General features: G+C 32.1%; 74 protein-coding genes and 1 tRNA gene. 27 read left to right on the top strand and 48 right to left on the bottom strand.

Translation table 11 applies throughout. From position 1 onward, the window contains the following. The 3 genes from Q0050_RS07640 to Q0050_RS07630 form a co-directional block, all read left to right on the top strand. Positions 1-495 (top strand): T9SS type B sorting domain-containing protein (locus tag Q0050_RS07640; protein ID WP_298393895.1); only part of this gene is annotated, 495 nt, incomplete at its 5' end. A gap of 7 nt (positions 496-502) precedes the next feature. Then, positions 503-1,504, top strand: coding sequence for a type IX secretion system membrane protein PorP/SprF (locus Q0050_RS07635; protein ID WP_298393893.1), 1,002 nt, complete (start codon positions 503-505; stop codon positions 1,502-1,504). Positions 1,505-1,557: 53 nt separating this feature from the next. Then, positions 1,558-2,076: a gamma carbonic anhydrase family protein gene (locus Q0050_RS07630; protein WP_298393891.1), complete on the top strand. Its 519-nt coding sequence runs from the start codon at positions 1,558-1,560 to the stop codon at positions 2,074-2,076. Between the two features lie 87 nt (positions 2,077-2,163). Here Q0050_RS07630 and Q0050_RS07625 read toward each other — a convergent pair whose 3' ends face one another. The 3 genes from Q0050_RS07625 to Q0050_RS07615 form a co-directional block, all read right to left on the bottom strand. Then, on the bottom strand, positions 2,164-3,081 hold the full coding sequence (locus tag Q0050_RS07625) for a geranylgeranylglycerol-phosphate geranylgeranyltransferase (RefSeq protein WP_298393889.1): 918 nt from the start codon (positions 3,079-3,081) through the stop codon (positions 2,164-2,166). 10 nt (positions 3,082-3,091) lie between these two features. Next, positions 3,092-4,030 (bottom strand): mevalonate kinase, encoded by a 939-nt coding sequence (locus Q0050_RS07620; protein WP_298393887.1) that lies wholly within the window; start codon positions 4,028-4,030, stop codon positions 3,092-3,094. Positions 4,031-4,148: 118 nt separating this feature from the next. Beyond that, on the bottom strand, positions 4,149-5,252 hold the full coding sequence (locus Q0050_RS07615; RefSeq protein ID WP_298393884.1) for a diphosphomevalonate decarboxylase: 1,104 nt from the start codon (positions 5,250-5,252) through the stop codon (positions 4,149-4,151). An 84-nt stretch (positions 5,253-5,336) separates the two neighbouring features. Here Q0050_RS07615 and Q0050_RS07610 point away from each other — a divergent pair, with 84 nt between their 5' ends. Further along, a complete protein-coding gene (locus tag Q0050_RS07610; RefSeq protein WP_298393882.1) occupies positions 5,337-5,810 on the top strand; it encodes a TspO/MBR family protein in 474 nt (157 codons plus the stop codon). A 41-nt stretch (positions 5,811-5,851) separates the two neighbouring features. Here the strand turns inward: Q0050_RS07610 and Q0050_RS07605 are convergent, their stop codons facing one another. The 16 genes from Q0050_RS07605 to Q0050_RS07530 all read right to left on the bottom strand — a co-directional run bounded on the left by Q0050_RS07605 (position 5,852) and on the right by Q0050_RS07530 (position 31,887). Continuing rightward, complete coding sequence (locus Q0050_RS07605) at positions 5,852-8,401, bottom strand: T9SS type A sorting domain-containing protein (protein ID WP_298393881.1); 2,550 nt, start codon at positions 8,399-8,401, stop codon at positions 5,852-5,854. Between the two features lie 100 nt (positions 8,402-8,501). Further along, positions 8,502-12,563, bottom strand: a complete 4,062-nt coding sequence (locus Q0050_RS07600; RefSeq protein WP_298393879.1) for a choice-of-anchor L domain-containing protein — start codon at positions 12,561-12,563, stop codon at positions 8,502-8,504. A 178-nt stretch (positions 12,564-12,741) separates the two neighbouring features. Beyond that, a complete protein-coding gene (locus Q0050_RS07595) occupies positions 12,742-13,737 on the bottom strand; it encodes a T9SS type A sorting domain-containing protein (RefSeq protein WP_298393877.1) in 996 nt (331 codons plus the stop codon). A 177-nt stretch (positions 13,738-13,914) separates the two neighbouring features. Then, complete coding sequence (locus Q0050_RS07590) at positions 13,915-15,651, bottom strand: choice-of-anchor J domain-containing protein (protein ID WP_298393875.1); 1,737 nt, start codon at positions 15,649-15,651, stop codon at positions 13,915-13,917. 65 nt (positions 15,652-15,716) lie between these two features. Next, positions 15,717-16,934 carry an NAD(P)/FAD-dependent oxidoreductase gene (locus Q0050_RS07585; protein ID WP_298393873.1) on the bottom strand — a complete coding sequence of 406 codons (1,218 nt, stop codon included), beginning with the start codon at positions 16,932-16,934 and terminating at the stop codon, positions 15,717-15,719. Beyond that, complete coding sequence (locus Q0050_RS07580) at positions 16,931-17,590, bottom strand: glycerophosphodiester phosphodiesterase family protein (protein WP_298393872.1); 660 nt, start codon at positions 17,588-17,590, stop codon at positions 16,931-16,933. The genes Q0050_RS07585 and Q0050_RS07580 overlap by 4 nt, the downstream gene beginning before the upstream one ends. A 4-nt stretch (positions 17,591-17,594) precedes the next feature. Then, positions 17,595-18,455: a cupin-like domain-containing protein gene (locus tag Q0050_RS07575; protein WP_298393870.1), complete on the bottom strand. Its 861-nt coding sequence runs from the start codon at positions 18,453-18,455 to the stop codon at positions 17,595-17,597. Positions 18,456-18,601: 146 nt separating this feature from the next. Continuing rightward, entirely contained in the window at positions 18,602-20,257 is a 1,656-nt protein-coding gene (locus Q0050_RS07570; RefSeq protein ID WP_298393868.1) for an alpha-amylase family glycosyl hydrolase, read from the bottom strand. 2 nt (positions 20,258-20,259) lie between these two features. After that, entirely contained in the window at positions 20,260-22,683 is a 2,424-nt protein-coding gene (locus Q0050_RS07565) for a TIM-barrel domain-containing protein (RefSeq protein WP_298393867.1), read from the bottom strand. Between the two features lie 9 nt (positions 22,684-22,692). Further along, the gene (locus tag Q0050_RS07560) at positions 22,693-23,631 is read right to left on the bottom strand and encodes an alpha/beta hydrolase-fold protein (protein WP_298393866.1); all 939 of its coding nucleotides are present in this window, start codon (positions 23,629-23,631) and stop codon (positions 22,693-22,695) included. An 85-nt stretch (positions 23,632-23,716) separates the two neighbouring features. After that, positions 23,717-25,552, bottom strand: coding sequence for a glycoside hydrolase family 13 protein (locus Q0050_RS07555; RefSeq protein WP_298393864.1), 1,836 nt, complete (start codon positions 25,550-25,552; stop codon positions 23,717-23,719). A gap of 43 nt (positions 25,553-25,595) precedes the next feature. Continuing rightward, complete coding sequence (locus tag Q0050_RS07550) at positions 25,596-26,003, bottom strand: GxxExxY protein (protein ID WP_298393863.1); 408 nt, start codon at positions 26,001-26,003, stop codon at positions 25,596-25,598. 103 nt (positions 26,004-26,106) lie between these two features. Next, the gene (locus Q0050_RS07545) at positions 26,107-28,410 is read right to left on the bottom strand and encodes a glycoside hydrolase family 65 protein (RefSeq protein ID WP_298393861.1); all 2,304 of its coding nucleotides are present in this window, start codon (positions 28,408-28,410) and stop codon (positions 26,107-26,109) included. A gap of 102 nt (positions 28,411-28,512) precedes the next feature. Further along, positions 28,513-29,169, bottom strand: coding sequence for a beta-phosphoglucomutase (gene pgmB, locus Q0050_RS07540; RefSeq protein ID WP_298393859.1), 657 nt, complete (start codon positions 29,167-29,169; stop codon positions 28,513-28,515). Beyond that, positions 29,162-30,691 (bottom strand): MFS transporter, encoded by a 1,530-nt coding sequence (locus Q0050_RS07535; protein WP_298393857.1) that lies wholly within the window; start codon positions 30,689-30,691, stop codon positions 29,162-29,164. Before Q0050_RS07535 ends, pgmB begins: the two co-directional genes overlap by 8 nt. A gap of 173 nt (positions 30,692-30,864) precedes the next feature. Then, the gene (locus Q0050_RS07530; protein ID WP_298393855.1) at positions 30,865-31,887 is read right to left on the bottom strand and encodes a LacI family DNA-binding transcriptional regulator; all 1,023 of its coding nucleotides are present in this window, start codon (positions 31,885-31,887) and stop codon (positions 30,865-30,867) included. A 278-nt stretch (positions 31,888-32,165) separates the two neighbouring features. Between Q0050_RS07530 and Q0050_RS07525 the strand changes: the two genes are divergently transcribed. The 5 genes from Q0050_RS07525 to Q0050_RS07505 all read left to right on the top strand — a co-directional run bounded on the left by Q0050_RS07525 (position 32,166) and on the right by Q0050_RS07505 (position 43,714). Continuing rightward, a complete protein-coding gene (locus Q0050_RS07525) occupies positions 32,166-35,114 on the top strand; it encodes a SusC/RagA family TonB-linked outer membrane protein (protein ID WP_298393852.1) in 2,949 nt (982 codons plus the stop codon). Between the two features lie 10 nt (positions 35,115-35,124). Then, positions 35,125-36,711 (top strand): RagB/SusD family nutrient uptake outer membrane protein, encoded by a 1,587-nt coding sequence (locus Q0050_RS07520; RefSeq protein ID WP_298393850.1) that lies wholly within the window; start codon positions 35,125-35,127, stop codon positions 36,709-36,711. Between the two features lie 58 nt (positions 36,712-36,769). Beyond that, positions 36,770-37,918 (top strand): SusE domain-containing protein, encoded by a 1,149-nt coding sequence (locus Q0050_RS07515; RefSeq protein WP_298393848.1) that lies wholly within the window; start codon positions 36,770-36,772, stop codon positions 37,916-37,918. Between the two features lie 72 nt (positions 37,919-37,990). Beyond that, positions 37,991-40,888 (top strand): alpha-amylase family glycosyl hydrolase, encoded by a 2,898-nt coding sequence (locus Q0050_RS07510; RefSeq protein WP_298393846.1) that lies wholly within the window; start codon positions 37,991-37,993, stop codon positions 40,886-40,888. A gap of 102 nt (positions 40,889-40,990) precedes the next feature. Beyond that, a complete protein-coding gene (locus tag Q0050_RS07505) occupies positions 40,991-43,714 on the top strand; it encodes an AsmA-like C-terminal region-containing protein (RefSeq protein ID WP_298393844.1) in 2,724 nt (907 codons plus the stop codon). A 101-nt stretch (positions 43,715-43,815) separates the two neighbouring features. Here the strand turns inward: Q0050_RS07505 and Q0050_RS07500 are convergent. Further along, positions 43,816-43,888, bottom strand: a tRNA-Phe gene (locus tag Q0050_RS07500). 122 nt (positions 43,889-44,010) lie between these two features. On the opposite strand from Q0050_RS07500, the gene Q0050_RS07495 reads away from it, so the two are divergent. The 7 genes from Q0050_RS07495 (at position 44,011) to Q0050_RS07465 (ending at position 51,526) form a co-directional block, all read left to right on the top strand. Then, positions 44,011-44,742, top strand: a complete 732-nt coding sequence (locus tag Q0050_RS07495) for a type III pantothenate kinase (RefSeq protein WP_298393842.1) — start codon at positions 44,011-44,013, stop codon at positions 44,740-44,742. After that, the gene (locus tag Q0050_RS07490; RefSeq protein WP_298393840.1) at positions 44,735-46,024 is read left to right on the top strand and encodes a hypothetical protein; all 1,290 of its coding nucleotides are present in this window, start codon (positions 44,735-44,737) and stop codon (positions 46,022-46,024) included. Before Q0050_RS07495 ends, Q0050_RS07490 begins: the two co-directional genes overlap by 8 nt. A gap of 18 nt (positions 46,025-46,042) precedes the next feature. Continuing rightward, positions 46,043-47,290, top strand: coding sequence for a hypothetical protein (locus Q0050_RS07485; protein WP_298393838.1), 1,248 nt, complete (start codon positions 46,043-46,045; stop codon positions 47,288-47,290). Next, entirely contained in the window at positions 47,290-47,844 is a 555-nt protein-coding gene (gene lptC, locus Q0050_RS07480; RefSeq protein WP_298393837.1) for an LPS export ABC transporter periplasmic protein LptC, read from the top strand. Before Q0050_RS07485 ends, lptC begins: the two co-directional genes overlap by 1 nt. Positions 47,845-47,846: 2 nt before the next feature. Further along, positions 47,847-48,053: a hypothetical protein gene (locus tag Q0050_RS07475; RefSeq protein ID WP_298393835.1), complete on the top strand. Its 207-nt coding sequence runs from the start codon at positions 47,847-47,849 to the stop codon at positions 48,051-48,053. Beyond that, positions 48,053-49,312 carry a hemolysin family protein gene (locus tag Q0050_RS07470; RefSeq protein WP_298393834.1) on the top strand — a complete coding sequence of 420 codons (1,260 nt, stop codon included), beginning with the start codon at positions 48,053-48,055 and terminating at the stop codon, positions 49,310-49,312. Before Q0050_RS07475 ends, Q0050_RS07470 begins: the two co-directional genes overlap by 1 nt. Before the next feature lie 108 nt (positions 49,313-49,420). Then, the gene (locus Q0050_RS07465) at positions 49,421-51,526 is read left to right on the top strand and encodes a peptidylprolyl isomerase (RefSeq protein ID WP_298393832.1); all 2,106 of its coding nucleotides are present in this window, start codon (positions 49,421-49,423) and stop codon (positions 51,524-51,526) included. Between the two features lie 65 nt (positions 51,527-51,591). Here the strand turns inward: Q0050_RS07465 and Q0050_RS07460 are convergent, their stop codons facing one another. Together Q0050_RS07460 and Q0050_RS07455 are read right to left on the bottom strand one after the other, a co-directional pair. Then, positions 51,592-52,506: a GYDIA family GHMP kinase gene (locus Q0050_RS07460; protein ID WP_298393830.1), complete on the bottom strand. Its 915-nt coding sequence runs from the start codon at positions 52,504-52,506 to the stop codon at positions 51,592-51,594. Between the two features lie 46 nt (positions 52,507-52,552). Further along, positions 52,553-53,869 carry a hydroxymethylglutaryl-CoA reductase, degradative gene (locus Q0050_RS07455; protein WP_298393828.1) on the bottom strand — a complete coding sequence of 439 codons (1,317 nt, stop codon included), beginning with the start codon at positions 53,867-53,869 and terminating at the stop codon, positions 52,553-52,555. A gap of 168 nt (positions 53,870-54,037) precedes the next feature. On the opposite strand from Q0050_RS07455, the gene Q0050_RS07450 reads away from it, so the two are divergent. From Q0050_RS07450 to Q0050_RS07430, 5 genes are all read left to right on the top strand, one after another. Next, positions 54,038-56,206 (top strand): S9 family peptidase, encoded by a 2,169-nt coding sequence (locus tag Q0050_RS07450; RefSeq protein WP_298393826.1) that lies wholly within the window; start codon positions 54,038-54,040, stop codon positions 56,204-56,206. A 30-nt stretch (positions 56,207-56,236) separates the two neighbouring features. Then, positions 56,237-57,910 carry a peptide MFS transporter gene (locus Q0050_RS07445; RefSeq protein WP_298393825.1) on the top strand — a complete coding sequence of 558 codons (1,674 nt, stop codon included), beginning with the start codon at positions 56,237-56,239 and terminating at the stop codon, positions 57,908-57,910. Positions 57,911-57,988: 78 nt separating this feature from the next. Beyond that, positions 57,989-59,647, top strand: a complete 1,659-nt coding sequence (locus Q0050_RS07440; protein ID WP_298393823.1) for a peptide MFS transporter — start codon at positions 57,989-57,991, stop codon at positions 59,645-59,647. Positions 59,648-59,649: 2 nt separating this feature from the next. Further along, complete coding sequence (locus Q0050_RS07435) at positions 59,650-61,161, top strand: peptide MFS transporter (protein WP_298393821.1); 1,512 nt, start codon at positions 59,650-59,652, stop codon at positions 61,159-61,161. A 54-nt stretch (positions 61,162-61,215) separates the two neighbouring features. After that, a complete protein-coding gene (locus Q0050_RS07430; protein ID WP_298393819.1) occupies positions 61,216-61,743 on the top strand; it encodes a thioredoxin family protein in 528 nt (175 codons plus the stop codon). Here the strand turns inward: Q0050_RS07430 and Q0050_RS07425 are convergent, their stop codons facing one another. The 5 genes from Q0050_RS07425 to surE are packed head-to-tail and all read right to left on the bottom strand — an operon-like array spanning position 61,744 to position 66,513. Beyond that, on the bottom strand, positions 61,744-63,777 hold the full coding sequence (locus Q0050_RS07425) for a ComEC/Rec2 family competence protein (protein ID WP_298393817.1): 2,034 nt from the start codon (positions 63,775-63,777) through the stop codon (positions 61,744-61,746). A gap of 45 nt (positions 63,778-63,822) precedes the next feature. Beyond that, the gene (locus Q0050_RS07420) at positions 63,823-64,290 is read right to left on the bottom strand and encodes a C40 family peptidase (protein ID WP_298393815.1); all 468 of its coding nucleotides are present in this window, start codon (positions 64,288-64,290) and stop codon (positions 63,823-63,825) included. Between the two features lie 42 nt (positions 64,291-64,332). Then, a complete protein-coding gene (gene lpxB / locus Q0050_RS07415) occupies positions 64,333-65,448 on the bottom strand; it encodes a lipid-A-disaccharide synthase (protein WP_298393813.1) in 1,116 nt (371 codons plus the stop codon). Between the two features lie 5 nt (positions 65,449-65,453). Then, complete coding sequence (locus tag Q0050_RS07410) at positions 65,454-65,726, bottom strand: hypothetical protein (protein ID WP_298393812.1); 273 nt, start codon at positions 65,724-65,726, stop codon at positions 65,454-65,456. A 16-nt stretch (positions 65,727-65,742) separates the two neighbouring features. Continuing rightward, positions 65,743-66,513 (bottom strand): 5'/3'-nucleotidase SurE, encoded by a 771-nt coding sequence (gene surE, locus Q0050_RS07405; protein ID WP_298393811.1) that lies wholly within the window; start codon positions 66,511-66,513, stop codon positions 65,743-65,745. Positions 66,514-66,666: 153 nt separating this feature from the next. Here surE and Q0050_RS07400 point away from each other — a divergent pair, with 153 nt between their 5' ends. Next, a complete protein-coding gene (locus Q0050_RS07400; protein ID WP_298393809.1) occupies positions 66,667-68,940 on the top strand; it encodes a carboxy terminal-processing peptidase in 2,274 nt (757 codons plus the stop codon). A 49-nt stretch (positions 68,941-68,989) separates the two neighbouring features. Here Q0050_RS07400 and Q0050_RS07395 read toward each other — a convergent pair whose 3' ends face one another. Next, positions 68,990-69,532: a hypothetical protein gene (locus Q0050_RS07395; protein ID WP_298393807.1), complete on the bottom strand. Its 543-nt coding sequence runs from the start codon at positions 69,530-69,532 to the stop codon at positions 68,990-68,992. Positions 69,533-69,617: 85 nt separating this feature from the next. Here Q0050_RS07395 and Q0050_RS07390 point away from each other — a divergent pair, with 85 nt between their 5' ends. Further along, a complete protein-coding gene (locus tag Q0050_RS07390) occupies positions 69,618-70,445 on the top strand; it encodes a DNA/RNA non-specific endonuclease (protein ID WP_298393805.1) in 828 nt (275 codons plus the stop codon). A 2-nt stretch (positions 70,446-70,447) separates the two neighbouring features. On the opposite strand, the gene rodA is transcribed toward Q0050_RS07390, so the two are convergent. The 6 genes from rodA to purH all read right to left on the bottom strand — a co-directional run bounded on the left by rodA (position 70,448) and on the right by purH (position 77,719). Beyond that, entirely contained in the window at positions 70,448-71,713 is a 1,266-nt protein-coding gene (gene rodA, locus Q0050_RS07385; RefSeq protein WP_298393803.1) for a rod shape-determining protein RodA, read from the bottom strand. 10 nt (positions 71,714-71,723) lie between these two features. Beyond that, positions 71,724-73,694 (bottom strand): penicillin-binding protein 2, encoded by a 1,971-nt coding sequence (mrdA, locus tag Q0050_RS07380; protein ID WP_298393801.1) that lies wholly within the window; start codon positions 73,692-73,694, stop codon positions 71,724-71,726. Next, positions 73,691-74,197 (bottom strand): rod shape-determining protein MreD, encoded by a 507-nt coding sequence (locus tag Q0050_RS07375; RefSeq protein ID WP_298393799.1) that lies wholly within the window; start codon positions 74,195-74,197, stop codon positions 73,691-73,693. Before Q0050_RS07375 ends, mrdA begins: the two co-directional genes overlap by 4 nt. Beyond that, positions 74,190-75,017 (bottom strand): rod shape-determining protein MreC, encoded by an 828-nt coding sequence (gene mreC / locus Q0050_RS07370; RefSeq protein WP_298393798.1) that lies wholly within the window; start codon positions 75,015-75,017, stop codon positions 74,190-74,192. The genes Q0050_RS07375 and mreC overlap by 8 nt, the downstream gene beginning before the upstream one ends. An 89-nt stretch (positions 75,018-75,106) precedes the next feature. Next, entirely contained in the window at positions 75,107-76,135 is a 1,029-nt protein-coding gene (locus tag Q0050_RS07365) for a rod shape-determining protein (protein ID WP_298302974.1), read from the bottom strand. A 57-nt stretch (positions 76,136-76,192) separates the two neighbouring features. After that, the gene (purH, locus tag Q0050_RS07360) at positions 76,193-77,719 is read right to left on the bottom strand and encodes a bifunctional phosphoribosylaminoimidazolecarboxamide formyltransferase/IMP cyclohydrolase (protein ID WP_298393796.1); all 1,527 of its coding nucleotides are present in this window, start codon (positions 77,717-77,719) and stop codon (positions 76,193-76,195) included. Between the two features lie 186 nt (positions 77,720-77,905). Here purH and Q0050_RS07355 point away from each other — a divergent pair, with 186 nt between their 5' ends. Both Q0050_RS07355 and Q0050_RS07350 read left to right on the top strand, forming a co-directional pair. Continuing rightward, positions 77,906-78,511 (top strand): hypothetical protein, encoded by a 606-nt coding sequence (locus Q0050_RS07355; RefSeq protein WP_298393795.1) that lies wholly within the window; start codon positions 77,906-77,908, stop codon positions 78,509-78,511. A gap of 150 nt (positions 78,512-78,661) precedes the next feature. Beyond that, complete coding sequence (locus Q0050_RS07350; protein WP_298393794.1) at positions 78,662-79,909, top strand: ABC transporter permease; 1,248 nt, start codon at positions 78,662-78,664, stop codon at positions 79,907-79,909. A gap of 179 nt (positions 79,910-80,088) precedes the next feature. Here the strand turns inward: Q0050_RS07350 and accD are convergent, their stop codons facing one another. The 3 genes from accD to Q0050_RS07335 form a co-directional block, all read right to left on the bottom strand. Next, positions 80,089-80,943 (bottom strand): acetyl-CoA carboxylase, carboxyltransferase subunit beta, encoded by an 855-nt coding sequence (accD, locus tag Q0050_RS07345; RefSeq protein ID WP_298393792.1) that lies wholly within the window; start codon positions 80,941-80,943, stop codon positions 80,089-80,091. A gap of 74 nt (positions 80,944-81,017) precedes the next feature. After that, a complete protein-coding gene (fbaA, locus tag Q0050_RS07340; protein WP_298393790.1) occupies positions 81,018-82,085 on the bottom strand; it encodes a class II fructose-bisphosphate aldolase in 1,068 nt (355 codons plus the stop codon). 50 nt (positions 82,086-82,135) lie between these two features. After that, a complete protein-coding gene (locus Q0050_RS07335; RefSeq protein WP_367277159.1) occupies positions 82,136-84,583 on the bottom strand; it encodes a BamA/TamA family outer membrane protein in 2,448 nt (815 codons plus the stop codon). A 138-nt stretch (positions 84,584-84,721) separates the two neighbouring features. On the opposite strand from Q0050_RS07335, the gene Q0050_RS07330 reads away from it, so the two are divergent. Beyond that, the gene (locus tag Q0050_RS07330) at positions 84,722-85,450 is read left to right on the top strand and encodes an RNA methyltransferase (protein ID WP_298393785.1); all 729 of its coding nucleotides are present in this window, start codon (positions 84,722-84,724) and stop codon (positions 85,448-85,450) included. Here the strand turns inward: Q0050_RS07330 and Q0050_RS07325 are convergent. The 4 genes from Q0050_RS07325 to Q0050_RS07310 all read right to left on the bottom strand — a co-directional run bounded on the left by Q0050_RS07325 (position 85,447) and on the right by Q0050_RS07310 (position 87,820). Then, the gene (locus Q0050_RS07325) at positions 85,447-86,151 is read right to left on the bottom strand and encodes a porin family protein (protein WP_298393784.1); all 705 of its coding nucleotides are present in this window, start codon (positions 86,149-86,151) and stop codon (positions 85,447-85,449) included. The genes Q0050_RS07330 and Q0050_RS07325 overlap by 4 nt on opposite strands. Before the next feature lie 37 nt (positions 86,152-86,188). Continuing rightward, positions 86,189-86,920, bottom strand: a complete 732-nt coding sequence (gene ubiE, locus Q0050_RS07320) for a bifunctional demethylmenaquinone methyltransferase/2-methoxy-6-polyprenyl-1,4-benzoquinol methylase UbiE (RefSeq protein ID WP_298393783.1) — start codon at positions 86,918-86,920, stop codon at positions 86,189-86,191. Between the two features lie 85 nt (positions 86,921-87,005). After that, the gene (locus Q0050_RS07315; protein WP_298393781.1) at positions 87,006-87,488 is read right to left on the bottom strand and encodes a dihydrofolate reductase; all 483 of its coding nucleotides are present in this window, start codon (positions 87,486-87,488) and stop codon (positions 87,006-87,008) included. Continuing rightward, positions 87,488-87,820 (bottom strand): 2TM domain-containing protein, encoded by a 333-nt coding sequence (locus Q0050_RS07310; protein WP_298393779.1) that lies wholly within the window; start codon positions 87,818-87,820, stop codon positions 87,488-87,490. Before Q0050_RS07310 ends, Q0050_RS07315 begins: the two co-directional genes overlap by 1 nt. Before the next feature lie 237 nt (positions 87,821-88,057). On the opposite strand from Q0050_RS07310, the gene Q0050_RS07305 reads away from it, so the two are divergent. After that, positions 88,058-88,354, top strand: a complete 297-nt coding sequence (locus tag Q0050_RS07305; RefSeq protein WP_298393777.1) for an isoamylase early set domain-containing protein — start codon at positions 88,058-88,060, stop codon at positions 88,352-88,354. 62 nt (positions 88,355-88,416) lie between these two features. Here the strand turns inward: Q0050_RS07305 and Q0050_RS07300 are convergent, their stop codons facing one another. The 7 genes from Q0050_RS07300 to Q0050_RS07270 all read right to left on the bottom strand — a co-directional run bounded on the left by Q0050_RS07300 (position 88,417) and on the right by Q0050_RS07270 (position 93,893). After that, positions 88,417-89,241, bottom strand: a complete 825-nt coding sequence (locus tag Q0050_RS07300) for a thymidylate synthase (RefSeq protein WP_298393775.1) — start codon at positions 89,239-89,241, stop codon at positions 88,417-88,419. A 97-nt stretch (positions 89,242-89,338) separates the two neighbouring features. Then, positions 89,339-89,962, bottom strand: a complete 624-nt coding sequence (locus Q0050_RS07295) for a bifunctional nuclease family protein (RefSeq protein ID WP_298393773.1) — start codon at positions 89,960-89,962, stop codon at positions 89,339-89,341. 421 nt (positions 89,963-90,383) lie between these two features. Continuing rightward, complete coding sequence (locus Q0050_RS07290) at positions 90,384-91,352, bottom strand: electron transfer flavoprotein subunit alpha/FixB family protein (RefSeq protein WP_298393772.1); 969 nt, start codon at positions 91,350-91,352, stop codon at positions 90,384-90,386. A gap of 73 nt (positions 91,353-91,425) precedes the next feature. After that, positions 91,426-92,172, bottom strand: a complete 747-nt coding sequence (locus Q0050_RS07285; protein ID WP_298393771.1) for an electron transfer flavoprotein subunit beta/FixA family protein — start codon at positions 92,170-92,172, stop codon at positions 91,426-91,428. 272 nt (positions 92,173-92,444) lie between these two features. Further along, positions 92,445-92,888, bottom strand: a complete 444-nt coding sequence (locus Q0050_RS07280; protein WP_298393769.1) for a hypothetical protein — start codon at positions 92,886-92,888, stop codon at positions 92,445-92,447. 102 nt (positions 92,889-92,990) lie between these two features. Continuing rightward, positions 92,991-93,221, bottom strand: a complete 231-nt coding sequence (locus Q0050_RS07275) for a hypothetical protein (protein ID WP_298393767.1) — start codon at positions 93,219-93,221, stop codon at positions 92,991-92,993. Positions 93,222-93,374: 153 nt separating this feature from the next. After that, a complete protein-coding gene (locus tag Q0050_RS07270) occupies positions 93,375-93,893 on the bottom strand; it encodes a hypothetical protein (RefSeq protein WP_298393765.1) in 519 nt (172 codons plus the stop codon). Between the last annotated feature and the right edge of the window lie 347 nt (positions 93,894-94,240).

The raw sequence follows: 94,240 nt of genomic DNA, 5'->3' as shown, positions 1-94,240 counted from the left end.
GCTGTAGGCACAGGTTATGTTGTAAGTAATGCTTTTTCTGATTTACAAACCATTACGGTCAATGTAACAGGATACGGAAGTTATTTATTCAGCCTTGATGGCGGACCAAGACAAACCAGCAATGTGTTTGAAAATGTACCACTGGGAGAACACACCATAACGGTTTGGGATGATAAAGGCGGAATTGCTAATAGCTGTGATCCGTTTCAATTAACAGGAGTACAAATTATTGATTATCCACATTATTTTACACCAAATGGTGACGGAATTAACGATACGTGGAATATTGTTGGTTTGGATAAAGAAGTAAACGCAAAAATTTATATATTTGACCGCCAAGGAAAATTAATGAAACAAATCAGTCCAGCAAGCAAAGGTTGGGACGGAACCTACAACGGAAACCTAATGCCTTCAACGGATTACTGGTTCACTGTTGACTATCCAGAAGCTGGTGTAATCAAACAATTTAAAGCCCATTTCTCATTAAAAAGATAAAAAAACAATGAAGATTAAACATTTTTTACTTGCTTTAGTAGTTTTAATTACTGAACAATCTTATTCACAAGAAATATTACCTGTATATTCAGATTATTTATCTGATAATTATTTCTTATTACACCCATCAATGGCAGGTGCGGCAAATTGTGCAAAAGTGCGTCTTACAGGAAGACAACAATGGTTTGGTCAAGAAGACGCTCCAGCATTGCAAACATTGAGTTTTAATGGTAGTATTTCAGAAAAAGACGGAATGGGAATTATTTTGTTAAATGATAAAAATGGGTATCATTCTCAAAAAGGATTCCGTGTTGCTTATGCACACCATATTATGTTCTCTAGAGATAATGTTGATCTAAATCAATTGTCGTTTGGTGTAAATGTTGGTTTCGCTCAAAGTTTATTAGATGAAACAGATTTTAGAGATAACAATCCAGCATTTGATCCTAATATCGATGGTACCATAGTACAAAAAGCTAATTACTTCAATGTAGATATTGGAGCTTCTTATAATTTCTTGGATTTTTATGCTCACTTTACTGTAAAAAATGCTTTGGCAAGTGAAAGAAGAATTTATTCTCAAAGAGAACCTGTAAACTTGAGAAGATTAATTTATAATATGGGATACACTTTCGGTGATTCTGAAAGAATATTGTTTGAACCATCAGTAATGTTTCAACATACTTTTTTGACTAAAGAATCGACAGTAGATTTAAACTTCAAAGCTTATAAAAATCTTGACTTCGGCAGACTTTGGGCAGGGCTATCTTATAGAAGAAGTTTAGATGGTGCCGAATATCTTGATGGTGTTGCTATTGCAAATCAAAAACTACAATATATTACCCCAATTTTAGGTGTTAATTACAAAAACTATATGTTCTCTTATACCTATTCTCAATTAATGGGTGATATTAAATTTGATACAGGCGGTTTTCATCAATTAACACTTGGTATTAATTTATTCTGTAAACCAGAGAAATACCACTGTAATTGTCCTGCAATTAACTAATACTATAACAAGCAATCCTGATGTAATTATCAGGATTCTTTTTTAATATACTTATGATAATAAAATCAGTAAATGGAAAGTCTCCAAAAATCCCTCAAGATTGTTTTGTTGCAGAAAATGCTACGATAGTAGGTGATGTGGAGTTTGGCTCACAATGTAGTGTGTGGTATAATGCGGTTATTCGTGGTGACGTGCATTATATTAAAATTGGCAATAAGGTAAATATTCAAGATGGAGCTGTTATTCACGCTACGTATCAAAAGCATCCAACAACTATTGGAAATAACGTGTCAATAGGTCATAATGCCATTGTTCACGGTTGTACGTTAAATGACAACGTTCTTATTGGAATGGGTGCCATAGTGATGGATAATTGTGTCGTTGAAAGTAATGCGATTGTTGCCGCAGGTTCTGTAGTTACCCAAAATACTATCGTAGAATCAGGAACAATTTATGCAGGTGTGCCAGCAAAAAAAGTGAAAGATATCAATACATCCGATTTTGCAGGAGAAATCGAACGAATTTCTAATAATTATGTGATGTATTCGAGTTGGTACAAGAAGGAAGAATAATTTTTGAAACCCTATTCTTATTCTGAAATTTTATAGATTTCTATAAAGTTCACATAAAATTTAGAAAGTAAGGTGAAGTATCGATTTCTATATTTTCAATAAAGCTTTTCCGTTTATTAGTACTTGCGGATTTATTAATACGATACAAAATACACCTGCAACAATTAAGAACTTCAAGATATTATGTAATTGTAGGTATTGTATTTTGCTTTCTGATTTCCATAATAGTACAATGAAAAAGATCAAAATAATTAAGCTTACGTAAAAATAAATGTCCATATAGCCAACGTCGTAGGTTTCAACTAATAGATAGACAGGAAAAACAGTAAGTATTGTTAATGCAGTAATTACTTTTTTAGTAAATTCTTCTCCAAATTTCACTGGAATGGTTCGGTAATTATTAGCAATATCTCCTTTGATATTTTCTAAATCTTTTATCATTTCGCGAATTAAAATTAAAAGACATAAAAAAGAAGCGTGTGCAAATATCTGCGGATAAAGATTTTTATAATACAAAAGAATGGCAAAGAAGGGTAAAACCGCCAAAAATGCAGCCGTTAAATTACCAATAATTGGATATTTTTTTAATTTGTGTGAATAGAACCAAATCAGAAATATGTACGCAGAAAAGAATAACACTGCTCGAAAAGAAACTAAAAGTGCAAGAAGTACTACGACAAAGTTCACTGTAAAATAAACCTGTAATTTTGTTCTCTGACTTACCAATCGATCTATTTTTGACTTGTTTGGTCTATTGATTAAATCTTTTTTACTGTCGTAAAAATTATTAATGATGTATCCAGAAGCTATCGTTAAAGTGGAGGCAAGAACGATTATGAAAAGATTGAAATCCAACAAAACCATTAAAGCTCTTTTTTCTGGAGCCATAATGAAAATTGCTGATAAATATTGTGCTAATGCTATAATAGGAATGTTGTAACCACGAACTACAGAAAACATACTTAAAACCTTTAGTATGGTCAGTTTGGTTTTTCTATTTAGCATATTTTATAAGTTAAAACTGATAAACAACTTCTAACTTATAATCTTTTAAAGATTTTTTCGCTTTTTCTAAATCTTCGGTAAAGCCTAAAATATAGCCACCACCACCAGAACCGCATAGTTTCAGGTAATAATCATTAGAATCGATTCCTTGTTGCCAAATGCCGTGAAATTGTTCAGGAATCATTGGCTTGAAATTATTTAAAACGACTGTAGATAATTTTTTAGTGTTTGAAAATAATGATTTCTTATCACCACCAAGAAAATTTTCAACACACAAATCAGTATATTTAATAAACTGGTTTTTTAACATAGTTCGAAAACCTTGATCTTTAAGATTTTCCATAAAAATGTTTACCATTGGAGCAGTTTCTCCAACAATACCAGAGTCTAACAAGAAAACAGCACCTTTGCCTTCTGAACTTTGTGAAGGAATTCCTGTAGCTTCAATATTATCTTTAGAATTAATTAAAATCGGAATGCTTAGATAACTATTTAACGGATCAAGACCTGAGCTTTTACCGTGAAAGAACGATTCCATTTGGGAGAAAATGGTTTTTAGTTGCAATAATTTTTCACGTGTTAAATTTTCTAAAACCGTGATTTTATTGGTAGCATACTTATCATAAATTGCAGCCACTAATGCACCACTACTACCAACTCCATATCCTTGTGGAATACTTGAATCAAAATACATACCACGCGCAACATCCTCTTTGATTAAATCAATATTAAATGTAACCAAGTCAGGTTGATCATTTTGCAATTGTTCTAAATAAATTACAAATCGAGCTAAACTTTGATTTGACTTGATGGCTTCTTCAGATGGATTTTCATCGACCTTCAAGGCACCATTATAAAAATTATAAGGAATAGATAAACCTTTAGAATCTTTTATAATTCCGTATTCTCCGAAGAGTAATATTTTTGAATAAAATAATGGTCCTTTCATATGTATAAAAGTTGTTTTTTAGCGGTCATATATATTATCGCCTTTTACTTATTGGTGTTTGCTTACGCAAACTTGTTTTCAATGACGATTTCATATTCTGATTTGAGGTATTGTTAAATTATAACTTTTGTGCTCCAAAACCAATTTCATCACAAATATACTGACCATTTTGACAATAGCCAACTAATTCGTCTTTAATAAATTGCAATGTTTCAACTCTAACGTTTTCGGGATACAAAACATGCACATTCGCACCTGCATCTAAAGTAAAACATACCGGAATTTTGGTTTCATTTCTAAATTTCCAAATTTTATTAATGATCTCCAACGTGTTTGGTTTCATTAAAATAAAATAAGGCATTGAGGTCATCATCATTGAATGAAGTGTTAAAGCTTCACTTTCAACAATTTTTATAAATTCCTCTAAATTTCCATTCTCTAAAACGGATTTTATTGCCGATAAATTGTAATGCGCTTGCGAAAATCGTTGTTCTGCATAAGGATGATTGTGCATTAAATCGTGTCCAACAGTACTCGAAACTTGCTTTTCACCTTTGTCAACTAGCAAAATAGTGTCTTGATAATTCTCAAAATTGGCGTGTACCTTTGACGAAAATGGTACACCATATAAATCGCTACTTTTCTCTAGTTCTTTATGGTTTCCCCATACTACAATTGTGCCTTTTATACTTCTGCAAGCGCTTCCTGAACCCAATCTTGCTAGAAACGAGGCCTTTTGATTAAAAAAATCTTCAGTCATTTTTGGGTTTAGTGCTTTTTCTAAACTCATAATATTCATAGCCAAGGCTGCCATTCCAGATGCTGAAGAAGCGATTCCTGAACTATGAGGAAAAGTATTTTGGGTATCTATCGTAAAATGATACTGTTTTAAATAAGGACAATAGACTTCAATTCGTTCGAAAAACTTCTGAATTTTGGGTTTAAAATCTTCTTTAGGTTTTCCTTCAAACAATAAATCAAATGAGAAATTATTGTCTGTCCTACTGCGCGCAGTCGACGTGTGTTTTTTCTCGAAAGCTAATTTTGTAATTGTTTTACAGTTATTTAACGTAAAACTTATAGATGGATTGGCTGGAATCTGATGTTCTTTTTTACCCCAATATTTTACTAACGCAATATTACTTGGAGCACTCCATTCAAAAAAACCATCTTCAACAATAATGTTACTTTCTACTGAGATAAAATCCTTTTCGGACAGCATATATTCTTAATTTTAGTACAAAGATACTTATTTTACAAAAACTAAATCATTTTGTTCACTATATTTGTGAAAATTTTAAACAAGATGCAAAAAATACTTAGAATTGTAGTAGTGGTAATGACTTGTCTAGTAATAGGTTATTTATCAGGAATGGTTACTAGAGAAAGTATAACTACTTGGTATCCAACATTGGTCAAGCCTATTTTCAATCCGCCTAATTGGATTTTCGCGCCTGTTTGGACTTCTCTGTACATTATGATGGGAATTGCTGGAGGTTTGGTTTGGAACAAATTAGAAGGTAACGAAGTAATTGTCAAAAAGGCTTTCTTGTTTTTTATTATTCAACTTGCGTTAAATGCACTTTGGTCGTTGATTTTTTTCAAATTACACAATTTACTTTTAGCTTCAATCGAAGTAGTTTTGTTACTGCTAATGATTTATGAAACTTATAATCAGTTTAAGAAAATTGATAAAATAGCGGGATTTCTTCTGATTCCTTATATAGCTTGGGTCAGTTTTGCAACAGTTTTGACTATTAGTATTTGGTATTTAAATTAGTATAAAAAAACCGATTCAATTACGAATCGGTTTTTTTATGATTATTGGATGATTAATTTCTTGGTGATTTTTAAATTTGATTGTGTTTTAATTTCAACAAGATAAATCCCTTTTGATAAATCGGAAACATCAATAATTATATCATTCTCTGAAGCATTGTGAATTTCTTTAATCTTTTTTCCAAGTAAATTATGAATTTCGATAGAATTAATAGTTTCCGAAGATTTTAAATTAGTAATCTTGACTAAAGAACTTGTTGGATTAGGATATAAAATAAAACTAGAACCATCAAATTCAGTAGTTTTTAAGGATTGTACAAATTCAGTTTGAAATTCGTTAGTAATAATAGGCGGGTTATAATCAAAATAAATAAATGCTTTATTTGGAATTATATCTCCAACTGCGTAACCTGTAGTGGGTTTGATTCTAAATTGAATAAACCCATGACCTCCTGTTGGATTGATAGAAGTTGGAGGTAGATTTATGTTATAAAAATTCCATATCAATTGATTTCCAATTCTTCTCATATTATAATCGTGACTTGCGCCTAACATTTCAATTGAATTTGGATTTAAAGAGGCGTTAAGAAAATCTTCAACTCTCACAAATTCGGCATTTGCAGTTCCTGTATTTTCAAATTGAATAGTATACGTTAAATAATCATTTGAAGCAAAATCGTCAATATCAATTTTTTCACCATGCGCTTCTGTTTTATCATTTGGATCATACGAACCAACAACTATTTGAGTTAAACTCATTTGATTATCATAAGGGTTAACATCGCCTGTTAATGGAATAATACCAACAGAATTTGTTATTATATCGCCCAAATTAGCAGTGGGAATTGTTGGAACCTGCAAGGTAACCACTATCGATTGTTCTTCATTTGGTAAAAGATTTGTAAAATTGTAAGTAAACCCATTTGAATTTGACAAAGTGCCTGTTTGCGAGATGGATGTTATTGTAACTAAAGCATCTTTTTCATAAGTTAATGATCCATTTATAGTCTGAGCGCCATTGTTTTTATAGCGTATTATATTAGCATAAGAAAATCCGGGTCTAGGCTGTCCGACAGGAATAATCGATACTTTAAGGTCGTTGAATGGTTGAATCTGTACGACTGGAAAATAATATGTTGTACTTCCGCTTCCGGCAGGAATTGTTATATTAGAATAAGTTGTTGATGAATTGTAATAGGTTGCAAAATTGGCATTTACTGCAAAACTTAAATTATAAGTGTTTGCCGGATTAGTATCAAATAATAAAAAACTACCATTATTTGCATTTCCATAAGAAGGAGTTCCAGAATTATTGAGGTCATAAACAAAACTACCATTGGTAAAAACGTTTTCATTTAAATCTTTAATACCATCATTGTTAGAGTCAACAAAAGCCACTAAAGTTAGATTATCAGCGCATTGGCCATTATTAGTGCAAGAAGTAGTACAAAATGATGCTGCTACAGACCAAGCACTAAATGCATTTGGACCACAAATACTTCTCACATAGTACACATAACACGTGCTTGGTGTCAATCCTGTTACAAAGTAAAGCTGACTTGCCGCAACAATTCCTGATGTAGCTGCAGTTGGAGCTGGCGTACTAGGAGGTACAATATAAACTTCCCAACTTGTTGCTGTACCTACTTCATTCCAACCTAAAACAGCACCAGTATCAAAAATATTGGTAAAAGACAAATTACTTGGTGGTAAACATGAGTTTGGCGCGCAAGAGTTTACTATTACAGTGGCAACACTTGAATCATTGATACATGGTGCAGTTCCGTTTATTACATAATTAAATGTACTTGTTGTTGTGTTTAGAGAAGGAGTAAAGGTTCCTGTTACTGAACTAAAAGTTCCACCAACTCCTGTAGTTCTTATCCAAGTTCCGCCAAGTTGCTCACCTGTGATTAAAGAATATAAATCTATTGGTGTTGTTGAAGTATTACAAACTGTTATTGCGCCATCTAATCCAGCGTTTGGTTGTGCGGATAAGTTCACTAAGGCTATACTAGTATCACCGATACAAGGTGGAATTCCCAATAAAGTGTAAGTAAAGGTACTTGTTGTTGCTCCAAATGCTGGTGCGTAAGTTCCAGATAAAGCGTCAAATGTTCCACCAGTTCCTGAAGTTCTTGTCCAAGTTCCGCCTGATTGCTCACCAGTAATTAATGCAAACAAATTAATTACTGTTGTTGATGTTTCACAAACAGTAATCGAGCCATCAATTCCTGCATTTCGAGGTAAATTAACTACGAGATTAAATTCTCCAGTCCACAACTGCGAAGTTTGAGTATTCACCACGCGTATCCAAAGGAGTTGTGAAAAAGTTTGATTATTAGTGTATGGCACAGAAGTGTTAATTGGATTAAAGCCAAATTGAGCATCTGCATTTGACGTATGGAAAGTAATATTGTGAATACTTGGATTTTCATTTCCTAAAATCTCAGGTAGTTTAGTATTTAAATCAAATTGAGCAATTCCATCAGAATTTGTATCACAAACAGTGTAATTACTCACCTGCGTGTTAATTTGTGCTTTTACCAATGAAAATGTAGTTAATAATAAAAAGAGTAGAAGTTTCTTCATAACCTGAAAATTAGAGTTAATCAAATGTAGCTTTTTTATTGCAAATAAAAAATCCCGAGAAAGTTAATTTTTCGGGATTTTTAAATTTTTGAATTTATTTTTAGTTGATTACCAATTTCTTAGTGATTTTTAAATCCGATTGAGTTGTGATTTCAACTAGATAAATACCTTTCGATAAGCTAGAAACATCAACTTTCATTTCGTTAGAATTATTTGTAGAAAGTTTGCTTACTGTTTTTCCTAAAACATCATAAATAATTATGTTTTCAAGTATTTCAGAAGTGTTTTGTAAATTCACTTGAACAAAAGAATTTGTTGGATTTGGATAAAGTACAAAGTTTTCTAGTCCAAAATTTGCATTTGCTAAAGCCGCAGTAAATTCAGTTGTAAACGTATTAGTAACAATTGCCGGATTGGTATCAAAATAAATAGAAGCCGTATTAGGCACAAGATCTCCAACTGCAAATCCTGGTTTTAATCTAATTTTGAAGGTGACATATCCTTTACTCAAATCAATATTTTCTAAATAACTTGGCAAGTGAATGAAGTCAAATTTCCAACTAATGTGATTTCCAATTCGCTCCATAATATAATTGTGACTTGCATCAACCATTCTAATACTTGATTCCTCTAATTGCGCGTCTAAGAAATCTTCAATTCTAATGTTAATTGCGTTAGCCGTTCCCTCATTTTGAAAACGAATGGTATAATACAAGTAATCATTTTGAGCAAATTGATTAAACGGAATCTCTTCACCGTGTGCCTCCATTTTATCATTCGGGTCGTAAGCACCTACAACTATTTGAGTATTAGAATAATTGTTATTACTTAAGTTTATATCATTTGCTGTAGCCAAAATACTAGTTGAATTAGTAAGCAAATCTCCAAGGTTTACTGTAGGAATTGTTGGAACGCTCATCGTTACATAAATATACCTAGTTTCATAAGGCGCTAAATTTGTAAAATTATAACTAAAGCCATTGGCATTTGCAATAGTTCCTAATTGAGAGATATTGGTTATGGAAACATTGGCATCTTTATTAAAAGTCAAAGTCCCGTCAGTTGCAACAATTCCTAAATTTTTGTACACAATTTTATTGTTATAATTGAATCCAGGAACAGGAGTTCCAAGAGGTACAATAGATACAGAAACATCATTAAATCCTTGAGTCAATGTGATTGGGAAATATAGAGTTTGAGTGCCACTATTTAATGGAATATTAATATCGTTGTAATTAATCGGTCCTAAAGTATAGTAAGGCGCATATTCTGTATCAATAGCATATCCAAAGTCATAAACGTTACTTGGGTTGGCATCATATACTGTATAAGTTCCTGCAGGAGAAGAAATATTGGTTACATTTCCTGCGTTGTTTTGCAAAGATGTAAACGAACCATAAGTAAAGTTTACTTCAGTAGTTTCTTTAATTCCATTTCCGTTTTCATCAATGAATGCTACAAGTTCTATTTTATCTGAACATTGTGGTGGACCAGAAGCAAAAGTTCCAGCTTCAATGAATACTGAAGAATCATAGGCTGTATCACTTCTATCTGCAATCACTAATTTAATATGATAATTACGGTTTGGAATAATGTTAGCCGATGCAGTCATTTTAACGGTTTGCCCATTATAATTTGTAGCAGATCCGGTTTGATTAGTGCCATAAAAAGAATCAAAAAACAAAGGATTTGCAGAAGCACAAGAGTTGTTATGTAAACTATTTCTAATAGTTACTACAGAAACTGGAGTAGTTGTTCCCGGAATTACCGCTAAATTGGTAGTGATTCCAGTATCTAAATCTGTTAGTAAGAAAGCAAAGGCGTCAGCAAAATCACATTGAAAAGTACCATATTCATCAGAGGCTAACAAGAAATTAAAACTCATAAACGAATTTAAACTTGTAAAATCAAATTCTAATTTGGTAGCATTTTTTGAAACCATCGGAACACCAATGGCACTTGAAATGATTCCTTCTAATTGCGTGTCGCCTGTCCAAGTAGAACTTCCTTGACTTAAAATAGTGGTATTTGGTCCTGGAGCACTCATTGCGCTTCCAGATGAAAGTACTATTCCAGATGATATTGGGAATAACGGATTGGTGTTTGTAAACGAACCAATTCCATTAACAGAACCAAAATTTGTTCCAGTACTCGATGTGATATTTGACACTGTTAAACAAGGATTATTAATTAAAACATTGTTTACAAGTTGATCGACAGTATATTGACTAGTGCTAACTGCTATAGCTGGTACTGTTTGTGTTGGAGTGAAAGTTAAAACAGTTGACCAATTACTATTCTCTGTAGTTGAACACACTGCTCTAACATAAAAAGTATAAGTAGTTCCAGTATTTAATCCTGTTGCTTGAAAAGAATTAGAAGCTGTTAAAACTCCAATTGAGGCTGCTGTTGGAGCAGGTGAGCCCGAAGGCAAAACAAGAACTTCCCATTGAGATACTGTACCTGATTGGTTCCAACTTAAGTTGGCAGTTGTTGCTGTTGTGCTATTAACTAAAACGCTACTTGGTGTAAAACAATTAGTTTGTAATGTTGTGAAAGTTGTTGCATAAGACCAATAACTTTTATCGTTAGCCGAACAAATGGCTCTAACATAAGCTTTATAAGAGGTTGAATAATTTAGTCCAGTTGCTTGAAATGGATTTGTTGATGTAACTACTCCTACCGAAGTTTGTGTTGGCGCAGATGCAGCGGCTGGAACGACAATTACTTCCCATTGTGTTGCGGTTCCGTTTTCTTGCCAATTAATATTTGCACTTGTACCGCTAATATTATTTACTGGCATTATTGAAGGTTGTAAACATGTTGCTTGAGGTGAACACGCTACACTGGCTACCCAACCTTCTTTATTTACCGAGCTATCGCTTCGAAATCTAAAAGTTAAGCATCCATTGGCTGCTGATGAAACGAATGGTCCTGGAATTGTTGTTCCCCAAAAAGCTCCAGCCAAACCACCAGGAACACTTCCTGCGGGATTTCCACTTGAAATTTGAGGTGATGAAATAGTATTTCCATTAAACACATAAAGTCCATCCCAGTTGGCTTCAGTATTAAATGATGAAAATGTAACTACAACTTGATCGCCAGGATTCGTCGGACATATGGTATAGGTATTGTCTGAAAGATTTGCATAGTTAGCTGTTAATCCGCCATTATCAATAAATTGTCCGCCACAAACTGGTGCAGGATTTGGATTGGCAGGTGTAGTAAATGTATAAGCTTGTGACCAAGGACTAAATGCATTGGCACAAATAGATCTAATAAAAACATTATAACAAGTACTTGCTGTTAAATTCGTTGCCAGATAAGAATTTGAAGTTACAAAAACATTTGAATTGGCAGGAGTTCCACAAGCAGACACATTGATTTCCCATTGCGTTCCACTTGGATCATTCCAGTTTAATTGTGCGCTCGTACTAGTTAGTGACGACGCCGTTAAATTCGTTGGTTCATTGCAAGGTGCATTTTGAACTGTTGAGAATGAAAAAGGAGCAGACCAATCACTGAAAACATTTCCGCAAGTTGTTCTTACTGAAGCATTATAAATTATGCCAGGCGTCAGTCCAACCAAATCAAATGGATTTGAACTCACAATAAATGTTGTTCCTGTTGAAGTGCCATTTGCAGTTAAAACAATTTCCCACGGTCCAGTTGATGGATTGATATCCGTCCAAAATAGAACTGCTGACGTTGCATTTAAAGTTACTACATTCAGTGAAATTGGAGCCAAGCATTGAGGAGTGTTATTAACACAATCGATAACTGCTTCCCAACCAGCACTATTTCCAGCACTATCAGATTCAAAAACAAAAGTCACACATGAGCCTGGAGTATTTGTACTAAAAGTAATTTGCGATGGACTGTTGCTGTTGATAGCAGCTAATAAAGTTCCGTTTTGAGCGGTACCTTCATAAACGTAAAGTGAGTCAAAGTTGTCTAAAGAAATCGAATTAAAACTAATGAGCATTGTCTCATTGGTAGTATTTGGACAAAAAGTAGTTGTCTCGTAGGCAGAATCTGTATAATTTCCGGTTTGTCCACCGTTGTCATAAAAGAATTGACTGCATCCTGAAGTTTGAGCAGTACTTAGAAAAGTACCGACAAAAAACATACAGAATAGGGTTAATAGTAATTGTTTTTTCATGTTTGATTGATTTATAGTAAATCAAATATACATTGATTTTTAACAACTTATGTGAAAATTTTAAGTTTTTTTTAGTCATAATGAGCAAACCCAATAAAACCAATATGTCAGTTACTAAAAAAAAATCCCAACTATTAATTTTATAATTGGGACTTAAAATTTCGGGAAGATTGTAAAATTACTTTATCACAAGTTTTTTATTTTGTTTTAAACCATTCTCAGTAGTTATCTCTACTAAATAAATACCTTTTGATAAACCTGATGTATCAACTTTAGCATTATTCTTAGCAACAGAATTTACTTCTTTTATAATTTTACCTAGTACATCATAAATAATCACATTTTCAATGGTTTCAGCGGTAGTGTTCAAAGCGATATTTACAAATTGACTTGTAGGATTTGGATACAATGTAAAGTTAGAGGTATCAAAACTTAGATTATTTAACGCAGCGGTAAACTCCGTTGTAAAAGTATTTGTTACAATTGCAGGATTAGAATCAAAATAAATACTTGCTGTGTTTGGTATCAAAGATCCAACTGCAAAACCAGGGTATAATTTAACTCGAAACTGCACATATCCCATACTTAATTCTTCATTCAAGGATAATGGTACAAGTTGTATGTTGGCAAAATTCCAAACGATGTTATTGTTAATTCTTGTCATAACATAATTGTGGCTTGCACTAATCATTCGTATACTTTCTGGATCAATTTGTGCATCTAAAACGTCTTCAATTCTTACATCAATTGCATTAGCTGTTCCGTAATTTTGAAATCTAATAGTGTAAATTAAATCGTCATTTGGACTAAATTGACTCAATGGTATTTCTTCACCGTGCGATTCCATTTTATCATTAGGGTCGTATGAATTCACGACAATTTGTGTAATAGAACTTGAATTGTTTAATAGATTTACATCATTTGCTGGAGCAGAAATTGTAGCTGAAGCAGTTAGTAAATCACCCAAATTTACAATTGGACTCGCAGGAACACTCATTGTAACGAATAATTCTCGAGTTTCATTTGGAAGAAGATTGGTGAAATTATAGGTAAAGCCAGCAGAATTTGCAATAGCTCCAGCTTGATAAATAGCAGTAATTGTTGTTTGCGATGGCTTTTCAAAAGTTACGGTACCGTCTGTTGCAGCGACACCTAAATTTTTAAATTTAATCATATTTGAATAAGTCATTCCCGGTCTTGGTTGACCTACAGGTACAATTGAAATGTTAACGTCATTGTATGATTGAGTTAATACAATAGGAAAATAAAGATATTGTGTTCCACTACCAGCAGTAATGTTTATATCATTGAATGAAGTTGTTCCAGAACTATAATAAGGAAAATATTCTGTTTAAATATTATAGGAAAAATCATAAGTATTTGCTGGGTTTGAATCAAAAACTGTTTGTCTTCCATTAGATGAGAAGGTATTTGTAATTGGCCCGGTATTATTTTGTTGGTAAACAAATGAACCATTAGTGAAATAATTTTCACCAGAATCTTTCACGCCATTATTATTATAATCGTTAAATGCTACAAGTATAATTTTATCTAAATTTTCACATGTTATGTCTGCAGACCAACCAGGTCTAGTTGTTGAACCACTACTTATGAATCGGAATGATAAACAACCACTTGGATCTGATGATGTAAAAGGACCAGGAATTGTTGTGCCCCAAAATCCACCAGTTAAATTAGATAATGAACCAAGTCCAACTCCATTTGTACTAGCAATTTGAGGTGAGTTAAATGAGTTTCCATCAAAAACAAACAAACCGTCCCAGTTTGCTGCAGTGTCGAAAGAGGTGAATGTTACAGTGACCATTTCTCCGGGATATGTTGGACATATCGTGTAATAATTGTTTGAATTATTTAAATAATTTGCATTTGATCCACCATTATCAACAAATAAATCTCCACATTCAAGAGGTGCAAGCATTGTAATAAAGCTTGTTGGTGCAGACCAATCACTCGAATCATTTGCCGAGCAAATTGCTTTAACGTAAACCTGATAACAGGTATTTGGATTGAGTCCGTTTATAACAAATGGATTTGTTGTTGTAATAACTCCAACTGTTATATTATTTACAGGTGCAGGTGCAGTGCAAGGAAGAGCAATTACTTCCCATAAAGTTGCAGAACTATTACTTGTCCAGGCTACAGTTGCAGATTGATGTGTTACATTAGAGTTGTTCAAATTAATTGGTTTCGGACATATTGTATTTGCCATAGTAGACCAATTACTTTTTAGTATTGGTGAACAAATGGCTCTTACATATACATTATTTGAAGAGTTTGTTAAGTTTGTAATAGTTGCTGGATTTGTATTAACAATTGTTCCAACAGAACTTGTTGTTGGATAAGTTCCAGCGGGTAAAACTATAATTTCCCATTGTGTGGCACTACCAGTTTCTGTCCAGCTTATAGTTGCATTTGGATAATTAACACCCGAAGTTGTCACATTAATTGGAGTAGTACAACTATTGGCAGAATTAACGTTTACATTATCAATTAACCATCTGTCTCCACCAAGTGCGGCTGTAGGTTGATTGTAAATCCTAACAAAAGTGATATAAATGTTTTGTCCAGCATATGCTGATAAATCAATTGTTTTTTCTTCATAACCATCATAATTATTTGAAATATCATTTTCTGTGTATATGGCAAGAATCGTTGCATTTGATAAATCTGTTTGTGAACCATTAGCCGGAGCAACTTTGACTTGATATAAAGTACCTTGATTACCTGAAATTGTAGTTCTAGATACAAAAGTTAAGTGACCATTTGCAGGCACGCTAACTGTAGGAGAAGTCAAATAATCTTCACTTGTATAACCAAAGCCAATATTTTCACGATTAATATAAGCAGAATACAAGCCCGAATGTACATTTGAAATAACATCTGTTCTTTCCCATCTTTTTACAGGTCCAATGCCATTATCGTGAATAGCCCAATTGCCTGAATTCAATGTCCATACAGTTGAAGGAAGCGGATTTGGCGCGTTAGCGCTTTCAAAATCCTCGGAAAATTGAGAAAAAGAAGAAATAGAAAACAAAAATACTAGTACTACTAAAGTAATTTTATTCATATTTGTTAATTTATAGTAAATCAAATATACATTGATTTTTAACAACTTACAATAAAACACTCTTTTTATTTTAACGAAAACGTCTCAGCTATAATAAATCCGCCTGTCCACGCATTTTGAAAATTAAATCCGCCAGTTATAGCATCAATGTTTAAAATCTCTCCAGCGAAATATAAATTAGGATGCAATTTGCTTTCCATTGTTTTGAAGTTGATTTCTTTTAAATCAATACCTCCAGCGGTTACAAATTCTTCTTTGAAAGTACTTTTGCCATTAACTTGAAATTCGCCATTCGTTAATTGATTGGCTAAATTTTGAAGTTGATTTTTTGATAAATCTGCCCATTTGGTATCTTCCAAAATTTCAGATGCTAAAACCAAACTTTCCCATAGTCTATTCGGAAAATCAAATGGAGATTTTTTTGAAACTGCTTTTTTAGAATGTTCTAATTTTAGTTCCTTAAGTTTTTCAAGCGTTTCCTCAAACGTTAAGTCGTTTAACCAATTGACTTGTAAAACAAATTGATAATTTTTATCGGCCAATATTCGTGCACCCCAAGCTGAAAGTCTTAAAATTCCTGGTCCAGACATTCCCCAATGGGTTATCAGTAATGGTCCTGAAGATTCCAACTTTGTGTTTTTAACTTTTACAGATGCAAAAGCAGACAAGCCCATCAAATCTTTAATTCGTTTGTCTTTTATATTAAAGGTGAACAATGATGGAACGGCCGAAATAGTAGAATGACCAAGTTCAGTTAACATTTCCCATATTTTTGGATTGCTTCCAGTGGTCATCACTAATTTTTGACAAGAAAATGTTTCAACATTGGTTTCTACTTTCCAATAATCTTCTCCTTTATATAAAGATTGCACACTTTGATTGGTAAGAATATCAATTTTTAATTTTTGAGTAGCAGTCAAAAAACAATCAATAATAGTTTGCGAAGAATCGGAAGTTGGAAACATTCTACCATCGTCTTCGATTTTTAATTCAACGCCGTGTTTTTCAAACCACTCAATGGTATCTCCAGTACAAAATTGATGAAAAGGTCCACGAAGTTCTTTTTCACCACGAGGATAAAATTTGACTAAATCATTTGGAACAAAACACGCGTGTGTAACATTGCAACGTCCGCCACCAGAAATTCTTACTTTAGATAAAACTTCTTTGCCACGTTCTAAAATTGCGACTTTTAACTTTGGGTTTTTCTCAACAATATTAATTGCTGTAAAAAAACCTGCAGCTCCGCCACCAACTACTATTATATCGTATTTTGAAATCATATTTTATCAGGAAAATCTGAAATTATACCATCAACTTGCAATGATTTGACAAAGGTAAGGTCTTCTTCTGAATTTACCGTCCAAGGAAAGATTTTAAATCCGTTACAATGCATTTCTTTGACATTTTCTGAATCAAGTAGCTTGAAATATGGATTTATCGAATAGGCATTTATTTTTTTTGCAAAACATATAGCATTGTCTAAATTATCTTCACACAGAACACCAAGTTGCATAGCATAATTTGATGATGAACAAAATTCTAAAACGGTCCAGTCAAAGCTCGAAATCTGAAATAAATTTGGGTTCCAATGTTTATCTACAGTATAAATTTGAAGTAATTCTAAAACATATTGTGTTGCATTTTTATCTTTAATTTCAATATTTAGAAAACATTTCTCGTTAATTAAGTCAAGAACATCGGCCAAGGTTGGAACCTCAAGTTTTTTTAAATCGAAAGAGGAATAATCTTTTATAAATCCCTTTTCTGTGGTCGTTCTATCAACCTTTTCATCGTGTATAACGACAGGAATATTATCTTTACATAAGTGAATATCGAGCTCAATTCCGTCAACACCTAGTGCAAGCGCTTTTTTGAAAGAAGTTAAAGTGTTTTCGGCAGCATATCCTTTTGCACCACGATGTCCAATTTTTAGCATATTATTATTTTAATAATGCATTTGTTCTCTTAAATGCTTCTTCATCTTTGTAATCTAACCAAGCTTGCCCTTTTCTTTTTCGCATCCAATTATCATAATTGCGAATGAAGAACATATTTTTAAATCCTTGAAAGAGATTTTTTGGGTTTCCTGCTAACGCACGAAGACTAACTGAGAATCCCGGTGTTAAATATTTCATGTAATGCCACCAACCTTCGGGCATATATAACATTTCACCATGTTGTAAATTGGTAATGTAAGGTCGTATTTGTTTTAATGCCGGAAACTTTTCAAAATCAGGATTGTCAAAATCAATATCTTCATTGCAAATCCACGAATAAGGTAGTCGATACATGTACTTTGTGTCTTTTGGATCTACTAAAACACATTGTTTTTTACCATCAAAATGGATGTGAAAAATATTTGATAAATCAATATCATAATGCATAAAAACTTTAGCATCTTCACCACCAAAAAATACTAAAGGTAAACTTTTTATTAATCGTATTCCTAATTTTGGCCATCTCATATCTGATTTTAAGGAAGGAACATCCTTCATCAAATTATATAAAAAAATGCGAAGATCTGTTGGTCCTTTTCTGAGTAAATCAATATAATCAGACATACTCATTTTAGAATCGGGTTCATTTACTTTTTTGGTGTAGTCTGTTTTCCTACTATCATAAAGTGGAACAATTTTATCACCTGCGACTTCTCTGATATATTCTAAATTCCATTTGGTAAATGCTGGCCAATCTTCAATTTGATTTGTAATTACAACAGGTTTTTGGGGTTTGTAATAATTTTTTATAAACTCCTCTTTGGTTAACTTTTCAACTCTTTCAATTTCTATATAATCAAACATACTAAATTGTCATTTAAAAAAATAATACTTGTCAATCTCAAGAATTAAAATTATAAAATTGACCTATAATTAATACTAAATTAACATTTTTTTTATAAAAAAAGCTGTCTAAATTGACAGCTTTCTGATATTGGCAATGATGCTAGCTATTTTTTTTCAAGTAGTAGTATAGATTCAGTAGTATCAATAGCAACTTTACCATCAATAACTTCTGATGTTATTCCAGAATATGCATCTTTTACTTTTGTGCCGTTTTCGAAAATAGTTCCAACAGAAATTTCTTTTTTTCCGATAGGCAAATCTAAACCAACAACAACTTTGTCAGAATAATTTCCATTAGAATAGTCACGACTAAATACATAAGGAGAACTCGTAATTTGTTTGTGAATTCCTGCACCAACCGATGGATGATTATTTCTAAATTGTCCCAATTTTTGCCAATGGTTTAATACTTTGAACGTCATTTTATTGGTTTTTAAATCGTTCCAATTCATCATTGAACGTAAAGTGGCATCGCCATTTGTTCCTTCAATATCTAAAGACCGAGCAGTTTCATCACCATAATATACTTGAGAAATTCCAGGAGTAAGCAATAATTTGGTTCCAGATTCAAATGTTTTTTCACGTTTTTTGTCAAAAGGATATCCGTCATCATGAGACGAAACGTAGTTCATAACCGTTTTTCCTTTTAAATCATTTTGAAGAATATTGGAATATTTTGAAAACAATTCTTCGTAGTTCATTTTGGCTTCATTTCTAAAATCAAAATTGATTAAACTAGTAAACCCGTTGGCATAATAGTCTACTTTTTTATCGCCATAATCGTATAATCTTTTGCTTCCAATGTTGTAACCATAAACTTCTCCAACAGTAAAAAAAGCATTATTATCCAAAACTTTTGATGGATTTTTAGCTTTAAATTCTGCAAAAGTCATTTCGCAAACTTTTCCAAAATCATACCAAACATCCTCTTTAGTATGTTTTACAGTATCAACACGATAGGCATCAATTCCGAAATCTAAAATATAATCGGCTAACCATTTCATAATGTAATATTTTGGTGCTCTTGGATAACCTGTTTTTTTGAAAAATGTATCCAATTCGGCAACTTCTTCTTCATAACGACCTTCTTTTTTCCATTTTGCAATCAAAAATGGTGGTAATTCAACATTTTCTTTGCTTTCTGTTTTAACGTCAAAAAGTCCAGTTACTAAAGTGCAATTGATATTAGTATCATACGAATTGTATTTGCAATTTGGAGTTGAACGAACCCAATCATCAGGATATTTTTCGTCTAATTCTGTGGCGTGACCAGTGTGATTTATAACTGCATCAAGCATAATTCTAATTCCTTTTGCGTGTGCTTTATCAACCAATTCTTTTAAGTCTTCGCGAGTTCCATAACTTGGATCTAATGCGGTCCAATCTTTTGTCCAATAACCGTGAAAACCATAAGTATTTCCTGTTCCTTCATCAACTGAACCGTGAATTTGTTCTACAACAGGCGTCATCCAAATGGCATTGATTCCTAAATCGGTAAAGTAACCTTCGTCTAGTTTTTGAATCACACCACGAATATCACCACCTTCAAAACCGCGCAATTTTGCAGTAGGTTTATCTCTTTTAATTAAAGCATTGTTGTTTGGATTTCCATCCAAAAATCTATCGGTTAATAAGAAATAGACATTGGCACTTTCCCAAACGAAAGGTGTTTTGGTTTTTTGAGTATAAGTTACCTCTTTGCTTGTGTTACAACTTGAAAAAGCTACTAATGCAATGAGTAAAAAAGATATTTTTTTCATAATTAAAGGGTAATTGTGATATCGGTTTTATAGTTGGTGTGGTTGTATTTTATTTCTAACGATTTTGTTTTTAGATCATATTTATAATCAACTTTGTTTCCGTTGATCAAAATATTTTTAGGTTTGTTTTCAAATTTGTAGATAAAAATTGTTCCGTCTTTTCCTTTGGAAAGTAGTTCTTGATTTTCTGTTTTACTTTCCAATCTAATAAAAAATTGATTCTTAATTAATTCGGTAGAACAATTTAAAATTTCGTGATTTTTAGCATCAATAAAGTTATCTGGTGTTTTTCCATCGTCAAAATAAAATTCTCTTTCACTTGATGATTTTCCTTCAAAATAAAAATGTAAATCCAAGTCAGAATTATCATATTGATTCGTATTTTGAACCAATTTTGTAATCGGATAAAATACGTTTCCACGGACAAATGTTGGAATGTTATTTTTATTTAATTCTACTTTTTGAGTTGTTCCAGCATCGTATTTTTTTCCAGTGTAGAAATCATACCAGTTTGAATTTTTCGGAAAATAAACTTCTTTCTGAGTTTGCCCTTTTTCTGTAATTGGATACACTAAAAAATCATTTCCCCAAAGATAACCGTCAGCTTTTGAAAGTAATTCTTTGTTGTTTGGTTCATTAAAAAATAAAGGTTGCATTAATGGTTTGCCAAATGTTGAATTTTCGTACGCCAAATTGTAATTGTAAGGCAGTAATTGATAACGTAATTCAACAGCTTTCCTCGCAATTTCTTTCGTGTCAACGTCTTTATAGGCCACTTCTGATGCTACATCTTCTTGAGCGTGCGGACGAAAAATTGGGTTGAAAACTCCATATTGCAACCAACGCAGATACAATTCGTTATCAAAATAATCTCCGGCAAAACCACCTAAATCACTGTGCATATAAGCCATTCCTTGCATTCCCATTTGAAGTGCAATTTCCATTTGGCTTTGCAAGCCGCCCCAACTTCTTGAAACATCACCACTCCAAGGAATCATTCCAAAACGTTGACTTCCAGAATATCCAGAACGCATTAAAATGAATGGACGTTGATTAGAAAAATCTTTTTTGTAACCATCAGCAATTAACTTTGCCCAATTGTGACCGTAAACGTTGTGAATTTCATCCGCTGTTCCTGAAAAGGTATTGGCATAAGAAGGAAAAACTTCAGGTTCGCCTAAATCACCCCAAAGTCCGCCAACTCCTTGATTTATTAATCGTTTGTAAACATTCCAAAACCATTCTTTTCCTTCGGGTTTGAATACGTCAACAATTCCGGTGTTTCCAAAATAGAAATCCCAAGTGGCAGGCTTTCCATCTTTTAATGTTGCTAAGACTTTTTTATCAACTGTTTCTTGCCATTTGGATGATGTTGTAAGGATAAAAGGTTCTGTTATCAAAACGGTTTTTACACCTTTTGCATTCAAATCTGAAATCATTTTATCTGGATTTGAGAAGTTATCTTTATCCCATTCTAGATTACCCATTGTGCCTTGAACTGTTTTTCCGAACCAATATAAATCCAGAATTATAGCATCGACAGGAATTTTACTTTCTTCAAATTTTCGGATGGTTTTTTCAACTTCTTCTTGTGTATGATAACCAAAACGAGAAGAGAAATTTCCTAATGCCCAGCGTGGAGGCAAAGGTTGTTTTCCGGTTAAATCGGTGTAGTTTTTTACTAAATCTTCCCAAGAATTGCCTACAATTACTTGATACGTTTTTCGTCCTGAAATTGTCTCATATTCTAAAGTATTATCTTTTTTAGAATCTAAATCCAAATATCCGATGGCTTCGTTATCAAAATGAACAGCATATAATTTGGAAGATAAAGCCAATGGAATACAGAAATTCATTAATTCGGCACGTGTTTCATAACCATATTGCGCTCTGTTGTAAAGTGCTAATTTGTTGCCACGACGATTCATTCCTAAAGCTCTTGCGCCTCCACCGTAAAGTACTTCATCTGATGAAATATTGAATTGTAAAACTTCGGTAGAATCGGCTGTAATGTTCCCTTTTACATTATCTAAAGGAATGTGTTTGCGTTTTAAATAACCTGATTTTTCAGAAATAATTTCTACGTTATTATTTAAGTAGGATATTTTAAATGGAGATTTTTGGATTACTATTTTTAAATTATTTGATTTGGAACTACATTCAATGGCGTTTTTATTTTCTTTGAAAGAAATATTTTTCAATTTATTTTTTAAAACAACTGCATCTGAAGGCTTGTTATTTTTTTCTCCATTTGATGTAAATGAAGTTTCAATAATTTTATCATTTAGAAAATTTATTAAATAATTTCCATCTGAAACTTTAATCGAAAACCCACTAGAAAGTTTTTCGATTTTAATGAATTTTCTATCTGCATTTTGAGCAAATGAAATTGTTGATATAAATAGTAGTGCAAATAGTTTTTTCATTTTCATTGTTTATTTTTCAAACATAAATTCTATAGGAATATTTATTCGTTTTTGCCAAGAAGCTTCCGAATGATTTTCTCCTTCAAATTTGAGACTTTTATAATTCTTTGTTGTGTATCCTTTAGCTTGCAAAACTTCATCCACTCGATATTCATATTTTAAATAACTTGCGTCAAGTGTTTCTGTTCCGTAATCAAAGTAAATTTTATGATTTTTTGGATCAGGTAAATTTTTCTGCATATAAGTAAAAAAACTTTCTGGAATTGGATTGTTTTCAAAATCTCTAAATCCAACCCAATGTGTTGATAAACAACTCGCTTTTCCAAATACATTTGGATATTCACAAATGGCATACATCGAAATCAATCCACCCATACTTGAACCCATAATTCCTGTGTGTTCAGCATCGGTAAAGACAGAATAATTTTGATCGATATAAGGTTTTAATTCCGAAACTATAAATTGAAGGTAATTATCAGAATTTATCTTTTTGTCATCAAATGGAAATTTTGCCTTTTTTACTTCTGTTTGAATTTGTTCTTGAATTTCTTTTGATAGTAATTGGTAAGGTTTGTTTGGATATAAATCCATATGACGCAAGTTTGGAATATTCCAAATGGCAACAATAATAATATCTTGAATTTTATTTTCAGAATTTAATTTTGAAATTACTTCATCAACCATCCATTCTTGTTTATTCCAAGTTGAAGAGGCATCAAAAAGCATTTGTCCATCGTGCATATACAAAACGCTATATTTTTTATCTTTAGAATAATTGGATGGTAACCAAACATCAACGGTTCTCGGAACAATGAATTTTGTTGGAAAACTATCAATTCGATTGATAATTCCTTCAATTTTTTCTTTGTTAATGATTTGATGACTTTCAATTTTGCTTTGAGCAAATGAAAACGTTGTGATTAATATTAGTAAAACAATTTTTTTCATTTTCATTTTCATTTTTTTAACCATTAAGAGATTAAGAAAATTAAGTCAAACCTTAATGCAACTTAATACCTTAATGGTTTATTATTTACTTTAATTCTAAAATTAAAACTGATTTTCCTTCAAGTTCAATATCATTTTTTAAATCAAATGATTTTTCAGAGATAACATCTTTTCCAGATTTAAAGTTTTTAATGTTTTCTTGAAATCTTGAAGTTTTGATGGTTTGTTTTTCATTGGTGTTATTCATCACAACCATTACAGCTTCTTTTTCATCATATCTAAAGTATACATAAACGTTGTTTTCTGGAACGTAATGCGTAGTTTTTCCGTTGTGAATTACCGATTTTGTTTTTCTCCAATTGAATATTTTAGAGGTAAAATCAAAGAATTTTTGTTGTTCTTCTGTTCTTTCTGATTTTGTGAATGCATTGTTTTTATCGCCATTCCAACCGCCAGGAAAATCTCTACGAATGTCACCATCGCCCACATTTTTGCTTCCTGCCATTCCAATTTCTGAACCATAATATACTTGAGGAATTCCGCGAACAGTTGCAATTAGGGAAACCGCCATTTGGTATTTTTTGAAATCATTTTTGTATAAATCATTCAATCGATTGGTATCGTGATTTTCAAAAAACACTAATAAATTATTGATGTTCGGATATAAGAAATCGTTGTTGAAATTCTCATACACTTTTACCAAACCGTTTCTCCATTCTTGTTTGTCTTCATTGAATGTTCCGTTTGCAATAGCATCTTGCAAAGTAAAATCCATCACGCTTGGTAAATTGGAATTGTAACTTTGAATAGCACCTATTTTACTGTCTTTTTGCCAATAAGCCATTTGCGCTTGATCGTACATCCAAACTTCACCAACCACATTAAAATTTGGATATTCATCGGTTATGGATTTCGTCCATTTGGCAATAGCAGTTTTATCGTTGTAGGAATATGTATCTACTCTAAATCCATCTAGGTCAGCGTATTCAATCCACCAAATAGCGTTTTGTGTCAAATAGTTTAAAACTAAAGGATTGGATTGATTTAAATCGGGCATTGATTTTACAAACCATCCATCCATACACAAATCGAAATCTTTTTTAGAAGCATTGGTATCAAATTGTGTACTCATTCTGTAATTAGTTTGAGCATAACCCGGAAATTGATGAATCCAATCATATGTTGGTAAATCGCTCATCATCCAGTGTTTATAACCCCAATGATTGGTTACATAATCCATAATATTTTTCATTCCACGCTTGTGCAATTCAGAACTCAAACGAAGGTAATCTTCATTGGTTCCAAAACGAGCATCGATTTTGTAAACGTCCGATTGTCCGTAAGTGTGATACGAACCTCTGTCGTCATTATCTTCACAAAGTGGAGTTGGCCAAATAGCGGTTGCTCCAAGTTCTTTGATATAATCTAAATTTTTAATCATTCCTTCAATATCGCCGCCGTGTCTGCCATTTATGTTTGTTCGGTCTGCTTTTTCAGTAAGAATTTTATCAGAATCGTTATTTGGATTACCATTTGCAAATCGGTCAGACATAATTAGATAAATCATATCTGAACTATCGAAACTTTTTCTGTTTCTAGAATTTTCTCTTCGAGATTTTAAAGAATAATTTTGTGTAAACGACTTGTTTTTGTTTTTGAAAGTAAAAACTAAATCTTGAGCAGAAATATTTTTAGTGTCGATGGTTACGAAAACGTAGTTAGGATTTTCGGTTTTTTGAATGCCTTTAATTACAATTCCATTGGAAACTGAAACTTCATTTTGAGCAATGTTTTTTCCGTAGAACATTATTTGAACATCAGAAAGATTCATATCACTCCACCAAAAAGGCGGTTCAACTCGGTCAATTTGAGCGAAAGTTGACGATGATATTAAAAGTAAAAATAGAAGGAGTTTTTTCATTGTTAAACCATTAAGATATTAAGATATTAAGATTCATTAAGATTTATTCGTCATCAAGCATTCGGTAATAATCGTTCACGAAAGGCTTTGTTGATTTTGTAATATTTGTAGTTTTAAAATTGATTAATAATCCTTGTGGGACTTTTAAAATATTCATATAGGTTAAAATTATTGCTTCGTGTATAGGTTCAAATTTTTCAACAGTTTTTAATTCAATAACAATGCAATCGTTAACTAATAAATCAAATCGATATTCTTTTTCTAATATTAATTCATCATATTCTATTTTAATCGGAACTTGTTGTTTAACATCAAATCCTTTTTTTAATAATTCATATTTTAAACATTCTTCGTATATACTTTCTAACAAACCAGGACCAAGTTTTTTATGAACTTTTATGGCACAACCCACAATTTCGTAGGATAGTTGTGTTATTTCTTTCTTAGTCATTTTGAATATTTTTTATAAATCATAAAGGTATTAAGAAAATTAAGAAAAAAACTTAATGAAACTTAATACCTTAATGGTTATATTTATAAAATAGTTTAAAAAATTATACTGTCACCAAACTATTCGGCTCCACTAAAACTTCTTTTCCATTGACGAAAACAGATATCTCCTTGCTTCCTTCTAATGAAAATTTAGTCTCATTTTGAAGCACTTCAACTTTTAAAATTTGATTTCTGAAGTTGATTTTGAACGAATAGCCTTGCCATTGTGATGGGATTTTAGGTTCAAAATGTAACGCGTCATTTTTAACACGCATTCCACCAAAACCTTCTACAATACTCATCCAAGTTCCAGCCATTGATGTGATGTGACAACCTTCTTCAACCTCTTTATTATAATCATCTAAATCTAAGCGAGATGTTCTTAAGTAAAATGTGTAAGCTTGTTCCATTCTATCAAGAGTTGCTGCTTGAATCGAGTGAACACAAGGTGAAAGCGAACTTTCGTGAACAGTAAATGGTTCGTAAAAATCGAAATGTTTTTCTAATTGCTCCTTGGTAAAATGATCTTCAAAGAAATAGAAACCTTGTAAAGTATCCGCTTGTTTTATGTATGGTGAACGCAAAATTCTGTCCCAAGACCATTTTTGGTTAATCGGACGTTGGCTTTTATCTAAATCGTGCACTTTTACTAATTCTTTGTCCAAGAAACCATCTTGTTGTAAGTAAACGCCATATTCGTCCGAATAAGGGAAATACATATTATCGGCAACTGCTTTCCAATGTGAGATTTCTGCTGCATCAAGATTCACTTTATTCATAATGCGAGCAAAATCAGAACTGTATTCTTTTTCTATTTTATTGATTTGCTCGATAGTGTAATCAATACACCATTTGGCCAAATAATTAGTATAGAAATTATTGTTTACGTTGTTTTCATATTCATTTGGACCTGTCACTCCAAGAATCACATATTGATTTCTGTAAGTAGAGTAGGTTGCTCTTTGGTGCCAAAAACGTGCAATTCCAATCAGAACTTCTAATCCTTTTTCAGGAATATAAGAGTAATCTCCAGTAAATCTAAAATAATTAAATATCGCAAAAGCAATCGCACCGTTTCTATGAATTTCTTCAAAAGTGATTTCCCATTCGTTATGACATTCTTCGCCATTCATTGTAACCATTGGATACAAAGCAGCTCCGTTTTTGAAACCTAATTTACCTGCATTTTCAATCGCTTTATCCAATTGATTGTATCGGTAAGTCAATAAATTTCTTGCAACTTGTTGGTCTTTCGTAGCCATATAGAAAGGAATGCAATACGCTTCGGTATCCCAATAAGTTGAACCGCCGTATTTTTCTCCTGTAAATCCTTTCGGACCAATATTTAAACGAGAATCTTTTCCTAAATAGGTTTGATTTAATTGGAAAATATTGAAACGAATTCCTTGTTGTGCTTTTACATCACCATCAATAGTAATGTCGCTCATTTCCCAGATTTTTGCCCAAGCTTGAATTTGATTTTCTTTTAAATTAGAATAACCTATTTTCAAACCTTCCGAAATTACATTTTGAGCAGCAACTTGTGTGTTTTCGTGATTTAATGAAACTGTATAACCACCTAATTTTTGAATAGAACCTGTTGCGTCTTTCGAAACATTGATTTCATAGGTGAATTGTACTTTTTCATTATTTTTCTCCACATTTGATGGAGTTGCGTTTGTGTTTGAACCATTTATCAAAATAGTATTTTGCATAAAAGTGGTTGCCGTGAAATGAGTTTTGAACGTTCTTGCCGTTACAAAAGCTTCATTAGCTGTATATTTTACTTCTAATGGTTCCCAAAATTTTTCTTCCCAGTTAGCATCTTCGTTTTGAACTCCGGAGTCAACATAAGGTTTGAAAACAATTTTAGCATCACCATTTAAAGGTGTGATTTCATAATTAATAACGCCTAATTCGTCATTGTCTAACGAAAGAAAACGTGTTATATTTACAGATATATTCAGTCCGTTTTGTAAAATTGCTTGAAACGAACGGTAGTAAACACCTTCTTTCATATTCAATTCACGCTTAAAATTATCAACCGATTGACATTTGGCCAAATCTAAATTTTCGCCATTGATTTCGATATCAATTCCAATCCAATTCGGAGCGTTTAATACTTTTGCAAAATATTCGGGATAGCCATTTTTCCACCAACCTACTTTGGTTTTATCAGGATAATAAATTCCTGCAATATAACTTCCTTGAAATGTTTCGCCTGAATAATGTTCTTCAAAATTGGCACGTTGTCCCATAGCACCGTTCCCGATACTGAATAAACTTTCAGACGATTTTACTCTTTCTACATCAAATCCTTCTTCAATGATGGACCAATTGTCTGCTTTGATATAATCTTGGTTCATTTTATTTTAAGTTTAAAAGTTTAGGAGTTTAGAAGTTTAAAAGTTGAATCTTAAACTTTCAAAATATCTATTCTCTTTTTTCTTTATTCTATTTTCTATTCTCTAATTTATCAACGATTCAATAAAAGAAACATCAATAAATGTAAAATCTTTAAATATATATTTTGCTTCGTGCAATGTTGTTGCTTCTCCAATCCCAATGCTAGTCATATTTGCAATATTAGCAGCTTGAACTCCTGCAACTGAATCTTCAAAAACTATTGAATTTTCGTTTGTTGCACCTAATTTTTTTGCTGCTTGAAGAAATACTTCTGGATCAGGTTTTGCATTGGAAACATCATTTCCATCAACGATTGCATCAAATAGATTTATAATTCCTGTTTTTTCTAAAATTGGTCGTGCATTTTTACTTGCAGAACCCAATGCAATTAGTTGATTTTTATCTTTTAAATAGTGCAATACAGGAAGCACACCAGGTAAAATTTCACTTTCATCAATATCTACCAAATAGGATAGATAATCTTCATTTTTTTGGATAAGCCATTTGTTTTTGTCTTCTTGAGAAGCTTGAATTCCTCCAAGTTCTAAAATAATATCAAGAGAACGAACTCGGCTAACTCCTTTTAATTCTTCGTTGTGTTCGGGTGTAAATTCGATGCCTAGTTCTTGAGCTAATTTTTGCCACGCCAAAAAATGATATTTTGCTGTGTCAACAATTACTCCGTCAAGGTCGAATATGAATGCTTTTTTGTTATTCATTTAAATTAATTTTCGATTCGTCATTAATGGTTAAAGCTATTATTCCTGCAAGAATCATAGATGCTCCACCAATTAATAAAGCGTAAATCGGTTCGCTGTTAAAAAATTTGGAAACTAAAAATCCTAAAATAGATGCTGCTACTAATTGAGGAATTACAATAAAAAAGTTAAAAACTCCCATATAATAACCCATCTTACTAGAAGGCAAAGAGCCTGAAAGCATAGCATAAGGTATTGATAAAATACTTGCCCAAGCAATACCAACGCCAATCATAGGTAGCCATTCCATTGTGAAAACTGTCGGTTCAGAAATAAAATATACAGATATTAAACCTAATCCTCCACAAACTAATGCTACGAAATGAGTAAATTTTCTGCTAGTATATTTTGCTAATAATGGTAAAAGAAATGCTGCAATAGCTGCAATTAAGTTATAATTCGCAAACATTTCTCCAACTTGATTTGCTCCAGTATTGTATGCGTCAGAAGTTGTATCTGTTGTTTTGTAAATGTGTTGTGTAACGGCAAGAGTAGTGTAAATCCACATTGAAAAAAGTGCAAACCAAGAAAAGAATTGTACCCAAGCCAATTGTTTCATTATTTTTGGCATAAACTGAAAATCGTTCATAATAGTAACAAAACCATTTTCTGTATTGTTTGTTTTTTGCAATAATCCTGAAATTAGCATTGCAATTCCGCCAAGACCAATTAGACCAATAGAAAGAACGTATAAATCTTTTTTCAAGTCATAATTATAAATTGCAAATGAGAATAATGCGCTAACTACTAAAAACAATAGTCCTTTGCTAAGATGAGAATTACCATTTGTTACAAACCATTCTTTAGAATGTGTTTCTTTTTGATAAGTTTCCTTATTATGGTTTTCAAAAGCTTCTAATTCTTCTGGTGAATATTCTTTAGAAGTTAAAACTGTCCATAAAACGGTAATTAGGAAAGCAATTCCACCAAAATAGAAGGAATATTTAACAGAATCAGGAATAATTCCTAAAGGTGCCGTGTTACTTACCCCAAAATGAGTAAAAATCAACGGAAGTTTTGAAGCAAAATAAGCACCAATTCCAATAAAGAAACTTTGCATTGCAAAACCAGTCGTTCTTTGTGAATCGGGTAAATTATCACCTACAAATGCACGAAAAGGTTCCATTGAAACGTTAATAGAGGCATCCATTATCCATAACATACCTGCAGCAAACCACAACATAGGCGAATTGGGCATTATAAATAAAGCAGCAGACGCTAAAATTGCACCAGCAAGAAAATAAGGTTTTCTTCGGCCTAGTTTTGTCCAAGTTCTATCTGAAAAATAGCCGATAATTGGTTGAATTATTAGCCCAGTCATTGGTGCAGCAACCCACAAAATAGGAATGTCGTCTATGTTAGCACCCAGTGTTTGAAATATTCTGCTAACATTAGAATTTTGAAGGGCAAAACCCATTTGTATCCCTAGAAATCCGAAACTCATGTTCCAAATTTGCCAGAAACTTAACTTACGCTTTTCCATTATCGTAATTTAGAGATTAGAAATACGATAAGCTAGATGCTTATCAAAACTTATTTTTTGTTTTCGAAGTAAAAAGTATAAGCTTTGATGTTGTAAAGATATTAAAAGTTTTCAGTTTTCAGATTTTGCTATAAAAAAAGAGTTACGAAAACGTTTTTTTGTTGATAAGTAATTTAAAGTGTAGATTCTCTTTCTACTAATTCGGTTTCTATGACTTCGGTTTTGTATTGTTCTTCGTAATCTTCCTCTTCAATTTCAAGTTTTTCGAGAAGCATTCTTGCTGCTTTTTCACCCATTTTCGCACCATTTTGGCTAACGGTAGTTATAGATGGCGATGAATATTTAGATATAATACCATCTGTAAAACCTATAATTGAGATGTCTTTTGGTACTGACTTTCCTAATCTTGCTGCAACTTTTATTGCAGTAACTGCAAAAATTTCGTTTACTGCAAAAATTGCTTCAAGGTCATTATTGTTTATTAAAGCTTCAATTTGATTTTCAAAGTTATCAGTGTCTTCAATTTTTATTATTATGTTTTCATCAATTTTAATATCGTTGGTTTTCAATGCTTTGATGTAACCTTCTGTCCTTAATTTTCCTACACTAACATAATCTACTGTTGTTAGCAAGGCAATTTTTTTAAATCCTTTATCGATAAGGAATTGAGTAGCATTAAAAGCGGCTAAATTATCGTCAATAATTACTTTATCGCATAAAATATCGTTTGTAATTCTGTCAAACATTACAACGGGCATTCCTTGATTGATAACTTCCGTAATATGATGAAAATCTCTTTTTTGTTGGGTTTCTTTTGATAAAGACATGATGAATCCGTCAATGCTTCCGTTGGCTAACATTTCCATATTAATGACTTCCTTATCAAATGATTCATCGGATAAACAAACAATTACATTATAGCCATTTTCATTAGCAACATGTTCAACACCGCTAATTACGGTAGCAAAAAAATGATGAATGACTTCCGGAATAATGATGCATATTGTCTTGGACTTTCTGTTTTTTAAACTAAGTGCAATATTATTTGGTTTATAGTTGTATAGTTTAGCAAACGCTTGTACTTTTTGACGAGTATCTTCGCTAATTTCACTGCTATCTCTCAAAGATTTAGATACTGTAGAAATAGAAACATCTAATTCTTTTGCAATTTGTTTTAAAGTGACTTTTCTTCTCATTTTTTGGTTTATAAGTTGATTGTAAAACTAATTTTTCAAAATTAAAAAATGTTTAATTCTTAACAGAAAATTAATTTCTGAATAAAGATAGGTTTTATTTTTTTAATTGTGAATTTTACCTTTATTTTTCTGAATATTTGAGAAAGTTTTCAACACGAAAACGTTTTCGGTACTATATAATAGTAGTCTCATTTTTTTATCTGAAAATTTATTATAAATTTAACATTCGAAGTTAAAGTATAAGCTAAAAAACAAATTTATTAACCTAAACAAAATGTATGAAAACAATTTATAAAAAGTTGTTATTTTTATTGCTAATGCTCCCATTTAGTGTTTTGGCTCAAACCACGGTGGACGGAGTTGTAGTTGATTCAAAATCAAATCAACCGATTCCAGGAGTTAACGTAATTATTCAAGGTACTCAAACGGGTACATCAACCGATTTTGACGGAAAATTTAAATTAACTAAAGTAAAAAATGGAGACAAATTAGTGTTCTCTTTTATTGGTTATAAGAACGCTACCGTCGCGTATCAAGGTCAAAAATCATTAGCAGTTTCTTTAGAAGAAGAAGCCAATGTTTTACAAGAAGTTGTAGTTCAAGTTGGTTATGGTTCTGTTAAGAAAAAAGATGCAACAGGTGCTGTAGATTTATTGACTACAAAAGATTTCAATAAAGGTTTTAATTCTAACACAGAGTCGTTGTTAAATGGTCGTGTTGCGGGTGTAGTTGTTACTCAAGGTGGTCGTCCTGGAGATGGTGCTGCGATTAGAATTCGTGGTGGAGCTTCATTGCAAGCTTCTAACGATCCGTTGATTGTATTAGATGGATTGCCAATCGATGGGAATTTACAAACGATTAATCCTAATGATATTGAGAATATATCTATTTTAAAAGATGCTTCTGCTACTGCCATTTATGGTAATAGAGGTTCTAACGGTGTTATTTTAGTTACTACTAAAAAAGGTGCTAAAGGTGCACTAAAAGTTTCTGTAGGAACAACATTTACAGTTAATACTTTAGCGGACAAAATAAATACTACTTCTGCTGCAGACTTTAAAAGTTTTTTAACAAATCCTGCAAATATCGCTCAGTATAATATTGCGCCTTCAAGACTTGCAAGACTAGGAAATTCTAACACTGATTGGCAAGAGGAAATTTTCTCAAATTCAGTATCAATTGATAATAATGTAGGATTAAGAGGTGCTTTATTCGGAAAATTGCCAACATCATTCACATATGGTCATACTTATATTCCAGGTATTTTAGAAACTTCTAAGTTCGATAGAACAACTGCTTCTTTAAGATTAAATCCATCTTTATTCAAAGACCATTTAAAAATTGCTATTAATGGAAACTTCTCTGTTATTAAGGAGCGTTTTGCTGACGAAGGTGCTATAAGTAGTGCTATTAATTTTGATCCAACACAACCAGTGAATATTAACAGCCAACAATTTGGAGGTTATTTTGAGTGGTTAGATGGTTCTAATAATCCAAATTTTTTAGCTGCTGACAACCCAGTTGCTGCACTTCAACAAAGAAATAATCAAACAAAAAGATATCGTTACTATGGAAATGTTCAGTTGGATTATAAATTACACTTCCTACCAGAATTAAAATTCACTGTTTTAGCAGGTCTTGATAGAGAACAATCTCAAGGTAGAAATGACTTAAGTAATCGTAGTATCAACGGCTTTTTCAACGGAACAAATAATTTAGGAAGATATAGTGAGTTTTGGGGTAATAGAACAAATACAGCTCTTGATGCTTATGTAAACTATACAAAATCTTTTGGTAAATTAAATGTAGATGTAACTGCAGGACATACTTATTATGAAAGAAATCGTGTTGATTATAATTCAGGAGAATTAAGAAATCCTGCGAACGTAATTAATTCACAAAATACTTTTACAAGTCCTGTAAGTAAATTAGAGTCTTATTTTGGTAGAGCTAATCTTGGCTTTGCTGATAAATACTTATTGACGTTAAATTTAAGAAACGATATCACTAATAATTTCTTTGAAGATGTAAGATCTGGAATTTTTCCAGGAGCTGCATTTGCTTGGAATATATCTAATGAAAGCTTTTTAAAAGAAAGTAAATCAGTTACTAACTTAAAATTAAGATTAGGTTGGGGAATCACTGGTCAACAAGAATTGTCTACTAGTTTTTCTTATATACCTCAGTATGTTACAGGAAATCAACAAGCTCAATATCAATTTGGAAATACTTTTGTAACAACTGTAAGACCTTCATTTTATTCTAATACAATTAAGTGGGAAGAAACTACAACATACAATGCCGGTTTAGATTTCGAATTGTTTAAAAAAGTTAAAGGTACATTAGATGTGTATCAAAAAGAAACTGAAGATTTATTAGCTTTTGTAGCTTACCCTGACGGTGCCAATTTAACTAACAACGGACCAAGAAATTTCGGAAACTTAGAAGTAAAAGGTGTTGAACTTGGATTAAATTTTGATGTGTTAAAATCTACAGATTTAAATTGGAATATTAATTTTAATGCAAATTATCAAGATAGAAAAATTACGGCAACTGCTATCGATGGTACGGAAGCACCTGGTTTCTTAACAGGAGGAATCAGAGGTGGTGTTGGAAATAATATTCAAATCAACTCAACAGGTTATGCGCCAAATGCGTTTTATGTATATGAGCAAGTTTATGGTACAAACGGAAAACCTTTAGAAGGTGTTTACGTTGATAGAAATGGTGATGGATTGATAACTCCAAAAGATATGTACCAGTACAAACAACCATATGCTGATTTCACATTTGGTTTAATGTCTACATTTAATTACAAGAAATGGGATATGTCAATGTCGTGGAGAGCAAGTTTAGGAAACTATATCTATGATAATAATGGTTCTTCATATGGTTATTTAGATAATTCTATAAACCAAATTACACCGTTAAATAATATAAACCCATCTTTCTTCGAATCAGGTTTTGTTAACGAAGGTAATAATAGATTTTTCTCAGATTACTATGTGAGAGATGCTTCGTTTATTAAGTTAGATAACATCAGCTTTGGATACAATTTTGCAGAACCATTTGGAAATGCTACTACTGCTAGACTAAGTTTTGGTGTACAAAATGCACTTATTATTTCAAAATATAAAGGATTAGATCCTGAAATTTTATCTGGAATTGATCAAACGATTTACCCAAGAGCAAGAATGTTTGTACTTGGCTGTAATGTAAATTTTTAAAAAAAAAGTTATGAAAAAAAGTAGAATTATTAAAATGTTAGTTCTTTCAGTAGTGACCATTTTATCAATGACGTCATGTACTAAAGAGCTAGATAAAATCGAGATTGATGAAGATATCTATTCATCAGAAGTATTTTATCAAGATGAGGCTTCTTACAAGCAGTTTCTAGCAAAACTTTATGCTGGGTTAGCTGTTTCAGGGCAACAAGGTCCAGCAGGAAATTCTGATATCGCTGGAATTGATGAAGGTTTCGGACAATATTTGAGAGCTTACTGGGTAATGAATGAAATTACTACTGACGAAGCAATTATTGCTTGGGCAGATGGAAACTTACCTTCTTTAAACAACCACACGTGGGCATCAAATAATGAGTTCATTTATGCAATGTTTTCTCGTTGTATGTATCAAGTATCATTATGTAATGAGTATTTAAGACAAACTACAAATGATAAATTAAATTCTAGAAATGTTACTGCAGCTACAAGAGCTCAGATTGTAAGCTATAGAGCTGAAGCACGTTTTTTGAGAGCTTTTTCTTATTGGCATTTGATGGATATGTTTGGAAATGTTCCATTCACAACAGAAAACGATACTGTTGGTTTTAGTTTTCCGCAACAAAGAAGTAGATCATTCATTTTTGATTTTATCATAAGTGAATTGAATGCTATTGATGCTGATTTGTTAGCTTCAGGTTCTAATGAATTTGGTAGAGTTGATAAAATTGCTGCTAAAATGTTATTATCTAAAGTTTATTTAAATGCGCAGGTGTACATCAATCAAAACAAATATGCAGAAGCTGCAGCGGCGTTAGCTCCGGTATTAAGTTCAACGTATTCAATTAATACAAGTTCAAGCTACGGAAAAGTATTTATGGCTGATAACGATAGTAATGGTTCGCAAACTGAAATGATCTTTCCAATAAGATATAACGGTTTAAATACACAAACTTATGGAGGAACAACTTTCTTAACACATGCTGCGATTGGAGGTTCAATGAATCCATCTAATTATGGTGTTAATGGTGGTTGGTTTGGTTTAAGAACTAGACAAGAGTTTGTTAATAAATTTGCTGGTGATCCAAGAGGTATGTTCTATACATCAGGACAAACATTGTCAATTGGTAATATCGGTAACTTTGGCGATGGATATGCTGTTGAAAAATATAAAAATATCAAGTCAACTGGTGGTGCTGGATCTGATGTGTCTGGTAACTTTGTAGATATCGATTTTCCAGTATTTAGATTAGCTGACGCGTATTTAATGTATGCAGAATTAGCGGCAAGAGGACAAGGTAGTACTAGTCAAGCTGCAAGTTATGTAAATACACTAAGAACTAGGGCAGGTGCTACCGCGGTTACAGCTGGTGATATTACACTTGACTTTGTTCTTGACGAAAGAGCTCGAGAATTATACTGGGAAGGTCATAGAAGACAAGATTTGATCCGTTTTGGCAAATACACAGGAAGTACTTACAACTGGCAGTGGAAAGGTGCAGTTCAATCAGGAACTACTATTGATGATAAATATAAAATTTTCCCAATACCAGCAACTGCAATTGGTTCAAACCCTACATTACAACAAAATCCTGGTTATTAATAATAAAATTATCCTCGGAATCGATTTATCTTTTCCGAGGTGTTTAATATAAAAAATTATGAAAAAAATATTTTTAAGTTTAATGTTATTAGCAGGAACACTTACCTCAATTGTATCCTGTAGTGATGAAAAATTAGACCCTACAGCTACTTCAAGCGCAATTAATTTGTCATCTCCAACTGGTGGTTCGTTTGTATTAACAGGTTCAACAGCAGGAACAAATGCTTTTACAGCTAAATGGACTCCAGCTGATTTTGGATTCTCTTCTTCTGTTACTTATTCTCTTCAAGCAGTAAAGAGTACAGAAAGTTTTTCAAATACATCTAGCTCGATAGTTTTGGGTACGATGAGTTCTAACGAAGGAATTAATGAAAAATCAGTTACTCAGAGAGTTTTGAATAACTTACTTTTAAGTGCTGGTGGTTCAATTGGAACTTCTGGGTCATTTAAGTTAAGAGTTATCGGAAAACCTTCCACGCAATTAGCATCATCTACTAATGGTGTTGCAGCTATTTCTAATGAAGTATCTATTTCAGCTACTCCTTATGACACTTTTGATGAATTTCAAAAATTATACCTTCCAGGAAGTTATGGCGGAGCAAGTACATTTGCTGATTGGTCAGGTGCTGGTAATTCAGCAACAATTTATTCATCAGGAAATGATGGTAAATATGAAGGTTTCGTATGGATGAATGTTGCTAATCCAGAGTTTAAGTTCAATTCAGACCCAACTTGGTCAGGAAATGATAAAGGTGAGAGTAGTGCAGATGGTTCTTTTACTGGTAATTTAGGTGGAAGCAATATCAAGCCAGCAGAAGGCGCAGGAACGTATTTCTTTACAGTAAATTGGCCAGCACAAACTTATACAATGGGTAAAAGGCAAGTTGCAATTATTGGTGCTGCAACGCCAAATGGTTGGGGAAATCCAACTTATATGACGTTTGATACTAACCCAGCGTCTCCTTATTTCAGAATGTATACTATTGATTTAGCGCTTACTAATGACGAATTTTTAATTCGTTTGAAAGATGATTGGTCTGTTAAAATGGGAACAACTTCTGGAAATACAGAGAACACTACAACTGGAGGTCAGTATAAAATTAAATTAAATGGTGGAAACATGAAAGTTCCAGCAGCAGGAAATTATAAAGTTGTTTTAGATATCAGAAATTCTGCAAACTACAATATAAGGTTAATGCCTAATTAATACAACCAATATGGCACATTCTCGATTTATTAAGTTAATTCGAGAATGTGCTTTTTTATTCAAATCTATGCTATGAAAAGAATTTTATTATTATGCATGCTTTTTCCTTTTGTTGTTTTTTCTCAACAACAAACAGTGACTTACACAATTTCACCTACAGTTTTTGAAGAAAATCAAGCTATAACCATTACTTTTAATGGCAATAGTATAAATGAATCAACTTGGGGTGTAACCAATAATGCTCTTTATCTTTGGGCTTGGAGTTTTGATATTAGTGATGCTAACATTCAAGATTGTCCTACAAATGGTACATGGACTAGTTCAAGTGAAACTAATAGATTGACTTACAATGCTGGTAATGATACTTATACAATTACACTAACTCCAAATACTTTTTATAACAGAACTGGTATTGGTAGAATAGGTTTTTTAATAAAAGCTAAAGATGGCAGTAGCGATAAAAAATCACAAGATATTACGTCAGAAGTTGGAGCATTCCAAATGAACTTAATTAGTCCGACCGAAAACAGTAATACCATTGTTAATTCAGGCTCCAATGTTAGTATTGTTGCTTCTAACACTGGCGGAAATGCTACTTACACTGTTACTGCTAATGGGGTTCCAATTTCATGTTCAACTGCGCCTACATCATTTTTTACTTGTGGTGACACCAATGTAACTACAAATAAAGTATATGTTATCTCAGCAACTTTAGGAACTACAACCGTAACAAAACGGTTTACAGTAATTGTTAATCCAGGAACTATTAATGCTCCGATGGATCCAAGTTTGGTAGATGGAATAAATTATGATCCTGCCGATCCAACTAAAGCAATTTTGGTGTTAAATGCGCCATTTAAGGATTTTGTTTATGTTGCTGGTAGTTTTAATAACTGGTCTCCAACTACTTCATCTGCTATGCGAAAAGACGCAACTACAGGAAAGTTTTGGTTGCAACTTAATGGTTTAACTCCTAATCAGATATATGCCTATCAATATTGGGTATGTGACAATACTAATAGACCTGCTAATTCACCTGCTATAGTAAAAACAGCCGACCCTTTTTCTAAACTTGTACTTTCTCCTTATGATGATCCAGAAATTATAGCTTTGGGCGTATATCCTGGTTTACCAGTATATGCAACTATTGCACCGGGACAAGAAAGAGAAGTTACTGTTTTGCAAACTGGCCCAAATGCATTTTATAATTATAATTGGAGTGCCGCTACAACAAACTTTGTTAAACCTAAAAAGAAAGATTTGGTTGTATATGAAGCTCTTGTAAGAGATTTTGATTCAAATAGAACTTATCAAAATTTAATTAATAAGATTGATTATTTTAAAAATCTTAAAGTTAATGCAATACAATTAATGCCAGTAATGGAATTTGAAGGTAATGAAAGTTGGGGTTATAACACGGTTTTTCATATGGCATTAGACAAGCGTTATGGTCCGCCATCTAAGTTAAAAGAATTTATAGATTTATGTCATCAAAATGGGATAGCAGTGATTTTAGATATCGCACTAAATCATGTTTTTGGTCGTTCTCCACTTGAAAGAATGTGGATGCTTGATTCAGATAATGATGGTTGGTCTAATGGAACAGGTTTTAAAGTTTCTAGTGAAAATCCTTATTGTAATCAAGACGCAATGCATTCTTATAATGTTGGTTCTGATTTAAATCATTTTAGAGAGCCAGATAACTTGACTAACACTTATTCGGTTGCAACTATAAAACATTGGATTGAAGAATACAAAATTGATGGATTCCGTTGGGATTTAACGAAAGGTTTTACACAACAATGTCCTCCTAACGTTGCAGGAGGTCAAGAAACTTGCACCAATGGATACCGTTCAGATAGAGTTGCAAAGCTTAAATGGTATGCTGATAGACAATGGGAAATTGATCCCAACTTTTTAATTATATTCGAACACCTAGGCAACGGCGGATCATATAATGAGGAAGTGGAATGGGCAAATTACCTTCGTTCAGGTGATACAAAAGGAATTATGCAATGGCGAAAAATGACTGATCCGTATGCTAATTTAGTAAAAGGGAATTTTGCAGATATTTCAGGAATAGCAGATGCCACTGATCGATTTATTGGTTATGCAGAAAGTCATGATGAAGAGCGAGTTGCCTATAAAGCCCTAAATGAAGCAGGACAAACTCAAGGTAATTTAAATAAAGTGCTTCAAAGGTTGCCAGCAATGGGAGCAGTGCACCTATTAGTTCCTGGTCCAAAAATGATTTGGCACTTTGGTGAATTAGGTTGGAATAGTTCATTATGGACATGTAATAATGGAGCAGTTTCTTTTTCGAATCCTGATTGTAAATTAGATACTAAGCCACAGCCTCAATGGACTGGAAATTGGTTAACTGATACCAACAGAAGCGCAATTTATAATAGTTGGGCTAAAATGATTGATATGAAGAAAACAGAAAATGTTTTTGAAAACGGAACATATGCATGGAATATTGGAAATACCGGTCGTCCAAGATTAGATGTTTGGACAAGTACTTCTCAAACTTCTGCTTTGAGTTATGTTTTTGTATTGACTAATTTTTCAGATGCTACCTATAATGTTGCAGGTGGTTTTCCATACACTGGAACTTGGGCTAATCTTATGGATAATACAACGTTCACCGTTTCTAATGTTAATATGAACATTAGTATCGAACCAGGAGGTTATCGAGTTTTTGGTAATAGAGCTCTTCTTAATAATGATACGTTTGATGCTTTAGATTTTGTTGCATTGTCACCTAATCCAGCTTCAACTTATTTTACTATTAATACTTTAGTAGAAAAAGTTCAAATTTATTCTATAACAGGTCAATTAGTGAAATCTTTTTCAAGTACAACAGTTAACGATACTTTTCCAATTGATGATTTGACTAAAGGTGTTTATATTGTTAAAGTTGCTGATGTCAATAATCGCGAAAAAACATTAAGATTAATTAAAGAATAATTTTGTTGAGTTAGTTTAAAATAGAATTTTCTAAAAGACCCTTCATAATTTTGAAGGGTCTTTTTTATGCTATAACTTTGCCCCAAAATCAATTCTTTTTTAATGAGGAAAATTCTAATAAAATCGCTCAAAATTTTTGCTGTTTCAATACTAGCAGTGCTATTAGCAATGTTGCTTTTTCCTATACTTTTTCCTGGTAAAATTGAAAAAGAAATAAAAAGCTTTGCAAACCAAAATTTAAATGGTGAATTGAATTTTAAAGAAGCTAATCTGTCTTTTTTTAACCATTTTCCATCGCTAACCTTATCATTAAATGAGTTTTCCCTAAAAGGATCAGAACCCTTTAAAAACGATACGCTGGTTGCCGCCAATGAAATCGCTTTTGGAATCAACCTTAAAGATTTATTGTTTGATAAAAAAGTGACTATTGATGAAATTTATCTTTCAGAAGCATTTATGAATGTAAAAGTCAATAAAAATGGTGAAGCAAACTATAATGTCTATGTTTCTGATAAGAAAAAGGTTTCTAAAGATACTTCATCAACAGCAATTCGTTTAGATAAAATTGAAATAAAAAACAGTCATTTAGTTTATGATGATAAGTCGACTAAAATTTTAATTAACGCCAAAGGATTCAATTATTTTGGGAAAGGCGATTTAGATAAAGCAATTTTTGATTTAAAAACTGAGGCAAAAATTGATGATTTCAACTTTACTTTTAATGAAGAATCTTATTTAAAGAATAAAAAAGTAAATGCTGATTTAATTACAAAAATCAATACCACATCACTTTCATTTCTTTTTCAAGAAAATAATCTTAAAGTCAATAAACTTCCCATTGAGTTTGTTGGTAAGTTAGATTTTCTCAAAAATGGCTATGCTTTAGATTTTAAAATCGAATCACAAAATAGTAAATTAAACGACTTTTTTACAGCATTACCACCAAGTTATGTTACGTGGTTAGAAAAAACAAAAGTAAAAGGAACAGCAGATTTACTGCTAACCTTAAAAGGTAAATACATAGCTTCATCCAACCAAAAACCTGATTTGGCTTTCAATATGAAAATTCGAGAAGGCGAAATTAATCACAAAGAAGCACCTATTCCAGCAACAAATATATTCTTAAATTTTGACACAAAACTACCTTCTTTAAACACTGAAAAGTTGCGTGTAAATATTGATTCAATCTATTTTAATGTAGGTAAGGATTATGTGAAAGCTATTATAAAATCAAATGGTTTGTCTAAGCCTAACATAGATGCAACGATAAAAACACAAATAAATTTAGCAGAATTAGATAAAGCTCTTGGAATACAAAATATGGATTTAAAAGGGCAATTAAATTTAGATGTTAAATCAAAAGGTGTTTTTGACACTAAAAATAAAATTGTTCCTGTAACCAAAGGAAACATTTTATTCAAAAACGGCTATATCAAAACTGATTATTATCCAAATGCAATTACCAACATTATGCTCTCTGCAAATGTTTTAGATAATACGGGTTTGTTAAAAGATTTAAAAGTTGACATAAAACCAGCTTCTTTTACTTTTGAAGGAAAACCTGTTTATGTAGCTGCGAGTCTTGAAAATTTAGAAAATGTAAAATATGATATTAAAGCAAAAGGCGAACTCGATTTAGCTAAGATCTACAAAGTATTTTCTAAAAAAGGGTTGGATTTAAAAGGATTTATAAAAGCTGATGTCGCTTTGAAAGGTACTCAAGCCGATGCTGTAGCTGGTAATTACAAAAATCTTGATAACAAAGGAACATTGCTGTTGAGAAATATTAAAACCACTTCGGAATACTTGCCTAAGCCATTTGTTATCAAAGAAGGTGTTTTTACATTCAAACAAGATAAAATGAATTTTAAAGACTTTAAGGCAGTTTATGGTCAATCCGATTTTAAAATGGACGGCTATATGCAAAACGTAATTGATTTTGTTTTATCTCCAAAAGGTGTTTTGAAAGGAAGTTTTAACGTAAACGCCAACTATATTAACGTAGATGAGTTTATGTCTAATTCAGTCAAAAATGGTACTCAAAATCAAACTTCGGTTGAAGTTCAAAAAGGAGTAGTTGTAATTCCGCCAAATTTAAATTTACAATTCAATTGTAATGCTCTTAAAGTTGATTTTGAAGAGCTAAAAATACAAAACCTAAAAGGTAACGTGACCATTAATGAAGGGAAACTGCAATTAAAGAAATCTGGATTTGATATCATTGGTTCCAATATTAATATGAATATTGTTTATGGCAACGAATCAACTAGTAAAGCATTTTTTGAGATTGAAGTAGCTGCTAAAGAATTTGATGTTAAACGTGCTTATAATGAAGTAAAAATGTTCAGAGAAATGGCCTCGGCTGCCGAAAACGCAGAGGGAATTATTTCACTCGATTATAAAGTTAAAGGCAAATTAAATGATTTAATGCAGCCAATTTATCCGTCTTTAGTTGGAGGTGGAATACTTTCGGTAAAAGATGTAAAAATGAAAGGATTCAAAATGTTCAACGCAGTGAGTAAAAGAACCGGAAAAGATCGAATAAAAAATCCGAATTTGACAAAAGTTGATATTAAAACAACTATTAAGAACAACATCATCACTTTGGAACGATTCAAATTCAAAGTAGCCGGTTTCAGACCAAGAATCGAAGGGACAACAAGTTTTGACGGAAAATTAAATTTCAAAATGCGATTAGGTTTGCCTCCGTTGGGAATTATCGGAATACCATTAACCATCACAGGAACTCAAGACAATCCTAAAGTTAAATTGGGTAGAAAAGGAGAGGATATCGAGGAAACGGAATATAAAGAAACAACTCCATAAAATTTTCAGACTAATAAGATGAACGCATTAAATTTTATTGATGCGTTTTTTTTATAAATTTTTTAAAAACAAAAAACCCGAATATTGCTATTCGGGTTTCGTGGTACCTCCAGGGATCGAACCAGGGACACATGGATTTTCAGTCCATTGCTCTACCATCTGAGCTAAGGTACCTTTACAATTTTTAGCAGAACTGCTATCTGATTGCGGGTGCAAATATAGAACGATTTTTAATTTATCCAAAACAATTTTTAAAAAAAATCTATTTGTAACTTTGCAGCTCTAAACTTAAAATTATGCATTTAGTCATTGATGTCGGTAATACACAAATCAAAGCAGCTGTATTTGAACATAATACACTTTTAAAAAAAGAAATTATAGGCTATGATAATTGGAAAGATGACTTAAAAAAAATAATAAACTTTTTTCAAAAAATCGATTTTTTAGTGGTTTCATCGGTGGGAAAACTAGAAAAAGAAGACTTTTTATCTTTTAATCCTGACTTAAAAGTATATTTTATTTCAAGAGATATAAATTTTCCGTTCAACAACCTTTATGCTTCGCCAGCAACATTAGGAATTGATAGAATGGTTTTGGCAGCTGGAGCAGTATTGCAATTTCCAAATAAAAACAGACTAATAATTGATGCTGGAACCTGCATTACGTATGATTTTGTAGATTCAAACGATAATTATCTTGGAGGAGCAATTGCACCCGGAATACGCTTGCGTTATGAATCACTTCACAACTACACTGCAAAATTGCCTTTGTTAAAAAAAGAAAGTCCTACAAATATTATCGGAAACTCAACTATTCAATCCATTCATTCAGGTGTTATTAACGGAGTTTCATTTGAAATAGATGGTTTTGTCAACTCCTTTTTGAATGAAAATGATAACTTTATCATAATTTTAACTGGTGGAGACACAGATTTTTTGGCTGAACGATTAAAAAATACCATATTTGCCAATCCAAATTTTCTTTTAGAAAGTTTGAACCAAACTTTTCAATACAATAACAATGATTAAAAAAATTATAGTAAGCCTTTGTTTACTTTTTTCGCTAGTTTCATTTGCTCAAGAAGGAACCTCTTCACCATATTCTTTTTACGGAATTGGCGATGTTAGATTTAGAGGTACAATAGAAAACCGCTCGATGGCAGGATTATCAGTTTTGCCTGATAGTATTCATATCAATCTTCAAAATCCAGCAATGTACTCTAGTTTGAAATATACTTCTTTTGCTGTTGGTGGAACTTTTTCTGCAAACCGTTTGAAAACAAATGCTAAAGAAGAAAAAGCACAACGTACAACACTTGACTATTTGGCTATTGCTATTCCATTAAAAAAAGTGGGATTTGGTTTCGGATTGATTCCGTATTCGTCAGTAGGTTATAATATCAGAAATTCTGTTTTGACGAATGGAAATCAAAATAGAACTGACAATTTTTACAACGGTTCTGGTGGTTTGAATAAGGTTTTCTTTGGTTTTGGATACCAAATTGCAAAGAATTTTAGCTTTGGTGCCGATGTACAATACAATTTTGGTAAAATTGATACCAGAAGTTTATCTACTCAATTTACATTAAATGCAGATAACGTTTTTGAACAAGTACAATACAGTACGAGAGAAACTAATTCTTCAACTGCAAGCGGCGTTAATTTTAACACTGGACTTTCTTATTCAACCAAATTATACAAAAATATATCACTTTATTCTAGTGTGACCTATACTCCAGAAGCGACTATTACGTTTAGTAATGAACGCTTTATTGCAATTGTTCAATCTGTTGATGGCATTGCTGAGGCAATTGTAGGTGATGAAGAAAAGATTAATGTTGCTGATACAAAATTAAAATTGCCTTCTAAATTTACTTTTGGCGCGGGTATTGGAGATATTAAAAAGTGGATTATTGGTTCGGAAATTACTTTTCAAGGAAGTAGTAATTTTGGTAACAGATTTAATGATATTGATAACGTTACTTTCGAAAATGCAACCAAAATTAGTGTAGGTGGATTTTATATTCCAAACTATAAATCATTTTCCAATTATTTTGAGCGAGTAGTCTATCGCGGTGGATTTAGATTTGAAAATACAGGTTTAGTTATCAACAATCAAGCTATTGAAGATGCGGCTGCAACCTTGGGTTTAGGCTTGCCTTTAAGAGGAGCATTCTCTAATATTAATGTAGGTGTAGAAGTAGGAAATAGAGGTACTCAAAAAGGTGGTTTGGTTAGAGAACACTACATGAATTTCAGTGTAGGGTTATCTCTTAACGACAGATGGTTTCAAAAAAGAAAATACAATTAATGTAAAATTTCAATTAGCATGATACGTACTTTTAATATTCTTTTATTAATTTTTGCATTGCAATGGAGTAATGCTCAAGAAACGAATTGTGCTTCAAAAGAAAATACATTAGAACAATATCTAAAAGAAAAAGAATACACTAAGGCTAACGAAATCTTTAATGATATCAAAATGAATTGCCTTGCTCAAAGTGAAAAATCATTGCAATTGGGTTTGCAGTTGCAACAATACAACATCGAGATTGCTCCGAAAGAAAATAAGGAAAAAGAAGTTCGAGAAATCTTAGGGCTTTTCAAATTATACGACAAATCATTTCCAAACAATACCAATGGAAACTTTGAAAAAAGTGCAATGGCTTTATATTTGAATAAAGTTGGTACCAATGATGAAGTATATGCATTGCTAGATAAAGCATTTGAATTTCAGAAAAAATCATTCCAAAATCCCGAAGCTATTTATGCGTACCTTTATTTGTTTATTGAAAAATACAAAGCAGATAAAAAAACAAATACGGTAGATGCAATTTTAAACAAATATGTAGAAGTTACTTCTTTGCTAGAGGTTAACAAAGAAATTGTTCCAGAAAACATAGAAATCTATGACCGAGTTCTTGTAACAATGGAGTCGTTAATGAAAGATTATTTAGTTCCTGACGCTGTAATCGCTAACGCTAAAAATAACTTTCAAAATAAAAAATCGGATGTATTGTGGTTGCAAGCTATGGCTAATATTTTGGCTGCAAAAGCTAAAAATGCTCCAATATTTGAAACCGTTGCCATTGAATTAAATACAATTAAACCTTCTTCAAAGTCGGCTTACTATTTGGCTATTTTCAATCTTAATACTGCAAAGCAAGATCAAGCAATAACTTTTTTTTCAGAATCAGTTAAACTGGAAAAAAATCCAATGGTAAAAGCACAAACGGCTTATACAATTGCGTCGATTCTTTCAATAACTGATAAAGAAAAGTCTAAAGAAATGGTGCTTACTGCGATCAATAGCAATCCAACTAACGGAAAATATTATATTTTTTTAGCTAATTTATATGCTGATGGCGTTGCCGATTGTGCTACAACAGATTTTGAAAGAAATGCAATCTACAAGTTGGCTTCAGAAACAGTTTTAAAATCATTCGTTGTTGAACCTCTTTTGAAAGGAACAGCCGAACAATTGTCAAAATCTTATTTACAAAAAGTTGTTGCTACCAAAGGCAAATCTAAGCCGGTTAAACTTGGCTGCTGGATTAATCAAACAGTTACTTTTTAATGCAATTAATTACGAAAAAATATTTAGTACTATTCTCAACAGCAATTGCGGTTGTGCTGCTTTTTGGATGCGAAAGTAATTTCAAAGAAGTACAAAAATCTAATTTTGCAGAGTTTACCCCAAGCGGAGAAGCTGATTCAATTAACATAAAATATACGGATTCGGGTAGAATAAAATCTATTCTTATTAGTGATAAAATGTTAGATTATGCAACGGTAGACTTTCCTTTTACAGAATTTCCAAAAGGTGTAAATGTAACTTTATACGACGAAAACGGAAAACGTACTTACGTTACTTCTAAATATGCTGTTACTTTTAAAAACACTGATTTAATTGACTTGCAAGGAAATGTAAAGATTACCAATGAAACTGGTCAACTCTTCGAAACGGAGCAGTTGTATTTTGACCAAAAAAACGAATGGTTTTATACCGAAAAAAGATATAAATTTACCGATCCAAAAGGTGTTTCCTTCGGAGAAGGCGTAGATTTTAGTAAAGATTTTAAAATAATTAACTCTCAAAGTATTTCTGGAGAAGTTGAAAACAATAATTAAAAATGAATTACCTTAAAATAACAAAATACATTTATTTGCTAATCGGATTTGTAATGGTTTTTGACGCTGTTTCTAACTGGAATAACAATCCAAAACCTTGGTTAAGTGTTGTTCTTGCCGGATTAGCTTTTTTTACTTTTTTCTTTAGAAGTCGTTTTGCAAAGAAATTTGAAGACCGAAGAAATCAGAATAAACCAAATAATCCTTAATGGAAATTACAGTAATCATACTGTGTTTGTTGCTGTCTGCTTTTTTCTCTGGAATGGAAATTGCTTATATTTCGTCCAATAAAATATACCTCGAGATTGAGAAAAAGCAAGATACTTTCTTGTCTAAAATATTAACTAAGATTACCGAAAAACCTTCTAAATTTATTGCCACAATGCTGGTTGGAAACAACATAGCTATTGTTGTTTATGGGTTTTTTATGGGAGATTTATTAATGAATTGGATTAATTCATTTGGATTTCAATTATCTGAATTTTCTAATGTTTTACTCCAAACGATTATTTCTACTTTAATTATCTTAATTACCTCTGAGTTCTTGCCCAAAGTTTTTTTTCAAATCTATTCTAATAGTTTGATGAAATTTTTTGCCGTTCCAACTTATGTTTTTTACATCTTTTTCAATTACATCTCAACTTTTATCATTTGGATATCCGATATTATTCTAAAAAAATTCTTCAAAACCGAAGGCGATTACGTTCCTTCATTTTTTAGTAAAGTTGAATTAGGAAATTATATTAATGAGCAAATGAGTGCTGTTGGCGATAATGAAGATGTTGATTCTGAAATTCAAATTTTCCAAAACGCATTAGAATTTTCTGGAGTAAAAGCTAGAGATATTATGACACCAAGAACCGAACTGGTTGCCATAGATATTTATGATTCCGTTTCAGAATTGAAAACCTTATTTATTGAAACAGGATATTCTAAAATTTTAGTTTATCAAAATTCTTTAGATGATATTATTGGTTATGTGCATTCGTTTGAATTGTTTAAAAAACCGAGAAGTATAAAGTCGGTTATGATTCCCGTTGAATATGTTCCTGAAACTATTTTTATCAAAGATGGTTTGAATTTATTGACTAAAAAAAGAAAAAGTGTAGCCGTAATCCTCGATGAATATGGTGGCACCGCTGGAATTATGACTGTTGAAGATATTATTGAAGAACTTTTTGGAGAAATTGAAGATGAGCACGATAGCGATGAAGAGTTAGTTGAACAACAACTTGATGAAACATCTTATCTTTTTTCTGCGCGTTTAGATGTCGAGTATCTAAACCAAGAATATAAACTTAATATTCCAGAAAATGATTCCTATGGAACACTCGGTGGATTTATTGTAAATTTTTCAAAAGAAATTCCGCAAAAAGGAAATCAAATTACAATTGATAACTTTCATTTTGTAATTGAAGAGGCAACAAATACGAAAATTGAAGTAGTAAAAATGACTATTTCCTTATAAGAATAAAAAAAATTCACATTTTAATGTAAATTATAGCATATCAACTATAATTATTTCATAGATAATTGTATTTTCGCAAACTGAATTAAAAAATTAACATAAATAAAAATGGCAGTTTTACAAAAAATTAGAAAGCGCTCAGGATTACTATTAATAGTTATTGGTCTTGCTTTGTTAGCATTTGTTATTCAAGATTTGTTTTCAAATGGAATGAAAAGTCAATCACGTGATGTAGGAAGCGTTAATGGAAAAGACATTGCTTTTGAAGACTTTAGAATTAAAGTTGCAAATACTGAAAAGAATGGTCAAAACGGACAACCTATAACTCAAACTCAAGCTGCTAATCAAGTTTGGGAACAAGAAGTTGCAATTGCGTTAATCAGCGATCAATTTGAAAAAGCGGGTATTCGTGTAGGCGATAACCATATTGTTGACTTTTTCAAAAAGGATCCAAATATTGGACAAAATCCGATGTTTTTAAATCAATTAGGAAAATTTGATTTGGCTAAATTTAAAGATTATTTTAAATCTAATCCAGAGCAAGCTGAAATGATTAAAGCAAGAGAAAAAGATGCTGATATCAATTCTAAATTTCAAATCTACAGCACAATGATCAAAGCAGGAATGTATACTACAACTGCTGATGGTAAATTTAAATATGAATTAGAAGCTAACAAAGTTAACTTTGATTATGTTTCTGTTTTATATTCTACTGTAAAAGATAGTGATGTTAAAGTTACTGATGAAGATATTTTAGATTACATGAATAAAAACAAAAAACGTTTCAAATCAGAGGAAACTCGTGAAATTGAATACGTGGTAATCGAAGACAAACCATCTGTTAAAGATGAAGAAGAAATGAAAGCTAAGATCAATGGACTTTTAACAGGAAGCGTTGTTTATAATAAAGAAACAGGTAAAAATGATACTTTGCCAAGTTTTAGAAATGCTACAAATGTTGCAGACTTTGTTGGTGCTAATTCAGACAAACCATATGATTCTACTTTTGTAACAAAACAAAACTTGCCAGCAGAGCACGCAGACAAATTATTTGCATTGCCAGCAGGTGAAATCTACGGTCCATATATCAACCAAAACTACTACTGTCTATCTAAAGTTCTAGGTAAAAAAGTAGGTGATCAAGTTAAATCTAGTCATATTCTTATTAGTTGGGTTGGAGCTGAAAGAGCAGCACCAAAAGAAAAAAGAACTAAAGAAGAAGCTAAAGTAAAAGCTGATGCATTATTAGCTCAAGTACAAGCTAATCCTTCAATGTTTCAAATGATGGCCTTAACTAATTCAGAAGATCCATCAGTTCAACAAAATGGTGGTGATATGGGATTCATTTCTAGAGAAACTGGTTTTGCTAAAGGTTATAAAGATTTTGTTTTCAACAACCCAGTTGGAAAAATTGGAATCGCTGAAACTGAATTTGGTTACCATATTATAAACGTTACTGATAAGCAAGATGCTATTCGTTTAGCAACTGTGGCTCAAAAAATCGAACCATCAGAGCAAACAACAAACGATGCTTACACAAAAGCAACGCAATTTGAAATGGATGCTAACGGAAAAGACTTTGCTGCTGCTGCAAAAGCTGCTAAACTTACCGTTAATCCAGCAATCAAAGCTAAACCAATGGATGAAGCATTTGGTGTTGCAGGAAACCAAAGACAAATTGTTAAATGGGCTTATAGCGATGATACTAATGTTGGTGATGTAAAAAGATTTGAAATTGTAAATGTTGGAAACATCATTGCAAGATTGAAGAAAGTAAACAAAGAAGGTTTAATGACGGTTGAAGATGCTAAACCAATGGTGGAAACTATCATCAAAAATAAAAAGAAAGCTGAAAAAATCATTGCTAAAATCAAAGGTACTTCTCTTGATGCAATTGCTAAAGCTAACGGAACTACGGTTCAAAATGCGCCAAGTGCATCAGTTGATAATGCAGTTTTAGCTAATGTTGGTTTAGAGCCTAAAGTTGTTGGAACAGCATTTGGTTCTCCAGCAAACAAAGTTTCTGCGCCAATTGAAGGTAATTCAGGAGTTTATGTTATTCAAACTAAATCGGTTGCTAAAGCACCTAAATTACCAAAGTATGATGACTATGTAAACCGATTAAAAGCTAATGCAGGTCAAGCAGCAGGAAGAGTTTTCCCAGCGTTGAAAAACGATGCTAAAATCGAAGATAACAGATTAGAATTCTACTAGTAGATTCAAAATTAAATCATAAAAAAATCCCGTTTAGTTTTAACTTAACGGGATTTTTTATTTTTTTATAATATCATTTCTTCATATGGTATCACTATCGGATAACCTTTTTTATTAAAATATTCAGTGGGATTTTCTTTAGAAATCGCCATAACAAAATCGCCACCCCAAGCACCAAGACTTTTTATTACACCATTGAAATCTGTAAATAGTGCTTCTTGCACTGTTTGTAATTCTAAAACACTACTCATTTCTATCTCGTGCTGCTGTAATGCTTTGGCAAATTCTTTAGGTTCGGTTGCTTTAATTACAGTTTTAGTAATAGTATCAATAACTGAAATTGTCTTTTCAATAGTAGCTTGTTTGTCTAAATAAGCTGCAATTGCCAATTTGCTACTTTGCTTTTTGTTTAGATAGATGAAATGTATTTTATCTTTAAAATCAGGATTAAAGGTGATTTGTTCAACCACAGGCTTTTCATCTACTAATTGATATAAAATAGCCGAATCATTTTGCGCACAAGCCAAATCATAACCACTTCCACCAAAACTTTGTTTTAATAATTGGTAAGCATCAATCTGTAACCATTGTGCAATGTTGTTAATTAATGTTGATGATGTACCCAAGCCCCAAAATTTTGGAAAAGTTAATGTCGTGGTGATGGTATAACCTTTAGATTGTGATAAAAATTCTGAATTCATCACATAGGCTTGATGTAAAATTTCAATCAAAGTGTTTTTGATAGCATTTGAGGCATCAAAACGTTCCTTCGTTTTAATTGATTCAAACGATAACGTGGTTTCAAACCAAATGCTTCCATCGTGATCGAAACTTTTCCAATGAATTTCATTGTTTTCTGATGGTTCAATAATTAAACTTTGACCAAATTTTGTTGGTAATGCCAATGCTTTAGCACCATCGAGAACTACGTACTCACCTGTTATTAATAATTTTCCGTTGCTGTAGAATTCTTTTTTCATTTATGCTGAACTTTTTTACACTGAATTTATTTCAGGGTTTCAGTAACTATTTTCTTAGATTTTCAATAAATTCAACCACTGCAGCGTGAGATATCGTATTGTTTTCGAAGTGCTTTTTAATTATCGTTCGTTCTTCTTCAGTGGTCTGAAATTGGTTTAAAATATTATTTATGTGCATTTTCATATGACCTTCTTGAATTCCAGTAGTAGTTAATGAACGTAGCGCAGCAAAATTTTGAGCCAAACCTGTAGCCGCTACAATTTGCATTAATTGATGAGAAGAAGGTTTGCCAAGAATTTCCAGCGCCATTTTAACCAATGGATGTAATGAAGTTAATCCGCCAACAGTTCCCAAAGCTAAAGGAACATCCATCCAAAAAGAAAAAACTCCACTTTCAATTTTGGCGTGAGATAAACTTGAATACGTTCCGTTTTTTGAGGCATAAGCGTGCACTCCAGCTTCTACTGCACGAAAATCATTTCCTGTAGCCAAAACTACAGCATCAATGCCATTCATAATTCCTTTGTTGTGAGTAACTGCGCGGTAAGGTTCTACTTCAGCAATAGTAACAGCTTGAACAAATTTTTCTGCAAATTCTTGTGGGTTAGTGATGTTTTTTTCAGCTAATTCCTCAACTTTACAAGAAACTTCAACGCGCACAATGCAATTTGGAACATAATTTGAAAGAATACTCATCACAACCTGAATGTTTTTTTCATCTTCTGAAAAATCCGAGAAATTTTTAGCTTCTTCTTTTAGTGTTTTGGCAAACTGTTCTAAACACGAATTAATAAAGTTGGCACCCATCGAATCTTTGGTTTCAAATGTTGCATGCAATTGAAAATAATTTTCCAATTCATTAGTCTTGTTGCGAAGTTCTATATCTAAAATTCCGCCACCGCGTTTTTGCATATTTTTAGTAATGCTTTCGGTATCTGAGAACAATTTTGATTTCGTGGTATCAAAAAAGCGTTCCAATTTTTGAACATCTCCTTTATAAATAAAATGAACTTGGCCAATTTTTTCAGAATTTAAAACAGTAGCCTTAAATCCGCCACGTGTACTCCAGAATTTTGCTGATTTAGAAGCTGCTGCCACTACCGAACTTTCTTCAACAACCATTGGAACCGAATAATACGTTCCGTTGATTAAAAAGTTGGGAGCAATTCCCATCGGTAAATAAAAATTTGTGATGGTGTTTTCAATGAATTCATCGTGCAATTGTTGCAACTTTAAATCCGAATTCCAATATTGTTTTATTATTTGTATAGCATCCAATGGATTTGTAAAGTATTCATTTGCAATCCAATTGATTTTGTCCTCTTTTGAAAGTTTTGAAAATCCAGCAACAGCGTTATTCATAGTAAAATAATTATATCGTATTTTCAGCAAAGATACGCTTTAGAATTAATTCTTATATTTTGTTTTTAGGGAATTTAAAAATACCAAAAATTGCATTTAACATAAAAATATGCCTTTATTTGCAAAAAAATCACTAAAATTGGGCTTGTTTTATAATCAATCTAAAAAATGAAAATTACTAAAATTATCACACTTTTTCTTTTAACAACATTTTCGGTTGTTGCACAGCAAAAAATATCAGTTGAAGAAATTTACACAGGTGCATTTCGTGCCAAAGGAATGGACGCGTTGCAGTCAATGAAAAACACCAATCAATATACGGTTTTAAATTCTGACAGAGCAACTAGGTCGCAACAAATTGATTTATATGATTTTGCTACTTTAAAAAAGGTAGCTACATTAATCAATACTAAAGATTTCAAAGAATTGTCTGACGGAATTGATAGCTATACTTTTAGTGCTGACGAAAAGCAAATCTTGATCGCTAATAATTCAAATGCCATTTTTCGCCGTTCGTTTACTGCCGATTATTATTTGTATAATCTTGCAACAAAAGCATTAACTAAAGTTTTAGAACAAGTTCAAGAGCCAACGATTTCGCCTGATGGAACTAAAATTGCTTTCGCTAAAACCAATGATTTGTATATTTATGACATTGCTTCTAAAAATGCAGTTCGTGTAACTAACGATGGTGTAAAAAATGCAGTTATCAATGGAATTACGGATTGGGTATATGAAGAAGAATTTGCTTTTGTGCGCGCTTTTGATTGGAGTTCAGATAGTAAAAAACTAGCTTACATTCGTTTTGACGAAAGTGAAGTGCCACAATTCTCGATGGATTTATATAAAAAAGATTTATATCCAACGGCAGAAACTTTTAAATATCCAAAAGCTGGCGAAAAGAATGCTGTAGTTTCTTTACATATTTATAATCTTGCAGGTAACATTTCTCAGCCAATTAATTTAGGAAATTACTCTGATTTTTATATAGCAAGAATTCAATGGACAAAAGATGCTAATTTAGTTTCGGTTCAGGTTTTAAATCGTCACCAAGATAATTTAGATTTGATTTTTGTTGACGCAACTACAGCTGTTGCTAAAGTCGTTTTAAACGAAAAAGACAAAGCCTACGTTGATGTAACGGATAATTTAACGTTTTTAAATGACAATAGTTTCATTTGGACTTCAGAAAAAGATGGTTTTAATCATATCTATCTGTATGATAAAAATGGTAAATTAAAAAATCAAGTTACCAAAGGAAATTGGGAAGTGACTTCTTACTACGGTTTTGATGAAAAAACTAAAACTGTTTTCTATCAATCGGTAGAAAATGGTTCAATAATTAGAGATGTTTACAAAATTTCGCTTGACGGAAAAAAGAAAGTAAAATTGACACAACAAGTTGGTACAAATGGAGCAACATTTAGTCCAGACTTTACTTATTTTATTAATTCATTTTCAAGTGCTACAGTGCCGCCAACTTATACTTTAAACAGTTCAAAAGACGGTAAACAAGTGCAATCTATTGTTGATAACACGGCTCTGCTTGATAAATTAAAGAAATATGATTTACCAAACAAAGAGTTTTTTGAATTAACTACAGAAAAAGGAAATAAATTAAACGCTTGGATGATCAAACCAAAAGATTTTGATGCAACTAAAAAGTATCCCGTTTTTATGTTTCAATATTCAGGTCCAGGTTCACAAGAAGTAGCTAACAATTGGTTAGATACCAATGATATGTGGTTTATGATGTTAACGCAACAAGGTTATATCGTGGCTTGTGTTGACGGAAGAGGTACCGGATTTAAAGGTGCTAACTTCAAGAAATGTACTCAAAAAGAGCTAGGGAAATTTGAAGTTGAAGATCAAATCGATGCTGCTAAAGTTATTGGAAGTTATGCTTATGTAGATAAAGCTAGAATTGGTATATTTGGCTGGTCTTATGGCGGATTTATGTCAAGCAATTGTTTGTTCAAAGGTGCTGATGTTTTCAAAATGGCAATTGCGGTTGCTCCAGTAACTAATTGGAGATTCTATGATAGTATTTATACGGAAAGATACATGACAACACCACAAGAAAACGCAAGCGGCTATGACGATAATTCACCAATAAATCACGTGAGTAAATTAAAAGGTAACTTTTTATTAATTCACGGAACTGCTGATGATAATGTACATGTTCAAAATTCAATGCAAATGATTGAAGCTCTAATTCAGGCTAACAAACAATTTGATTGGGCAATTTATCCTGATAAGAACCACGGAATATTTGGTGGTAAAACAAGAATCCAATTGTATAATAAAATGACGAATTACATTAAAGAGAAATTATAATCAACTAATTACAAACTAAAATAAATTAAAATGAGTGAAACAGTAAAAACAGGACATCCAAAAGGACTTTGGGTATTATTTGGAACCGAAATGTGGGAGCGATTCAATTTCTACGGAATGCGAGCGATCTTAACATTGTTCTTAGTAAATTCTCTAATGATGAAAGAAGAAGATGCTTCATTAATATATGGAGGATTTTTAGGACTTTGTTATTTAACACCAATGTTAGGAGGATTTATTGCCGATAGATTTTTTGGAAACAGAAATTGTATTTTACTTGGAGGATTAATGATGGCAGTTGGACAATTTTTATTGTTTTTTAGTGCATCAATATTCGGTACAAATTTAAGTTTAGCCAATATGCTAATGTGGTCTGCATTAGGAATTATTATATTCGGGAATGGTTTCTTTAAGCCAAATATCTCATCAATGGTTGGTAGCTTATATCCAAAACAAGAAAAAAGTAAATTAGATACAGCTTTTACGATTTTCTATATGGGAATCAACTTAGGAGCTTTTTTAGGTCAGTTGATTTGTCCAATTGTAGGTGATGTTAAAGATTCTGAAGGAATTAGAGATATCCATGCTTTCAAATGGGGATTTTTAGCGGCTTCACTTGCAATGTTAATTGGAACTGCAGTATTTTATTTTCTTAAAAATAAATATGTTGTAACTCCAGAAGGAAAACCTTTAGGTGGATTACCATCTAAAAATGATGCTTCAGATTATGAAGAAGGTGAGTCTCAAAAAGCAGTTTTCTCTCAAACAGCTTTAATTGGAGCTGTTGTAGCATTCTTCGGATTAGGATTAGTATTTCATTTTGTTTTCGGACAAAACTTTATCTATTCATTAATTTATGCTAGTGGTTTATCTCTTGCCGGATTAATTATTTCTGATACATCGCTAACAAAAGTTGAAAGAGATAGAATATTAGTAATTTATATTGTTGCATTCTTTGTGATCTTTTTCTGGGCTGCATTTGAACAAGCAGGTTCTTCTTTAACATTTATTGCAGATAATCAAACCGATAGAAATTTCTTTGGATACAATATGCCTCCATCTATGGTTCAAATTTTTAACGGATTATTTGTTGTAGCATTTGCAGTTCCTTTCAGTATGTTATGGGATTATTTGAGAAGTAAAGACAGAGAACCAATTTCTCCTGTTAAACAAGCAGTTGGTTTAGCATTAATCGCTTTAAGTTATTTTATCATCGCTTACAACGTAAAAGATTTAGGAAATAATGGTTTACTTGCTATCAAATGGTTAATTCTTTTATATTTAATTCAAACTTGTGCTGAACTTTGTTTGTCTCCAATCGGATTGTCACTAGTTGGTAAATTATCTCCAAAAAGATTCTCTTCATTATTATACGGAGTTTTCTTTTTATCAAATGCTTCTGGATATGCATTGGCTGGAACTTTAGGTTCAATCTTACCTGCAACTGGAGATAAATTCAATAAAGCAAAAGAACTTGGAATCGATTTGCAAGCAGTTCTAGATAAAAAAATCACTTTGTCTGCCGAGCAATTAACGCTTTTAGAAAAAAACCAAATTAGTCCAACCAATCCAGTTTTCGCAGGTTTTGAAATTCATAATTTATTCGAATTCTTTATGGTTTTCGTTATTCTTTGCGGATTAGCTGCGGTAATTTTATTAGCATTAACACCAAAATTGAAAAAAATGATGCACGGCGTACGCTAATCATTATTTAAAAATATTTTTATATCTTTCAAACCTACAAGAAATCCTTGTAGGTTTGTTTTTTTAAATTGAATTATTATGTGGAAAAGTCATCCTAAAGCATTGCCTTACTTATTTTTATCTGAAATGTGGGAACGTTTTGGTTATTATTTAATGATCGGAATTTTTACTTTGTATCTTAAAGATGTTGAAGCTGGTTTTGCAATGACCGAAAAAGAAGCGTCCGATTTATATGGAACTTTCATCGCTTTAGTTTTTTTAACGCCATTCATTGGAGGTTTAGTTGCCGATAGGTATTTGGGCTACAAAAAATCTATTGTAATTGGTGGATTGATGATGGGTGCAGGTTATTTTATGATGGGAATTCATAGTTTACCAATGTTATATGTTGCTATGACTTTAGTAATTGTAGGAAACGGTTTTTTCAAACCCAATATTTCAACATTATTAGGTAATTTCTATAACGAAGACGAGTATAAAGCAAAGAAAGACGAAGGATACAATATTTTCTATATGGGTATAAATGTTGGTGCTTTCATTTGTAACTTTTTTGGCGCTGCTTTACAAATTTTACTTGGTTGGCAATATGCCTTTATGGCTGCTGGAGTCGGAATGTTTATTGGTGTAATTGTATTCCTTTTAGGAACAAAACATTATGGTGACAAAACCGATAAAAAAGGAATTCAAGAAGGCGATATGCCTTTTTCAAAAATAGTATTATATATTTTAGTTCCTTCAGTGGTTTTTGGAGTAATTGGTTGGTTAATCAAAGGAGTAGCATCTGATACTAACACCAATAGCGCGATTTTTGGTTCTGATAGTACTGATGCATTTATTTTTGCTTGTATTCCTGTAATCTATTTTTATGGTAGTTTGTATTTCAAAGCCAAAGCTGAAGAAAAGCGTCCGATAGGAGCATTACTTTCGATATTTGCAGTTGTAATTTTATTTTGGGCCGTGTTTAAATTAAATGGTTCTGCATTGAACACTTGGGCTGATAGGTATACTGATAGAGAAATAAGCGGAACGACACAAGCGGTTTTTAGTAATCTTAAATTGTCCAAAGAAATTGAGTATAAAAAAGACTCGACCGAGCTGTATGATGCTAGTTTCAGACTTCAAAAAGAAAATGGATCGGTAAAAAAAGTAGTTGATTATCCGGTTTATTTTAGAAATTCCTCTAAAGAAAGTACACCACAAGAAGGTAGTAAAGTTAGTATTTGGGCAACCAATTTGAGTCAATCTATAAATCCAGGTTGGGTCATTATTTTAACACCACTTGTTGTCGCCTTTTTTACCTTTTTAAGAAGTAGAAAAAAAGAACCATCAACTCCAACGAAAATTGCTTTCGGGTTATTAATTTCGGCATTGTCGGTTTTAGTGATGGTTGCTGCGGTTCATATCGGCAATAACGGAACCGAAAAAGTATCAGTTTGGTGGTTGGTTGCAAATTACGGAGTGATTACTATTGGAGAATTATTCTTGAGTCCAATGGGATTGTCAATTGTGTCTAAATTATCTCCTAAAAACATTACCGCTTTAATGATGGGCGGATGGTTTTTAGCTACCTCAATAGGTAACAAATTATCTGGAGTTTTAGCCAGTATGTGGGATTCTTATGATGATAAAGCTAATTTCTTTTGGGTAAACTTTGGATTATTGATGTTTGCCACTGTGCTAATGTTTGCTTTAGTAAAAAATTTAAATAAAGTAATGAAAGACCACGGAATAAATTAAGTATGGAAATCAATCAATCAATAGAAGAAATTCAAAATTTTAAAGGAAAGTATCCAAAACAACTTTGGTATTTATTCTTTAGCGAAATGTGGGAACGTTTTTGCTTCTACGGAATGCGCGGAATGTTGGTGGTTTTTATGGTCAACCATCTTGCTATGGATGAAAAAATGGCCAATTTACAATATGGTGCAACGCAAGCGTGGGTTTATGCCTTCACATTCATAGGAGGTTTATTTGCAGACAAAATTTTAGGTTTACGAAAATCTCTATTTTGGGGCGGAATTTTAATGATTGTAGGAAGTGTAATTCTAGCTATTGATCCAAAGAGTTTTTTCTTTATTGGATTAGGTTTTACTATTGTTGGAACGGGTTTCTTCAAACCAAATATTTCTTCAATGGTTGGGCAACTTTACAAAAATGATGATCCGAGAAGAGACGCGGGTTTTTCGTTCTTTTATATGGGTGTAAATCTTGGTGCCTTGATTGGCGGTTACATTTGTATTGCTGTGGCCGAAGGTTCGATGTGGCAATCTTTAGTTCCAGAAAATTTAAGATGGAATGTAGGTTTCGGATTTGCTGCTGTTGTGATGATTATTAGTCTGCTAACTTTCACTCAAACCCAAAAAAGTTTAGGTCCAATAGGTCTTTCTCCTATAAATCACTTGGAAAATTCAAGCAAAAAAAGGTTGGAGTTTTTTGTAATTATTGGTTCGCTACTGATCGTTCCCTTAATAATTTTAATGGTAAAAAATGTAGAATATACCAAATGGTTTATGATTTTTATTGGACCATTATCATTGGTTTATTTACTAATTGAAATGAGAAATTTTAGTTTTTCAGAAAATAAAAAGTTAGTTGCAGCAGTAATTTTTATGCTTTTTTCGATTGTCTTTTGGGCTTTTTTCGAGCAAAGTGGCGGTTCTTTAAGTCTGTTTGCCGCAAATAATTTGAATAATGACATTTTAGGCGTAACCTTGAGTCCGAATGGTGTTAATAATGCTGCTAATTCATTATTTGTAATTGGTTTTGCTGCCATAGTTGGATTAGTTTGGTTATGGATGAATAAAAGAAAATTTGAACCAAATACCGTAATTAAATTTGGCTTAGCCTTTCTATTTCTTGCAGCTGGTTTTTGGATTTTTTATTACACCAAATTTTTCGCTGACGCAAACGGAAGAACTTCTTTGGGGATTTTCACGTTTGGTTGGTTCATAATCACTTTCGGAGAACTTTGTTTATCTCCAATCGGAATGTCTGCCATGACAAAATTATCGCCTCAAAAAACGCAAGCTGTAATTATGGGTATGTGGTTTTTGGCGAGTGCTTATGGTCAATATTTTGCAGGAATACTTGGTGCCAATATCGCCGAAGCATCCGAAAATGCATCCAATCTAGATAAATTAAACGTATATGCTAATGGATATTACCAGTTGGGTATTTATGCTTTGATTGCCGGTGTTGTTCTTATTATAATTTCACCTTTGATAAAAAAACTAATGCAAGAAGTAAAGTAGCTGACATTATTTGGTATTATTTTTGAATATATTTGTACTATAAAATTATATAAAATGAAAAGATTATTTTTAACACTAGTATTTGCTATCTCTTCCTTGACGATTCAAGCGCAAGAAAAATTGACTTGGCATACTAATATCGATGAAGCTATTGCTATTTCTAAAAAAGAAAATAAACCATTATTCTTGTTTTTTACCGGAAGTGACTGGTGTGGTTGGTGTATAAGACTTCAAAAAGAAGTTTTTAAAACGCCAGAATTTGAAACTTGGGCAAAAGAAAAAGTAGTTTTAGTGGAATTAGATTTTCCGAGAAGAACACCACAAAGTGATGCTTTAAAAATTCAAAATAACCAATTGCAACAATTTTTTCAAGTAAGAGGTTATCCAACAGTGTGGTTTGCAAAACCTGGTGCGCCAATTGATGGTAAAACTAGCTTTGAACAATTAGGTACCACAGGATATCTTGCTGGTGGACCAAAAGCTTGGTTAGATGTTGCTAATAAAATGATTGCCAATTTTGTTCCTTACACTGCTGATGAACAAAAGGCTGCAAAAAAAGAAGCTAAGAAGAAAAAAGCTTAATTATAATTTATAAAATCCCTTTTCTGATGTATCGTGAAAAGGGATTTTTTCTTTTCTACAAGTTTCTCGCCACACTTTTATATAGCTTTTAAAATTAGTTGCATCAACCACAATTTGTTTGGGTTTCCAAGATTGTAACATTCGCTCTAAATTTATTTTTGGAGAACTTGTGATGATTACAACATCTGGTTGTGCTTCTTCTAAAAATACAGCCGAGCTATCTATTAAAAGTATCTTTTTGTCTTTGAAATAATATAAATTCGATAGGTTTTTCTTCTTTTCAACTTTACAAAAATTAGCCACTAAATAGGATTTTAGTGCTAAATTATCATCACTAGTTTTTAGGATGCTATCATTGCTATAAAGTGTGACCTTGTTTCCGAGTCTTTCAGTGATGATGGTTGTTTTTTTCTTATTAAAAACAATAAACTCATTATTTTTCTGACTACTATGATTAGCATATAAAGTAAATAATTGTAGTGATAGTAGGGCAATAAAACTAAATGCCAATTTTTTAAATGTTGGTTTTTTAAACCACAATACTAATCCGATAACTACAAAATAGCAACTCCACATCATTGCTGATGTTAGCGATATATCTTTAAATATGAAATCTTCAAATGAGGCTACCCACGAAATGATTTTATTTAAAAACCAAATGCTCCATTCAAGTACTTTCATAAGCGGAATCCATACAACATTAAAAGCAGCTAATAACATTACTACAACTCCAATTCCAAGAATTATACTCAATCCCGGAAGAATGACGATGTTGGTAATAAAAAACAATCCTGGAAATTGATGAAAATAATAGATACTTAAAGGGAATGTTCCAATTTGAGCAGCAAATGATACAGTAATAATATCCCAAAAGTAAGAAACAATTTTGTTTTTAGGTGTCCAAATAGAAGTCAGTAGAGGTTGCAACCAAACAATAAAAAATAGCGCTACATAACTTAGTTGAAATCCAATATCAAATAAAAAGGAAGGCTTAATTAATAATATTAGCAATGCAGAAGTGAGTAAAGTATTATAAATATTTATGCTTCGTCTTAAAAACATTCCAACAGCTACAAACGAAAACATGGTTACTGATCGAACTACAGATGGTGCTAATCCTGCTAGAATTCCAAAAGTCCAAAGCGATACAATGACAAGAATTAATTTTATAAACGAACCTCTTTTGGTATTAGGAATTGGTTTTAACAAGAAAGTGACAAAAAGTAAAATACAGCCAACATGCAATCCAGAAACCGATAAAACATGTACTGCTCCAGCATATTGATAATCGCGAATGACTTCTTGTGAAATATCTTGTTGCTGACCGAGAATAAGCGCTACTACAACGCCTAATTCAGTTTTGTTAAAGTTGTTTTTCTCTAGATTTTTTATAATTCTGTTTCGTAGTTTACTAGCATAGTAAGAAATGCTTTTAGCAATAATTGGATTAATTTTTACATCATTCGCATCTGCATAAACTTGAGCATAAATTTGTTGGTTTACAAGGTATTTGCCATAATCAAATTGATTAGGATTATTTGGTTTTCGATTTTTGTAAAACGTTCCATCAACATACAGTTGTGAACCGACTTCAATTATTGGAAGCGTGCTATCTTTTCGGATATTCAGTATTAATTTGCCATAACTCTTTTTATCATTTATCTGAATTGTTTCAACAACATATCGATCATTGTTTAATGTATTTTTAAGTTTTTCTTTGATAATTAATTCACAAGTTATTTCGTTATCTTCTGCGTTTATTTGATGTAAATAATGATTTTTATTTAAGGTTTGATTACTACTACTTAAAGCAAACATTCCTATAACAAATGAGGTAAAAAGTGTCGCTATACCAAAGGATGAATTTTGAAGTAATTCTTTTTTTGTTTTAAAATATAAAAAGCATAATGAACCAAGGCCGCAAAAAAGCAGTATAATGAGTAATAATAAGTGTGGTTTTGTGAATTGAGAAAAAATTATTCCTCCTACAAAACAAAGCGTAATCCTTACTAATGGAAATTGTAATACTTTCATTTCTATAAAAGTATATAAAAAAGTGTATTCCTACAAAAAAAATATTTATTCTAAAACTCTATTAATTTGAGCAAACGATTTCCGATAGTAGGTTTCGTTGATAGAAGATACTAATACGCCACTTTTAGTTGACGAGTGTATAAATTTTATATCATCATTCGTGACTTCAATTATTAAACCAACGTGGTTAATTTGGCTTGAGTTGCCAGTTTTGAAGAAAATTAAATCACCCTTTTTAGCATTATCCTTACTGATTACTTTACCTTCTTTCGACATATCTTTAGAAGTTCTTGGTAGTGAAATAGCATATTTTTTAAATGATGTATAAACTAATCCAGAACAATCATAACCCGAATTTGTAGTGCCACCAAATCGATAAGGCGCTCCAATTTTGCGGCTCGCATCATCAATTATTTTTTCAGCTAGTTTGTTAGTTGAACTGGTAGTTGAAGAACCAGTTTTACAAGAAGTGACGATTACTAAAAGTGTTAAAAGAAGTAGGATTTTTTTCAAAACAGAAAATTTTATAACTAAAGAACGATAAAATAAGATGAACTATTGTCTTAAAGAAGCAACTATTAAAGAAGCCGTTTTTTGGCTTGCTCCAATTCCGCCTAATTTTTTTTCAAGAACATCATATTTTTCTAAAATCGTTTCTCGTGAACTTCCTTCGAGTATTTTGCTTAATTCTATTTTTATTCTTTTAGTATTGCATTCCTCCTGAATTAGTTCGGTTACTACTTCTTCATCCATAATTAGGTTTACCAAAGAAATATATTTTAAAGTTATGATTCGCTTTGCGATTTGATAAGAAATCCATCCGCCTTTGTAGCACACAACTTCTGGTACTTTGAATAATGCAGTTTCAAGCGTTGCAGTTCCTGAGGTTACCAAAGCAGCATGTGCATTACTTAATAAATCATAAGTTTTATTAGAAATAAATTTAATGTTTTTGCCGTTTAAAAATTGTTCATAGAACGAATATTCTTGGCTTGGTGCGCCAGCAATTACAAATTGATAGTCAGGGAAATCAGTTACAACGCTCAACATAACGGAAAGCATTTTGGAAATTTCTTGTTTTCTGCTTCCAGGTAAAATGGCGATGATTGGCTTTTCGTCCAAATTATGAACTCTTCTAAAGGTTTCTGCATCAATAGTTGTTCTGTTTTGAATGGCGTCAATCAAAGGATGTCCAACAAATTCAACTGGGAAATTATGTTTTACTTCATAAAAATCTTTTTCAAACGGAAGAATTACATAAAGTTTGTCAAAATCACGTTTTATGGCTTTAATTCGGTTTTCTTTCCAAGCCCAAATTTGAGGAGAAATATAATAGTGTGTTTTTATTCCTTTTTCTTTGGCCCATTTTGCAATTCGCATGTTAAATCCGGGATAATCAATAAAAATAATAACATCAGGATTAAATTTTTCTATGTCTGCCTTGCATATTTTGATGTTATTTAAAATAGTTTTTAAGTTCATAACTACTTCAGCAAATCCCATAAAGGCTAGTTCTCGGTAATGTTTCACCAAAGTTCCTCCAACATTTTGCATCAAATCACCACCCCAAAATCGGATGTCAGCATTCGAGTCTTCTTGCAGTAATGCTTTCATCAAATTAGAACCGTGCAAATCGCCCGATGCTTCTCCAGCTATGATATAATATTTCATACTATTTATAAAAACATTGTAGTTATTGCTAAAATAAGCGTGGCCATCACAATACCTCTTGCCATCAATTCTTTATTTTTTTTGAGTAAAACAAAAAAGATAATTATATTTAAAATAGCACCAAGTGCAAATATTTTACCCAAAAGACCTTCGTTTTTTAAAATTTTAAAATCAGAAATCAGGTCGTAATCGGTTTGAGTTTTTACAAACAAATAAGAACCTATAAAAATGGCTACAATTCCGACAATAAAACCAATAAATAAATCTGTTTTTTTCATTTTTTATAATGTTAAATTATAAATCCCAAGTATTTAATTTTTGAATGGCGTGATGTGCCGTTAAATCAAATTGCACTGGCACGATGGAGACATAACCGTTACTCAAAGCCCATTCATCAGTATCTTCTCCTTTGTCTTGATTAATAAATTCACCTGTTAACCAATAATATTCTTTACCAAAAGGAGTTACTCGTTTGTCAAATTTCTCTTGCCACATTGCTTTTGCTTGACGCGCTATTTTAATTCCTTTAATTTCTTCTGTTTTTAGTTTCGGAAAATTCACGTTCAAGACCGTTCCGTCTGGCAAACCATTTTTTAAAACTTCAAGTGCAATTTTTTTGACAAATGGTTTTGCTTGCTCAAAATCGGCATTCCAGTTATAATCTAAAAGCGAAAATCCAATAGCAGGAATTCCTTCAATTCCGGCTTCGATTGCCGCACTCATTGTGCCCGAATAAATTACGTTTATAGAAGAATTAGATCCGTGGTTTATACCAGAAACGCACAAATCGGGTTTTCTTTTTAAAATTTCGTTTACAGCCATTTTCACACAATCTACTGGCGTTCCAGAACAACTATATTCTAAAACTTCAGCATTTTCTGCAGTAATTTTATTCAAATGCAATGTGTTGTTAATTGTAATGGCGTGACCCATTGCGCTTTGAGGACTATCTGGAGCGACTACAACGACTTCACCAATTTCAGACATTACACTTATCAAAGCACGTATTCCTGGCGCAGATATGCTGTCGTCATTGGTAATCAAGATTAATGGTTTTTTCGACATTTAAATTTTTATTTGTGTAACAAAAGTAATTATTTTGAGACTTATTCCGATACAAATTTTATAACTTTGAGCCATAGCGATGGTTTTAACAAAAAATTATGCGAAGTCTTATTTTAATGGCATAGTTTTTTATGTAATTTAGTAGAAAAATTAATGAATACAATAGTTCAATTTATGAAAAGACATTATAAAATAGTACTTTTGGTACTAGTACTTTCCGTTGGTTTATGGAGTTTTATCCCAAAAGATAAAAACGATCCGGAAAAAGATAAATTACTGATTGAGTTGTTGACTTATGTTATTGAAAAAGGACATTATAATCCGGCTCAAATTGACGATACGTTTTCAAAAGGAGTGTATAAAGATTACATTGCCGCTTTAGATCCATCAAAAAGATTTTTTCTGCAATCAGATATTGATGAATTTTCTAAATATGAAACACAAATCGATGATCAAATCAACAAAAAAGAGCTTACTTTTTTCGATTTAACATACACACGTCTTATCAAAAGAATGAAAGAAAGTGAAAGTTATTACAAAGCAGCTTTAGAAAATCCGATTGATTATACGATTAATGAAGAAATTGATACAGATTATGAAAAAGCGCCTTATTCTAAAAATATTTCTGACTTAAAAGAGCGTTGGAGAAAACAAGTGAAGCTTTCTACATTATCATCTTTGGTTGAAAAGCAAAAGATTCAGGAAGATATTCAAAAAAACAAAAACAAGTCTCCAGAAGAACGTTTAAAAGAATACCGTTCTAAAATGGGTGATAAAGCAACTCCTGAATTAGAGAAAAAATTTTTAGAAGGTATTTCTAAAACAGAGAATGATGCTCCAAAAACATTTGAACAATTAGAAAAAGAGACAAGAGAAAGCACTTTAAAATCATTAAACGAAAACTTTACTTTTATTAGTAAAGAGTTAGATCGTTCTGATTGGTTTTCGGTTTATGTAAATGCGATCGCATCTAGATTTGACCCACATACTTCTTATTTTGCACCAGACGAAAAAGAGCGTTTTGACGTAAGTATGAGCGGAAAATTGGAAGGAATTGGAGCGCGTTTACAAAAGAAAAATGATTTTACTGAAATCTCAGAATTAATTTCTGGTGGTCCAGCTTGGAGAGGAAAAGAACTAGAATCTGGTGATGTAGTTTTGAAAGTCGCTCAAGGCGATAGCGATCCAGTTGATGTTGTTGGAATGCGTCTTGACGATGTAGTTAAAAAAATTAAAGGACCAAAAGGAACCGAAGTTCGTCTTACTGTTAAAAAAACAGATGGTTCTCTTAAAGTAATTTCGATTATTAGAGATGAAGTTGAAATTGAAGAAACTTACGCTAAATCAAGTGTTGTAGAGAAAAACGGTGTAAAATATGGTATCATTTATTTACCAAAATTCTATATTGATTTTGAAAATAAAGACAGTAGAGATGCTGGAAAAGATGTGGCTATAGAAGTGGCAAGATTAAAAGCCGAAGGCGTTCAAGGAATCATTGTTGACGTTAGAGATAATGGTGGTGGTTCTTTAAAAACAGTTGTTGATATTGGTGGATTATTCATTGAGCAAGGACCAATTGTACAGATAAAATCGGCTGCAGGAAAAAGAGAAGTTCTTTATGATAAAGATGCGAAAGTAGAGTGGGATGGACCATTGGTTATTATGACAAATGAATTTTCAGCATCAGCATCAGAAATTTTAGCTGCTGCAATGCAAGATTATAAACGTGCCGTAATCATTGGAAGCAAACAAACTTATGGTAAAGGAACAGTGCAGAATGTAATTGATTTAAATCAGTTTGTTAGAGGTAATAATCTTGGTGATTTAGGTGCCTTGAAAACTACAACACAAAAATTTTATAGAATTAACGGTGGTTCTACACAACTTGAAGGTGTAAGTAGTGATATCGTGATGCCTGACAGTTATGCTTACCTTAAAATGGGTGAACGTGATGTTGACAACGCAATGCCTTGGGATAAAATAGAAGCTGCTGATTATAAACTTTGGAATAAAGCATCTAATTATGATTTAGCAATTCAAAATAGTAAAAAACGAATTGCTGCTAATCCTCAAATGAATTTGATTGATGAAAATGCAAAATGGCGTCAAGCTAGAAATGAAGAAAATATTTACAGTTTGCAAATTGATGCTTTCAAAAAAGAGCAAAAGCAGTTAGAAGAGACTAATAAAAAGTATAAATCAATAGCTGATTATACCAATACATTTAAATTTCAGTCTTTGCCATATGAAGTAGATCAAATGAAAACTGATGTAACTTTAAAAGAAAAACGTGAAAGATGGCACGAAAGCCTTTCTAAAGATATTTATATAGAAGAAGCAATTCACGTTCTAGATGATTTACAATCGGGTACTACTAAAAAAGCTTTAACTACTAAAATTAAGAAAGATAAGATTATCAAATCTTAGTTTTAAAAAGTCAAAAAAAATGCTCCTAAATATTTAGGAGCATTTTTTTTTATCTTAATTTTTTTAATTTATTTTGAGCTTTTTCTAAATCTTCTTCAGCTTCTTTTATTTTAAGTTGTTGTTTTGTTAAAGCAACATTTCCTTTTTCAATTTCAACTGGTGAAAGTTTTCCTTTAGATAATGCTTTGTCGTGTTTGGCTTGCATTTTTTCTAGGTTCTTTCTCTGTTTTTCTATATTTCCTTGAGCTTTTTCAACATTCTTTTCTGCATTGGCTAATTTCTCTTGCTCTTTTTCAAACTTCTTTTTTTCTCGTTCAAGTTCTTTTTGCTGTTTGTCAGCTTTTTTCTGAGCGTCTCTAGCATCTTTTTCTGCTTGTTCTACTTTTTCTTGAGCTTTTTCTTGTTGTTTTAACGCTTTCTTTTCGTCTTTTAACTGTTGTTCTAAACGTTGCTTTTCAAGGGTTCTTTCCTTTTCAATATCGATTACTTTTTGTTTTAAGGTATCAGCGGTTTGTTGAACTGGAGTTTCTTGAGCAAAAAAGTTTTGAAAACTTAGTAAAAGTATTGCTGTAACTACTATTTTATTTTTCATATTTGTTAAATTTTAAATTATATATCAAAAGTAAGAATTCTTGTATTACTTAAATTATATAATACAAAAAATACGTTATAAAATTATGAGAAATACTATTCTAAAAAAAATGCTTTTGTGTCTAATGATTTCTACATTTTTAATCTCTTGTAGAAAAGAAGCAGATGTAAATAGTAGTGATTCAGTTTCTACAGATACACTAGTACATAATACAAATACATTTGAATCTGAAAGTACGATTTTCGATTTTTTGCCTTCTTCAACAACCAATCAAATTGTTAAACATAAGTATTATACCTTATCTTATAACGAAGCATACGAACAGGCAGAATGGGTTGCGTATGAATTAAAAGGCGTGAAGTCTTATAATAATTATGACAGGCCATTTTTTATTGAAGATAACAAAGTCAAAACGGGTTCGGCAGATTGGCGCAATTACAAACGTTCTGGCTATGATAAAGGGCACTTATGTCCGGCTGGTGATATGAAATTTTCTAAAGAAGCTTATGATGAAACATTTTTAACTTCTAATATTTCACCACAAAAACACAATTTCAATGATGGAATTTGGAATACGCTCGAACAAAAAGTGCGTTATTGGGCATCAAAATATAATGGTATTTATGTCGTTACTGGTGGCGTTTTAAATAAAAATTTGAAAACTATTGGTAATGAAGAAGTAGCTGTTCCTGAGTATTTTTATAAAGTGTTGTTAGATAATTCAAGAGGAGAATATAAAATGATCGGATTTTTAGTTCCAGCCGTTGAAAGTAACAAACCATTATATGATTTTGTTGTTCCAGTTGATGAAATTGAAAAATTAACTGGTCTAGATTTCTATCCGAAATTAAATGATGGACTTGAGAATAAGCTAGAAAAAAGTAATGATTATAAATCGTGGAGTTTTAATTAAAACTACCATTCGTTTACTTTATTAGCATCCATTTTTAAGAAAATAAATAATAAGATCGTAAAGCCCCAAAGCCCAGAACCACCATAAGAAAAGAAAGGTAACGGTACTCCAATAGTCGGGAAAACTCCTACAACCATTGCGATATTTACAAAAAAGTGTATGAATATGATTCCTGCCACACAGTAGCCGTAGACTCGACTGAATTTGGTTTTTTGTCGTTCGGCTAAATAGATGATTCGTAATATTAGTCCAACGAAAAGTCCGATTACAAAAATAGAACCCAAGAAACCCCATTCTTCACCAACAGTTGTGAAGATGTAATCGGTGTGTTGCTCTGGAACAAATCCGCCCTTAGTTTGTGTACCTTCTAAGTAACCTTTTCCAAATAAACCACCTGAACCAATAGCAATTTCCGATTGATTAGTGTTGTATCCAACGCCTTTCATATCGACTTCTTTTCCTAACAAAATATTAAAACGATCGCGATGGTGTTGTTTAAAAACATTATTAAAAACAAAATTAACCGAAAACGAAAAGGCAGTAATGATAACTAATAAAATTACACTTGCAATTATATTTCTATCAACTAGTCGGCTTCTGAAATAGTTGATTATCAAAACTAATGTTGTGATTCCGATAACTATATAAGGATTGTTAGTTGCTAATGTTAAGACAAACAATATAATGGCTATAAAACCGGTTAATAAATACCAACCTGGCAATCCTTCTCTATAAAGCACTATAAAGAACACACTATAGATCAAGGCGCTTCCTGGATCGGGCTGCGGTAAAATCAACATTACAGGAAGAAAAATTATGATTAAAACCTGTACTTGTCTATTTACATCTTTTAGATTGACCTGAACATCACTTAAATATTTCGCTAAGGCAAGTGATGTGGCAGCTTTAGCAAACTCTGATGGTTGAAGGGTGAAGGTTCCGATGGCATACCAACATCGCTGACCAGCAATAGTTTTACCAAAAATGAATAATCCAATTAAAGAGACTAATGCAACGGCAAAAATAATTATAGAATATTTTTCATAAAACTTAGCTTCAACGGCCAAAACGATGAAAATGATTGGAATAGAAAAAGCAATGAATAAAAATTGTTTTCCGTAGATTTGAGTAAAGTCAAAAATTGAAGCATCTTCAGAAACAGTTGATAATGAAGACGAATAGATGTTTAGCCATCCCATTACAACTAAGGCAATGTAGATGACAATACTTATCCAGTCAATATTATTGGTTACACTCTGATTTCTCATTTCAAGTTATCTAAGGTTTTTTTAAAGAATCAATTTTTACTTCTTTATTTAAAACGCCATTTATAGAATCTTTTGACTTTTTAATTTTTGATAAACTATCTTTTATTTTATTGTTAATAAAAGCAATACTGTCTTGATGTTTTCTTGGATATAATTTGTCGTATTGTGCTTTCAAACTACCAGTCAACATTCTTTTTTCAAAATCTACTTTAGTAATCTTTTTATTTAAGTACTTTTCAATCATTAATGTCGTAATCGGACCAGCCCAACGTTTTCCCCAATATCCGTTTTCAACAAATACTGCTATTGCAATTTTAGGATTGTCTCTTGGTGCAAAGGCAACGAATATCGAGTGATCTTGAAGTTTTACACGCTTACCGTTAACTTTTAAGTAATTTTCTGCCGTACCCGTTTTTCCGCAAATCTCTATTCCTACTACACCAAGGCCAGAAGCGGTTCCACCTGGACCATAAACCGCGTTCATACCAGAAATTATAGGTTCAAAGTATTTTCTATCTATAGTTGTAGTGTGCTTTGTTCGGTATTTTTTATCGATGATATTTCCCTTAATTCTTTTTACAATATGCGGCGTGTAGAAATAACCTCTGTTCGCAATCGCTGCCATAAAATTGGCTAATTGTATAGGCGTCATTAATACCTCACCTTGACCAATGGCGTTAGACACAATGGTTTTACCGTCCCAATTCCAACCATTATAAACTCGGTTATAGGTTTTAGAGGTTGGTATGTTTCCTTTTTTTCCAATAGGTAAATCATAACCCATAAAAGCACCTAATCCGAAGCTTTTTAAATGGTCAGCCCATTTGTCAACAGCATAACTGTGATCTTTGTATTTATTGATTAATTTGATATAACAATTAGAGAAATAGGTGTTGCACGATTGATAAATTCCGCGATGCAATTGAACAGCACCACCAGAGCAATGACATTTCATAAAACGTCCTCGAGCATAACTAAATCCTCTGTTGCACGAAAATCTTGTACTATCGGTCACAACGCCTTCTTGCAAAGCAATTAGTCCGGTTAGGATTTTGAATGGTGAACCTGGAGTATATTCAGCTAAAAGTCCACGATCATATAATGGTTTTGCAATCGAATCATTATGTAATAAAGTATAATTTTTAGAGCGTTGCCTTCCTACCAAAAGAGCAGGATTAAAACTTGGAGCACTAACCAATGCTAAAATTTCGCCAGTTTTTGGTTCGATTGCCACAATTCCTCCCCATTTGTTGATCATTAATTCTTCTCCATATTTTTGGAGTTCACTATCAATCGTTAAAGTCAAATCACTTCCTTGTTTAGAAATGGTATCGTATTTTCCGTCTTTGTACGAACCAATCTCACGATTAAATTTATCTCTTAAGATATACTTTACACCTTTTTGACCTCTAAGAAACTCTTCGTAGCTTTCCTCTATACCTTGTCGGCCAATTAAATCGCCGCCAATGTAGTAGGGATTCTTTTTTACGATATTTTCATTTACTTGAGTGATAAACCCAAATACGTTGGCTCCAAAATCAACTTGATAATCTCTAAGCGAACGTTTTTGAATATAAAAACCATTAAATTTTCTGATTTTTTCTTGAAAAGCTGCATACTCTAGTTTGTTTAATTGAGGTAAAAAAACAGAGGGCAACATTGGGCTATAGACTTTAGCCTTATTTATTTTTTTTATAAAAAACTCTTTGCTGATGTCTAGTAAAGAGCAAAATTCAAGTGTATCTAAATTTTCAACATCCTTTGGAACGACCATAATGTCATAAGAAGGTTGATTGGCAATCAATAATTTTCCATTTCTATCATATACATAACCTCTTTCAGGATAATCATATTTGATTTTAATGGCATTATTTTCTGATTTTAACTTGAAGGAATCGTCTATAACTTGCAAATAAAAAATACGTATCAACAACAAAGATGCTGCGATAATTACGATAGTCGGTAATAATACTTTTCTCATCGTTTACTTGGCTTGATTAAGTAAATAATTAAGATACAAATTATAAGTGTAAAGATAGTGCTAATTATAGTTCTAAGAACAATATCCCAAAGGTATTCAAAGGTGAAAACCTCCAGAACAAAAAGTGTTAAATGATGAATTATAACGGCAATTAAGATGAATGAAAATCGTTCAGGTGTTAGCGTATCGTTCAGTCTAACGGTTTGGTATTCATAACTTAATCCGAAAGAAAATTTGAATATAGAAGGTCTTACAAATGCTAAAAGCAAACAGGCAGTTGCGTGAACTCCACCAGAATTACAAAATAAATCCATTGTTATTCCCAAAAAAAAGCTTGATAACAACAAGGCATATTTGTTGCCATTAACTGGATAAAGAATAATAAATAGAATATATGGAAACGGATTTATATAACCTAAGAAATTGAAATTATTGAAAATAACAACTTGTACCGCGAGCAGTAAAATAAATCGAGCCATATTAAATAACATAGCACTATTCATTTTTTTGAGTCTTTTTTTCTAGGTTAATAATTTCTTCTCTGTCTTTATTTCTGATAATATAAACATGGCCTAAACTAGTCATATCATTAAAAAGTCTAACATCAATCATATACAAATTGGTGTCATTGTCAATATAAATTTTCTCAATGGTACCAATACCGATGTTTTCCGGAAATATAGTAGACTGCGCACCAGTTACAATAGTATCTCCTTTTTTAACAGAAGCCAATCTTGGTACGTCAGTTAACTGTACAAATCCGGTATTTTTACCGTTCCACGTTAAGGAACCAATATGATTTGATTTTTTAATTTTAGCGTTTAAAGGTGCTTCCGTATTTAGAATACTTAAAACGGTGCTGTAATTTGCTGAGGTATTTTCAACTACTCCAACAATTCCTAGACTATTGATAACGCCCATTTCAGGTTTTACACCTTGATTAGAACCCGAGTTCAGCGTTAAGAAGTTGACTTGATTGCTGTAAGAGTTTTTGATAACTTTTGAAATAATGATATCAATTTTTTTAACGCCTACGATTGAGTCTAAATTGGGAACTTTGGTTGAATCTTTTATATTAAAAAGTAATCCTTTTAAACGAGCATTTTCTTTGGCAAGTTCTTCGTTTTGTATTTTTAAATTAAAATAACCTTCAACATTACTAGTCATCTCATAAACACCGCCAGTGAAGAAATTAGCAGAACTAATAACTTTACTTTTATGATAAGAATGCGACTGAATAGTTAGAGAAACGGCTATTATCATAAGCAGCAAAAACAGCATACGATAGCTGTTTTTAAATATGAAATTAAATATTTGCTGCATCTTTTAAACGTTATAAAACTTCAAATTCTAAATTCCAAAAAAGAGTAATTGTCACTATTTGGAATTTGGGATTTAAAAAAATTGGAATTTTATTTAATTAATATGCTTCTAAATTTTGGGATGTTTTTCAACGCCATTCCAGTTCCTCTAACAACTGCCTTCAAAGGATCTTCTGCAATGTAAACCGGTAAATCTGTTTTCAAAGAAATACGTTTGTCTAATCCTCTTAACATTGATCCACCACCAGCTAAATAAATTCCAGTGTTGTAAATATCAGCAGCTAATTCTGGAGGTGTTTGTGATAAAGTTTCCATCACAGCGTCTTCAATACGTTGGATTGATTTATCTAAAGCTTTTGCAATTTCTCTAAAAGAAACTTCTACTTGTTTAGGTTTACCAGTAAGTAAATCTCTACCTTGAACTGACATATCATCTGGTGGAGAATCTAAAGTATCTGTAGCAGCTCCGATTTGGATTTTGATTTTTTCTGCAGTAGTTTCACCCACAAATAAATTGTGTTGTGTTCTCATATAATAGATGATATCGTTTGTGAAAACATCACCAGCAATTTTCACTGATTTGTCGCAAACAATTCCGCCAAGAGCGATTACAGCAATTTCTGTTGTTCCACCACCAATATCAACAATCATGTTTCCTTTTGGTTGCATAATATCGATACCGATACCGATTGCAGCCGCCATTGGTTCGTGAATTAAGTACACTTCCTTTCCGTTTACACGCTCACACGATTCTTTTACGGCACGCATCTCTACTTCGGTAATTCCTGATGGAATACAAACTACCATACGTAATGCTGGAGTAAACATTTTTTTCTTTAAAGCAGGAATACTTTTGATAAACATACTAATCATCTTTTCTGATGCATCAAAATCGGCGATAACTCCGTCTTTTAATGGTCTAATGGTCTTTATGTTTTCATGGGTTTTACCTTGCATCATGTTGGCTTCTTTACCAACAGCGATGATTTTTCCAGTGATTCTATCTCTTGCAACAATAGAAGGACTATCAATAACAACTTTATCGTTGTGTATGATTAGTGTATTAGCGGTTCCAAGGTCAATTGCTATATCCTCGGTCATGAAATCAAAAAATCCCATATTCAAAAAAGGGTGTTTAGTTTGTTAAATTTTTATCAGCCTACAAAAATAATAAAATTAATGTTTAAAATGACGTGTTCCAGTAAATACCATTGCAACTTTATTTTCATTGCAATAATTGATGCTTAACTCGTCTTTTATTGAACCACCAGGTTGAATAACGGCTGTAATTCCGGCGTGATTGGCAATTTCTACACAATCAGGAAAAGGAAAGAAAGCGTCACTTGCCATCACGGCTCCATTCAAGTCAAATCCGAAGGTATTTGCTTTTTCAATAGCTTGTTTTAAAGCATCAACTCTTGAAGTTTGACCAGTTCCAGAGGAAATTAAAGTATTATTTTTAGCAAAAACTATGGTATTAGATTTGGTGTTTTTACAAATTTTTGAAGCAAATAATAAATCTTCTACTTCTTGATCTGTTGGTGATGTTAAGGTAACGTTTTTTAGGTCTTGTTTAGTATCTGTGATGTTGTTTTTATCTTGTACCAACAATCCGTTTAAACAAGTTCTGACTTGACGTTGAGGTAAAGGTACATCATTTATTGTCAATACAATTCGGTTCTTTTTTTCTTGTAGAATATTTAACGCTTCGTCATCATAACTTGGTGCAATCACTACTTCACAAAATAAAGAATTGATTTCTGTAGCAGTCTCTTTATCAATGTGACCGTTTGCCATCAAAACGCCTCCAAAAGCAGAGGTTGGATCGCAAGCCAAAGCAGCAAGGTAAGCTTCTTTCATTGTTGGTCTAGTTGCCAATCCGCAAGCGTTATTGTGTTTTAGAATGGCAAAAGTTGGTTCGTTGTGTTTAAATTCTTCTATCAAATTTACAGCAGCGTCAACATCGAGCAAGTTGTTGTATGATAATTCTTTTCCGTGCAATTTGGTAAACATTGCATCAAAATCGCCAAAGAAGAATCCTTTTTGGTGTGGATTTTCTCCATAACGCAACACTTGTCCATTAGCAATACTTTCTTTGAAATACGTGTCTTCTGTATTAAAATAATTGAAAATAGCCGTATCATAATTTGATGAAACGTGAAATGCTCTTGTTGCCAAGTATTTTCTTTGTTCTAATGTTGTTGCGCCGTTTCCATCAGTAATCATTCCTAGGAACAATTCATATTCTTCAACTGAGGGAACAATTACGGTGTCTTTAAAGTTTTTTGCAGCTGCACGGATTAAGGAAATTCCACCAATATCAATTTTTTCGATAACATCGGTTTCATTTGCACCAGAAGCCACTGTTTTTTCAAACGGATATAAATCAACAATAACCAAGTCGATTTGCGGAATCTCAAACTGCTTCATTTGTTCCACATCGGTTGGATTGTCTTGACGGTTTAAAATACCACCAAAAATTTTAGGATGTAATGTTTTTACTCTGCCACCAAGAATCTCTGGGAAAGCTGTAATATCTTCTACAGGAACTACAGGAATACCAAGATTTTTAATAAATTCTTCGGTTCCTCCAGTAGAATAAATGGTTGCGTTTTGTTTGTGAAGTTGTTTCACAATAGGCTCTAATCCCGTTTTATCAAATACCGAAATAAGAGCAGATTGAATTGTTTTTGTAGTGCTCATTGTGTTGTGTTGTTAAGCACGCAAAAGTAGTTTTTTAATCTGAATTCATTTCAGATTCTATTAAAATATTTTAACAAAAATGGATGTTTTTTTGGGTTATAAAATGATAGTTTTTCAAAGTTTTTTTAAATCATTATTATTCATTTTATTTTATTACTTTTAAAAAGTATTTTAAATTCTTAAAAAATGAGAACTGTAGCTTTAAAATCATTCGTTTTTATATTCTTTTTTGGTCTTTTGACTTCTTGTAGTAATGACGATGCAACGGAACGATTTCCTTTAGATCAACCAAGTAATATTGATGCAGAAGATTATGATGTGTATTCAGTAATTATCAAATCTTATAATTTTAGCACCATTATAATTAAACAAAAAGCAATATTTTCAAATTCTAGTAATGATTTTATTGATGAATTAAGTGCAGGAAATCCAGGATTTGAGCCACAGATGGTTACAACTTTATTTTACAACAACCAAATTCCTTTGTTTTTTGATAATTCCTTTGATGTGTCTCCAACAAATGTAGAGTTAATTTCTGAGTCTGAACTGAATTATATTTTTGGTTTTGATGGAGATTCTAATAATGATTGGATTCAATTTTATAATACTCATCCAAACACAAATGGATATAGTAGTTTTTCTGCAGTTGCATATAATGCTGACAAAACAAAAGCATTAGTAGAAACTGGATATTATGGTGCTCCGCTTTTGGGTTTTGGAAATCTAGTTTATTTAGAAAAAGTAAATGGTTTATGGGTTATTAAGAAAAATGTGGGTACTTGGATTTCATAATTCTTTAGTATTTATTTTTCTAATTCATTTTATTTTGAAAAATTATTAATTCAAAGTGACAAGCAAGGACAAATAGTTTTTTAATTTCTGTAACAATTCCTTCGTTTTATTTACTAATATCTTAAATTTGACCTAGAAAATAAAACCGATATGCTTGTTTACCTTCGATTATTGAGTGAAAGTTTCAGTTTTGCAATGAATGCGTTGCGAAACAATAAGTTGCGTACACTTCTTTCGCTGCTTGGAGTAACGATTGGAATATTTTCTATCATTGCTGTTTTAGCAGCAGTCGATTCTTTAGATCAAAAAATCAAAAAGGAGTTAAGCAGTTTAGATAAAAATACGATTTATTTATTCAAAGGTAGTTTTGGTCCTTCAGAAGTGCCAAGATGGAAGCGAGAGCAATTTCCAGATGTGACTTACACCGAATATGAATATCTTAAAACGTCACTTCCTGATGCACAAGAATTAGCTTTTCAAATTTTCTTAAGTGGTGAAACCGTAAAATATGAAGAGAAATCGGTTAGTAATGTAAATGTGGTTCCGGTTTCTTATGAGTTTATTGATATTCAAGGTTTAGAATTTACCGATGGACGATTTTACAACGAATCGGAATCCAATTCTGGAGCTGCTGTAACTGTTATTGGACACGAGTTAGCCAACAGTCTTTTTGAAAACATTGATCCTATCGGAAAAGAAATCAGACTTTACGGACAGCGTTTCAATGTGATTGGCGTGTTGAAAAAACAAGGCGCAGGAATGTTTGGAGACGATGATACTTCAGCATTTATTCCGGTAAATTTTATTAGAAGAATGTATGGCGATAACAACGATTCGATGACGCCTGTAATTGTTATCAAACCCCAAAAAGGCATCGATATGGAAGCCTTCAAAGCCGATTTAAAACAAAAACTACGTACGTTTCGAGGTGTTAAAACTGGTGAAATTGATAACTTTTTTGTGAACGTTTTTTCAGGTTTTACAGATTTAATTGATGGTGTAATTGGTTTTATGAATCTTGGCGGATGGGTTATTGCAGGATTTTCACTTTTGGTTGGAGGTTTTGGTGTAGCCAACATTATGTTTGTTTCTGTAAAAGAACGAACCAACTTAATCGGAATTCAAAAATCTCTTGGTGCTAAAAATAGGTTTATCTTATTTCAGTTTTTGTTTGAAGCCGTAATCTTGTGTTTAATTGGAGGATTGATAGGAATTTTTCTAGTATGGATTATTGCAATTACCTTAACAAAATTACTCGACTTTGAGTTTGTATTGAGTTTAAGCAACATTATGTTAGGCTCAGGATTAGCCATTATAATAGGATTAATTGCAGGAATTTTACCAGCTATCTCAGCTTCTAAACTTGATCCAGTAGAAGCCATTCGAAGTGGAATGTAATTTGGAGGTTTTAGGTTGTGGGTGATAGGTTTTAGGTGATAGGTGATAGGTTGTAGGTGATAGGTTGTAGGTGATAGGTTTTAGGAGATAGGTTTAGGAGGTAGGTTTTTGGCTTTACATCATAAAAAAAACACAAAGCATTGACTTTGTGTTTTTTATTTTTAAATATCTTTTAAAATCTATCTAATTTCTTGATTTAAAATTAAATCGATGTATAGATTGATTTTGTCTTTTAGTTCTTTTCTTGGAGTAATAAAATCTAAGAAACCGTGTTCTAACAAAAATTCTGATGTTTGGAAACCTTCTGGTAAATCTTTACCTGTGGTATCACGCACTACTCTTGGTCCGGCAAATCCAATTAAAGCGCCTGGTTCAGCGATATTAATATCACCTAACATAGCATAAGATGCTGTAGTTCCACCAGTTGTTGGGTCTGTACATAATGAAATGTAAGGAATTTTTGCTTCGGCTAATTGGGCTAATTTTGCTGAGGTTTTAGCTAATTGCATCAATGAAAAAGCCGCTTCCATCATACGAGCACCACCCGATTTAGAAATCATTAAAAACGGTACGTTATGTTTTATAGAATAATCAATTCCACGAGCAATTTTTTCTCCAACAACTGCACCCATTGATCCACCAATAAAGGCAAAATCCATACAACAAACTACTAAATCTTTACCTTTAGATTTTCCAACGCCTGTTCTAACCGCATCTTTCAATTTGGTTTTGTCCATTACATCTTTCAATCGGTCAGAGTATTTTTTAGTATCCACAAAGTTCAACGGATCTTTAGAAGTCATTTTGGCATCTAATTCTGTAAACTCATTGTTGTCGAATAAAATTTCGAAATATTCTTTACTTCCAATTCTTACGTGAAAATCGTCTTCTGGACTAACCCAAAGATTTCTTGCTAATTCGTCAGTATCAATAATTTTTCCAGTTGGCGATTTGTACCACAATCCTTTAGGAACATCTTTTTTGTCCTCGGTTGCCGTAGTAATTCCTTTTTCTTTTCTTTTAAACCAAGCCATAATTTTGTATTTAGGAATTAGGAATCTGAGAATTAGAATTTTAAAATCCTTAATCCCAAATCCTTAATCTTACATTATAAAGTATTCACGTTATTTAAGTCGGCAAATGCTTGCTCTAATCTTGTGTTGAATGTTACTTCTCCTTCACGAACCCATTTTCTTGGGTCATAATGTTTTTTATTTGGTGAATCAGCACCTTCTGGATTACCGATTTGAGTTTTTAGGTACTCAATATTATTTACCATATAATCGCGAATTCCTTCTGTGAATGCAAATTGTAAGTCAGTGTCAATATTCATTTTGATTACACCATAAGAAATAGCTTCTCTAATTTCTTCTAATGTAGAACCTGAACCTCCGTGGAATACAAAATCAACAGGATTTGCTCCAGTATTGAATTTTTCTTGAACGTATTCTTGAGAATTTTTCAAGATTTTTGGAGTTAATTTTACGTTTCCTGGTTTGTAAACACCGTGAACATTTCCGAAAGAAGCTGCGATAGTGAATCTTGGGCTAACTTTTAAAAGTTCTTCATATGCATAAGCCACTTCTGAAGGTTGTGTGTATAATTTAGAACTATCAACATCTGAATTGTCAACACCATCTTCTTCACCACCAGTAATTCCTAATTCGATTTCTAAAGTCATTCCCATTTTACTCATACGAGCTAAATAAGTTTTACAGATTTCGATGTTTTCTTCAATTGGTTCTTCAGACAAGTCAATCATATGAGAAGAATATAATGGTTTTCCTGTTTCTGCAAAATGTTTTTCAGAAGCATCTAATAAACCATCAATCCAAGGTAATAATTTTTTTGCGCAATGATCTGTATGAAGAATAACAGTTGCTCCATAAGCTTCTGCTAAAGTATGAACGTGTTTTGCACCAGCGATTCCACCAGCGATAGCCGATTTTTCTCCAGCGTTAGAAAGTCCTTTTCCAGCATTAAATTGAGCTCCACCATTTGAAAATTGAATGATTACGGGTGCATTTAATTTAGCAGCTGTTTCTAAAACACCATTGATGGTACTTGAACCAGTTACGTTTACCGCAGGAAGCGCAAATCCTTTTTCTTTTGCATAAGCAAAAATTGCTTGAACTTCATCTCCAGTAGCAACTCCAGGTTTAATATTGTGTGACATCTTGTTGTTATGTTTTTTTGTTAAGGTTACAAAAGTAATAATTTCTAAAATTAGAACGGATAATTTATTCCAATATTTAATACTGATTTAGAAAAATTCAATTCTCTAAACCATCTTTCATTCTCAATTTTTGAAGGATTATAGGTTTTAAATCCGAGGTCAAATCGCACTACAAAAAGGCCTTGGTCATAACGCAAACCAACACCGGTTCCAACAGCAAGTTCTTTCATAGATTGAAATCCTTTGAATTTATAAGCTTCATCGGTAACGTTGTCAAAAACATTCCAAATATTTCCAATATCAGTAAAAATGGCGCTATTGAACTTACCAAATAAGTTATAACGAAGTTCGGCACTGAAAGCTAGTTTCATATTGGCTTCATTAAAGTCATTGATTGCGCCACTACTTCCTGGGCCAAGGCTATAAGGTTGCCAAGCACGATTATCATTTGATCCTCCAGAAAAATAACTTCGTGAGAACGGAACACTTTTAGAATTTCCGTATGGCACAGCAATGCCCGAAAAACTTCTTATTGCAACTACTTTTTTTGCACCAAAATTCCAATGTTTGATAAATTCGAATTCACCTTTTAAATATTGTGAATATTCTACTTCAAAAAAAGTATTGGCGCCCGATTGATTTTTTAACTGTTTAGAAGCTCTGGCTAGAATAGAAAGTAAATTTCCTGCCGATTCTATTTTGGTTTTATAAGAATAAAAACTGTTGTCGTTAATTCCTTTATTGGTTGTTTTTGAATAACTTAAACTGGTAGCAAAAATCAAGTTGTTTTCGGTTAATCTTTTTCTTCGTTCTTCTAAACTTCTAATAGTTTTTAAATCATTAGCTGGTATCGTGCTTGTTAGCGATCCGTTTAAAGCATCGTTTACAAAACCATTGGTGCCTAATCCGATTATTAAATTATTATTATCATCAAAATAATTTAGATTAGTAGAGTAGTTGTTGGCTAAAAGATTTAAAACATTGTAAGATGATTGATAAATATTAAAGTAATTTTCAATATTAACATTTTTTACAAATTGGATGTTTAAAATATCAAATCTAAATGTAGAACTTCTTGTTGGTGTCCAATTGTAAGAAAAACTGCTGGTAAAGTTTTGTTTGTCTAATCCGATGTTTCTTTGTTTAGCAAAACCAACACTTATCGAAGTAGATGGAATCATACTTTTTGCAATAATTTTTTCGGTATTATAAGGAAAAAATATTCTCGGAAAATTCAACTTAGCATCAATACCAATTTCAGAAATATTAAAAAAAGTATTGTTTGGGTTGGCATTATCTCTCGAAGCACCAACATTTCCTCTAAATCCAATTTCAAAAGTTTCAGCACCATTAAATACATTTCTAATCAACATCGAGGTGTTTCCTGAGATACCAAAATCTTGAATGTTAGAATGCGTAAAATCTACCGAAGCACCAAAAGTATATTTCTTTCGAGGCGTTAAAAAGATGTTGGCAAGTAGCGAATTTTCGTCTTTCGGATCAACTTTATATTGAATTGTAGGATAATTGAATACTTTTAAATTGCTCAAATATCGTGTAGTAAGTTCATTTGAAATATCAGAGTAGTAATTACCTTTAGAAATAAAAACAGCATCGGTTATAGATTTAGGTCTGTACTTCAATTTGTTTTCACTATACAAAACAAAGTCTTTGTATTCGACACTATCTTTTACTTTAATATCATTTTTGTTAGTGGTATGATCGGTATAAATCGCAACCTTACTGATTTTATATAACTTAAAAGGAGCTGTTTTTGAAGTGTCGTTTTCTCTGTAGGAATAATCCTTGATTATAAGTTTTACATTAATCTTTTTGTTTGTATCGATAGTGTCTAACTTATAGGTAATATAGTTTTGTTGAAAAAGATAAGCGCCATTATTTCTAAAATGTGTAGTAATTCGATTTCGTTCGTTGTTAAAATCTTCTGTATTGTACTGTGCTTTTGGTTTGATAAGTGAGTTAGATTTTCTTTTTTGGTATAAAGAATCTAGCGCAGGAGTTTCAATTGTAGTTTTTAAGGAATCAATTATGTAAGGACTTTTTAGGTCAATACTATATTTTACAGCTACTTTTTTAAGCGCAGTTGTATCTCTATTGTAATTCGCTTTTACATTAAAATAGCCTTTGTTGTAGTAATAAGATTCTAATCTTCGTAGTGATTTTTTGGTGCTTGTACTGTCAAATAAAACTGGAGCTTCACCGGTTTTCATTAAAAAATTACTTAATCCAGATACTAAAAATGAGTTACCAAGGCGTTCTACTTGTTTTTCAGAAAGAAGTTTTGCTAGATTTTTTTTGCGATTTGGTTTTTTAGCTAACCATTTAGCATAAGAAGTATCGGCGTTTTTCTTCGCTAAATTATATAGATTTAAACGCAATCGATACCCTAGAATAGAACTATTAGGTTTTTGATACAATTGATTGAACACATCATCTTGTTTGATTTCTTTATTGTCGACGCTAATTTCGTTTTTCACAAGAAGTCTTTTTCCGTCAGGCACTTTTTTTGTGACATTACAAGAGACAATTATGAGTCCGATTAAAATAAATAATGATATTTTTGTAACGTGTTTTTTCAATGGGTTGGAAAATTTAATTCAAAAGTACATTTTTTTATGGTTAGTAAAAACCAAATAAAGCTAATTACTAGTTTACAGCAAAAAAAATTCAGACAAACGCATCAATTGTTTCTTGCCGAAGGTGTAAAAGTAATTCAAGAACTCTTACAATCAAATTTCGTGCTAGAACATTTGTATGTAACTCAGGATATTTTTGAAACCATAACTTCTGATAAAAAAACACTTATTTCAGAACAAGATTTAAAAAGAATTTCGTGCTTGGCAACACCTAATAATTGTTTGGCGCTGTTTCAAATTCCGCAACAAAAAACAAGAAATGATAAAGGCTTAGTTGTAGCGCTTGATGATGTTAGAGATCCAGGAAATTTGGGTACCATTATCAGATTGTGTGATTGGTATGGTATCCATCAAATAGTTTGTAGCGAACAAACCGTTGATGTTTATAATCCTAAAGTGGTTCAAGCTACAATGGGTTCGATTTCGAGAGTTTCAATTGCTTATCTTGATTTAGAGAAATATCTTAAAAGAGCGAGTAGCCCAATCTTTGGAACTTTTATGGATGGAAAAAACGTCTATAAAGAAAACTTACCTCAAGAGGGAATTTTAGTTTTAGGCAATGAAGCCAACGGAATTTCTGAAAAAATCGAAGCTTTAGTATCTGAAAAACTATCCATTCCGAGATTTGGTGATTTACAACAAACCGAAAGTTTGAATGTTGCAACAGCAACAGCAATTTTCTTAAGTGAGTTTAAAAGGAATTCTTAGTGAAAAGTAAAATTCACAAAAATACCACGAGATTGCATTGATTTGATATTTCCTGTCCAAGGACTATTTGGGTCGTTGTCACGAATTAATTCGTCGTTCAAGCTAAAAACACCTCTAATCGATGGTGAAAATTTGAAGTATTCAAGATATAAATCAACACCAAAACCAATTTGATAATTTTGAGTCCACGGATTTACTCTAAAACGTTGTTGCAAGTTATCATCGATGGATTTAGAGTTACTAGCTAAGTTCAACGTAGCAGAAACGCCACCAACTAAATAAGGTCTAATATTCCCGGTTCGTAACGATGAAAATTTAACTAATAACGGAAAATCAATGTATGTTGATCTAACTTCTCTTTCAGCGTCCAATTTTTTGGTAAATCCAGGAAAAGTCAAATCTCTTTGTGAATAATATAGTCCTGGTTCAAAACGAAGATCAATATGTTCGTGAAGTCTTAAATTACCCACAAGACCAACGTTAAATCCAGTAGTTCTTTTTACTAAAATATCTGTATTTGGTGTGTTGATGTAATCTATTTTAAAATCATAAATGTTAAATCCTAAAAAATAACCCCAATGAACTCTTTGTTTATCAAAGTTTTCAAGATTCAAGATTGGATCTTTAGAAAAAATTCCTTTTGATTGCGAATAACTTGCAATGCTAAGCAATAATGCTATAATGTATAGTAGTTTCTTCATTTTTGTGCGCCTTGAACCTAATCAAGTAATACCTATTTTATTGTTTTGATGCTTTATAAATGGTAGCAACGCCAAACGTTTGTGGCATAGCTTCAACATCTATAAACCCAATTTTCCTCAAAATATTGTTTAGCTTTTCACCATAAGGAAAAACAGAGGCTGATTCTGATAAATATCCGTAGGCAACATTGTCTTTCGAGAAAAGTTTTCCAATGATAGGTAAAATATTTTTACTATAAAAATTATATCCTTGTTTGTAAGGTGTTTTTTCTGGCACCGAAGTTTCTAAAATCACAAAAATTCCGTTTGGTTTCAATACTCTCAGGATTTCTGAAAGTCCTTTTTCAAGGGTTTCAAAATTTCTAATTCCAAAGGAAACGGTTATCGCATCAAAATGATTATCTGGGAAAGGCATATTTTCAGAATCGCCAATAATCATATCAATAATATGGTCTAATTTTTTATCTAAAATTTTCTTTTTTCCCACTTCTAGCATTCCTGCAGAAATGTCTAAACCAATAATTTTTGTTGCTTTTGTTTTGGTCATTAAAATAGCTAAGTCACCTGTTCCTGTTGCTATATCTAAAATATTTTCAGGATTTTTAGCACTAACAAGGTCTAAAACTTTCTTACGCCATTTCACATCAATTCCAAAAGAGATTACGCGGTTTAATCCGTCATAATTTCCAGAAATGGTGTCAAACATTTGAGCAACTTGCTCTTTTTTTCCTAAAGTAGAATCTTTGTATGGAGTAACGTTTTTAGACATTTTAAGCTATTTTTAGAGTGCAAAAGTACAAATAATAAACTCAAAAATGTTAAAAACAAAATCTAAAACTATCTTAATAAAGCGTTTACTTTTTGACAAAAGTCTGGAACGTAAAGTCAAAATTGTGCTTTTCATCTTTTTGATGGTGTTCCTCAAAAATTAAGTTCCATTGATTTGGATTTATTTCAGGGAAAAACGCATCGGCTTCAAAACTTGAATGTACTCTTGTAAGTTCAATTTTATCAGCAAAATCGATAGATTGATTGTATATTTCTGCACCGCCAATGATAAAAATTTCTTCATCTTTTGGAGCTAGTTCTACTGCTTTTTCAATAGAATTTGCCACAAGACATCCTTCGTAATGGTAGTTTTTTTGCCTTGTGATGATTATATGGGTTCTATTTGGAAGAGGTTTGGGAAAACTTTCAAATGTTTTTCTTCCCATTATAATATAGTGTCCCGAAGTTATTTGTTTAAAACGCTTAAAGTCGTTAGGTAAATGCCAAACCAATTGATTGTCTTTTCCAAGAGCATTATTTTCAGCTGCGGCTGCAATGAGAGTTATCATTAAATTATTTTTTTGTTTTCAACTTCGTTTTTAAGTTGTTCTAGTTTTTTTTCTTGCATAGTCATCAAGCGATTGATTTGTTCTCTTTCCCATTTTTTATTCATAAAACTATCTGTGATAAATACTTTGATGAAATGAAGAATGAAAATAAAAAACCAAGAGGTTACCGCCCAAATATACCAATTGTTGGGTTGGCCGATACCAATCCATTTGTTAACTATAAATAAAAAAATGCTACCAATAAAAAACAAAACGAAGTGAAAATACAATTGTTTTTTCTGTTTTATTCTTTTTCGTGCATATTCATACATTTCGTGTTGTTCGGTGTCCATCAGTCGAAAATTTCGAATTTAAAGATACAATTTTTTTTGAAATTAAAAAACTGCAATTGGATATAATTAATTAAGAAAACGTTTTCTTGATTTTATTTGAAAATTTAACTGCTTTAAAACTAAGAATATATCTATTTTTTTTAGGTAATTCTGAAGAAATAATAAATCTTTTGGTAGATGTAAATCGTTGGTTTTTATTGCTGTACTTTGTTACATTAATCTATAAATGAAATAGTTATGGCCATCAAGAAACAATTTATAAAAACAAAGCCAGTTTGTAAAGTTACTTTTTCTGTTGAAGCAAAAGAAGCTAATGCAGCTGCAGTTGTGGGCGATTTCAATAATTGGAATCCAGAAGAAGGTGTGTTATCAAAGTTAAAAAATGGAACTTTTAAAGCAGCTTTCGATTTGCCAAAAGATAACTCATTTGAATTTAGATATTTAGTTGACGGTGCGTATTGGAATGAGGAGCAAGCCGACAGCTATCGTTGGAATGAATTTGCAAATGCTGAAAACAGCGTTTTAGAAGTATAGGTTTAGGTTTTTAGTTTGTTTGAAAATCCGTTTGGCTTTTTTGTCAAACGGATTTTTATTTTTTAAACCGCAACAATACCTTTTATGTGCGGATGCGGATCGTAACCTTCTAGTGTAAAGTCTTCAAAAGTGAAATCAAATATGTTTTTAATATTCGGATTTAAAATCATTTTTGGAAGTGCTCTTGGTTCGCGTGATAATTGCAATTCAACTTGTTCAAAATGATTGTTGTAAATGTGTGCATCGCCAAAAGTGTGGATGAATTCGCCTACTTGTAAATCACAAACTTGTGCAATCATCATTGTAAATAGTGCGTAAGATGCAATATTAAAAGGTACTCCAAGAAATATATCGGCACTTCTTTGGTACAATTGACAAGATAATTTTCCGTCGGCTACATAAAACTGAAAGAAGGCGTGACATGGAGGCAAAGCCGCTTTTCCGTTTGCAACATTTTCTGAAAAGGAAATCGAAGTATCAGGTAAAACCGATGGATTCCAAGCTGAAACTAACATTCTTCGGCTGTTGGGATTGGTTTTTAGCGTATCGATTAATTCTGTAATTTGATCAATTTCCTCACTGTTCCAATTGCGCCATTGGTGACCATAAACAGGACCTAAATCGCCATTTTCATCAGCCCATTCGTCCCAAATTTTTACACCATTTTCTTTTAAATAGCTAATGTTTGTATCGCCTTTTAAGAACCAAAGTAATTCGTGAACTATTGATTTTAAATGCAATTTTTTAGTGGTAACCATCGGAAAACCTTCAGCTAAATCAAAACGCATTTGGTAGCCAAACACACTTTTGGTTCCGGTGCCGGTGCGGTCGCCTTTTTGAGTTCCGTTTTCTAAAACGTGCTTTACTAAATCGTGGTATTGTTTCACTTTGAAAAAGGTTTAAAAGTTTAGGTGTTTAAAAGTTTAAGAGTTTTACGGATTAGTAAATTACTGAATACTAAAAACTGAACACTAATTACTGTTTTTAAGATTCTCTTTTCGAAATTTCATCTCTGATTCTTGCTGCTTTTTCATAATCTTCGTCTTGAACAGCGCTTTCTAATAATTCGTGAAGTTCGGCTAAACTTAGTTTTGCATACGAATTTTCTGGATTAGAATCGTTGTCGTTGCCAAAGGTTTCTGGTGCTGAAAGTGCGCCATCATCGGAATCCATATTGTCTAATTCTTCTGGATTGGCATTTAAATAAATTCCGGCTTTGTCTAGAATATTTTTATAGGTAAAAATTGGTGCTTGAAAACGCAATGCTAAAGCAATAGCATCGGAAGTTCGTGCATCAATGATTTCTTCAATTTTGTCTCTTTCGCAGATGATGCTTGAATAAAAAACACCATCAACTAATTTGTGAATGATGACTTGTTTGACTACGATATCAAAACGATCAGCAAAACTTTTAAATAAGTCGTGGGTTAACGGACGCGGTGGTTTTATTTCTTTTTCTAAAGCAATAGCAATAGATTGTGCTTCGAATGCTCCAATCACGATTGGTAGTTTTCTTTCGCCGTCAACTTCGTTTAAAATTAAGGCATAAGCACCGTTTTGTGTTTGGCTATAAGAGATTCCTTTTATTGTTAGTTTTACTAAACTCATAGAGATTTTAGATTGTTGAATGTCGGTTTATGATTTTTGAATTGAAGGTAGAAGTTGGTTGAAACACTGATTTCTATTCAATACAGTTTGCTATTTAGCCCTGATAGCAGCAAGTAGCTACCAATGAAATTGGTACTACTGCGAATAGCAGGAATTGCGATTGCAAAGTAACAAAAAAGTTTCGCTTCTAAAAATAATTATTTTGCGAATGTTAAGAGATTAGCATCAGGTTTTTAGTTTTTCAAACGAGTATCTGAAAAATGTTTTAATTGAGAATTGGAAGCCTATTGATTTAAAATAAGTTCAAGAATTTCTATTAAATAAATAAGCTACCTAAAAAATAATTTTCAGATAGCTTATTACGTTTGAGTTAGTTTAATTTTTATTCCAAGGTATATTGGAATTTATTATTTAGAATTTACTAGCTATTAGCAGCTTTGAATTCTTTTAATTTTTGAGTTAATTTCGGAACAATTTCTAAGGCATCGCCTACAATTCCGTAATCAGCAACTTTAAAGAAAGGTGCTTCAGGATCAGAGTTGATAACCACTTTTACTTTAGAAGAATTGATTCCAGCGATGTGTTGGATTGCTCCAGAAATTCCTAATGCAATATATAAATTACTTGCTACTGGTTTTCCTGTTTGACCAACGTGCTCACTGTGAGGACGCCATCCGATATCAGAAACTGGCTTAGAACAAGCTGTTGCTGCTCCAAGAACGGTTGCTAAATCTTCAAGTATTCCCCAATTTTCTGGACCTTTTAATCCACGACCACCAGAAACCACAATATCGGCATCGGCAATGGTAACTTGACCATTCGATTTTTCAACTGATTCTACTTTTACTGAAAAATCAGCATCGTTTAATGTTGGTGCAAAGTCTTCTTCTGTTAATGATGAAGCTGATTCTACTATTCCGAAAGAGTTTTTACCAATAGAAAGTACTTTTACATCAGTAGAAATTTCAGTAACGTTGAATGCTTTGTTAGAAAAAGCCGTTCTTTTTACTTGAAATGGTGAAGTAGAAAGCGGTAAACCCACAACATTTGGTGCGAATCCTGCTTCTAAACCAACTGAAACTAGCGGTGCTAGATACAAACTATCTGTAGTTGATGAAAGTACAATTACTTTTGAACCTTCTTTTTGTGCCGCTTGTTTAACTACATCAGCATAAGCTTTAGCATTGAAGTTAGCTAACTTGTCGTTAGTTACTTTCAAGACTTTGTCTACGCCATAAGTAGCTAATTCAGAAACGTTTCCTGCGTTAACTGTTACTGCGGTTACTGTTGTGCCAAGAGATTCGGCAACTTTTTTTGCATAAGATGCTAATTCGAAAGCAACTTTCTTGAATTTTCCGTCTGCTGATTCTGCGTATATTAATAATGACATAATGATTTAAGATTAAAGATTAAGGATTTTTGATTTTAGAATAAACTGAATGCTAAAAACTAAAAACTGTTTACTAGATTACTTTAGCTTCGTTGTGTAATGCGCTAACTAATCCGTCTAAATCGTCAGCTGAAAATAATTTTACTGCCGATTTCGGCGCTGGTTTTTCGAATTTCACCGCTTTGGTGTTATTGTCGGCTGCAACTGGTTCAAGGACAGTTAAAACTTTAGTTCTTGCGGTCATAATTCCTCTCATATTTGGAATACGTAGGTCTTTTTCTTCTACCAATCCTTTTTGTCCACCAATTATTAAAGGTAATGACGCAGCGATAACTTCTTTTCCGCCGTCAATTTCTCTTGCAGCTTTTGCTGAAGTTCCGTCAACTGTAAGTTCAACACAAGAATTTACAAAGTTGTAACCTAACAAACCTGCTAACATACCTGGAACCATTCCGCCATTGTAGTCTAAAGATTCCTTACCGCAGATTATTAAATCATAACTACCCGATTTTACAACTTCTGCTAATTGTTTTGCAACAAAAAAACCATCAGTTGCTGCAGCGTTCACACGAATAGCTTCGTTGGCACCAATTGCTAATGCTTTTCTTAAAGTTGGTTCAGTATCAGCGCCGCCAACATTAACCACAGTTACTGTTGCACCTTGTTGTTCTTGAAACCAAATGGCTCTTGTTAATCCGAATTCATCATTAGGATTAATAACATATTGAACACCATTAGTATCAAATTCAGAATCGCCATTGACGAAGTTAATTTTGGAAGTAGTATCAGGCACGTGGCTGATGCAAACTAATATTTTCATTTTATATAAATTAAAAGATTTTTCAGATTGTAAAAGTATAAAATATATTTCGAATAATTGTATGCGTGCATACTATTTTTTTTAAAAAATGTCAGTATTATATCGATTTCGCTGCTATTGCTTGAGTTCAAAACAGAAGATTTAACTTTTGTTGAATTAAAAGGATGTCTAAAAAACGTGCCATTATTCGTAACTTGATCTTTTGAAATAAAAAAACTACAACTTTTAAGGTTGTAGTTTGATTTTTTTCTTGAACTAATTTAAGGTTGAATCTACCTCTTTTCAAAAACAATTGCTTTAGCATCATTAATGTCAATAATAAAACCTAAGCCTTTTGGTGTAGCATATTCTATGGTAAAGCCATTTGCTGTAAGATTGGTTACTTTTGAATCACTGAAAATTGGACCACCAGAACTTATCAAGTTATCAGGAAAAATGTAGTAAGTACCTGTTCCATTATTGTCAGCGCTTACACAATCGGCATAAAAGTTATATGTGTCTAATCTACCATAGCTAAATGCTTCAATATAATCTATTTGTGTGGAGCAACGACCAACAAATGGCACTACAGTACCATCAGCTTTAATTACTGATTTAAAATTCCATTTACCAGCTAAGTTTTGATAGGTTAGTGGTAAAGTTTTTGGCGAGTCATCATCACTTTTACTACAAGATGCTAGTAAAACGATGGATAATAGTAGAATTAGTTTTTTCATTGTTTTGTGTTTTAAATATTAATTTTATTTTATTTATTGACCTCCGCAAAGTCAGGAGACGTTTGCGGAGCTTTTCATAGGAATTCTTTGCTTAGCTTCGGGTTAATTAGGTACAATTTCTAAAATCAAAATAGTAATTAAAATAATTAAACCTAAAAGGATAAAAAAAATAGATGTCAAATATAACTTCATATTGACATAATCTTTGAAGTATTCATTAGAGCTATTTCTTTTAATTCCAATTTTAGGTTTTTCTTTATTTTTATATTTTAATATATAAATTATTGAACCAACGGCAATGATTATTAGTGCGAAAGTAATTAATTCTAACATTTATTTATTATTTATTTGTAGTCAAAACCCGATAGCGCGGATTTGCAATCCGTGCCAAAATCAGGAGACATTTGCGGAGCTTGTAAAGGAACACTTTGCGAAGCTTGGTTAAACGATTAAATTGTCTAAATATTTATCACTAACTTTGAGACACTATTTATTTTTAGGCTCATCAATAACAACAACTTTTCGAATAACTCTTACTTCATTTTCAATATATCTAACCATTTTCTTTCCATTTTCATCTCTTTTTTTTAAATCAATAATGACAAAGTCACTAACAATTCCATCAATGTAAAAAAGTCCACAGCTATTAAACTTTATGTCGGAAAAGGAAATTTGATTATTGTTGTCTGCGCCAAATTCTTTTGCGTTTTTTTTCAAAAGATTTTGATCAGATTCTATTTTGTTTGCTTGTTTTAAATAAAATATAGCATAACGAATTTTAGATTTGTCATCAAAACTTGTTGCGATTGTATCTAAACTACTTTTAAATTTTATAACACCATTATAGGAACGGTTTTTTATAATTGTATCTGGAAATAATACTTGGTACTTAATTTTATTTTCAATATTTATTTTCTTTTTATGTACTATTTTTTTTTCTATATTTTTTTTACAAGATAAAATTGTTAAAAAAGTTAAGATAAAAATCAGATATTTTATTTTCATTTTTTAAAATATTATTTGAATCAAATTCATGTATTTGCAATCCGTGCCAAAATCCTAAATCAATCAAATCTAATAAATTTATCATTATAGTACAGTTTTCTTTTCTGATTTCTTAAGCTTAAAATTTTTTGTGAGTAATTGATTTTGATATTCCGCATAATTTTAAAACAATTCATTACATCGTTTTCGTTAAAAACAAAATATAAAATATGACTAAAAAAATAATAGTATCATTTTTAATTTTTACTTTTGCTATCCAAAATAGATTTTAAGAAACAATATATATGAGAACGATACAATTTAGAGAAGCGATTGCCGAAGCGATGAGTGAAGAAATGCGTCGCGAT

The sequence above is a fragment of the Flavobacterium sp. genome, assembly GCF_027483985.1.
Taxonomy (GTDB): domain Bacteria; phylum Bacteroidota; class Bacteroidia; order Flavobacteriales; family Flavobacteriaceae; genus Flavobacterium.
Note: the sequence above shows the minus strand (reverse complement) of the source record. Positions and strands in the feature narration are given on the sequence as shown.

Coding starts and splice junctions, on each gene's coding strand:
- fbaA (WP_298393790.1), bottom strand. CDS start 82,085: ATGTCACACAATATTAAACCTGGAGTTGCTACTGGAGATGAAGTTCAA.
- Q0050_RS07330 (WP_298393785.1), top strand. CDS start 84,722: ATGGTTAGTAAAAACCAAATAAAGCTAATTACTAGTTTACAGCAAAAA.
- Q0050_RS07315 (WP_298393781.1), bottom strand. CDS start 87,488: ATGATAACTCTCATTGCAGCCGCAGCTGAAAATAATGCTCTTGGAAAA.
- Q0050_RS07390 (WP_298393805.1), top strand. CDS start 69,618: ATGAGAAATACTATTCTAAAAAAAATGCTTTTGTGTCTAATGATTTCT.
- mrdA (WP_298393801.1), bottom strand. CDS start 73,694: ATGAGAAAAGTATTATTACCGACTATCGTAATTATCGCAGCATCTTTG.
- Q0050_RS07635 (WP_298393893.1), top strand. CDS start 503: ATGAAGATTAAACATTTTTTACTTGCTTTAGTAGTTTTAATTACTGAA.
- Q0050_RS07495 (WP_298393842.1), top strand. CDS start 44,011: ATGCATTTAGTCATTGATGTCGGTAATACACAAATCAAAGCAGCTGTA.
- Q0050_RS07600 (WP_298393879.1), bottom strand. CDS start 12,563: ATGAAAAAACAATTACTATTAACCCTATTCTGTATGTTTTTTGTCGGT.
- pgmB (WP_298393859.1), bottom strand. CDS start 29,169: ATGAATAACAAAAAAGCATTCATATTCGACCTTGACGGAGTAATTGTT.
- Q0050_RS07365 (WP_298302974.1), bottom strand. CDS start 76,135: ATGGGATTTTTTGATTTCATGACCGAGGATATAGCAATTGACCTTGGA.
- Q0050_RS07465 (WP_298393832.1), top strand. CDS start 49,421: ATGGCAGTTTTACAAAAAATTAGAAAGCGCTCAGGATTACTATTAATA.
- Q0050_RS07555 (WP_298393864.1), bottom strand. CDS start 25,552: ATGAAAAAACTCCTTCTATTTTTACTTTTAATATCATCGTCAACTTTC.
- mreC (WP_298393798.1), bottom strand. CDS start 75,017: ATGCAGCAAATATTTAATTTCATATTTAAAAACAGCTATCGTATGCTG.
- Q0050_RS07620 (WP_298393887.1), bottom strand. CDS start 4,030: ATGAAAGGACCATTATTTTATTCAAAAATATTACTCTTCGGAGAATAC.
- Q0050_RS07585 (WP_298393873.1), bottom strand. CDS start 16,934: ATGATTTCAAAATACGATATAATAGTAGTTGGTGGCGGAGCTGCAGGT.
- Q0050_RS07595 (WP_298393877.1), bottom strand. CDS start 13,737: ATGATTAAATTTAAAAATTTAGGTGTCGCTGCAACAGACGGTACCGTA.
- purH (WP_298393796.1), bottom strand. CDS start 77,719: ATGAGCACTACAAAAACAATTCAATCTGCTCTTATTTCGGTATTTGAT.
- Q0050_RS07535 (WP_298393857.1), bottom strand. CDS start 30,691: ATGGAAAAGCGTAAGTTAAGTTTCTGGCAAATTTGGAACATGAGTTTC.
- Q0050_RS07425 (WP_298393817.1), bottom strand. CDS start 63,777: ATGAAAGTATTACAATTTCCATTAGTAAGGATTACGCTTTGTTTTGTA.
- Q0050_RS07305 (WP_298393777.1), top strand. CDS start 88,058: ATGGCCATCAAGAAACAATTTATAAAAACAAAGCCAGTTTGTAAAGTT.
- Q0050_RS07625 (WP_298393889.1), bottom strand. CDS start 3,081: ATGCTAAATAGAAAAACCAAACTGACCATACTAAAGGTTTTAAGTATG.
- Q0050_RS07490 (WP_298393840.1), top strand. CDS start 44,735: ATGATTAAAAAAATTATAGTAAGCCTTTGTTTACTTTTTTCGCTAGTT.
- Q0050_RS07410 (WP_298393812.1), bottom strand. CDS start 65,726: ATGAAAAAAACAGATTTATTTATTGGTTTTATTGTCGGAATTGTAGCC.
- Q0050_RS07565 (WP_298393867.1), bottom strand. CDS start 22,683: ATGAAAAAACTATTTGCACTACTATTTATATCAACAATTTCATTTGCT.
- ubiE (WP_298393783.1), bottom strand. CDS start 86,920: ATGTCTAAAAACGTTACTCCATACAAAGATTCTACTTTAGGAAAAAAA.
- Q0050_RS07400 (WP_298393809.1), top strand. CDS start 66,667: ATGAATACAATAGTTCAATTTATGAAAAGACATTATAAAATAGTACTT.
- Q0050_RS07510 (WP_298393846.1), top strand. CDS start 37,991: ATGAAAAGAATTTTATTATTATGCATGCTTTTTCCTTTTGTTGTTTTT.
- Q0050_RS07630 (WP_298393891.1), top strand. CDS start 1,558: ATGATAATAAAATCAGTAAATGGAAAGTCTCCAAAAATCCCTCAAGAT.
- Q0050_RS07350 (WP_298393794.1), top strand. CDS start 78,662: ATGCTTGTTTACCTTCGATTATTGAGTGAAAGTTTCAGTTTTGCAATG.
- Q0050_RS07460 (WP_298393830.1), bottom strand. CDS start 52,506: ATGAAAAAAGAATTCTACAGCAACGGAAAATTATTAATAACAGGTGAG.
- Q0050_RS07280 (WP_298393769.1), bottom strand. CDS start 92,888: ATGAAAAAACTAATTCTACTATTATCCATCGTTTTACTAGCATCTTGT.
- Q0050_RS07310 (WP_298393779.1), bottom strand. CDS start 87,820: ATGGACACCGAACAACACGAAATGTATGAATATGCACGAAAAAGAATA.
- Q0050_RS07545 (WP_298393861.1), bottom strand. CDS start 28,410: ATGAACCAAGATTATATCAAAGCAGACAATTGGTCCATCATTGAAGAA.
- Q0050_RS07445 (WP_298393825.1), top strand. CDS start 56,237: ATGAGTGAAACAGTAAAAACAGGACATCCAAAAGGACTTTGGGTATTA.
- Q0050_RS07325 (WP_298393784.1), bottom strand. CDS start 86,151: ATGAAGAAACTACTATACATTATAGCATTATTGCTTAGCATTGCAAGT.
- lpxB (WP_298393813.1), bottom strand. CDS start 65,448: ATGAAATATTATATCATAGCTGGAGAAGCATCGGGCGATTTGCACGGT.
- Q0050_RS07355 (WP_298393795.1), top strand. CDS start 77,906: ATGAGAACTGTAGCTTTAAAATCATTCGTTTTTATATTCTTTTTTGGT.
- Q0050_RS07580 (WP_298393872.1), bottom strand. CDS start 17,590: ATGCTAAAAATTGGACATCGTGGTGCAAAAGGATATGCTGCCGAAAAC.
- Q0050_RS07435 (WP_298393821.1), top strand. CDS start 59,650: ATGGAAATCAATCAATCAATAGAAGAAATTCAAAATTTTAAAGGAAAG.
- Q0050_RS07550 (WP_298393863.1), bottom strand. CDS start 26,003: ATGACTAAGAAAGAAATAACACAACTATCCTACGAAATTGTGGGTTGT.
- Q0050_RS07285 (WP_298393771.1), bottom strand. CDS start 92,172: ATGAAAATATTAGTTTGCATCAGCCACGTGCCTGATACTACTTCCAAA.
- Q0050_RS07590 (WP_298393875.1), bottom strand. CDS start 15,651: ATGAATAAAATTACTTTAGTAGTACTAGTATTTTTGTTTTCTATTTCT.
- Q0050_RS07575 (WP_298393870.1), bottom strand. CDS start 18,455: ATGTTTGATTATATAGAAATTGAAAGAGTTGAAAAGTTAACCAAAGAG.
- rodA (WP_298393803.1), bottom strand. CDS start 71,713: ATGAGAAATCAGAGTGTAACCAATAATATTGACTGGATAAGTATTGTC.
- Q0050_RS07530 (WP_298393855.1), bottom strand. CDS start 31,887: ATGAGAAGAAAAGTCACTTTAAAACAAATTGCAAAAGAATTAGATGTT.
- lptC (WP_298393837.1), top strand. CDS start 47,290: ATGCAATTAATTACGAAAAAATATTTAGTACTATTCTCAACAGCAATT.
- Q0050_RS07270 (WP_298393765.1), bottom strand. CDS start 93,893: ATGAAAATAAAATATCTGATTTTTATCTTAACTTTTTTAACAATTTTA.
- Q0050_RS07520 (WP_298393850.1), top strand. CDS start 35,125: ATGAAAAAAAGTAGAATTATTAAAATGTTAGTTCTTTCAGTAGTGACC.
- Q0050_RS07275 (WP_298393767.1), bottom strand. CDS start 93,221: ATGTTAGAATTAATTACTTTCGCACTAATAATCATTGCCGTTGGTTCA.
- Q0050_RS07525 (WP_298393852.1), top strand. CDS start 32,166: ATGAAAACAATTTATAAAAAGTTGTTATTTTTATTGCTAATGCTCCCA.
- Q0050_RS07605 (WP_298393881.1), bottom strand. CDS start 8,401: ATGAAGAAACTTCTACTCTTTTTATTATTAACTACATTTTCATTGGTA.
- Q0050_RS07295 (WP_298393773.1), bottom strand. CDS start 89,962: ATGAGTTTAGTAAAACTAACAATAAAAGGAATCTCTTATAGCCAAACA.
- Q0050_RS07615 (WP_298393884.1), bottom strand. CDS start 5,252: ATGCTGTCCGAAAAGGATTTTATCTCAGTAGAAAGTAACATTATTGTT.
- Q0050_RS07450 (WP_298393826.1), top strand. CDS start 54,038: ATGAAAATTACTAAAATTATCACACTTTTTCTTTTAACAACATTTTCG.
- Q0050_RS07395 (WP_298393807.1), bottom strand. CDS start 69,532: ATGAAAAATAAAATAGTAGTTACAGCAATACTTTTACTAAGTTTTCAA.
- Q0050_RS07440 (WP_298393823.1), top strand. CDS start 57,989: ATGTGGAAAAGTCATCCTAAAGCATTGCCTTACTTATTTTTATCTGAA.
- Q0050_RS07505 (WP_298393844.1), top strand. CDS start 40,991: ATGAGGAAAATTCTAATAAAATCGCTCAAAATTTTTGCTGTTTCAATA.
- surE (WP_298393811.1), bottom strand. CDS start 66,513: ATGTCGAAAAAACCATTAATCTTGATTACCAATGACGACAGCATATCT.
- Q0050_RS07560 (WP_298393866.1), bottom strand. CDS start 23,631: ATGAAAAAAATTGTTTTACTAATATTAATCACAACGTTTTCATTTGCT.
- Q0050_RS07375 (WP_298393799.1), bottom strand. CDS start 74,197: ATGAATAGTGCTATGTTATTTAATATGGCTCGATTTATTTTACTGCTC.
- Q0050_RS07570 (WP_298393868.1), bottom strand. CDS start 20,257: ATGAAAAAAATATCTTTTTTACTCATTGCATTAGTAGCTTTTTCAAGT.
- Q0050_RS07455 (WP_298393828.1), bottom strand. CDS start 53,869: ATGAATAACGCTGTTGCTGGATTTTCAAAACTTTCAAAAGAGGACAAA.
- Q0050_RS07475 (WP_298393835.1), top strand. CDS start 47,847: ATGAATTACCTTAAAATAACAAAATACATTTATTTGCTAATCGGATTT.
- Q0050_RS07430 (WP_298393819.1), top strand. CDS start 61,216: ATGAAAAGATTATTTTTAACACTAGTATTTGCTATCTCTTCCTTGACG.
- Q0050_RS07485 (WP_298393838.1), top strand. CDS start 46,043: ATGATACGTACTTTTAATATTCTTTTATTAATTTTTGCATTGCAATGG.
- accD (WP_298393792.1), bottom strand. CDS start 80,943: ATGGCTTGGTTTAAAAGAAAAGAAAAAGGAATTACTACGGCAACCGAG.
- Q0050_RS07290 (WP_298393772.1), bottom strand. CDS start 91,352: ATGTCATTATTAATATACGCAGAATCAGCAGACGGAAAATTCAAGAAA.
- Q0050_RS07515 (WP_298393848.1), top strand. CDS start 36,770: ATGAAAAAAATATTTTTAAGTTTAATGTTATTAGCAGGAACACTTACC.
- Q0050_RS07610 (WP_298393882.1), top strand. CDS start 5,337: ATGCAAAAAATACTTAGAATTGTAGTAGTGGTAATGACTTGTCTAGTA.
- Q0050_RS07470 (WP_298393834.1), top strand. CDS start 48,053: ATGGAAATTACAGTAATCATACTGTGTTTGTTGCTGTCTGCTTTTTTC.